The organism is Prolixibacteraceae bacterium (genome assembly GCA_019720755.1).
In the GTDB taxonomy this organism is placed as follows: domain Bacteria; phylum Bacteroidota; class Bacteroidia; order Bacteroidales; family Prolixibacteraceae; genus Halosquirtibacter; species Halosquirtibacter laminarini.
Genome location: CP081303.1, coordinates 2,018,502 through 2,133,844 on the forward strand (window position 1 = coordinate 2,018,502; position 115,343 = coordinate 2,133,844).

At 37.0% G+C, this 115,343-nt stretch carries 83 protein-coding genes and 1 riboswitch (2 of these 84 cut by a window edge); of the genes, 31 read left to right on the forward strand and 52 right to left on the reverse strand.

The annotated features are described in order from the left end of the window. From K4L44_08115 to K4L44_08125, 3 genes are all read left to right on the forward strand, one after another. On the forward strand, nt 1-453 hold the final stretch of the coding sequence (locus K4L44_08115) for a type I restriction-modification system subunit M (GenBank protein ID QZE15785.1). The gene continues 1,095 nt to the left of window position 1, outside the view; the window shows 453 of its 1,548 coding nt (coding positions 1,096-1,548); the start codon falls outside the window, past its left edge; its stop codon occupies nt 451-453. Then, the gene (locus K4L44_08120) at nt 450-1,658 is read left to right on the forward strand and encodes a restriction endonuclease subunit S (GenBank protein ID QZE15786.1); all 1,209 of its coding nucleotides are present in this window, start codon (nt 450-452) and stop codon (nt 1,656-1,658) included. Before K4L44_08115 ends, K4L44_08120 begins: the two co-directional genes overlap by 4 nt. Nucleotides 1,659-1,791: 133 nt before the next feature. Then, a complete protein-coding gene (locus K4L44_08125; protein QZE15787.1) occupies nt 1,792-4,920 on the forward strand; it encodes a type I restriction endonuclease subunit R in 3,129 nt (1,042 codons plus the stop codon). 288 nt (nt 4,921-5,208) lie between these two features. Here the strand turns inward: K4L44_08125 and K4L44_08130 are convergent, their stop codons facing one another. Genes K4L44_08130 through K4L44_08140 form a run of 3 tightly spaced genes read right to left on the reverse strand, consistent with a single transcriptional unit; the run spans nt 5,209 to nt 6,556 of the window. Further along, nucleotides 5,209-5,484: a hypothetical protein gene (locus K4L44_08130; GenBank protein ID QZE15978.1), complete on the reverse strand. Its 276-nt coding sequence runs from the start codon at nt 5,482-5,484 to the stop codon at nt 5,209-5,211. Next, the gene (locus K4L44_08135) at nt 5,424-6,062 is read right to left on the reverse strand and encodes a hypothetical protein (GenBank protein ID QZE15979.1); all 639 of its coding nucleotides are present in this window, start codon (nt 6,060-6,062) and stop codon (nt 5,424-5,426) included. The genes K4L44_08130 and K4L44_08135 overlap by 61 nt, the downstream gene beginning before the upstream one ends. Continuing rightward, nucleotides 6,050-6,556, reverse strand: coding sequence for a hypothetical protein (locus K4L44_08140; GenBank protein QZE15788.1), 507 nt, complete (start codon nt 6,554-6,556; stop codon nt 6,050-6,052). The genes K4L44_08135 and K4L44_08140 overlap by 13 nt, the downstream gene beginning before the upstream one ends. Before the next feature lie 476 nt (nt 6,557-7,032). Here K4L44_08140 and K4L44_08145 point away from each other — a divergent pair, with 476 nt between their 5' ends. Beyond that, entirely contained in the window at nt 7,033-7,173 is a 141-nt protein-coding gene (locus K4L44_08145) for a hypothetical protein (protein ID QZE15789.1), read from the forward strand. 1,127 nt (nt 7,174-8,300) lie between these two features. Here K4L44_08145 and K4L44_08150 read toward each other — a convergent pair. The 10 genes from K4L44_08150 to K4L44_08195 all read right to left on the reverse strand — a co-directional run bounded on the left by K4L44_08150 (nt 8,301) and on the right by K4L44_08195 (nt 17,737). Continuing rightward, entirely contained in the window at nt 8,301-9,521 is a 1,221-nt protein-coding gene (locus K4L44_08150; protein QZE15790.1) for a 4Fe-4S binding protein, read from the reverse strand. Nucleotides 9,522-9,623: 102 nt separating this feature from the next. Then, on the reverse strand, nt 9,624-9,914 hold the full coding sequence (locus K4L44_08155; protein QZE15791.1) for a hypothetical protein: 291 nt from the start codon (nt 9,912-9,914) through the stop codon (nt 9,624-9,626). 2 nt (nt 9,915-9,916) lie between these two features. Then, a complete protein-coding gene (locus K4L44_08160) occupies nt 9,917-11,401 on the reverse strand; it encodes a reductive dehalogenase (protein ID QZE15792.1) in 1,485 nt (494 codons plus the stop codon). A 590-nt stretch (nt 11,402-11,991) separates the two neighbouring features. Further along, a complete protein-coding gene (locus tag K4L44_08165) occupies nt 11,992-12,588 on the reverse strand; it encodes a TetR/AcrR family transcriptional regulator (GenBank protein QZE15793.1) in 597 nt (198 codons plus the stop codon). A gap of 332 nt (nt 12,589-12,920) precedes the next feature. Next, on the reverse strand, nt 12,921-13,199 hold the full coding sequence (locus K4L44_08170; GenBank protein ID QZE15980.1) for a hypothetical protein: 279 nt from the start codon (nt 13,197-13,199) through the stop codon (nt 12,921-12,923). Next, the gene (locus tag K4L44_08175) at nt 13,139-13,591 is read right to left on the reverse strand and encodes a hypothetical protein (GenBank protein ID QZE15794.1); all 453 of its coding nucleotides are present in this window, start codon (nt 13,589-13,591) and stop codon (nt 13,139-13,141) included. Before K4L44_08175 ends, K4L44_08170 begins: the two co-directional genes overlap by 61 nt. 30 nt (nt 13,592-13,621) lie before the next feature. Next, on the reverse strand, nt 13,622-14,287 hold the full coding sequence (locus K4L44_08180; protein ID QZE15795.1) for a hypothetical protein: 666 nt from the start codon (nt 14,285-14,287) through the stop codon (nt 13,622-13,624). Between the two features lie 1,150 nt (nt 14,288-15,437). Next, nucleotides 15,438-16,265, reverse strand: a complete 828-nt coding sequence (locus tag K4L44_08185) for a nitroreductase family protein (protein QZE15981.1) — start codon at nt 16,263-16,265, stop codon at nt 15,438-15,440. A 73-nt stretch (nt 16,266-16,338) separates the two neighbouring features. After that, on the reverse strand, nt 16,339-16,629 hold the full coding sequence (locus K4L44_08190) for a cysteine-rich small domain-containing protein (protein ID QZE15796.1): 291 nt from the start codon (nt 16,627-16,629) through the stop codon (nt 16,339-16,341). A gap of 472 nt (nt 16,630-17,101) precedes the next feature. Further along, nucleotides 17,102-17,737, reverse strand: coding sequence for an NAD(P)H-binding protein (locus K4L44_08195; GenBank protein ID QZE15797.1), 636 nt, complete (start codon nt 17,735-17,737; stop codon nt 17,102-17,104). Nucleotides 17,738-18,399: 662 nt separating this feature from the next. On the opposite strand from K4L44_08195, the gene K4L44_08200 reads away from it, so the two are divergent. The 5 genes from K4L44_08200 to K4L44_08220 all read left to right on the forward strand — a co-directional run bounded on the left by K4L44_08200 (nt 18,400) and on the right by K4L44_08220 (nt 22,706). Continuing rightward, on the forward strand, nt 18,400-18,591 hold the full coding sequence (locus K4L44_08200) for a cold shock domain-containing protein (protein ID QZE15798.1): 192 nt from the start codon (nt 18,400-18,402) through the stop codon (nt 18,589-18,591). A 459-nt stretch (nt 18,592-19,050) separates the two neighbouring features. Continuing rightward, a complete protein-coding gene (locus tag K4L44_08205) occupies nt 19,051-19,578 on the forward strand; it encodes a TlpA family protein disulfide reductase (protein QZE15799.1) in 528 nt (175 codons plus the stop codon). Between the two features lie 164 nt (nt 19,579-19,742). After that, nucleotides 19,743-20,738, forward strand: coding sequence for an alpha/beta hydrolase (locus K4L44_08210; protein QZE15800.1), 996 nt, complete (start codon nt 19,743-19,745; stop codon nt 20,736-20,738). Between the two features lie 226 nt (nt 20,739-20,964). Beyond that, nucleotides 20,965-21,609 carry an isochorismatase family protein gene (locus K4L44_08215; GenBank protein ID QZE15801.1) on the forward strand — a complete coding sequence of 215 codons (645 nt, stop codon included), beginning with the start codon at nt 20,965-20,967 and terminating at the stop codon, nt 21,607-21,609. Between the two features lie 200 nt (nt 21,610-21,809). Then, nucleotides 21,810-22,706: a hypothetical protein gene (locus tag K4L44_08220; GenBank protein ID QZE15802.1), complete on the forward strand. Its 897-nt coding sequence runs from the start codon at nt 21,810-21,812 to the stop codon at nt 22,704-22,706. Between the two features lie 262 nt (nt 22,707-22,968). Here K4L44_08220 and K4L44_08225 read toward each other — a convergent pair whose 3' ends face one another. The 6 genes from K4L44_08225 to K4L44_08250 all read right to left on the reverse strand — a co-directional run bounded on the left by K4L44_08225 (nt 22,969) and on the right by K4L44_08250 (nt 33,405). Continuing rightward, a complete protein-coding gene (locus K4L44_08225; GenBank protein QZE15803.1) occupies nt 22,969-24,141 on the reverse strand; it encodes an ABC transporter permease in 1,173 nt (390 codons plus the stop codon). Nucleotides 24,142-24,155: 14 nt separating this feature from the next. Continuing rightward, nucleotides 24,156-25,343, reverse strand: a complete 1,188-nt coding sequence (locus tag K4L44_08230; protein ID QZE15804.1) for an ABC transporter permease — start codon at nt 25,341-25,343, stop codon at nt 24,156-24,158. 3 nt (nt 25,344-25,346) lie between these two features. Continuing rightward, nucleotides 25,347-26,330: an efflux RND transporter periplasmic adaptor subunit gene (locus tag K4L44_08235; GenBank protein QZE15805.1), complete on the reverse strand. Its 984-nt coding sequence runs from the start codon at nt 26,328-26,330 to the stop codon at nt 25,347-25,349. 25 nt (nt 26,331-26,355) lie between these two features. Further along, nucleotides 26,356-27,834: a TolC family protein gene (locus tag K4L44_08240; GenBank protein ID QZE15806.1), complete on the reverse strand. Its 1,479-nt coding sequence runs from the start codon at nt 27,832-27,834 to the stop codon at nt 26,356-26,358. Between the two features lie 549 nt (nt 27,835-28,383). After that, nucleotides 28,384-30,126: a SusD/RagB family nutrient-binding outer membrane lipoprotein gene (locus tag K4L44_08245; GenBank protein ID QZE15807.1), complete on the reverse strand. Its 1,743-nt coding sequence runs from the start codon at nt 30,124-30,126 to the stop codon at nt 28,384-28,386. A 48-nt stretch (nt 30,127-30,174) separates the two neighbouring features. Then, entirely contained in the window at nt 30,175-33,405 is a 3,231-nt protein-coding gene (locus K4L44_08250) for a SusC/RagA family TonB-linked outer membrane protein (protein QZE15808.1), read from the reverse strand. A gap of 287 nt (nt 33,406-33,692) precedes the next feature. Between K4L44_08250 and K4L44_08255 the strand changes: the two genes are divergently transcribed. Beyond that, nucleotides 33,693-34,295, forward strand: a complete 603-nt coding sequence (locus K4L44_08255) for a DUF4251 domain-containing protein (GenBank protein QZE15809.1) — start codon at nt 33,693-33,695, stop codon at nt 34,293-34,295. A gap of 216 nt (nt 34,296-34,511) precedes the next feature. Here the strand turns inward: K4L44_08255 and K4L44_08260 are convergent, their stop codons facing one another. From K4L44_08260 to K4L44_08330, 15 genes are all read right to left on the reverse strand, one after another. Then, a complete protein-coding gene (locus tag K4L44_08260; GenBank protein ID QZE15810.1) occupies nt 34,512-37,334 on the reverse strand; it encodes a beta-N-acetylglucosaminidase domain-containing protein in 2,823 nt (940 codons plus the stop codon). Nucleotides 37,335-37,576: 242 nt separating this feature from the next. Continuing rightward, the gene (locus K4L44_08265) at nt 37,577-38,686 is read right to left on the reverse strand and encodes an undecaprenyl/decaprenyl-phosphate alpha-N-acetylglucosaminyl 1-phosphate transferase (protein ID QZE15811.1); all 1,110 of its coding nucleotides are present in this window, start codon (nt 38,684-38,686) and stop codon (nt 37,577-37,579) included. A gap of 318 nt (nt 38,687-39,004) precedes the next feature. Further along, nucleotides 39,005-40,450 carry a sodium:solute symporter family protein gene (locus tag K4L44_08270; GenBank protein ID QZE15812.1) on the reverse strand — a complete coding sequence of 482 codons (1,446 nt, stop codon included), beginning with the start codon at nt 40,448-40,450 and terminating at the stop codon, nt 39,005-39,007. A gap of 249 nt (nt 40,451-40,699) precedes the next feature. Next, nucleotides 40,700-42,559: an alpha-L-fucosidase gene (locus K4L44_08275; protein QZE15813.1), complete on the reverse strand. Its 1,860-nt coding sequence runs from the start codon at nt 42,557-42,559 to the stop codon at nt 40,700-40,702. A gap of 45 nt (nt 42,560-42,604) precedes the next feature. Further along, on the reverse strand, nt 42,605-44,155 hold the full coding sequence (locus K4L44_08280; protein ID QZE15814.1) for a sulfatase-like hydrolase/transferase: 1,551 nt from the start codon (nt 44,153-44,155) through the stop codon (nt 42,605-42,607). Nucleotides 44,156-44,581: 426 nt separating this feature from the next. After that, a complete protein-coding gene (locus tag K4L44_08285; protein QZE15815.1) occupies nt 44,582-47,962 on the reverse strand; it encodes a hypothetical protein in 3,381 nt (1,126 codons plus the stop codon). Nucleotides 47,963-48,540: 578 nt separating this feature from the next. Next, entirely contained in the window at nt 48,541-49,656 is a 1,116-nt protein-coding gene (nrdB, locus tag K4L44_08290; GenBank protein QZE15816.1) for a ribonucleotide-diphosphate reductase subunit beta, read from the reverse strand. A gap of 17 nt (nt 49,657-49,673) precedes the next feature. After that, nucleotides 49,674-51,926 carry a ribonucleoside-diphosphate reductase subunit alpha gene (locus tag K4L44_08295; protein QZE15817.1) on the reverse strand — a complete coding sequence of 751 codons (2,253 nt, stop codon included), beginning with the start codon at nt 51,924-51,926 and terminating at the stop codon, nt 49,674-49,676. Nucleotides 51,927-52,054: 128 nt separating this feature from the next. Then, nucleotides 52,055-52,251: riboswitch (cobalamin riboswitch) on the reverse strand. A gap of 364 nt (nt 52,252-52,615) precedes the next feature. Further along, nucleotides 52,616-53,077 carry a V-type ATP synthase subunit K gene (locus K4L44_08300; GenBank protein ID QZE15818.1) on the reverse strand — a complete coding sequence of 154 codons (462 nt, stop codon included), beginning with the start codon at nt 53,075-53,077 and terminating at the stop codon, nt 52,616-52,618. Nucleotides 53,078-53,123: 46 nt separating this feature from the next. Continuing rightward, entirely contained in the window at nt 53,124-54,959 is a 1,836-nt protein-coding gene (locus tag K4L44_08305) for a V-type ATP synthase subunit I (GenBank protein ID QZE15819.1), read from the reverse strand. Between the two features lie 8 nt (nt 54,960-54,967). Further along, nucleotides 54,968-55,573, reverse strand: a complete 606-nt coding sequence (locus K4L44_08310; GenBank protein QZE15820.1) for a V-type ATP synthase subunit D — start codon at nt 55,571-55,573, stop codon at nt 54,968-54,970. 41 nt (nt 55,574-55,614) lie between these two features. Then, nucleotides 55,615-56,937 carry a V-type ATP synthase subunit B gene (locus K4L44_08315; protein QZE15821.1) on the reverse strand — a complete coding sequence of 441 codons (1,323 nt, stop codon included), beginning with the start codon at nt 56,935-56,937 and terminating at the stop codon, nt 55,615-55,617. A 37-nt stretch (nt 56,938-56,974) separates the two neighbouring features. Beyond that, nucleotides 56,975-58,732, reverse strand: a complete 1,758-nt coding sequence (locus K4L44_08320; GenBank protein QZE15822.1) for a V-type ATP synthase subunit A — start codon at nt 58,730-58,732, stop codon at nt 56,975-56,977. 6 nt (nt 58,733-58,738) lie between these two features. Continuing rightward, nucleotides 58,739-59,590, reverse strand: coding sequence for a DUF2764 domain-containing protein (locus tag K4L44_08325; protein ID QZE15823.1), 852 nt, complete (start codon nt 59,588-59,590; stop codon nt 58,739-58,741). A gap of 13 nt (nt 59,591-59,603) precedes the next feature. Continuing rightward, nucleotides 59,604-60,212, reverse strand: a complete 609-nt coding sequence (locus tag K4L44_08330; protein QZE15824.1) for a hypothetical protein — start codon at nt 60,210-60,212, stop codon at nt 59,604-59,606. 897 nt (nt 60,213-61,109) lie between these two features. Between K4L44_08330 and K4L44_08335 the strand changes: the two genes are divergently transcribed. Further along, nucleotides 61,110-61,706 carry a hypothetical protein gene (locus K4L44_08335; GenBank protein QZE15825.1) on the forward strand — a complete coding sequence of 199 codons (597 nt, stop codon included), beginning with the start codon at nt 61,110-61,112 and terminating at the stop codon, nt 61,704-61,706. 94 nt (nt 61,707-61,800) lie between these two features. Here the strand turns inward: K4L44_08335 and K4L44_08340 are convergent, their stop codons facing one another. The 6 genes from K4L44_08340 to K4L44_08365 form a co-directional block, all read right to left on the reverse strand. Beyond that, nucleotides 61,801-62,007: a hypothetical protein gene (locus K4L44_08340; protein QZE15826.1), complete on the reverse strand. Its 207-nt coding sequence runs from the start codon at nt 62,005-62,007 to the stop codon at nt 61,801-61,803. Nucleotides 62,008-62,233: 226 nt separating this feature from the next. Beyond that, complete coding sequence (locus K4L44_08345; GenBank protein ID QZE15982.1) at nt 62,234-62,743, reverse strand: transposase; 510 nt, start codon at nt 62,741-62,743, stop codon at nt 62,234-62,236. Then, entirely contained in the window at nt 62,740-63,753 is a 1,014-nt protein-coding gene (locus K4L44_08350) for a transposase (protein QZE15827.1), read from the reverse strand. Before K4L44_08350 ends, K4L44_08345 begins: the two co-directional genes overlap by 4 nt. Nucleotides 63,754-64,071: 318 nt before the next feature. Continuing rightward, entirely contained in the window at nt 64,072-64,317 is a 246-nt protein-coding gene (locus tag K4L44_08355; protein QZE15828.1) for a transposase, read from the reverse strand. Next, nucleotides 64,293-64,568, reverse strand: coding sequence for a hypothetical protein (locus K4L44_08360; GenBank protein QZE15829.1), 276 nt, complete (start codon nt 64,566-64,568; stop codon nt 64,293-64,295). The genes K4L44_08355 and K4L44_08360 overlap by 25 nt, the downstream gene beginning before the upstream one ends. Before the next feature lie 44 nt (nt 64,569-64,612). Further along, nucleotides 64,613-64,882, reverse strand: a complete 270-nt coding sequence (locus K4L44_08365; GenBank protein QZE15830.1) for a hypothetical protein — start codon at nt 64,880-64,882, stop codon at nt 64,613-64,615. A 477-nt stretch (nt 64,883-65,359) separates the two neighbouring features. Between K4L44_08365 and K4L44_08370 the strand changes: the two genes are divergently transcribed. Next, nucleotides 65,360-65,497: a hypothetical protein gene (locus K4L44_08370; protein ID QZE15831.1), complete on the forward strand. Its 138-nt coding sequence runs from the start codon at nt 65,360-65,362 to the stop codon at nt 65,495-65,497. 506 nt (nt 65,498-66,003) lie between these two features. Here K4L44_08370 and K4L44_08375 read toward each other — a convergent pair. Next, entirely contained in the window at nt 66,004-67,866 is a 1,863-nt protein-coding gene (locus tag K4L44_08375) for an alpha-amylase family protein (GenBank protein QZE15832.1), read from the reverse strand. A gap of 161 nt (nt 67,867-68,027) precedes the next feature. Here K4L44_08375 and K4L44_08380 point away from each other — a divergent pair, with 161 nt between their 5' ends. Both K4L44_08380 and K4L44_08385 read left to right on the forward strand, forming a co-directional pair. Further along, nucleotides 68,028-68,798, forward strand: a complete 771-nt coding sequence (locus K4L44_08380; GenBank protein QZE15833.1) for an MBL fold metallo-hydrolase — start codon at nt 68,028-68,030, stop codon at nt 68,796-68,798. A 132-nt stretch (nt 68,799-68,930) separates the two neighbouring features. Further along, nucleotides 68,931-69,296: a thioredoxin fold domain-containing protein gene (locus K4L44_08385; GenBank protein ID QZE15834.1), complete on the forward strand. Its 366-nt coding sequence runs from the start codon at nt 68,931-68,933 to the stop codon at nt 69,294-69,296. 108 nt (nt 69,297-69,404) lie between these two features. Here the strand turns inward: K4L44_08385 and gshAB are convergent, their stop codons facing one another. Further along, on the reverse strand, nt 69,405-71,690 hold the full coding sequence (gshAB, locus tag K4L44_08390) for a bifunctional glutamate--cysteine ligase GshA/glutathione synthetase GshB (protein ID QZE15835.1): 2,286 nt from the start codon (nt 71,688-71,690) through the stop codon (nt 69,405-69,407). Beyond that, nucleotides 71,668-73,011, reverse strand: coding sequence for an MATE family efflux transporter (locus K4L44_08395; protein QZE15836.1), 1,344 nt, complete (start codon nt 73,009-73,011; stop codon nt 71,668-71,670). Before K4L44_08395 ends, gshAB begins: the two co-directional genes overlap by 23 nt. A gap of 425 nt (nt 73,012-73,436) precedes the next feature. On the opposite strand from K4L44_08395, the gene K4L44_08400 reads away from it, so the two are divergent. Next, nucleotides 73,437-74,174 carry a hypothetical protein gene (locus tag K4L44_08400; GenBank protein ID QZE15837.1) on the forward strand — a complete coding sequence of 246 codons (738 nt, stop codon included), beginning with the start codon at nt 73,437-73,439 and terminating at the stop codon, nt 74,172-74,174. 102 nt (nt 74,175-74,276) lie between these two features. Here K4L44_08400 and K4L44_08405 read toward each other — a convergent pair whose 3' ends face one another. Continuing rightward, nucleotides 74,277-75,227, reverse strand: a complete 951-nt coding sequence (locus K4L44_08405; protein QZE15838.1) for a TIGR01212 family radical SAM protein — start codon at nt 75,225-75,227, stop codon at nt 74,277-74,279. Nucleotides 75,228-75,387: 160 nt separating this feature from the next. Here K4L44_08405 and K4L44_08410 point away from each other — a divergent pair, with 160 nt between their 5' ends. Together K4L44_08410 and K4L44_08415 are read left to right on the forward strand one after the other, a co-directional pair. Next, the gene (locus K4L44_08410; protein QZE15839.1) at nt 75,388-76,932 is read left to right on the forward strand and encodes a DUF4301 family protein; all 1,545 of its coding nucleotides are present in this window, start codon (nt 75,388-75,390) and stop codon (nt 76,930-76,932) included. Nucleotides 76,933-77,136: 204 nt separating this feature from the next. Beyond that, nucleotides 77,137-78,570, forward strand: a complete 1,434-nt coding sequence (locus K4L44_08415) for a tetratricopeptide repeat protein (protein ID QZE15840.1) — start codon at nt 77,137-77,139, stop codon at nt 78,568-78,570. Nucleotides 78,571-79,212: 642 nt separating this feature from the next. On the opposite strand, the gene tnpB is transcribed toward K4L44_08415, so the two are convergent. Continuing rightward, on the reverse strand, nt 79,213-79,353 hold the full coding sequence (tnpB, locus tag K4L44_08420) for an IS66 family insertion sequence element accessory protein TnpB (GenBank protein QZE15983.1): 141 nt from the start codon (nt 79,351-79,353) through the stop codon (nt 79,213-79,215). A 257-nt stretch (nt 79,354-79,610) separates the two neighbouring features. On the opposite strand from tnpB, the gene K4L44_08425 reads away from it, so the two are divergent. The 3 genes from K4L44_08425 to K4L44_08435 all read left to right on the forward strand — a co-directional run bounded on the left by K4L44_08425 (nt 79,611) and on the right by K4L44_08435 (nt 83,938). Next, nucleotides 79,611-81,509, forward strand: coding sequence for a beta-lactamase family protein (locus tag K4L44_08425; protein ID QZE15841.1), 1,899 nt, complete (start codon nt 79,611-79,613; stop codon nt 81,507-81,509). 126 nt (nt 81,510-81,635) lie between these two features. Next, nucleotides 81,636-81,776, forward strand: coding sequence for a hypothetical protein (locus K4L44_08430; protein ID QZE15842.1), 141 nt, complete (start codon nt 81,636-81,638; stop codon nt 81,774-81,776). Between the two features lie 560 nt (nt 81,777-82,336). Beyond that, on the forward strand, nt 82,337-83,938 hold the full coding sequence (locus K4L44_08435) for an STAS domain-containing protein (protein QZE15843.1): 1,602 nt from the start codon (nt 82,337-82,339) through the stop codon (nt 83,936-83,938). A 237-nt stretch (nt 83,939-84,175) separates the two neighbouring features. Here the strand turns inward: K4L44_08435 and K4L44_08440 are convergent, their stop codons facing one another. Continuing rightward, on the reverse strand, nt 84,176-84,742 hold the full coding sequence (locus K4L44_08440) for a GDYXXLXY domain-containing protein (GenBank protein QZE15844.1): 567 nt from the start codon (nt 84,740-84,742) through the stop codon (nt 84,176-84,178). Beyond that, nucleotides 84,732-86,030, reverse strand: a complete 1,299-nt coding sequence (locus K4L44_08445; protein ID QZE15845.1) for a DUF2157 domain-containing protein — start codon at nt 86,028-86,030, stop codon at nt 84,732-84,734. The genes K4L44_08440 and K4L44_08445 overlap by 11 nt, the downstream gene beginning before the upstream one ends. A gap of 685 nt (nt 86,031-86,715) precedes the next feature. Here K4L44_08445 and purL point away from each other — a divergent pair. From purL to K4L44_08490, 9 genes are all read left to right on the forward strand, one after another. Continuing rightward, nucleotides 86,716-90,402 (forward strand): phosphoribosylformylglycinamidine synthase, encoded by a 3,687-nt coding sequence (gene purL / locus K4L44_08450; GenBank protein ID QZE15846.1) that lies wholly within the window; start codon nt 86,716-86,718, stop codon nt 90,400-90,402. A 395-nt stretch (nt 90,403-90,797) separates the two neighbouring features. After that, nucleotides 90,798-93,455 carry a TonB-dependent receptor gene (locus K4L44_08455; protein ID QZE15847.1) on the forward strand — a complete coding sequence of 886 codons (2,658 nt, stop codon included), beginning with the start codon at nt 90,798-90,800 and terminating at the stop codon, nt 93,453-93,455. 5 nt (nt 93,456-93,460) lie between these two features. Further along, nucleotides 93,461-94,636 (forward strand): DUF4876 domain-containing protein, encoded by a 1,176-nt coding sequence (locus K4L44_08460; protein QZE15848.1) that lies wholly within the window; start codon nt 93,461-93,463, stop codon nt 94,634-94,636. Between the two features lie 73 nt (nt 94,637-94,709). Next, entirely contained in the window at nt 94,710-96,212 is a 1,503-nt protein-coding gene (locus K4L44_08465) for a hypothetical protein (protein QZE15849.1), read from the forward strand. 85 nt (nt 96,213-96,297) lie between these two features. Further along, entirely contained in the window at nt 96,298-97,182 is an 885-nt protein-coding gene (locus K4L44_08470) for an ABC transporter ATP-binding protein (protein ID QZE15850.1), read from the forward strand. A 3-nt stretch (nt 97,183-97,185) separates the two neighbouring features. Next, the gene (locus K4L44_08475) at nt 97,186-97,857 is read left to right on the forward strand and encodes a hypothetical protein (GenBank protein ID QZE15851.1); all 672 of its coding nucleotides are present in this window, start codon (nt 97,186-97,188) and stop codon (nt 97,855-97,857) included. Nucleotides 97,858-97,880: 23 nt separating this feature from the next. Then, entirely contained in the window at nt 97,881-99,104 is a 1,224-nt protein-coding gene (locus K4L44_08480) for a DUF4857 domain-containing protein (GenBank protein QZE15852.1), read from the forward strand. Between the two features lie 36 nt (nt 99,105-99,140). Continuing rightward, the gene (locus tag K4L44_08485) at nt 99,141-99,722 is read left to right on the forward strand and encodes a hypothetical protein (protein QZE15853.1); all 582 of its coding nucleotides are present in this window, start codon (nt 99,141-99,143) and stop codon (nt 99,720-99,722) included. 16 nt (nt 99,723-99,738) lie between these two features. Continuing rightward, nucleotides 99,739-100,281: a PepSY-associated TM helix domain-containing protein gene (locus tag K4L44_08490; protein ID QZE15854.1), complete on the forward strand. Its 543-nt coding sequence runs from the start codon at nt 99,739-99,741 to the stop codon at nt 100,279-100,281. 802 nt (nt 100,282-101,083) lie between these two features. Here the strand turns inward: K4L44_08490 and K4L44_08495 are convergent. Together K4L44_08495 and K4L44_08500 are read right to left on the reverse strand one after the other, a co-directional pair. Further along, nucleotides 101,084-101,791: a LytTR family DNA-binding domain-containing protein gene (locus tag K4L44_08495; protein QZE15855.1), complete on the reverse strand. Its 708-nt coding sequence runs from the start codon at nt 101,789-101,791 to the stop codon at nt 101,084-101,086. Between the two features lie 4 nt (nt 101,792-101,795). Beyond that, nucleotides 101,796-102,788 (reverse strand): histidine kinase, encoded by a 993-nt coding sequence (locus tag K4L44_08500; protein QZE15856.1) that lies wholly within the window; start codon nt 102,786-102,788, stop codon nt 101,796-101,798. A 282-nt stretch (nt 102,789-103,070) separates the two neighbouring features. Here K4L44_08500 and K4L44_08505 point away from each other — a divergent pair, with 282 nt between their 5' ends. Continuing rightward, nucleotides 103,071-105,761, forward strand: a complete 2,691-nt coding sequence (locus tag K4L44_08505) for an outer membrane beta-barrel protein (GenBank protein ID QZE15857.1) — start codon at nt 103,071-103,073, stop codon at nt 105,759-105,761. 136 nt (nt 105,762-105,897) lie between these two features. Beyond that, on the forward strand, nt 105,898-106,275 hold the full coding sequence (locus K4L44_08510) for a hypothetical protein (GenBank protein ID QZE15858.1): 378 nt from the start codon (nt 105,898-105,900) through the stop codon (nt 106,273-106,275). Between the two features lie 512 nt (nt 106,276-106,787). Here K4L44_08510 and K4L44_08515 read toward each other — a convergent pair. From K4L44_08515 to K4L44_08525, 3 genes are all read right to left on the reverse strand, one after another. Beyond that, nucleotides 106,788-108,065, reverse strand: coding sequence for an IS4 family transposase (locus K4L44_08515; GenBank protein ID QZE15859.1), 1,278 nt, complete (start codon nt 108,063-108,065; stop codon nt 106,788-106,790). A 572-nt stretch (nt 108,066-108,637) separates the two neighbouring features. Further along, nucleotides 108,638-110,251, reverse strand: a complete 1,614-nt coding sequence (locus K4L44_08520; GenBank protein QZE15860.1) for a fumarate hydratase — start codon at nt 110,249-110,251, stop codon at nt 108,638-108,640. Between the two features lie 520 nt (nt 110,252-110,771). Continuing rightward, nucleotides 110,772-115,343, reverse strand: partial view of an HYR domain-containing protein gene (locus tag K4L44_08525; GenBank protein QZE15861.1) — the 3' portion only. It continues 384 nt past the right edge of the window; only the last 4,572 of its 4,956 coding nucleotides appear in the window; its start codon lies beyond the right edge, outside the window; its stop codon occupies nt 110,772-110,774.

Genomic DNA, 115,343 nt, shown 5'->3' on the forward strand with positions numbered 1-115,343 from the left:
GAGCAGAAGATTCGTAAATATCTTATCGACAACAATTTTGTAGAGACGGTGATCTCTTTGGCTCCGAACCTATTCTTCGGAACCTCTATTGCTGTCAATATCTTGGTGATATCCAAAGCAAAGAGCAACCACCAAGTGCAGTTTATCGATGCCAGTGGCGAGGAGTTCTTTACCAAAGCCACCAACAACAACGAGCTAAAACCCGAACATATCGATCGCATCCTACAAATCTTTGCCAACAAAGAGGAGGTAGAACATATCGCCACCTCGTGCGATATCGAAAAGATTGCAGAGAACGACTACAACCTTTCCGTTAGCTCTTATGTAGAACCCAAAGATACTCGTGAGGTGATCGATATTGTCGAACTCAACAAAGAGGTTGCCAACACCGTCGAAAAGATTACAAAACTTCGTGCGGATATTGATAAAATCGTAAAGGAGATCGAAGCATGAACCATTTAGATAAATTATTAGAAGGCGTCGAGGTCGAATGGAAAACTTTGGGGGAAACTTTAGTTCGAACAAAAGGGACTAAAATTACTGCAGCAAAGATGAAAGAGTTACATAAAAATGGTGCACCTTTAAAAATTTTTGCTGGAGGCAAAACAACTGCAGATTTCAATTTTGATGATATCCCCCCAAAAGATATAAATAGAGAACCATCTATTATTGTAAAATCAAGAGGTGTTATAGCATTTGAATATTATAATCAGGCTTTTTCTCATAAAAATGAGATGTGGTCTTATCATTCAAAAAATGACAACTTAATAATTAAGTATGTATATCATTATTTAAAAATTCATGAACCATTTTTTCAAAAAATAGCTGGAAGAATGCAAATGCCTCAGATTTCAATTCCGGACACAGATAAATTTAAAATCCCTATCCCTCCCCTAAACGTTCAGAAAGAAATTGTTCGTATTTTGGACTCTTTTACGGAGCTTACGGCGGAGCTTACGGCGGAGCTTACGGCTCGGAAAAAACAGTATAGCTACTATCGAGAACAGTTGTTAAGCTTCCACAAAGATAGCGCACAAAATTTTAAAGGTATCTTTAAAAACCTAAGTAATTCCTGCTACGACAACCATGGCAATATAAAAGTCGAATGGAAAACTCTCGGTGAAGTAGCTCATTACTCAAAAGATCGTATAGGTTTTAATGAACTTAATCAGGATAATTATATTGGAGTAGATAATTTGTTACAAAATAGAGAAGGAAAAACCTTTTCTACAAGAACTCCTTTAAGTGGCAATTCAACAAAGTATATAAATAATGATATATTAATAGGTAACATCCGTCCTTATCTAAAAAAAATATGGTTTTCTGATAGAATTGGTGGAACAAATGGAGATGTATTAGTTATTAGAACATCATATTCATTATTAAGTCCGAGATATTTGTATCAAATATTAGCAGACGACAACTTCTTTTCTTATAATATGCAGCATGCTAAAGGAGCCAAAATGCCTCGAGGTAACAAAATTCAAATTTTAGAGTATAAAATTCCGATCCCTCCCCTGGAAGTCCAAGAACGCATTGTATCAATCTTGGATAAATTTGATACGCTAACAAACTCCATTAGTGAGGGATTACCAAAAGAGATCGAACTACGTCAAAAACAGTATGAATACTATCGAGACAAACTATTAACATTTTAAATATCTCTCTCTATGCGCTCCTCTAGTGGGGGCACATAGAGACATATGGTTTGCATCGTGATGCAAACCATCGAATGAAGTAGAATAGGGGTACCTTCTTTAGGTATCCCGAACCGATAAAATATCAAACATTATGACCTACTTAACAGCCATTACAGAAACCAATCAATATATAGTATTAGACCAATACGAAAAGATACAGAACAAAGACACTGGCTACCAGACAGAGGCAGAGCTAGAGAGAGAGTTTATTCAGGACCTTGTTAGCCAAGGCTACGAACACATGCCAGCCATCACCTCTGCCGAAGCGATGTTTGCCAATGTACGTGTTCAGCTTGAGAACCTCAATCAATGCACCTTCAGCGATAGCGAATGGCATCGTTATGTACAGGAATATTTAGACTGTCCCAACGAAGGAATCCTCGACAAAACCAGAAAACTACACGAAAAACATCTTCACGACTTTACCTTTGACGATGGAACCTTAAAAAACATCCGACTGGTAGACAAAAAAAATATTGCTCGAAACAAACTACAGGTGATCTCGCAATACGAAAACACAGGCACCCAAGCCAATCGCTACGATGTCACCATCTTGGTCAACGGCTTGCCACTGGTACATATCGAGCTCAAAAAACGTGGGGTAGCCATACAGGAGGCTTTCAACCAAGTACACCGATATAGCAAAGAGAGTTTCAATAGCGACAACTCCCTCTACAAATACCTCCAGATATTTGTGATCTCCAACGGAACCGACACCCGCTATTTTGCCAATACCGTATCGCGTAACAAAAACAGTTACGACTTCACGATGAACTGGGCCAATGCAAAAAACGAACCGATCAAAGATCTAAAAGATTTCACTGTCACCTTCTTTCAGCGACACACCCTTTTGGACATCCTGATCAACTACACCGTATTCAACACCCAGAACATCCTTTTGATCATGCGTCCCTATCAGATCGCAGCCACAGAGAGGATATTGAATAAGATCCATATCGCCCACCAAACACAGAAGTGGTCTAAGCCTGAAAGTGGCGGATATATATGGCACACCACAGGGTCGGGAAAAACACTTACCAGCTTCAAAGCCGCCAAGTTGGCAACCCAACTCAACTTTATCGACAAAGTGATCTTTGTGGTCGACCGCAAAGACCTCGACACCCAAACCATGTTGGAGTACAAGAAATTCTCTCCCGACAGCGTCAACGGCTCTAGCAATACTGCCGGTCTTAGAAAGAATCTCGAAGAGGAGGAACAGCTAAAAGAGGGAGAGACAGAGGTAAAGAAGAAGATCGTTGTAACCACCATTCAGAAGCTAAACCAACTCATCAAGAACGAAAAGAGTCTGAGCATCTACCAAAAACAGGTGGTCTTTATCTTCGATGAGTGCCACCGATCGCAGTTTGGAGAGGCTCAGAAGAACCTACAAAAGAAGTTCAAGAAGTATTGCCAATTTGGATTTACAGGAACGCCCATACTTACAGAGAATGCCAATGGCACCGACACCACTGCAGGAGTCTTTGGGCGCGAACTCCATACCTATATCATCACCGATGCCATACGCGACGAAAAAGTACTTCGCTTTAAAGTGGACTACAACGATGTCCGTCCCCAATTTAAAACCATCGAGAGAGAGATCGACGAGAAGAAGCTGAGTGCGGCAGAGAACAAACAAGCCCTACTCCATCCACAACGTATCGACGAGATCTCACGATATATCCTAACCCACTATAAAGCCAAGACCAACCGCCTCAAGAATAACACCAATGGGTTTAATGCGATGTTTGCCGTAAGCAGCGTAGATGCAGCCAAATGCTATTATGAGGCCATCAACAAACTGCAGAGAGACCACGATAAACCGCTAAAGATTGCGACCATCTTCTCTTTTGCAGCCAACGAAGAGCAACAGGCCATCGGAACCATCGAAGACGAGGACTTCAACCCTACCGCCATGAATCTCAGTGCCAAAGAGTTTCTTAGCGAAGCGATAAACGACTACAACCAGATGTTTAAAACCAACTTTGGGGTAGACAGCAAAGGATTTGAGAACTACTACAAAGATCTAAGCAACCGAACAAAAAGAAGAGAGATAGACCTGCTGATTGTGGTAGGCATGTTTCTTACGGGATTCGATGCACCGAGAATGAACACCCTCTTTGTCGACAAAAACCTACGCTATCATGGACTGATACAGGCATTCTCGCGCACCAACCGTATCTACGATAGCAACAAACCTTTCGGTAATATCGTCACCTTTAGAGATCTAGAGCAAGCCACCATCGACGCCATCACCCTGTTTGGGGATACAAATACACGCAATGTGATCCTCGAAAAGAGCTACAAAGAGTATATGGAGGGGTTCAAAGACATCATCACAGGAGAGGCCCACAGAGGATATATCGAAATCATAAAGACACTAAACCATCGATTCCCCGAGCCCGAGCAAATAGAGAAAGAGAGCGAGAAGAAAGAGTTCGTAAAACTCTTTGGAGAGTATCTACGCGTAGAGAATATCCTGCGTAACTACGACGAGTTCCAAGGCCTTCAAAACAGTATTACAGAAACGCAGGTAGAGATAGGTGTGGCGGCAGAGCAACCAAAAGTGGCTTACGAAACAGCCCAAGAGGTTCCTGGACTGAAAAACCTAGATATTCCGAGCGACAGACAACTACAAGACTACAAATCAACCTACAACGACATCCGCGATTGGTTGCGACAAAAGCAGCAGAACAAAACCCAAGAAGATTCGGGCATCGACTGGAATGAGGTGGTCTTCGAAGTCGACCTTCTAAAATCGCAAGAGATAGACCTCGACTATATTCTAGAACTCGTACTAGAACACAACAAAAAACATCGAACCAAAGAGTCTCTTATCGAAGAGATACAACGAACCATCCGATCAAGCATTGGAAATAGAGCCAAAGAACAACTAGTGATCGACTTTATAAAACAGACCGACCTAGATAAAATAGAGGATAAAAGTTCTATTATCGACGCCTTCTATCATTTTGCCCAACAACAACTCAAGAAAGAGGCAGCACATATCATCGATCACGAAAGTCTAAAACAAGAGGAGGCAAAACGTTATATCACCACCTCGCTTCATAGAGAGTATGCCAGCGACAACGGAACAGATTTAAGCGAGATCCTTCCAAAGATGAGCCCCCTCAATCCGCAATACCTCACCAAGAAGCAGAGCGTATTCGAAAAGATAGGGGCTTTCGTGGAGAAGTTCAAAGGTATCGGAGGAACACTATAATTGACCTCCTCGATACTGAGCCTTCATAAAAACATTGCAATGGCACCATGATAAACTATTCAATCCATACAGTAGGACACCCTTAACGGGGTGTCCTATCAAGACACCAAGATTATTGCCACAGATTGAAAATCACTACAAAGACGCAAAGACACCAAGATTATTGCCAGTAGAGTAGAGCTGTGAGTGCAATAATAGATGCACTCCAGCCCCCTCATCAATCCGTACGTGCGGTTTTCCCGCATACGGCTTTCCTGTATATTTCGTCTAAAGCATTCACAAATAAGGTCAACAAGGATAGTATTGGGTAGGATCGATTAATCCGTAGTAACGAACTAATGTCTCAAAGGTAGGTCCATAATGCCTACATTTTCGTTGACTTTTACGTCGATAATATCGAAACAGTTTCTGACTTAAGTAGTATCGCAACTTGCGCTTACTTAATGAGGTATTCGTAACTCCTCTTATTTCATAGTAGTTAATCCAGCCTCTCACTAAGCTATTTAGTCCTCGCACCAACTCCGTGGGGTTTTTATGTCCATGCCTTTTAAAATAATCTGATATTTTCCCTCGTAGCTTTTTTCTGAATCAGAGTTCGGTACAATATTTATATACCGGAGATCTCGTCCATAAAGATCTTTATCATTACGAAACGCAAAACCTAAGAACTTAAAACTAGCCTCTTTCGAATCAATATGCTTGGTCTTTTCAATATTTATGATCAAGTCCATTCTTGTCAAAAGATGATGAAGTTGTTCCTTAACCTCTGTTGTTATGATCTTGCCCATCAGAACAAAGTCATCCGCATACCTTATCATTTTTACGCCTGAAACGCCAAAAAGACTTTGTCTATTATTGACTATGCGATCAAGTAAATTCATATAGATATTGGCCAACAGTGGGGATATTACGCCGCCTTGTGGGGTGCCTAAATGATTACTTTTACCGCCTGTCATTTTGTTGCCATATTTTACGGGGGCTTTTAGCCATTTCTTAATTAGTCGTAAAATCCTTGGATCAGTGATCCGCTCCTTTAAAGCAATCATCAATTTAGCATGTGGGATAGTATCAAAGTATTGACTTAAATCTGCATCATAAACTGACCTGTTTCCTTGTTGTAATTGTTCCTTTATCTCTCTGATCGCTCCTTTGCTGCTCCGTTTGAGCTTTCATCAAAGTCCGCCTCGAAGATCGGTTCAAGGATCAAAAGACACGCGGTCTGTGCAATTCTATCTCGGACTGTGGGGATACATAAAGGACGTGTCTTGCCATTTGCCTTCGCGATCAGCTTGCGCTTTACCGCTTCTGGTCGATAGGTTTGTTGGCGTAAATCTTCTCTTAGTTCTTCTAAGTATCGGTCTACACCATAAAGCTCAACATCTTCTATACGCATCCCATCAACACCCGCACTACCATTATTCCTTCGTACTCGAAACCATGCTTCGCGCAGGATATACAATAGGAAAACTTTGTCGTATAGTACGTAAAACTTATTCTTTCGACTTTGTTTGGCTCTTCGATATAGATTCCGCTGTAAAGTAAGTACTCTTTCTGCATCTGGAAGTTCTCGCTTCTTGCGTTTAAACAACAAACATTGTTTCGCAGTTGCTCCGTCTTGTTCTTGATACTTATTCATTTCTCAATTCTGACTAGCTTAGTTTATTCGATATCTTATTTATACAGTAATGTCCCTTCGCTACGTTTGCTTTTACCTTTTCAAGCATCATACACTAAATATAGACATCTCCGACTCCCTCATCTACTAGACTACTGTAATGTTAGGGGCTCTCACGTTCATGCGTAACCATTGACTTACATGCAACATCATATTACTCCGAGCAGTCTCATCGCATTTGCCGTTGATTAGATAACCTATCTTCTCTAACATCTAACGTATGAGTAACAGGTTTCACCATATCTGGGAGGTTGACCATTGCTAAATTAGTCTAACGAAGCCTGACTGATGCAGCCTACAAGTCCGATTCATAAGAGCTTCATGATATTTGTTTCCAAATTACCATGTCATATGATCTTCAACCTGAACGGCAAATTGGGTTGGTAGACTCTTTCATTCTACTTGGTTTTTATTAATTTATATTAAACGCACGCCTCGTGACGCACCAGATTGGACAGATTAAACAGATGAACACAGATTTTATGGATGGTAGAGATAAAGGGAAAGACAACACAAAGTCTAAAAGACACGAAATTTTATTTGACGAAGTTTCGTCAAAGCACAAAGCCCTTCAATAACCTCAGGTCGAAACACAAAGCCCTCTCTCCGACAATTAGGTTACTGAGCCTGTCGAAGCACAGGGATCTGACTAAAAAAACAATTCCCAGTAGTAGTAGCAACAATCGTCGATGTCAACAATGATCTGTCAACATATCAATGCCTCAACACCTGGGAGATAGTAACAATGTATGTTTCTTCACAATTAATGATGTACAAAAGAAGCTCATGCTCTTGTTGGTTACTTCAACCATAACCACCTCAACATATTGTGATAATCGTGGGTGCATTTATATGCGATTCTCGCATATAAATGTTGTATTGAACACCAAAAATATCCAACAACATGAAGTATGTTGGATAAAAGGAAGAGAATATACTATTTTCTAGGTTTATACATGTTCTCACCTACTTCTTCTATCCATTGTTTAAAACGTGGATTCAAGATAAATTATCTTTTTTCTTAACTTTAAGTAGTAAGATACCCTCAAAATACTTGTAGTGTATAATTACAGGTCATGTACTTATACACTACGAGTATTCAACGAATAAGGATTAATAGAAGAAATAACTGGAGAATAATTTGCCAGTTTTTGTTCATATTCGCAATTCATAAAAGAACATTAAATCTTAGGGATACAAAATGGATTGCTCTTTAGAAAATTTCTAAAAGTCGAAAGGGTTACCCTAAAGAATCTAATATAATTACCCATACCACTATCAAAACAATAATATATAACACAAGGGACACAAGCCCTTTCAACTTTTTAATACTCTTCATAGAATCTCAATATATCTAGTGAATGATCAAGTTTAAATAACATATAAAATTACATTTAGCCATTTGCCAAAGTGACCAATGACAATTGTCCAAACATATGATAAAAGGTCCTCTTTTGATATGATGCATAAACCGAAAAATAAGACTTCCCCCCTCCCTCTTCATTAAATTTTGCTTCCTATTAAATAATAAGAAAACATTGTTTACAGAACCTCTAATAATCTATTATCAATCTATCTTCGGAATGAACCTCAGAAAAACAGATAAAATAAACTTTTTCTTGAACTATAAATACCTCATAAAACGAATCGAAACAATAGAGTCTAATATTTGTAATAAAAACAATTGTTGTCTCAAAAGGATAAATTAAGAAATGTTTTTACACTTCCCACACGTTTTTGTCTTACATTTCATATCTTTTGTTAAATGAACATGTGATTTCTTAAAGACTTTATTTCTTAATTTCATTATCCATGTAAGCACTGTTCCTGCTGGGCAAAAAAAACGACAATAAAATCGTTTAAAAAAAAATGAACCAAACAACATTAGAGGCAAAACGAGCCAAATTAACCCACTCCCATGTAATTTAAATAAGGCAGAAAATGGCTCATAACTACCTTTTGATACACTATGGGTATAGAACATGACACCGAGAACGGACAAAACAGTAATATCCAATATTTTAGATCCATATCTCTTCATTAATGGGTGAACAGGCAAACCAAACCCACTTATCTTTGATATAATTTCCTGAATAGCCCCAAATGGACATATCCAAGTACAATAAAGATTTTTACCAGTAATTAAAATTAGCAACCAAACACCTCCCACAACAAACCACCATGTGAAATTCACCCTAAAATCAGGAATATAACCCAAAAATATCGAGGCAAAATGAGAAATACTAAAAGGAAAATTATACACAAAGCCTATAAAAATTAATCCAGCAAACATCGTTACATATCGTAATCTAGTCCAACCGAAAAAACTAAACAGTAATGCTAAAATAAAGATTATACCTATAATTATCTCCTTCACTCCTATTCTAATTGGTGCATAAAGAGTATTACACTCCACATCAAAAATTGAAAGAGACGCGTCATGACTACTCTCCTCAACCACTTTAGTCAAGCTTACTGATGAAACCGTTGCACCAGAAATTGCCTGAACATCCGATCCAGCCACAAAAGGAGAAGCAAGGGGCTTTGATTTAAACTGATCAAAAAAATGATTTTTCTTTAACCTCAACATATAAGAGGGAGTCTCATTATCCAAAAGTAGTTCTAAAGAGAGGATCTTCTGATCATTCGAGATTCTCTCCATCAATACAAATGGACCACCCCAACCAATCCCTTCAGAAAACATACAGTAATGCTCTGGGAACTTATCATCTGCATCTATCTTATAGATAAGAGGCAACTTATTTATAGGCTGTTGCTCAGAAAGAGATGGGAAATTTTCAATTACCATTGTTTGCATCTTCTTCTCTTGCTTTTCAGCCCCCCAAAAATACAATACAAGTAAAATCAGACACAACGCAATCCATAAAAAGGAGTCCCTTTTTTTATCATTATTTCTTCTATTCATATGACTAAAAAAATAATTATTTTTAAAGATGTCCCAAAGACATTACTCTATTTATAAGTATATATTTAAAATTATCCTCAGGATGGTTGAAGAATAGAATAACTATAACTCCTTCGGGTTCTTATCTATAAATTTAGCTGCCAAAGAACAACAGACCAAACCACTCCCACCAAAAATAAGCATCCCAACACCTGCCGCTTGATTCTCATACTCTATTAACGAACTAATAGACCAAGCAATGGCAAATAGCAATAAAATCAATCCAATAGTAATAAGTATTAATGCTGGGACTTTAAAGTCATAACGTCTTTTCGCTTTTGAGAGCATAAAAAAAGCGCCGCATGTTATTATTCCTAGAATAAAAAACATCAATAATAATAATCCTATATTCATAATTAAATTCTCCTTTTCCAAAATGATTGCATTAACTTTTCACTACCAGCTTTTCCATATCCAAAAATCTCATCAAAGGAACGAGCTAGTCTTCTTAATCCTGGCACCTTAGTGATTACCTTGGCTGCATCATGATGCCACATATCAATTTTATTATAGGGACAGACAGAAATACAAACGGCACACTCCCCCCAATTTTCGCCCCAAAAAGCCATACATTTTTGATGATCATTATACCACTTATCCACTCCTCTACCATTACACACACTGATTGGTTTATTCTCTGGATCAGTCGTTTTTACAGCTTTCGAAATTGCACCACTGGGACAGGAGTCTGCACACTTCTGACATATTTCACAGAACTCTTTCACACCAAAAGTCTTAGGGCTATCGATTGCAAGATCCAAGTCTGTATAAACCTTAGCCAAACGAACCCTAGGTCCATACTCCTCTGTAACCAAAAGCCCCATACGAGAAGATTCTCCTAAACCAGCCTGGATGGCTAAAGGAACACTCACTCCTACTGCATTACCAGCATGCAAAGTATTATACCCCAAACGACGTAACATATATGCCAACCGAGTACTTGTCTCCATCATTTTAGTATAACCCATAGAGGTCGCAGCTGCACCAATAGCAGAAGGTTGCGTTTTATATGCTTCATAATCCATCTCAAAACCCAAAACGATCACTGACTTTGGTTTAAAGCCAAATTTCACCTCCCTATAAGGATCTATCTTATCTTTCACCGGTATACCATTCATGTCCATAGGCAAATAGACTTCTGATTTATAAACCCATCTCTCTTCAAATGGTGCAATACCCACCATATCCGCTCCATACAACTTCGCTGCTTTCTTTATTGCATATGTAGCATCATCAGCCGAATCGAAATAATGCTTACGAGGAAAAACATCAAACTGACCAGGAGTTGGAACTGATTGTTTATACAGTGATATGGGTAATAAAGTTCCATCTGGCATAGTAATAGATGGCCCACTTTCATTTGCCAAAACTCTAGCCAAGGAAGACCCCGTCATATTCTCTAATGCCATAGCACCACAATCCAAAGAGAGGTCAATATCTCTATGCCCTATTTTTTTCTCTTTCAAGTGAGGGTTCTCTTGATTTGTTATCATATTGAAACCATTGTTTGCAAAAACAACGTTCATAAAGGCATGGCGCATCTCAGGATTATCCTCTTTTGATAGAGGAATGACACCAAAATCATCCAAAATAGATTTTGCAAAAGCGGTATTCGCTTGATCAAAACGTTCCATGTTTGGATCAATCCTACAAATATCATCAATTGTTTGATGATGCTTTGCTCTTGACTCTCCAGTATCTGTTACAGTCGAAACTGTCTGGGCTACTGTCTTTCGAGGAGAGACCAAGGCAGAGAAAGCCGTCACTGCAGCAGTTAATGACCCCATCTTTATCGCATCTCTTCTTGAGATCTTCGTTTTTATCTTTTCGTTTGTATCCATAGTTCATTGGGTTTAATAATCATCTAAAATCAAGATGATTCTCAATACTTTAAAAAGTTATTATATGAAATATCTATTGGTTCCATAAAACACAACATTTCTTCATTAAAATTCAGAGGCATCAACCAATACAGTTTAAAAAGTCTTTTGTCCAATACATACACCTCTTTCTTGATGATATTTAAAAAAACTGATCCATATTAATATCAAAAAATACAATCCTAAGAATATCTGTAGTCTATTTAACATTTCAAAAAAAACATACACATGTGTATGTTTTAAAACAAAAACATGTAATATACACTCAAAAAAATGAGACGAAATACTAGACTACAACAAACGATTAAACAGCCAAGATTAAAGTAATAAATAGACATTTAATTAATGTTACCACAACACCTCTAAATATTCCGCAATATAACAATTACAATATACTTATAACATACACACGTGTATGTTATAAAACAAACAATGTGTTTCTAACAAAACGAATCGATTTAAATAAACATAAAAGGAAGTGTCCACCACAAATAAACAGTGTGCCAATATTTCAGAGCTGCGGTCACGAGAATATAAATTTCTTATCGAGACTATAATAACTGATAAACAAACTTTTGAAGAATATAAGAGCGAATATCCGAGGGGTTACGACGTGAAAAAAATCGAACTTTGTTCGTATAATATCCCCAAATAAAACTATAAAGAGCACGCGTTTCGAGCCTACTATCAATATCCGATCTTAATTCTCCTTTTTCCACTCCCCTTTGCAACATTTCATTGTGCATTTCAAAAAGACGTTGAAATAGCTTATCCACCCTTTTAATCAAAATTTTGGTATCTTCTGGTGCTTCTAAAACCATTCCATTATATATAAGGGCCGATTTGTGATTGGCATCTACATGATCTACGACCAAATAATCTACAATACGTGATATGGTTGCAATAACGGACTCTCCATTATCAATAATTTTATAGATCTCATTCATTGAGATGTCAAAATACTCATAAAAAACCTGCTCGTAAAGATCCTGCTTATTCTTAAAATGCCAATAAATAGCCCCCCTTGAAAGGCCTACCTCGACAGCCACATCTTGTAGCTTTGCACCTTTGTAAGATGTCCTTGACAACACATCAAGTGCAGATTGAATTAACAATCTTCTAGTAATTTCACTCTTTGATTTACTCACATGTTAAAGATAAAAAACTGAAAAATATGTTCCAAACTAAATTATACCATAGTGCATACAGCAAGTCATTAAATAGCACCTAAATCTAAACTGATAGATTTTAGTCACTATAAAGAATCTTCAGCTCTCAAATAGACACCTCCTTCTTTTGGTATTAAATAACACGAAGTGAATAATGTCGCGAAGCCGCAAAGGCACCAAGATTATTGCCAGTAGAGTAGAGCTGTGAGTGCAATAATTAGATGCACTCCAGCCCCCTCATCAATCCGTACGTGCGGTTTTCCCGCATACGGCTTTCCTGTATATTTCGTCTAAAGCATTCACAAATAAGGTCAACAAGGATGGTATTGGATAGGATCGATTAATCCGTAGTAACGAACTAATGTCTCAAAGGCATTAGGTCCATAATGCCTACATTTTCGTTGACTTTTACGTCGATAATATCGAAACAGTTTCTGACTTAAGTAGTATCGCAACTTGCGCTTACTTAATGAGGTATTCGTAACTCCTCTTATTTCATAGTAGTTAATCCAGCCTCTCACTAAGCTATTTAGTCCTCGTACCAACTCCGTGGGGTTTTTATGTCCATGCCTTTTAAAATAATCTGATATTTTCCCTCGTAGCTTTTTTCTGAATCAGAGTTCGGTACAATATTTATATACCGGAGATCTCGTCCATAAAGATCTTTATCATTACGAAACGTAAAGCCTAAGAACTTAAAACTAGCCTCTTTCGAATCAATATGCTTGGTCTTTTCAATATTTAAGATCAAGTCCATTCTTGTCAAAAGATGATGAAGTTGATCCTTAACCTCTGTTGTTATGATCTTGCCCATCAGAACAAAGTCATCCGCATACCTTATCATTTTTACGCCTGAAACGCCAAAAAGACTTTGTCTATTATTGACTATGCGATCAAGTAAATTCATATAGATATTGGCCAACAGTGGGGATATAACGCCGCCTTGTGGGGTGCCTAAATGATTACTTTTACCACCTGTCATTTTGTTGCCATCTTTTACGGGGGCTTTTAGTCATTTATTAATTAGTCGTAAAATCCTTGGATCAGTGATCCGCTCCTTTAAAGCAATCATCAATTTAGCATGTGGGATAATATCAAAGTATTGACTTAAATCTGCATCATAAACTGACCTGTTTCCTTGTTGTAATTGTTCCTTTATCTCTCTGATCGTTCCTTTGCTGCTCCGTTTTGGGCGAAAACCATAAGAGCTTTCATCAAAGTCCGCCTCGAAGATCGGTTCAAGGATCAAAAGACACGCGGTCTGTGCAATTCTATCTCGGACTGTGGGGATACCTAAAGGACGTGTCTTGCCATTTGCCTTCGCGATCAGCTTGCGCTTTACCGCTTCTGGTCGATAGGTTTGTTGGCGTAAATCTTCTCTTAGTTCTTCTAAGCATCGGTCTACACCATAAAGCTCAACATCTTCTATACGCATCCCATCAACACCCGCACTACCATTATTCCTTCGTACTCGAACCCATGCTTCGCGCAGGATATACAATAGGAAAACTTTGTCGTATAGTACGTAAAACTTATTCTTTCGACTTTGTTTGGCTCTTCGATATAGATTCCGCTGTAAAGTAAGTACTCTTTCTGCATCTGGAAGTTCTCGCTTCTTGCGTTTAAACAACAAACATTGTTTCGCAGTTGCTCCGTCTTGTTCTTGATACTTATTCATTTCTCAATTCTGACTAGCTTAGTTTATTCGATATCTTATTTATACAGTAATGTCCCTTCGCTACGCTTGCTTTTACCTTTTCAAGCATCATACACTAATATGGACATCTCCGACTCCCTCATCTACTGGACTACTGTAATGTTAGGGGCTCTCACGTTCATGCGTAACCATTGACTTACATGCAACATCATATTACTCCGAGCAGTCTCATCGCATTTGCCGTTGATTAGATAACCTATCTTCTCTAACATCTAACGTATGAGTAACAGGTTTCACCATATCTGGGAGGTTGACCATTGCTAAATTAGTCTAACGAAGCCTGACTGATGCAGCCTACAAGTCCGATTCATAAGAGTTTCATGATATTTGTTTCCAAATTACCATGTCATATGATCTTCAACCTGAACGGCAAATTGGGTTGGTAGACTCTTTCATTCTACTTGGTTTTTATTAATTTATATTAAACGCACACCTCGTGACGCACCAGATTAAACACAGATGAACACAGATTTTATTGGATGATAGAGTCGGAAGGAATGATACCACAAAATCACAAAGATTTAATTTGACGAAGTCTCGTCAAATCACAAAGCCCTTCGACAAGCTCAGGGACCTCAGGTTGAAGCACTCATGTAAGTGGCAACTTTACTTCTTAAATTTTTCGTAAAAGTAATTCATCATTTGACACAGCGATACAGGCAAAAAACGAGCTTCTTCTACCTAGGTTTAGATACCCTTTGGTTACCCTTCCGTTACCCTTTGGTTACTCTAGGAGTAACCAAAGAGTATCTAAACCCTAACTAAAGGGTAACCAAAGATGCCTTTAAACAGGTAAGATATTGAGCTCAAAATAAAACCTTGAAAGAGGTCTTTTTATACAAATTAATAAAAATAAACCCTCCCATTCGCACCCACAAAAAGTACTGGATAGATTGATTCAGAGCGAAGGAAATAGGGTCCTATTAGAAAGCAATTATTTCGAAAAAGATATGGTTTACAAAGGATGACAATCAATATTCTACAATAAGATCTTATAGCGAGGTTTGCTAAAAGGGAGTAGATATAGGCCTCTCTATCGCGAGGATGGTCCTAAATTGAAGAAGAGAAAGTTAGGTAGCCCTTTTGAGCTACCTAACTATATATTTTGCCATTAAAGAGACAAGGAAGTAATGTTTCCTCCATCATGCTGAATAGAGCGTGCATATTTGCGAGCACTATATCCGAAGATCATCACCATGGCTACAGCATGTCCTTCTGGAACGCCCAATACTTTGCCTAACTCTGGAGCCACGTCTTGCAATACATTGTGTGCAAATCCATCCCATAGGGTTGAGATCCCTTGACTGTTTGCCAATAGTTCGAAATAGCTTAATGCAATAGTACAATCGGTACTCGGAGAGGTTCCATTTGCAGGAGCCGATGCAATCACCATATGCGGTGCATTACGGAAAATGACATCGATCTGTTTGGCAAACCACACCTTAGAGAAGTTCGCTAAATATTGGAATCTCTCTGGGATAAGATTGGCATCACTCTTCTCTTGAATGGTTTTGTAGACCAACTCTTTCAGCGCATCCATCTGGGTTCTAGACTCTGCAATCACAAAATGAACGCCATTCTCATTTTTCGCAGTAGGTGCATAAGATGCTTTCTCTAACAGTTGATGAATTTTATCGGATTCGATCTCCTCTTTTTTAAACTGACGAACAGAGCGACGCAATTGCATTAGGTTCTCTAACTCCTCTGACTTTGGAATAGAAGCAGAGATAGATACACTGTCTTCTGGTTGTTTATCGAAAATACTGATTGCTCCTGAATGACAGATTGCCATACAGTGTTGGCACTTCAAACAGTTTTTTTCTTTTCCCTCTTTGATTTTAGGAAAATCTCCTTTACAATCGATAATCAGCACCGGACAATCTTTGCCACATAGTCCACAATTAGTACAACGGTCCTGGTTTACGGTAAAATTCATCATCTTATTATATACTTTATTTCGTTTTGCGCGATTAATATTTGCTATGGTTTTAGAAGTACACTCCCCTAAAATATTACTTATCAGAGGTCTCTACTTTTTGGCTACCAATAGCAATAATATCTCCCATCTTACTCATCACATGGTCAAAAGCTTTTGGAGAATGTGGCAACAAACAGTCGCTACAATCCTTCACACCATTGGTATACTTAAAACTCCCACCACATTGATCTTTTAACATATATAGGGGACAGTAACAGAACAGACAGTTAAAAGTGCTGTCGTCTTTTACTTTATGACATGGAAAAAACTCACATGCTTTATGTTGTGAAAACTTATAGTTTTCGGTCTTACATTTGCTTCTCATAATCGTAGAACCTCCTCGTTTTATCGTTTCACGGAAAGGGCAAAAATAGTTTTTGTTCCTAGAGCAAACAAAAAAGAGAAACGTATAATGAATTTAGATTAGCAAACCCATTCCATGATGAAACAGAACAAAATGATCCATACTTAGGTATCATAAAAGAAGAGCATGAACCTTTATAGCATAAAAACATGAAATGATAAGTCACAATAACTTCACAATACGATGGAAGGCACATTTCATGGAGTTACATGATAAATATGTCAAAAAGAAGTAGAAAGAGAATAAGATGATAAAAAAACCATAAGTATTCGCATCAAGATGCAATATCTTGATGTGAATAAGTAGCGAAGCCACATTATGCTTCTTCTAAAAACAGACAACCAAATTCCTGCTGTCCTAGTATGAAGTTCATAACAAATAAGAGATAATCCATCACCATAAGAAGGAGTAAAAAAAGATTTCAAATCATAGACTACTGCATCTGATCGCTCTCATATATATATACATCAGAAAGTCCTTTGCCTAATTGTGAAGACATAAAGGCAGCCACCTTTTCAACGGTGATGGGACGGTATTTTTTCATTTTTCCTCCCAAATGAGAAATCATCTTCATAAAAGGAACCGAAACACTCTCCCCAAAACGTTTTTCGCACCCACGATCCGCAATCAAAAGAGAAGGACGATAGATATGAATGGTGTCAAAACCTAGTGTCTCAATGGCATTTTCCACCTCATATTTTGTTTGAAGATATAGTCCTTTAGCATTGGCACTAGTTCCTATAGAGCTAACCAAATGAATCTCAGGAATCCCCTGAGACTTTGCCCATAAAGCGATACGAATCACTAGATCACGATCCACAGCCTTAAAGGCATCGGCAGAACCTGCTTTTTTAATAGTGGTTCCCAAAGCGATAAAGACCGCATTCGCATTTCGCTGTATCGATTCTAACTGATCGAAATTTACAACCACTTCTTCGAAATGCTCATTCGGAGACGAATTGGTTGCTTTTCGAACGAATGCAGTCAAATCCAACTCTTGTTTCAGCAAGCACTCTTTAAGAGCGCTTCCGATAGCTCCCGTAGAGCCAAACAAAATCACCTTCTTCATTCTATATTATTTTATTGATATCATATACTCATCCCGATTCTATACTTAAAGATCAATCCACTTTATAGTTCTAAAAGAACACAACTTTCGTAGAACCATACATCACATAATTCTAATAGGATCGCAAAACCTCGATAAGCAGTACGAATCAATATAAACAAAATGTTGTCAAAGACAACACCATGTTCAAAAAAGACCTTATAATGGGTATAAATAATAGACAGGACACTGTACAAGCAAAAAACAAGGGCTAAACACTATTCACAACACACTGAATAACAAAGACTATACACATCTCAAGTCTCTCCTATTTTAATTAAACAAAAAAAACCTCATAAGATTTGTTTAATTCAGATTTTATTTCCTACCTTGCGTAACGTAAGGTTTTTCAATAAGGAGAACCACGGGCGTGTTTAAGTATAGGGAAATGATTCTATACATGAAACACACTTGTTCTTGTTAATGTTTTTTTGGCTTCATTATTCGCCTCAAAAAAGTAGTTTATGATACGATATTTTACGATTAGTATCATTTTATCTCACTTTATTGATATCCTATTTTGAATTCACTTCTTCATTAATTTTATTTATTATTTTAAGTAATTGCACTTTGCTTTTTTAAAATGCTTTTAGCAATGGTAAGGTGCTCAATATTTTTACAAAATGAACAACGGAATTGTAAAGTTTTTTAATGAATCAAAAGGTTATGGTTTCATTAAAGAAGACGAGACAAACAAAGAGTATTTCGTACACGTAACTGGTTTGGTTGACGAAATTAAAGAAGATGACCAAGTTACTTTTGAACTTAAAGAAGGTAACAAAGGACTAAATGCAGTGAACGTGAAACTAGCATAATAGTAGTTCCTAAAGAACAACACCTCTTCCTTTCATAAAAAGAAGAGGTGTTTTTTTTTGAAAAAATCAGAACAATAATGGATCGATATACTTACAGATCTATGACTTCCTTCCCCGCACTCTTTTCAACTGTTTTTCAATAAGATATATTTTAAAACAAAAACTTTCTTACACTCTCATACCCCTCTAATAATCTGAGTTGCACATATATTTAATTCGAACCAATTATACAGCATAAAAGATACAATCATGAATAATTATTAAAATAAACTACATTTTGCATAATAATTTTATATTTTAGTTTAGTTTTTAATAAAACGTTTTTAGATTTGTATAGATAGATCAAAGAATAAGAAAATTTTCTATCTGTGACATGGTGAATATTTTTTTGGAAGGGATACATACACGATATTTCCATCCATTACGAATTGAATTTCTGAATTTTTAATTATAATTTTTATGAAAAGACTAACTCTGTGTTTAGTTGCTTTAGTGATGGCATTTTCATCAATGGCTGGAACTGCAAATGCTGAAAGTGATGCAGGAACAAAGGTAAAAACTGGTGCCAAAGCACCTGATTTTCGTTTTGAAATTGCGCCTAATACTCCTAAGTATTTAAGCAGTTACAAAGGAAAAGTTATTGTGCTAAACTTCTTTGCTATATGGTGTCCTCCTTGTCGTAAAGAGATTCCACAAATCTCTAGAGAATTATGGCCAAAATACAAAGACAATCCTAATTTTGCGATGTTTATGTTCGGTAGAGAGCATAGCTGGGAAGCACTATTAGACTTTAAGAAGCGTTACGAGTATGATATGAATATTGTTCCTGATATTGATCGTTCTATTTTCGACAAATATGCAACAGGACAGATTCCAAGAAACTATGTGATTGGAAAAGATGGTAAAATCTTCTACCAATCTCAAGGTTTTAACCTAAACGAGTTTAAAGAAATGATGGAAAAGATTGATGAAGCATTGAAGCAATAATCACTTTTCTTTTCAAATTACAGAGGCCGTCTTACTTTTGGGTAAGACGGCTTTTTTATTTATTTGAGTAACATAATTTAGTAATTCTATTTATTGCCACTGGCATCTTTTTTATATTTTGCATTGAATTAAACGAAACACATTCATTACAAACTTAATTTAGTATGCAAAACAGCAGCAAACTACAACTCTTTACTATCTGTCTCCTAATCTTAATGACTGGGTGTAGTAGCGAATTGGAAGAACCAATAGACACTGAAGGAATAATGGTGATGGCAAATGCAACCTATCCTGTTGTATTACACAAGGATATTGCCTATGGTTTCGGCCTAACCCAAAAGAGTATGTCATCTAAAGAGCGTATTGAAAAGCCACTTCTTCTCGATATTTACACCCCTGAAAATAAAGAAACCAAACGACCTCTTTTTATCTTTATCCATGGAGGGGGATTTAAAGGAGGATCAAAAGATGCCATCACAATAAAGAACTTGGCAGACTACTTTACCTCTCGTGGTTGGGTTTTTGTTTCCCCTAGTTATCGTCTTCAGAATGATTTTGGAACAGTCCCACAAGAGTGGAAAGATACAGCACTTCAAATAAATCAGGATACCGTTTCTCAATTCAATGCAATGTATACTGCAGTTCGGGATACCAAAGCTGCTTGTCGATGGGTTATGTCCAATGCAAACTCTTACGGTATCGACACAAATAACATCTCCATCGGAGGAAGCTCTGCAGGGGCTATCACAGCCATAGCAGTGGCAATATCAGAACAGGAAGATTTTCGTGATGAACTATCTATTGCACAAGATCCAACGCTAAAAAAGACGCATCTTGATCAATCCATTCATTTTGGTTCGATTATCGATCTTTGGGGATCTAGTATTGCATTAGGGGCTCATGAAATGGTATACCAGACAGAACGCTTTGATGTCCAAGACCCACCCCTGTTTATTTTTCACGGCACAAAAGATTTGACGGTGCCTTTTATCGGAGCACAAAGCCTAAAAAAGAGATATACTGAATTGAATATCCCTTATGCATTCTACCCTATCGAAGGAGGAGGACATGGCGTATGGAATACAACCTATGAGGGGAAAACTTTAGAAGAGTTGGCTTTTCAATTTATTGTAGAACAGCACAACCTTAAAGTGAAGTAAGCATCTTTAACACATTCTAATGGGAATCTACATTTTTAGAAAAAAACCCTATCTTCATGGAATACTCCTTTGATTGATGGAAATATTTCCAATATTAAAGGACAACGGGGAGGATATCGTAAGATCATCAAAAGTGGTCTTTAATATGGTTTTCTATGTTTATAAGAACCAAACGATCTCCACTTTGGTTTTAGTAATGTGAGTGTAACTTTAAAAAGAATGAATTATGGCCCAAACACCGGTTATCTTTTGGAATATCGACACACAATATGATTTTGTAGAGCAGGATGGAGACTTATATGTAGAAGGGGCTGAGCTATTAAAGCCTCTTTGGGAAGAGATCCTCTCCTATGCACGGGAAAAGAATATTCGCATTATATCCACCAAAGACCATCATTTTTTGGATTCGGATGAACTTTCAGATAACCCAGACTTTGTAGACACTTTTCCACCTCACTGTATTGCTTTTGAGAAAGGCTCCAAGAGTGTGTTGTCTAATATTGAGGACAATGGATTTATTTTAGATTGGGATCTGAAGATGGGAATGGTACATTTGAAGGACATTTACCATCAAAATATCCCTATTACCATCTTAAAAGATCGATTCGATTTTACGCAAGGAAATCCCAATAGTGAAAATATCCTTCAGATAATTGAGGAGAAAAAAATGTATATCATGGGGGTTGCCGAGAATGTCTGTGTTAGTCAAGCAGCCATTGCCCTTGCTAAAAATGGTTTTCATGTTACAGTAATTTCGGATGCGGTAAAAGCAATCCCTGGACTTTCAACACCATATGAAGAGTGGAAAGAGCGAGGAATTGAAATGAAAAGATGGGAAGAGGTAAAAGAGGAGATCAAAACACTCTTTTAAAACAGAAGACAAGAGCATAACCCTATAAAGGACGAGGATACACACCATCCTCGTCTCTATTTAAATTCGTATTTCTCACCCTTATCGTTCTCCAGTAAAAAAAAGCAACCTCATAGTGTTGTATAAAAAGCATAAAGCAGTTAAATTGCCAACATTCTCATTTGTGAGTACATTATACAATTAAAGAATCATATTCGGTTATGCTGCAAGTAATACAACAAGACTTTGACTGTTCCATATACAAGGTGGAAGAAAAGAATTGCGTTCATACATTCTTTATCTCTACTCCAGAGAGTCGACATATATGCTCTGACTTAAGCTTTGTTGGAGAGAACCTTCAAAATGGGTTGAAACAGTCTTTAGCAAGAACCATAAGTCAACTTAAGTTCAACCATTTGTTTCTCGAGGACCAAAAGAACACCACATTACTTCTTCCCTCCTCTGCTGCCTTCGGTTTTCCAATACGTGATGCAATTCAGGATAGTCTAGGCTGGGGAAAATATGCTACGAAATTCCATATAGATCAGATAGAATCCTTTAATGAACAACTATGGATCGTAGATCAAGGTTGGAATGAGGAGTCTTTAAACAGATGGGCAGAACCACTTATTTCATCGCAGGAGCAGAAGGTACAAGACCTTAAAAAGATTACGATATTCACCTTGGGTTCTCAGCAATACCTAGAGGCTCTTTACCAATGGGCAGAGAGTTGGCAGAAGACACACAAAAGCCCACTAGAGATACAAATATTCTTCTTTGAAGGGATATTTATCCTTCAAAAAGAGAACGCAACAAAACAGATGTCTATGAGCAAATCCGATGCCAATCTAGCACCTGAATATATCGATGGACACTATTATAACACTTTATATCCGATACAACGAGAAGCGGTTGGTTCTATTGAAGAGAGAGTTTTTGATCCCCTAAAACACCTTCATCGAGAAAAAGAGTATTGGGAAAACACACAGAAACATATTGAAGATGGATTAACCTACCAACAACTTGCATCTGAGAAAATACCATTCATTGATGCGGAGGCATTTGGAGAGGTCTCGTTATTAGCAGAAGTAGAAAAAGCACTACATCAGTTAAGATAATAAGATACGGTTTATGGTATCAACTTGAATTCTATCATGGGGTGCCCCCTTTCATAGGCACCCTTTTCTGTATATCTATTCACTTAATATTCAAAGTGGCATATGTGGTGGTTGCATCCTCTTGGGGATCTTGATTCAACCAGTTCCTTGAGCTTGTCGAAAGGGTTCAAGATTGAAGGAGGTTTCACGTTACCATTTTACACTAAAAAAGGGAATGCTCATTAAAGAACACTCCCTTCAGTATATATAGTTAAACATGGCTCTAAAGATTCTTCTTTCGACGAATCTGTGCAACCCTATATAGAGTCAAACAGAAGAATAGTGCCGCCAATTGCCATAGGTGAATCCATTGTTCACTACAGACCTCTAAACCCGAATGCATGATCTGCATCTTGTATATTCCAATGATCGCTTGAGTACTTGGAATAAAAGATCCAAAGACTCTCCAAAAGTCAGGCATAGATTGATAAGGCCATGAAATTCCTGACAAGAAAAGCAGTGGAATAGATGTAAAAAGCAAAAATATCATCGAACTAGTACGTTCTTTAAAGAATGTACTCAAGAGTAGCGCAAGACATATCGTCGCTAACAGAAATGGGAATACAAATAACAATAGTTCTGGTATACTAGCCCATGCTGGATATTTGAGGATCCAAAAGCTATTAATCAACAGATGGATTACCACAGGAATATAGAGAACAAAGAAAGCAGCCCCACGTCCTAAAAGTTGTATTAAAATATCTTTCACCCCCATATCTGGTTGCAAAAACCAACTTCTTCCTTCAGCATATGCTGTACCTGCAAAAAGGCCCATTCCCATAAGTAAAGTCTGATGAAGAATTAGGATCAATACCGCTGGCATCAAGTAACTCGCATAACCTCCAGTAGGATTGAATAATGAACGTGACTCATATCTAATATTGAGCGCATTATCCACTGCATTAGCCATCATCTTTCCTTTTAACAACTGCTTCTTCACACGTATTCCTGCATTCATGGTTCCAACCACATAATTGGCACCAGTCAGAAGTTGTTTATAATACATGAAATAGGTAGCATCAGCAAATACCGAGATACTAGCAGTTTCGCTTCGCATCACCTGTTTCTCTAGCCCTTTAGGAATCACGACGATTCCTTTAGCCTTGCCATCCTTTAACAACTCTTTGGCATGCGTAAAGTCTACACAACGATAAGTAGTTTCCACCTGTTCTGTTGCATCTAGATTACGTGCAAAAAGCCTACTAAAATTGGTACCATCTTGATCGACAACTGCTACAGGGATATCTTTCACCACCTCTTGGTTGTAAACCCATCCATATAAAATAGGATAGATCACACTTGCACCAACAATGATAAACATCACCCCAAAATCAGAGAAGATCTGAGACAACTGTGTCTTAAAAACATCCAATAATGTTTCCTTATGTTTATTCATGACCTTTTCTTTTTTTATAATCGTCCCCAGAATTTCTCTTCTAAACAAACACGCTTCAGTTTTCCACGGAATGCAAAGGGAATTAGTAAAAATATCAACATCGACCCAATTGGAAGCAAGCTATCTAATGGAGATGCTCCTCGAAATACTTGCCCTAGAAGAAGGTCTAGATAGTGCGAAAAGGGCCATAACTTTGACATATAGACCGCTAAAGAAGGCATACTATGAAAAGGAAATGTTAAACCTGAAAAACTAAAGGCTACGGCACCATAAAAAGAGCTAAAACTCATAGCCATACGAAGACTAGGGTTCAAACATAAAAATAGTATTCCTACTCCCATATCTGCCAATATCATCACAAGCAGTCCTATATTTACGAACGTTAATGAACCGATCACTGGAACTTGAAACATTTTAAATAGTAAGGTATTCATAAAGAATCCAACAATCGAAAAGATTCCAAAGTAAGGGGTTAATTTTCCTGCCAAAGCGATCAACATATTTCCATCTGTCATCTCCAACCACTCGGTAGAAGTACGATCTCGAAATTCTGTACCAATAGCATAAACGGTACACATGACAACGAATATTTGAAGCATGACAGGGAGCAATGAGGTCACTAAGTAATAGAAATAGTTGGTTGTTGGATTGACCCAAATATGGGTATCTAAACTCAAAGGAACGGTAGAGATCAATGCTTGAGTCTCATTCTGTCCTTTTCTTAAGTTACCTTGTATATTTAATCCAGCAGCGAAAGTTTTCACCACAGTTGTTAATCCCTTATTCACCAATCCTCCTGGAAGAAGATAAGCGTTGTTGTAGTATCCCACCACCCTAGGGGCAATCCCCTTATAGATATCTTTTGAGAACCCTTCGTCAATGAAGAGAATACCATAAGCATCCCCTTCATATAGATGTCTCTTTGCATCCAAAAGATTGGTCTCTTTGAAAGCAACCTTCATGGCCTGAGTATTGTCTACCATCTTAGTCATTTTTCTCGACAAGGAGGAGCCATCACGGTCGACAACCACAACGGGAAGATCCGTTGCAACTCCTTTAGAGAAAAGAGAGGTAAAGAATAGAAAAGATATTAAAGGAAGAAAGATAGATAACCACATCAACAAATGCTTTTGACGCATCATCGATATTTCACGATATACAACACCCCAAAAGCCCTTTTTTAATGATTGATTACTCTTCATATTTTAGATCTTATTCCAATCCAACAATGCAGTCATTCCTGGACGCAAACCAGGTATTTTTTCTACAGGAGTAGCTCTTACTTCGAATGTCTTCATGTCGAATCCACCCATCGTTTGAGTCGCCCTATAGGTGGCATATGCTCCTTCTGCTTTGATAAAAGAGACACGAACCGTCACACGCTTCATCTGCATTGCAGGAAGCAATACTTCGATCTCAACCCCTTTCTTGAATTTATGTAGCAGATCCTCTTTCACATTGAAAGTGAACCAAACATCTGAAAGATCAGTAATCGTTACAACAGGATAACCAGGAGTGATAAGCTCTCCTCTTTTTGCAATGATACTCGTCACCTCCCCATCAATAGGAGCAATCAAACGTTTCTCTGACATATACGAAGCCACTTCGTTTACGGCACCATTAGCTCTCTCAACCAATGCCGCAGCAGCTTGTTTGTCTTCGTAGCGAGCCCCTTTCTTTGCCATCTCATATTGAGAAAGCGCCGCATCCTCAGTAAGTTTTGCTGCATCATAACGAGTCTTCGCTTCATCTCTCTTCTGTTCAGGAACGACTCCATCATCATAAAGGTTTGAAACGCGATCATATGTTACGTTTAAAAGATCTGCTGCAGCTTTTGCTTTTAGATATAGATTATGAGCAGCACGTATCTGCTCTTTTCTCGCACCATTCTGGGCTTTTCGACTTTGCGCTTCAGCCGCTTTTTTAGCTGCCTGTGCTTGCTCCATCTTAGCCGACACCTCTGGGCTTTCAAGAGTCAAAAGAAGTGTTCCTTTACTTACCTCATCTCCTTCATGAATCTCTAATGAGTCGATTCTTCCAACCAATTTGGTTGCGACTTTCACTTCTGTTGCTTCTGCTTCTCCTTGGAGAATAACCTTTTTAGGTTTTAAAAGTAGTGATGCACCGATGCTCAATACAATTAAAATGATCAACACTACAATTCCAATGCCGTAACTTCTATTTTTCATTATATATATAATATTATCCTGTTATCTATTTTTTCACATCTACAGTATATGACACAAAGCTATCACTCATACCGCACCACTCTAGTAATTTAGCAAACGCAATATCATATTGATACATTGCTTGAAGATGCTCAATCTTTGTTTTAGAAAGATTCATTTGAGCATCCACTACCTGAGTTGAAGTAGCAAATCCCTGTTTAAATGCCTTATTACGCACGCGATAGTACTCATTTGCAAAGCTCATAGAGGTATCTAAGGTTTCTGCAGACTCAGCAGCTTTCTCAATCTCATGATATGTTTTCATTACCACCGTATTGATATCGTTGCTTGCCTTCTCTTTGTAGATAGTAACCTGAGCTCTTTTCGCTTTTGCTGCTTTAATCTTATTTTCTCTAGCAAAACCATCGAAAATATTGATCTTCACACCAATACCAACAAACCAATTTGGAATAAGATCCGTTACTTGATATTCATATAGGTTTCCTGATCCAACTAAAGCAATCTCAGGAAGGTATTCCGACTTCTCTTTTTTCACTAATTGATTGACCATAATCTCTTTTTGGTCTACCTGTAATAGTTTGGGATTGTTTTTCTGTGCATAAGATTGATAGAAATCTAGATCATTTAGTGTCCCCATCACTCCTAATTGAGTAGTTGGAGTAATATTATAACCAACACCTAAAGTGTTTTGCAATCCAATTTGAACTAGCTCCACATCTCTTACAGAGGCTTTATACTTCTGTAATGCATTCATATAAGCAACGTTCGCATGAAGACGTTCTGCCTTAGAGATCATCCCTTGATTTTCTAGATGTTCGGCATCTTCAAGATGTTTCTTAAATCCATCCATCACTTCTTTACGAACCGCCACCAACTTTGAAGAGAGTTGAAGACCGAAATAACGTGCTGCCAACTCAGTAATTTGCTGGTTTGTAATATCTTTAAGGTGTAGATCTGATGCAGCAACTTTTGCCTTAGCAACTCTATTTGCGGCATTAATCTTACCCCCCATATAGATTGGCTGTTTTAGGTTTGCTGTAATCAACCCTAACTGCTGGTCTTGAATAGGAACACTAATAGAGCTTGGAAGTGCAATAGGTGGCATCTTAGACATTCCTCCTTTGATAATAGCCTGTTGCATAGGAGTCATCGTTGGAAGCAGTGCATTCATCATCTGATTTAACCCTCCCATCATATTGTCTGCCATCTGTTTTTGTGCAGAAAGGTCCATCTCCATGGAGATATCATCATTAAACAATGTATAGGTTCCTGTAACAGATAAATGAGGCATGTAAAGACCTTTGGTCGCTTTTGCTTCATACTCCAAACTCTCATGCTCCTTCTCGGAAGCCTGAATGGTATAGTTATGTTCTCTTAACACAGCTATAGCCTCTTCAAACGACATCGCTACAGACTGGTCTGACACCTCTGTCTCTTGAGCTTGCACACAAAGCACGCTACCCATTAAGACTGACACAACCAAACAAATGTGTAACATTTTCATTAATTGACTTTTCATTTGAAAAATTATATGATTTCTAAACAATTATAAATTCAGCAATGATTATGTCACAAATATAGATAGTTTTTTGAGACATTCGACCAATGTATTTTATCAGTCGACAAAAAAGAGTGCTTTTTTTAATTACCAGACAAAACGAATAGACACTTATAGAATGGGATACATAGAAATACAACTAATACACAATACATTATATCATCATAGAAATTAAAAAAACGAATATTCACCACATGTTAAAAATACTTAATATAATAATATGGCGTCCTATTTTATTACTTAATTCTTCTTATATAGAATACAAGAGAAACAACAAACCCAGAAAACAATGATAACAATTTGAATAGGATAACTACACCTCTTGGTATCCAAGCTCAATTCACTTTGCAACACAGGAAGTGATTCAAATAATGCAATTCAAAAGGAATATTATTAAAAAGACAATACTATTCACATAATGGTGCGGGTTAAATTAATGAAGAGGCATCTGAATAGAAGCCTCTTCATTGTATATCTTATAGATAACCAATAGGACTATTCTAACTCCCACCACAATTTTGTACTCATCAAGTCTTGCCCTCCACTACTAGATGTTGTAGGATTCGTTTGATAAGTATGGGGACTTAACACAGGTCGTTGAATAGGAAATGATTTTGCAACCAACTTTGCTGTCACTGAAGAGGACAACCCTTCGACACCCGACTGATAACCTTGAGGGTTTAACAGAGGCTCTTCGTTGGAAAACTTAACTCTTCGAGGAAGATCATCTTGTACATCATTAACCAAAGAGATGAAATAATATTCTTTCCCTTTTTGGTTCTCATCAATAACTCCTTCTGCATCGACAAAGGTTACCTCTCCTGGCTTAATTAATGTTTTAGGGAATCCAGTACGACGATATTCAGCCCATGCATTGTATGGTTGCATATAGAGTGCAATATACTTCTGAGTTAATACTGTCTCTTGTGACGCTGGAGGCAATTGGTCAATATAATCCTTTATATCTTTCTCTTGCACACCCCAACGAACCATAGAAGCACGTACCCCCTTTTCGTAATAAGTTTGATCCCAATCATTAAATTCAGACAGTAAGAAGCAAACCTCGGCATAATCCATGAATGGATTACCAAAAGTAGCTTGCATTGGAGCATTCGGTAGAGAAACATTATTATAGCCAATACTTCCTGTCGATTTGCTATCCAAACCATAAGGCATACCTTCATAATTTTCAGGAATGTATATTCCAGAACCTAATTCATCGGAAGCGACTGGTAAATAGTCTCCTTGAGATATCGCCTTTCCTCCTGTATTATTAATAGCAGTAGCACCAATAGGAGCAGCATAAAAGTAGAGTCGAGGATCTACAATATTAAATGGACCAACACTACCCTTCAATAGATCAATAAATGGTTTTGCCATAGTAAAATCTGTTCTATTACTAACAGCAAACGACTTATAGAAAGGAGCTGCATTGGAAGCATTATTCTCCCCTTTAAATAGAGCATCATCATCGACACTCTGCATGACACCTCGAGTGACTGCATCTTGAAACGCTTTATTTGCAATCTCAGGATCTACACCACGAATACGCATTGCTGCTCTCAAAACAAGAGAGTTCGCCAATCGTTTCCATTTCCCAGCATTACCATGAAAGATATTATCTCCTTGCGTAAAAGCAATTGCCGATTCATCAATCATTTTAGAAGCCTCTTTCAATTCATTTAGAATATCATAGTATATTGCTTTTTGATCGGCATACACTGGATTGATAATCCCAGACTTTAACTTCAAAGCTTGGAATGTTGGGTCATCGTTACCATACGACTCATAAGGAATTGGACCGTAAGTCTCTGTAAGAAGAAGAAAAGTCCATGATTTCAAAATACGTGCGACAGCAATTTGGTTTTCATTTTTACCATAACCAGACATGGTTCCTTTGCTATCTTCTGAAACATTCAAATCAATGATCGTTTTAAGATCATTCAAGTCTGTATAGATCAACTTCCATGCACTAGCATTGGAGTTTTCACGATAAAGGTATCTATCCTCGTCAGTATAGTTTGACTGAGTCCAATACTCGGACCACAACAGTGCCATACGACCAGAAAACCACTCATCTCGAATATCATCCACCAACCTATACTGCGCATTAATCAACAAAGTTGGAGTTGGTACAGAAGTAGGCTCATTTGGGTTATCATTTCTCTCCGTAAGATCATTCGCACATCCCATGAGTAGAAATAATACCACAATAGTTATATATCTAATATTTTTCATAATTACTCAAAATTTTAATTTACAATCGGATTGTTTTGACGTAATCAATTAAAATCCAAACTTAATATTCAAACCATAAGTAGCGGTTGAAGGCAAAGCACCACCCTCGATACCTTGAACATTTCCTGAAGAGGTTACACTCGATTCAGGATCAAAATCACGATTATTTAATCCCCAAGTGACTAGATTACGTCCAAAGACACCAACATGTAAATTCTTTATTACACCAGTCATTTTACTTGGGAAAGTATACCCTAAGGTCACCTCACGTAATTTCACATAAGAGGCATCAAATATATTTTGTGCATCTGGTCCACTATAAAAATCGGCGGCATATCGATTTCCTGATATTTTCGTCTCATTTTTCACTGCCGTAGAAGAGTTGTTTCCACTTCCATCGATATAAACGACCTGTCCATTGGAATCAAACTTTCCATAAACACCATTTAATAAGATGCCATTTTCACGAATATCCGTTCCATTTTGGTAAACAGACCCCTCTAACATTCCGGAGTAGGTACCCCACAAATTAGAAGTAGAATAGTAACTACCTCCATTTTGAATATCAATCAATGCAGTCAAGGTGAAGTTTTTATAGGTGAAGTTATTCGTAATTCCCATATTAAAGTCTGGCAATGTAGTACCCAACACTTCCTGAGATTGAGTGGTTAGATAACGACCATCTTTTGTTACCATCACATCTCCTTGATCGTCATATACGAAATTTGTACCCATAATAGCACCATAAGATTCTCCAACAAACGCATTCACTGTCACCTTAAATGGAGCAATGGCCATCTGGTAATTATCAATACCGTCTTGTAAAGAGACCAATTCATTGGTATTCTTTGCAAAATTCAATGAGATATCCCAAGAAAAGTCATCGGTAAGAATAGGAGTACCTGAAATCATCAATTCGACCCCTTTATTAGTCATCTCGCCTGCATTTAATGTTTGATACAGATATCCTGTTGAACCAGAGACGGCAATCTGGGTAATCAAATCTTTCGTCCTATTAGAATAGTACGTGAAGTCAATACCCAAACGATTCTTTAAGAACTTCATCTCAGTACCAATTTCCCATGAATAGGTAGTCTCGGGTTTAAGATCTGCATTCGGTAGTGTATTGGGAGTACTATAACGAGGAACTCCACCAAAATTTGGTTGATAGTTGGTATAGGTCTCTTTTAAAGAATACGGATCCGTATCATTACCAACCATAGCCCAACCAGCACGTATCTTCATAAAGTTGATCCACTCGTACTCTCTCATAAACTCCATAGAACTTAATATCGCACTTGCAGTGAAAGATGGATAGAAGAAAGATCTATTTGCTTTAGGCAAAGTGGAAGACCAATCGTTACGGAAAGTAGCATCTAGATAATATGTATTCAAATATCCAACACTAAAGCTACCATAGGCACTGACCACCATCTTCTCCTCCTCATAATCGGAAGCGGTCACAGGGTCTTTAGAGTTGGTCGTTGTATACAATCCAGGAAGGACTAGACCACCGGAAGTGGCAGTAGAATTTGAATAATACTCATTAGTACGAAGGTTTGCTCCAGCCAATGCAGTCAAACTAATATCATCAGTCAACTGCTTATTGAAGTTCACCATCATTTCGAAGTTATTTTCCACAGACTGCCTTACAACCTCAGAATATGCTGACGTCGCTTGCGATCCATATGCAGTTCGTTCATCAATACGGAAAGTATAGGAGTCGTGATAAGCTTTCAAACTCGCTTTTAGATACTTCTTAATATCATAAGTCAAGCCAACATTCCCAATATATCTTGTACGCTCATCTTGCGAATAGTTCTCATAACGTGTCCAATATTGGTTATCTGAATATGCTGGAGTAGCATTATAAGCTGAAGTCCTATTCCATGCTCTTTGCGAACCATCTGGGTTAATATAATTTCGAAGACGATGCATGTCTAATTGGCGTTGTCCCCACTGGGTAAATTTAACCATCACATTATTGTCACCATACCCGGTATCTGGACGTCCTTTGGCTTTCGTATTCACATAGGATATCCCTGCTTGAATTTGGAACTTTTCATTCAAATATCTTGAGCCATTAAAACTAACAGTATATTTATCTAACGTAGAATATGGCATATAACCATCTGTATTCACTCCAGTAATAGACATTCTAAACGACCCTTTCTCATCAGCACCTGAAAAACTAAGGGAGTTATTATATGTAATCCCTGTTTCAAAGAAGTCTCTTACGTCATGAGGTGAAGCAACCCATGGTCTTGGAGTCAAATAATTTGCTTGATCATGAGAATCAAATGCATCCCAATGAAGCACCATTCGATTTGGATCGTACTTTGGACCCCAACTTTGGTCTTGATCATACTCTACTGCTTGATACGTTTTTCCATCAAAAGCAACTTGATCAAAATTACCAGATAAACCACCGCCATATTCATTTTGATAACGAGGCAAACGATTGACAGTCTCAAATGCAATTCCCATATTTACTGTTACACCAAATGACTTATCATTCGTCTTTTTCGAACCTTTCTTGGTGGTAATCATGATGACACCATTGGCAGCTCTTGATCCATACAAAGCAGCAGCAGAAGGCCCCTTTAATACGGTCATCTTTTCAACATCATCAGGATTAATGTCCTGAGCCATACTACCAAAATCGTATCCTCCACCCCCTCTTGAAGTATTCGAAGAGTTAAAATTGGAATTATCAATAGGGATCCCATCAACCACAAATAGAGGCTGGTTATTTCCTGTAATAGAACTTGCACCACGAATAAGAATACGGCTAGATCCACCCATAGAACCCGAAGCTCCAGAAACCTGTACACCAGAAACTTTACCTGAAAGTGCAGAAACAACATTATCCTGTTTTGTCTTATTGAGATCCTCTCCACTTACATTCTGTACGGAATACCCTAAAGCCTTTTTGTCCCTTGAGATTCCCAATGCTGTGACCACGACCTCTTTTACAGCAATGGTAGCAGACTTCATCTTTACATTGATAGTAGTTCCACTTATCTGAATCATTGTATCTTGCATTCCTACATAACTAAAGCGAAGCATTTTAGCACCTGCAGGCACCTTTAGGTTATAAAGCCCATCAAAATTAGTCACTGCCCCTACTGTTGTGTTAGGAACCATTACAGATACACCTGGAATAGTCTCTCCAGTTTTAGCATCTGTCACAACTCCCTTGACAACTCTTGTTTGAGCATAAGATGCAAAACAAAACATCATCATGTAAAGGAACGACACGATAAAAATCTTTTTCATAAATTGAAGATTTAGATTGAACATTAGATTGTGGTTTTTTTGATCCTATACTACAACACAAAAGAGACAACTGTTAAAACTATTATGTATACACTCACAGCAGAGTATCAACCACTTATGATCATTCAACAATCATGCAATCTATTTTGTTAAAGGAAACTAAAAAAAAGACGACTTTTTTTTATGGCATAATCTTTGAATAATATCATAAAAAAGACGACTCAATAAACCTTTTATTGATTACTCGTGTTTCATAATTACACCTATATATTTAAAAAAGAAATAATATGAAAGCAATAAAAAAAATAACAATACTATCACTTTTTGTGCTTTTTGTTTTCAGTGGACAAATCGCCTCTGCACAAGAGCCTCAAAATAATGAAGGAACCCCAAAAGAGCTAACTAGAAAAGAGAAGAGAGCGATTAAAAAGAAGCAAAAAGAGGAGGCTGAAAAACTCGCTTTTGAGAAAGCAGCAAATGCATTAGAGAACAATAGATGGGTTCTTGAAGCAAATACAGTATACGATAAAAGAGGTCGATCCATGCAAGTTACATCAAATACAAACTTTGTAATGACCAAAGGAGAAGAGGTATATGTACAGTTAGCATTTCAGAATGTAATGATTGGTCCAAATGGTATCGGAGGAATCACCCTTAAAGGAAGACCTACGAAGAAAGAGATAACCAAAGACAAACATGGTAATATCACCCTTAATATGTCGGTTATTGGAAATGCGTTAACAGTGGATATTCAAGTGAACTTAACGAAAGATGGAAACTATGCAGATGCCACAGTGAATGCTATTACTAGAGGTCAAAGAGTAAGATTCTCTGGAAACTTATACGACATATCAGACAGCACCTACTACAAAAGTGGGATGGACTTCTAAAAACACACATATTAATATGGGATAAGAGGAGCTTACATCTACATGGTTCCTCTTGTTGTTTTTAGAAGACACAAGTCTTTTATTAAAGAGCATACATTTATTGAGATATAATCCCCTTCAGTAGACACACAAAAAGAGGACCTCTAACGAAGTCCTCAATTCATTCTAATCTAAATCAGAATCAATAATATCTATTTAGATAATAATCAAAGCCTATCACTTTACAATTTCAATCAATTCAAATGTTCTATTCGAACCATTAGTAATAGTGCACTTCTCAATATTCTTAAAGTCTGGCACTTTATAAAATGGAGTACTTACAATCTGTTTGAAGGTATTGCCATTTTTGAGTGCAATCTCCAAAGTTACATCCTCCATATTTTGATCAAAAAGTAAAATACTTCCAGCCTCAACAGAAGTAGAGACATCTAAAGATTTCCCAGCTTCAAGTGGACAACTTGTATTAAAATCCTGATCTACAAAACGCTGTCCCAAATCTATTACTTGATCGAAATCAAATTGAAGTGACAACAATCGAATCGCTTGACTCTTCTCATTTGGATTCGAGATAACAACTCTTTTGACAGGTCTTTCCATCGTATAAGTTCCATTAATATCCCCTTCTGCCAAAGTCAACTGATTGCCTTTATCATCAAAATAGACACATTTCAGGTTCTTATACTGATCTCCTAAGTTGATTTTCAAGTTCTTAATCTTCTCTGGTCTCAAGAATGGAATTACAATCTTATTACCTGGTAACATATCTGTAACTTCCAGTTTCTTATTAAACTTCAATGATTCGCCATTGAAAGCAAAAGGCATGTTACGGAACGATTTACTTGAGAATATCATCGTTACATAAGGCTCACTCTTATTTACAAAGATATCGTGTAGTTTTACCCAATGTCCTTTTTGTTTTTTAGAGTCCTCTGTATTTACATAACGAACGAAACGTGCTTTAGGAGCAGCCCCTTCAGCAGTAAACTGAACAACAGGTTGTGTAAAAGTCTTATCTGAAAGAGAGGCCCAAGACTTTCCATCTAATGAGTACTCTAAAACACCTGATTTAATATGATCTCTTGAACTAGTCTGATAGATATCGATAGAACGAATAGGAGTCACCTTCTTCAAATCTACCCCAATATAATCTCCAGGTTTCATCACTTTTCGAAATACATATGCGGTATTGATGTCTTCATCAAAAGCACGATCGGCTCCATCTCTTAATTCTTGGTAACCTATCAACTCGGGCTTTTGAATCTCTTGACCAGTAAGTTGTCCTAAAAATTTGGTCTCAAGACCTAAACTTTTGTTTTTCAGATGAGGCATCAAAGTAGTTCCTCCAACTTCTACTCCACGACCATAATTCTCTACTTGACCAATCTTCTTTACTTGATCAGAGATCTTATGAGAAGCCAAAATAAGACTCCAAGCTCCCTCTAAATCATCATCAGATAATGATTCATTCTCATCTAAAAGAGTCAATCCCCACTCTCCTAATAACTTGAACTGAGACAACCATGGATTAATCTCATCTAAAAGGACAGGATCATTAAGACGTTGTTGAATATTGTTCGAAGAAATAACCATCTTTTGAAACTCATCTCTTAATCCCGCAACATCATGCATCGCAACAAACGATTCAAACTGTAAAGCCTCTTTTCCAGTACGCCATCCCCAAGAAGAGTTTGCATCTTGATTATAAGTTGCAAAAAACTTATAGTCTGAAGCGACTTCAGGCATCAATGTCTCAATAGACTTTGACCATGATTTAAGAGGATTAAATGCCTCGACATTCCACGAATAATTTGCGACACTATAAAGAGAGATCTCTGAAGCTGCAGCATACTCCATAGGATTAGAAACAAAACCGCTCATATCATCTTTCCCTTGAGATGTTAGTCCAATACAAGGACCCAATAATAGGTTATGAACACAATAATCGCTCACAGGAAAGTTCCACCACACATAAGCTTTTCTATTAATACGTGAGTTTACCCAATCTAAACTTTTTTTAGTAATATGACCAACTACAGCATCACCGGTCCACATGACCTCTACTTTTGAGTTCATCTCATCACCCAAAACACTCAAATAGCCTTTCTCACTAGGATTAGCCCACTGTTTGGTATATTCTGTTGGACACATAATAAGAGGAGTCAAATCATGATGTCTCTTATAAAAATCATCCATAATATGATTCAACAATCCTGCTTGCTTATTTGGATCGGTTCCGATACCAGAGATATCATCAAAGAAAACAGCAAAACCACGAACACCCAATTGGTACATACTCTCTAGCTTATCAACCAATTTTTGTTGGTCTTGGTCGTTCCACTTAATATCTTTCCCTGGGTGTATTGCCCATACAAAGTCAACACGATTCTTTTTAGCTACCGCAGCCAATTTGGCAATCCCCTCAGCCTCCACTTTCGGATAAGGATCTCTCCAATGAGGGGAACTATGGAATGGGTCATCTTTGGGTCCATAGATATAGGTATTCAATCGATACTTACCATAAAATTCTAACTGTCTTTTACGATCAGCAAAACTCCATGGTGTCCCATAAAAACCTTCTACGACACCTCTATAGGCAACATCTGGATAATCCACGATATCCCACATACTTTGCTTTTGATCGATCATCTGCTTTAGAGTCTGAAGACCATAATGCAAGCCTCTATCATCGTATGCAACAAGCACAATCTCTTTCTCTAAGATAGCTAGGCGATAAGCTCCCGATTTCATCGGAACATCCTTTGAATATTTACGCAATGATCTTGATGAGGTATATCCAATCTTTACCACTTGCGATGAACGCGCATCACTATTTGGGAGTAAAAAATGAATCGTAGAAGTATGGTCAGATGCAATCTTACTGTAGATCTTTATTTTATAAGATTGAGAATAATCAAAAGATAGATCTTTGTTACTCGACACCTCCTGCATCGAATGCGGGGTAGGTGTAATGTCAGGTTTCGTTCTAGCAAAACCAAAGACCGTAAAAAAACACAAAAACAGTAGTAGTGTAAATTTCATAATTGTCTTACTTAATGATTTAATAATGTGAACTTTATTTCAGTAGAATCATCTTTTTCTAAACATTGTCTATCCCAAAGAAGATTCCTCACGAAAATTACAAAAAAATATCATAAAAATCATTCAGACAACCATTTCCTTTTCCATTCATACGAACAGAACCAATCTATCTCACTGTATACTTTGATTGCCATTATCTAAGTAATAGCATAATACAACACTTTTATCAATCCATCAGTTTCCTACGATATATCGGACGATTGCACCTCTTGTTTGATAGATCTCTTTGGTTTCATTACTGCATGACGATCAGTAAAGAATAACTTATCCTCTTTTGAAAAGAGACGTGGAATCATCACCTGTTGGTATGGGTCATCTTTTAAGATCAATCCCTTATGATGAATTATAAATGAAGGGATAGTACTTGCTACACCCAAAATGGTAAAGATATAAAGCATCAGCCACTCATTCCCTATCGATTGAAGAAGAAATACCGAACCTATAAGAAAAACATTAAAAGCCAAAATGATTGTTGTAGACTTTATATGTGAAAATCCTAAAGCCAAAAGTCTATGATGAATATGATTCTTATCTGGTTTTAATGGAGACTTATGTTGAATCGTTCGAATAACAAAAACACGAATCACGTCATACAAAGGATAACTTAATATCCCAAAGGAGACAATAGGAGAAGAATCCACAGGATATGGGATAGAATCTGGCATATTATTTAGTGTATTGAATTCAATGATTAAGATAAACATAAAAACTCCTATCAACATAGAACCAGTATCTCCCATAAAAATCTTATTCTTTCCACTCTGTATATTAAAATAGAAAAAACTAGAAAGCCCTCCTGCCATAGTAAAACAGTAAATCGAAAATTCATAGACCCCATTGATTGCAAACCAAATCCCCAAAACAGTAAGAATACAAATAGAGAGCCCTGATGCCAAACCATCAATACCATCAATAATATTAAATGCATTAATGATGACGATACAAGCAAAAGTAGAGATAATAAAACTAGCAATGAAAGGTAATCCTTCTACACCTAAAAAGCAATGAAAAGAAGTTAATCTAAATCCTCCACCTACTACCAATAACGTTGCAACGAAGAGTTGTACCATTATCTTTTTACTAGGAGAGAGAACCAAGATATCATCTTTTAATCCTAAAAACAGGATGATAGTCATACAACCTAAAATCAAAGACATATTAGGTAAAGACACCCATGAGACAATCGTTGTTGTGGCTCCAATCATTCCTAAATAAACAGCAAGTCCACCCAATGTTGGGACAACAACCCGACTAGCTGATCGACCATTAGGTTCATCAAAAAGACGTTTCACTTTTGAAACATGTATTAAGGTGGGAATACACAAATACGTTACTAGAGCAGAAAAAATAACTGCAAAAAAATGAATAATCAAAATAGACATAGCACACAAATAATCGGTTCAGTTGGGGGAATAGCAACCAATATTAAGAGAGATCAAAACACTCATAATAATATTCGGGAGAAATAAAATTACCAACATTAATTAGAACCTATTCTTTTCACTTTTATTGTATACTATTATTAAAAAACAAAAAAAAATAACGTTAGAAGTACGTATAACAGACGAATAAAGGACAAGCCTTTTAGTCATCATAAAAACATTTCAAATCTAATCTCGTATCATTGAAATAAAGGCTTCTCCTTTGTTATTTTTATCAGGCCAAAGAAAGCTTCCAAGCCCATAAATCAACAAAGAAAAACCTATCCCTATGAGAGCCTGTTTTACAGAGGCAACCTCCCAACAAACTGGAAGAGGAAATCCCATCGCAACCAACAAGTTATAACTAGAAAAAAGCAATCCAAACACCATGGACAACCAAGCAGCCCTACTGCTCCCTTTAGACCACACAAAGCCAAGTACCACAGGTACGAATGCTCCTGTTGTTAAAAAATCAGATCCAATCCATGAGATGGTTAATACTGACTGTACACGCAAGGCTATAAATAGAGAAACAATTGCTACAATAAGCGTAGAAAGACGCCCAACCCAGACCAAACGACGAGGTGATGCATTAGGGGAAACATAGTTTCCATAGATATCCAAGGTTAAAGACATAGCTCCTGTATTCACTAAAGAGTCCATTGTCGACATAATTGCAGAACATAATCCAACAAACAGAATCGCACTAAAAAACGGATTTTCCATATTTAACACCATATCAGGAACAATACCTCCTTTAGGAACATTTTGATAAAAAACAGAGGAGAACATTCCTGTAAATGTCACCATAAGATAGAGAGGAATAAATACAAAAAAACTAATCAGCATCATTCTCTTTGCACTACGTCCATCCTTTGCTGCCGACACCCTTTGCCATACATTAGCCTGTATCATCCAAGAAGCACCAAAAGTGATCACATAGGCAAGTTGGTCAGAAACACCATAGAAGAAGTCACAATATCCCTCTTTCCCATGACTTTCTGCATAAGCGACCACCTCATCATATCCACCAGAGCGCTCATAAGAAATATAGAATAGCACTACTGCTGTTATCAAAAAAAACACAAATTGAATTAAATCCGTGAGAACCACTCCCTTAAAACCTCCAAAAAATGAGTAGCAAACAACCACTAGAGTACCCACAGTAGCACCTACCTCATAAGAGACGCCAAAGAATGAATGAAAAAAACGACCAATAACAATAACTTGCACAGCAGCTGTTATCACCATAAAAACAATAATAAAAATCGTTAAAAGCAAAGAAACTGAACGATTATACCTTTTCTCTATCAGCTGTGGTTGCGAGATCGTTCCTATTTGACGTATAGCCTTAGAAAACAAGAATAACAAAAAAGTAGATATCAATACAGGAACCCCATATATCCAAAACGAATTTATCCCATTTCCATGAGCATGATCTACTAAATCGATCGCCGAACCGCCTCCCCACCAAGAGGCAATAAAAGTGATAGCCAACGACCACGAAGGCAACTGTCTTGAAGCTAAAAAGTAAGATTCACTATCATCACTATTTCTATTCTTAATCCCAACCCATATAATAATAAGAATATAAAAAGCAAGAAAGTATAGTGAAAGTGTAGAAGACTGTATCATTAAGGGGGGATATTAAAAACGAGATTATATATTAGACAATTTGGTCTACATAAAACTGCAACATAATAGAACAAAAATAGGGCAATAAAATGATATATCCTATCATATTCCCCCTCTGATATCTCTTGCAAAAAAGAATGATTTAACGGTAAGGATAAAAAGAATCAACCATAAAAAAGAAAAAAGAGGCTCGGTTTATACCCGAAGCCTCTCTTACCAAACATATACAATATAGATACAGAGAAAAATCTATGATTCTACCGGAATCAATTTGATGGTTTTAATATCAATATTCATCGTTTTATACTTAGGGTTTTGCTTCTTGAACTCCTTTATAGTAGTCACAAAAGGAAAGTCTTCTCCCTGTGAAATCTGCAAAGTATTTCGACCAATCTTTTTAAACGACACAACACCGATCGATTTGGTTTTATATCCCTTAAGACTCTTTTTCTTCTTTGTCTTATTATGTGCGGTTTCATTGCCATCAATCATGTCCAACTTAGCATGCCACTTTCCACTTCCAAAAAGTGTAAAAAGATAAGGATCATTTCCAATTATAAATTTAAACTTCTTTTGATCAAATTTCATTCGATAAGTTAACTCTACTCGGTAAGAACCTACCTGTGTCACATTCACATCCCAACTTCTTGAGAAATCCTTTAGGATTGAGCGATAGCTCTCTTTTCCATACTTACCATAACAGATTGCGTCCTCTCCATGAATAACAATAGAGTGATCTCTTTGAGGCATAATCATTGGATCAACAATATCCAAAGCATCACTTAAAGAGACTTTCAAACCACTTAAATATGCATTTGGTTCAATATTTGAAAGATCAACAATCACATCATGTCCATCTTTTCGAAAAGAGAGGCTCTTGCTCATATCTTCCATACTTTTAACAGAAACAACATTAGACACCAATCCTGGAATACGCAGTTGATTGTTTTCTGGCCAATCATATACATAGAAGAACAGTTCATTACCTTTCACAGTACATTCTCCCCAAGGCAACTTCTTAAAGGGATTGTTATTCACACCCCAAATACCTTGATTATGATTCTTCATCCACAATCCTATTCCAGCCAAAACTTTTTGCTCATAAGGAAGAACAGTACCATCAGGCTTAGGTCCTATATTCAACAAGAAGTTACCACCACGAGCGGCTACTTGAACCAATTTTCTTACTTGCTGTTTCACCTGAGCAGGAACAGGGTCTCCTTTCACCCACGACTTATAGCCCCAAGTATGATAGAAAGTACCAGGAGTCTCCCATGCCATGGTATCCACAGGAACATCAGGAACATGATTGTCTGGCATGGTAATAAAATCACCTTGATTGTTCATCACACGACCATTAATCATACAGTTAGGCTGAAGCGAATGAACCGTATTTGCAAACCTTTCACTCTGTGCTCTTGTAGGCTCTCCCATATCAAAAAATAGTTCACAGATATCGCCATAATTCGACAAGATCTCTTTCAATTGAGCAACTTGATAATCCGCATTCTCTTTAGACACCTTACTAAATACTGAGATTTTACCATCAATTGGGTTTACCTCTGGGTTCGGACCATTAAAATGCCAGTCAGGTGTCGAATAGTATACCCCTAGTTTTATTCCATATTTCTTACAAGAGTTAGCCAATTGCTTCAAAATATCCTTTTTATATGGGGATGCATCCATGATATCGAAATCGGTAAGTTTACTATCAAACATACAGAACCCATCATGATGTTTGGCTGTCAACACCACATACTTCATCCCGGCATCTTTAGCCATCTTTACCATGGCATCCGAGTCAAACTGAACTGGATTAAATTGCTTTGCAATATCGGCATATTCATCATTTGGAATGTGAGCATGACGCTGAATCTGTTCACCCAACTTTTCTATCTTTTTGCCTTTCCAAACCCCCGCAGGAACAGAGTATATGCCCCAATGGATAAACATTCCAAATTTCATATTTTGCCAGCTCTGAATAGACTGTCTATCAGTCTTTACAGAAGTTACCACTTCACTCTTCTTTTGGTCACATCCAACGAAGGAGGTAGCGATCAAACTGCAACATATCAGCTTAACCAATGATTTTTGTATCTTAAAAAACATAATATTTTATTTATAACCTTGCTTACTTTTTGAAATTTATTCTTATTACTTAATGGACGACGCAGGCGTCCACTTAGTGGACTCATCATAAACAAGCTTTTCGTCATACACCTGATAGTCCCTATGGTTATGAAGATGTTTTAATGCAACTTTCGGTTTCGTATACTTCGTCATAAAACGAAGTCCTCTTTTCGTCTTCCAGTATGGGTGATCTTTAGTTAAACCAACATATTCGGTCGACAACAGCTTCTTGAACATTTTCAAAGTCTCTTGAGATGATTCACGATTCTCTGCTCGGAGATACCCCTTTCCATCATTACTATCTCCACAGTAATAAAAACGTCCATTAGGAACACCCAAAATTGGATCTACGACTTCTAGCATATGATCCTTTGTTCGCAACATCTGAGTAGAAGCCGAATAAGCTTGAATCACGGGTTTATGAGTATCCTTGGCTCCTGTTAGGAAAGGAGTCATATCTACTCCATCACAAGCAAATCCTTCAGGATATCCTATACTAGAAAGTCCAACTAAAGTAGGAAGAACATCTGTTGCATCACAAATTTCCCTTGTCATACCACGCTGTTTCACCCCTTTTCCTGCAACAATAAATGGTACATGGGCAGCACGCTCTACTCCGCGTGATTTTGCAGTAACTGCGGTTCCATTATCAGCAGTAAAAACAATCACCGTGTTTTCTAACGCCCCACTACGTTCCAAAGTCGTCATGACTCGACCTACTAGAATATCTACATAATTAATCATTAACTCAAAACGCTTATTATTCGAAAGTCTAGAATCTTTTTTAGGATTATTGGATCCACAATCAGTGGTTAATGGAGTCTCAATATATGGCCCATGAGGTAGTGTCATTGGGTAATACGCAAGAAAAGGGTTCTCTTCTTTTGACGCACTCTCGATAAAGTCACAAATAAACTCACAAAATATATCTGGACCAAAATCATTCTTGGTTGTCTTCACCTCTTTATGATCTTGGATAATACATGGGTGCCAATAACGAGTACTTTTAACTCCAGCACCAGATTTAGACTTTGCAGGAATTTCAACACCTCCACCCCACTTTTTACCAGTGATCTTTTCATAAGTCTCCACGCCTTCCCACATACAGTAGGTATCAAAACCAACCACTTCATCATCTTGATGCTCGGCTCCTCCAATATGCCATTTTCCCGCAACTGCAGTTTGGTAACCTTGGTCGTTTAATATTTTACTAAATGTTGTATGATAATTGAAAATCTTCTTATTCTGACCTCTCTTTCCTTTACCTTCTGGTATTGCAAGTTCATTATAATACGAACCTGTTGTAGTAGCATAACATCCACTCATAATTTCAGCTCTTGCAGGACTACAGATCGCGGAGTTCCAAGCTGTCCCAAATACCACTCCTTGATTGGCCAATCTATCAATATTTGGTGTCTTCGTATTTTGGTTTCCATAACATCCAAACATATCAAAACTTACGTCATCACACATAATCACAACAAAGTTTGTCTTCTCGGCGATCTTCTCTGCAGCAATACCCATCGAACCACTTAAAAGAGAAGCAGCACCTAGGAGTAGTTTACATTTAAGCATATCTACATTATATTAAAAAAGATTTGAAATAAATAGTATCGCATCGGATCATCTCCAACCCTAAACATTACAAATGTATAAAACAGCATCTCCCCCAACCTACACGATATTCCCAATTAGTAACAAGATAGTAACGATCCGAATTGAAACAAGACACATACCCTTATCGTTCAGACACTTCTTTTTACCAACAAAATAATACGCACCTATAGAATCACAATAACACACAAATAACAACAATACAACACAGACAACAACACACTACAAATCAAAACATTACGAATCAACACAGCTATAACACCGAGCACCACTACCCTTATTACCAGACAATTAGAAATAAAAAAGCAGCAATGGATAGAACTCCTATTGCTGCCTTTTACGACTCCATATGTTTATAATCTATGGATATTTCACACTTCGACGATACTACGATTCATACGATGCAATCTTCTTCGCAAAAACATCTTTTAATTTGCTTGTCTCTGCCATGTTACAAATGCGCTTCATAAGATCTAAAGAAGACAGTTTCTCATCAAAATGAGCCATATAGGTCGAATATCTTTGAGAAAAGCGATACGACAAAATATCTGCAGCATCCCACTGTATCTTTTGGTTTTCTCTAGCTGTCAATCTAAGGATATGAGGTGTTAACTCCAGACTTTCTTTCATCTGAAGCAACAATAAAGAGATCTCAGTTGGAGACAAAAGTTTCATGTCTTCTACAAAGTCTATGCTCAGATAAAGCTCCTCTAAAATCTCACCATATATATTATCTGGGGATCCTTTTTTTGTTGCCTTCAAATGATAGTGAGTCAAAAATCTCACCACATAAGCACGCTCAAAACCAAGAGAAATCAATAGGTCACAAAAAGGTTCTATCATCTCTTCATTCTCACATGCACGACACCAATTACGATAGTAGTCATCCACACGATTTATGTACCCCATACGAACAAACATATAAAGAGCACGATGACGAACCTCTTCTGACTCTTTCCAAATTACATCGTCCAAAGAAGAGGGAATATAATCTAGTATTTTGGGCATTACCTCTCTCTCCACGGGTCCAAAATCCCCATCCAAAAAGAGATAGTCAGAGATCAACTTCAGATAGCCTCGGTGTGCAGTCTCAACAGCGATATTCTCCGCCTCACTCCTAGCCCACTTTGGCTTCTCTTCATGGATTATTCGACTCGTAAAATCATCAAGTGCATCCGCCATCTCTTTTTTCTGTAAAGCATCAAATTCAGGGATAGGTTTGATTTGATGCACTGCTTCTAGAAATCTCTTCTTTGTATCATAGTCTAGATAATCTACAGCCTCCACAATAGCCTGTTTACGTCGCTTCTCTCTATCCATACCAAAACTACTAGTCTCTTCTAGACTATCAGAGAAGGCATAGTCAGAGACCATCGCCATGAAGTGATCGTAACGCCATTCTCTTTGGTTTGAATCTATATCAAGCACATAGATATTCTCTGTAATCTCCCATGCAATAATATATTTTTGAGCCACTCGCACCTTCTGTAGTTTGTCTATAAATTCCACCACATCATGAAGTGTATAGTGGCGATGAAAATGATTGGTAGGCACAAATGACTTAAACACCTCATGAATACACTTTACGGGTGCCATCTCAATAAACAACATAAAAAAACGAAGGAATACATTGCTCATAGTTCGAGGAAAAGCATCATAACTGTAGAGAGTAGCTGCCAACATCAAACTAAAAGAATCCTCTTCTAAGACATACAAATGTCTCAATTGCGAATTATTTTTTTCCTGCGATCCGATTTGATGAAACAGTTCAATAACCTCCTCCACAGGGATAGACTTTGATGCAGACATCGCCTCTTTTTTCGCAGCTTCAAAACGTTCTTTCTCCTCAGAAGTAAGGCAATCTACCCCACCCTTCATGAGTTTTACCAAGATGTCTTTGGGCGGAGGAGCAGGAAGTTTTGGTCCTTCACAATAGCTTCTTACCAACGCCAACAATCTTTTTTCTTCAGTCTTGTCCTCCTCATAAGAGAAAAAACCGTCCTCCTTCATGATACGATCAAAAACCGTCCAGAAGCTTTCATTAAAAAAGTCCATTAAAGGGCGTAACCGCTCAGAAGGCATCAATCCCCCCTCTTTGTAACAGATATACGCAGTCGAAAGAAGTTCACTAGGACGAACATCATTACTCGACTCTAGTTCATGTGCATATCGCAACATTTCATTGTCAAAATCCACTCTTTTCACTGAGCGAACATCTTTCAAGACCTTCTCCCATGGCTCTTTACATTGCTGATAAAATCGATAGATACGCTCTAAACTCTCCGTTGGCATCGCATCATCCAGTTGGGGATACATACTGATTGCCAACGTCTGAAGAAAACTATCATAATCATCAGCACTGGTATAACGCTCATCAAAATGCTCTTGAGATAACATTCGATATTCATCACACACTTTCTGTGCAACAAACTCATCAAAAGGCTTCTTTCCTTGAAGTGCAAAAAGAACATCCATCAGACGCAAACAAGAGGATACTCCCGATGTATCGGCTCCATTAATTCTCACCTGCATTCCTTCCACATGTGCATCTTCATTATAGTAGGTCTCAAAGAAAAGGTGAATCATCTCATCCAACTCCCCACCAAAATATTCAATACGAGCCTTCAATGCAAGATCATTTTTTTCGCAAATATAAGCCAAAGAGCTTGGTTCTATAGTATCCAGAACCTCAACACCTTCTCCTGTCTCAACATAGCGAAGAATCTCCTCCCCGTTCGTAAACCCTTTTACAAGAAACTCTCTATTCTCTTGGTCTACATCCACCTCATACTCATCATAAGAATCACGTGCTATATCAAAAGAATTACGAAAGAAAAGATCTTTCGCTTCCACTTTGGACATGATCTCTTCCACATTTTTATTAAACTCCCAGAACTTCGCTTCATATGTATGATCTTCAAAAGGAGTCTCTCCTAACGAGCTACCTGGCAAAAAATTAAATATCGAGAAGATAAACCAATCACTCAATTTCACAGCCTCTCCCATATCTTCAATATGAGGAGGTACAGAACGGATATGAGCAAGAAATGCATCTAGTATCAGACTAAAATCGGAAGGATTCTCTTGACAATGATTCCACAAAAGCGTCCCTTTCTCTTCATCCTCGTCCTCACCATAATATTCTAAATCTTGATTCACCATAACAGACAACTGATAACTATTATAACAGTTTCCGATAGCTTTCAATACATGAGGATCACCATAACCATATTGCTCCACAAAATAGAGAAGATGTCCAAAACTATGAATCGCATGCTCATCATCCCAATAAGGTATAACATATTGAGCCAAAAGGTATATATATTGGGGGTCATTCAGTGCCAATACAAAAAGTATGTGATGACCAAATGTATGAAACTCATCAATCCATAAATCACTTGTATCATTTTTCTCAACCGACCATGCCACAATTTCCTTCGCGATATCCACGACCAAGGCATGAAGAGAGGGATCTTTCATGGCAGCGTCAAAAACCAATGTTTCACTAAAACGAATATAATCGTATTCAGGAGTATCTTTTTTAAAGTTACACTCCCCCATATTCATCACGGTACGCATACGAGTTAAATTCTCTACATCTTCATATGTGAATGACTCTCCGTCACTTTGAAAAAATAACGAAGAATACCCTTCACATCCGCCCAATTCGAAAGATCTATTTTTGGTCAAATCGTAAAAATGTTCCAGTGCCAATCTAAGAGATTGACTATCTGAAAGGTCTATTTTTTGCTGGGTCATAACTTTCATAAAAAACAAATTATTTTATATTCCACACCTCTCATGGATAGGGGAAAAATAGATTGTAAAGGTAAATATTACACCCCGACAACAAAACAATATCACCCATTTAATCGGATGTAATACAATATAAAGACAAAACATGGAAGTCTCTATTTTTTAATCATCATCGAGATTAAAAAACTTATTATAACCCGTAAAAACATTTATGATCGTAAAATAAAATCCAGATATGGCACAAAGACAGAACAACAATTAGAGTACAATACAACCTCTTCTATGGCATCATAAAAAAAATTCTGTCAAAATCTATCTCTCTCATATCAGACTACGACGAATACTACAAAAAAGAAGAAAAGATCGTGTGCTTAAAGAGGGTAGAGATAAGAGACAGAAAAACAAAACACCATTGATAATCCCTCCCTTCGACTAAAATACCTCCATACTTTAGACTCTCTCTAGCACTCACTACCCCCTAACGGTCAAAAAACACCCCAAACAACAGTAGCAAATAAGTCATTACAACATCTCATAGATAAAAAAGATACAATGCAATAGCATATATCAATCTCATAAAAACCATGAGCTCAATCAAAACGATAATCAATATCGTGCAAATCTAGATTTATTCCACCAACAACATAAGATGAGATCTCGGTCTCTTGAGGAAGAACCTCTACATGATCATTACGAAGCCAATTTTTCATCCATCCTAAAGGATTCTTTTTCACGCCATAGATCGGTTGCAACCCTATTGCTTTTAACCTTCGATCAGCAAGATAATGCATATACTGCGTTAAGATTTCCACATTTAACCCAATGGCCCCCTTGTCCCCAAAAAGATATACAGCCCATTGCACTTCCTGATCTATAGCATTGCGATACATCTGAACGACCTCTTTGTCAAGATCAGAAATAATATCTTGAAAGCCCTCCTCTTCATTATCTCTTAAATCTCTTATCAACCGTTGGGTCAATGCAAGATGTTCATTCTCATCACGTGCAATCAATTTCAATATTTTGGCATTTCCCTCCATCTTCTTCTGCTCAGCAAAGGCAAAAGAGCAGGCAAAAGAGACATAAAATCGTATCCCTTCCAAGATATTAACAGAAACCAAAGAGAGGTAAAGCTCTTTCTTTAACTGCATATCAGATACATAACGAGAATCAGTACAATCCTCTATTACTCTATAGTAAGACAAAGAAGTATAAAATTGATTGTAATAATCTGTAATATCCTCTGCTCTAGTTTGAATCACATCACTCTTCATAATATCGTCAAACACCACCCCTGGTTCATCATAAAGATTCTTTATAATATAAGAGTAACTCATCGAGTGTACATTTTCAAAAAAGCTCCATACCTGCAGTGCCTCTTCGACCTCAGGAATCGTCACCACCTGTCCAAAAGTCAATATAGGCGATCTTCCTTGTACACTATCCAATAATATTTGATACTTTATATTCTCCGTAAATATCCTCTCTTCATGCTGCGACAATTGATTAAAATCACTACGATCACGTATCAACGACACCTCCTCAGGTCTCCAGAAATAACCCAACATACGTTGTGTTATCTGCTCATAAAAAGGGTATTTTTGAATATCATAACGCTGTATGTTTCGCCCCTCACCAAAGAATATCTTTGTCTTAGTGAAATCTATCGCTTTGTCATCGTACAGCAACTGTTTTCTCTGCTCCATCTCTATCACTTTTTCCATTATACAGCACATGCTCCTGAATCACAACTATTCTGTTCCTCTTCACTCTCTTTTCCCGACCCATCATGAGTGTTTAAATAATATAAGGTCTTTATTCCATAATGATAAGCTGCCAACTCATCTTCTACCAACTGTTTCATGGAGACTCTCTCTCCTTCACATTGAGACAAATCATAATACAGATTGGTACTAATACTTTGATCTATAAACTTCTGAACTACTGCCACCATTTGAATATAATCACGATTTGAGAGCTGCCATGCAAAATCATACGAACTACTCAATTTATCGATATCAGGAAGAAGCTGAACCAAAGGACCATGCTTACTTAACTTTGTTGTTGCCGCTACTCTAGGAGGATCTACACCTGCCGTAGAGTTAGACACAATAGAGCTAGATGCTGCAGGAGGAATGGCACTGAGTGTCGAATTTCTCATCCCATACTTTAAGATATCTTGTCTTAGTGAGTCCCAATGACACTCCAGATTCATCTCATGAAGCGTATCGACAGCATCACAATATCTATCTATAGGGAGGATACCTTGAGCATAGGTCGTCTGATCAAATGCAGAACAACAGCCTCTCTCCTTCGCAATCTCTACGGATGCTTTTATCAAACCATACTGAAAACGTTCCATATAACGATGAATCATATTACGCCCCTTGATAGAGTGATAATGAACACCATGACGAGCCAAGAAATGGAACAAATCGGAAACACCAATACCCAAACTACGACGCGAATGAGTACTTCTCTCTGCCGATGTAAGAGGGTATGTTTGGTAATCAATCAGACGATCTAAGAAACGAACTAACAACATCGTTAAATTGTCAAGCTCCTCTATCGAATCGATCTTTCCCAAGTTAATATTACTAAGAATACACATCGCCACCTCTCCATCCTCATCTTCTACATGTTCTATTGGCTTGGTTGGAAGAGTAATCTCCTGACATAGGTTGCTCATATAGATAGGAGAGGCAAATGCACTGTTCGTATTTACATGATCCGTATTAAAGATATAGACACGTCCCGTTTCAAAGCGCTCTTGAAGAATACTCAGATAGAGATCACGTGCAGACACTTGTCGCCTCCGAACATCCTCTCGTGTTTCATAACGTTCATACAAAGAGGTAAAATGACCTAGGTCTTTGCCATACATACTCTCATAGAGGTCAGGACACTCCTCCATTGAGAAAAGTGTAATACTACGATTTTCCCTCACTCTCTCCCTAAAAAGTCGATGAAAACCAATAGATAGGTCCATACGTCGAACCCGATTCTCTTCATTCCCTTTGTTATTCTTCAAACGGATAAACTGCTCTATCTCCCAATGAAAAAAAGGAATGGTTGCTGTCGCACCACCACCACGAATAGAGTTCTGTGTAAAACTTTTGGTGGTAGCCTCAAAAATCTTCATAAAAGGAACCAAACCTGTATGGATCACCGAACCATTCTTAATCTTTGCTCCTTTTCCCCTTATTCGACCCAAATTCAGACCAATACCAGCACGTTGAGCAGTATAATAACCTATAGCACTATTAGAAGATAATATAGAGTTGGTCGTATCATTAATATCTATCAAACAACAAGAGCTAAATTGCTTCAATGGGGTACGAACACCTGAAAGAATGGGAGTAGGTAAAGAGATCTTAAAGGTAGCAATAGCATGATATAGTGACAATACCAAATCATCTCTCTTCTCAAGGGGTTCATCTTGAAACATAAACATACCCAAAAGCATAAAAGCTTCCTGAGGAAACTCAAATATCGCCCCATTCATACGATCCTGTACAAGATATTTATCCACCATCTGACGTAAACCAGAATAGGTAAAAAGGTCGTTATATGATGATTTTAAAGAGCCATTGAACAACTCCCACGAAGCCTCGTCATAACGATGAATCAATGCGTCATCATATACTCCAATGGCAACATTTTGAAGATAAACCGCTCTTAACTCTCGACACTCACCCAAAGGATTCACCTCCAACTCCAACTTATGCATAAATAGTTTTGCAGCAAGAAATTGGTAAGAAGCATGTTCTCTATCAATATTCGAAGCAATGACACCAATCAAAATATCAAGAGCCTCCTTCTCTGAAATCATATCATACAAAAGCTTCTCAAATTCCACCTTTATATGATTTAAAAACAGGTCTCTATCTTCACCATAAAAGCACAACAACTCCTGCCATAAAGACCAATCATAGTCTTTTACTTCTCCCGAATAACAAACTATTTTTCTTTGCATTCTATCTTTTCTTTAATGATTAAAAGAGTAATAGATACACATCGAAGCATAAGTATATAGAGAGCTCCTTCATTCGTAAGTGAATGAACACGACTCTTCATTACACACTTCTCCCGAGAGTGTATCTTGACGTTCACTATACTATAAGAGGTCTTCCGACTTATAACTCTACTCCTTACACCTTCCCACACTATATAGCACAGTGGCATCTTCTTTAAGAAGTATCAACATTAATTACGGCTGCGGGGACAGCTACTGATTCTAACAGTATTCCGAGATCTTATAAAATTTCTCAATAAAAATACCTTAAACTCTTTTTCTATCCATCCATTTCATCCTTTTTTTATTAACAACAAATATTTGAATCAAGAAATAAAAGACACAAACATCCTCTATTACAGCATCCCAACGACAATTCGATTGTGAATAACTTTCTTCATCATAGACACAGAAAAACAAACCTCGACCTCATCAAAGAGAAGGCATTCATCTTAACCATTTGAAATTAGAAGAGAACATGAAACGGAAAACACGATATTTAAAAAATCAACATATCTCCCAAAGATCATCCTGTACAATAGAAGTCCAAATCATTAGAACAGGAAGAGTCATAGAGATTTAAAAACAAAAAAACGCGTCACACAAGAAGTATGACGCGTCTTAAGAATAAAAACGAAAATGATCGTCGATTATCCAATCGCTCCGTTGATCATAAATGCTGCAGCAAAAGCAACAATTGCATAAAGCTCAGGGAATACAGCTAGGATAAGTGTTTTACCAGCTACATCATAACCTGCACCAACAGCAGCAATACCATTTGCAGCAACTTGTCCCTGACGGATTGCAGAGAAAAGACCAGCCAAACCAACAGCAAGACCTGCACCAAATACTCCTGATGCTTGCAACCAACCGATAGTCTCAGGATTTAAAGCATCACCGAAGTTTAAGAATACGAAGAATGCAGCAAAACCATACAATCCCTGTGTTCCAGGAAGGGCTGACAACATCAAGTAGCTACCAAATTTATCTGGATTCTTTTTCATTGCACCAACAGATGCATTACCACCAATTGTTACCCCATAAGCACTACCAATTCCAGAAAGTGCCAACATTAATCCAACTCCAATATACGCTAATGTAATAGGTTCCATGATAAAATTATTTTATGAGTTATTTTTTATTTTTTTATTTCAAACGTTACTTTACTCTTTTACGGAATGGGTTATATCGAACGCCACCTCCTGTAAAACCTGAGTTCTTATAGAACTCAACAAATGTCAGACGCACTGGGTGAACAAACGATCCCAATACCCCCATAAACAGATTCAATCCATGCCCAATAAGTAGGATAATAGTCATCACAATGATCTTTCCTACGATATTATCAGGAGCAAACTGTACTGCTAAATTATTAAATACAAATCCCAAGATAGAAGACGAAATACCCAAGGCAAACAGACGAATATAAGAGAGTATATCTCCCATCACACCAGTCGCCATGTTATAACTGTCCCAGATCCCAGCACCTAAATTGGCAAAGATCGAACGATCAGGATTATTAAATAACAAGGAAGCCAAGACCCAGAAAACCAAAACCACATATCTAAAGATAGAAGCAGATCCTTCTGAAAGACCAAATGCTGGTAGAGAATAGGATAAGGCTAGTCCCACAAAAAGTGTAATCCAACCAATCGTACTCACTGCATAACGTATTCCAAACTGTTTGGTCTCGTTTACTGCCTTCAACACCATACCAAAGATCACCTGTACCGCACCAAAGATAAGTGCTAAATTAAATAGGTGGTCATTCATGGTTTTACCTTGTGCCTTCAGCATATCATTTAGAGTTCCATAGACTCCCCATCCTTCGGCATATAGATCCATACCAAAGAAGGTACCACTAATCAATCCAAACAAGATGGTAGAGGCTCCGAGCCATTTGCTAAGCTTCATCGCATTTTGGGTAGATCCCTCTGTCTTCGGAGTGAACACAAAACCTAATATCATCAAAAGAATACCATAACCGGCATCACCCAGACAGAAACCAAAGAACAATAGATAGAAAGGTGCGAAGAATGGAGTCAAATCAAGCTCTCCGTATTTAGGAAGAGAGTATAGATCACCAACCATTTCAAACATACGAGCAAACCGACCATTCTTCAAAAGTACCGGAACACGCTCCTCAAAAGAGGGGTCATTCTGCTCATAATAGACCTGCTCTGTATCCAAGTACTTACATACTTCATCCAAGCTTTCTATTGGCACAAATCCCTCAATCATATAGACATGATTCTCGGCAAGAGCATCCCCATCCAAACGAACCTTATTAAAGTCCACTTGATCCTTCACTGTCTGTTGATACTCTTCCATAACAGGAAGACCAATAGCAGCAAGGAGGGTTAATTCACGATCTATATATTCTAATTTACTATTTACTTCATTCAGTGCTTGCCCTACTTCACTAAGCGACAAGCTAGGCAGAGTCACAATATCTGCTTCGATATCCACTGTCTCCTCTTGTTTAGAGACAATCACAAAATAGTGTAACATTCCCACTTGAGAAATCTCCACCAATTCATAATCTTCTCTCCACTGCTCATTAAAATCACGAGAGTGACAAGCGAAGAAATGGAGATTCCAACCTGCATCTTGCAGTTTTTCCAAAGTAGAGATATCAAAATCTCCCCATGGTTGCCAAGCCTCAGCACTCTTATCAAGTTGATGTAGACGCGCAGTCTCAAGCTCTTTGACCTCAGCCAATTCACTATAAGTCTGTTTCAACGTTTCTGGAGATTCATATTTCTCCACCAACGCCGCATCCTGAACCCCTTGTACCTCGTCTTGAGCATCCAGTATTTTATGGAACTCTTTTATCAAGCCTTCCACACGGGCCAACTCTTGGATGGACTCGTCTAATTGAGGATCTTCCACTCCTCCCTCTTTCTCATTGATATGGACCACCCCAAGAGAACGTAGATTCTCTAGAAACGACTCATACTCTTTATGAAAAAGAAGGAAAGATAATTTCTTCATCTTTACAATCATAACGCTTCCTCCTCTATATTTTGTTGACGCGACTTCACGATTTTCTGTGCCGATTTAGATAAGTTCTCTTCATCTTCCATAAAGCGTTTGATCTTACGAATGGCATCAGCATACCCAGGGACCTGCACCTTCTCGAAGAGGTTCACCTTCTGGGTAGTCTTTTTACGAGCATACTCCAACAGGTGCATTTTACGTGCATAAAATTCACGTTCAATACCCACTTTTGCAAGCTCTTTAATCAATTCCATTCCATCCAAAAACCACAATGGGGTATTGAAGAGACTGAAAGAAGCGATCTCAAAATCTACTCCTTCCAAGACAGGAGTCATCACCCCTGCAATCTTTTTCACCGACATACGAACATCCTGAACACGGATTAGTGAAGTATCAAACTCTCCCCAAAGCGCAACCATACTATCATATGACTGCATAGACTGCTCTAGTTGTAAGTCAAGACGTTTCACCTCATCCTTGGCTCGCTTCACCTCCACCCTCAAAGCCGACTCCTTACTTTTAATCGTAGGAAGCGCACGCTCACGAACCTTAAGATCTTTCTCAAGTTTCTGGAGTGAAGTTTTATTATATTGAAAATTTATAGCCACAATGTTCTGTTTTTAAGGTAAAAAACCGATGATTATCACACTTAAGCTTCTGGCCAATATTTATCGACCACCTCTTGCTTAATAGCCACCTCTTCTTTAGAAAAATGACGGCTAAATAGACTCCATCCTTTATCTAACATCTCTGTAGTATTAATATTCACATCAATAGCCAACAGATCATTCGAATACTCTTTCGCAAAAGCAAGTGTTCTTTCGTCATAATCACTCAAGTCGAAACCATTTTCCATCTTTGTCTTTGCATTGGCTGCATCGGCAAACAGACGTACGGCAGTATTCATCACTGGAGGATGGTCTTCACGAGTCTTTTTCCCCGCAACCAACTGCTTCAAACGCGATAACGAACGGAACGGATCGACAATCACCTTTCCGATATCGGTATCCTTACGCAAGAAGAGCTGTCCCTCTGTAATATATCCCGTATTATCTGGAATCGCGTGGGTAATATCCCCACCAGCAAGAGTAGTAACCGCAATAATCGTTATCGATCCACCTTCAGGAAACTGAACGGCTTTCTCGTAGATCTTTGCCAAATCAGAATATAGAGAACCTGGCATACTATCTTTCGATGGAATTTGATCCATACGGTTCGATACGATAGACAATGCATCCGCATACAGGGTCATATCAGTCAAAAGAACTAATACGTTTTCGTTCTTCTCTACTGCAAAATACTCTGCAGCTGTCAAAGACATATCTGGAACCAATAATCGCTCCACAGGAGGATTCTCAGTAGTATTCACAAAAGAGATAATGCGATTCAATGCCCCCGCATTCTCAAACACATTACGGAAATATAGGTAATCATCATTGGTCAGACCCATACCCCCAAGGATAATCTTATCCGCCTTAGCACGTAGTGCTACGTTTGCCATCACTTGGTTAAATGGTTGGTCTGGATCGGCAAAGAAAGGAATCTTCTGTCCCGACACTAAGGTGTTGTTCAAGTCGATACCAGCAATACCTGTAGCAATCAACTCAGAAGGTTGCTTACGACGCACAGGGTTTACCGAGGGACCACCAATAGCCACCTCATCTCCATCAATATCTGGACCTCCGTCGATAGGATCACCAAAGGCATTGAAGAAACGTCCTGCCAATTGATCACTCACCTTCAATGTAGGAGATTTACCTAAGAAAGTAACCTCTGCATTGGTAGGAATACCTTCGGTACCACCAAAAACCTGAAGAGTCACCTCATCGCCCATCATCTTCACCACCTGAGCCAAACGCCCATTCACCGTAGCCAACTCATCATAACCCACCTCTTGGGCTTTCAATGTGATGGTTGCCTTAGTTATGGCAGTAATTTTAGTATATATTTTTTGAAAAGCTTTTGTTGCCATTTCACTCATTTTTTGATTAAAAAACTCACCCAAGAATCTATGAAACCGCTCTTTCAGCGACCATCATATGAAGCTCTTTTTCGAAGTTCACAAACTTCTCTGACTCAAACTCAGCATAATTCATCTGACGCATCATATTGATCAAACGTTTAAAGTAGGAAGAAACCTGCGTAAACGAATCAAATTTAAAGCCAGTATGAACAATCTTCATCACCAAGTTCAACATATACTTTTGGCGAGCAATAGGAGTCATCATATCGATGGCATCAAATGCATCCTGCTGAAGAATCACAAAGTCGATCATCTCCGACTTCATAAAGGTCACGTGGTAGTCCACTGGAACCCCGTCATCTCCTAAGATGTTAATCTGTTCACTCACCTCCAAACCACGCTGAAGAATCGTCTTCACCTCGTTAATCATCGGAATCCACGACTCGCCAATACGATCGTTGATATACGACTCAAATTCTGGATACTCTAGATATTTAGAGTACGAATCGATAGGGTTTACCGCAGGATAACGCTTACTATCAGCACGACTCTGCTGTAGTGCGTAGAAACAACGAGCAGCCTTCTTTGTAGATTCTGTTACTGGCTCCTTCAAGTTACCCCCTGCAGGAGACACTGTTCCGATAAAAGTAATCGAACCAATCGCACCATTATTTAGATACACATATCCAGCACGAGAGTAAAAGTTTGCAATAATTGCTGAGAGGTCCATAGGGAAAGCATCCTGACCAGGAAGTTCTTCCAAACGGTTCGACATCTCACGTAGTGCTTGCGCCCAACGAGATGTTGAATCGGCCATCAACAACACACGCAATCCTTGAGAACGGTAATACTCTCCAAGAGTCATTGCCGTATATACAGATGCTTCACGAGAAGCAACAGGCATATTCGAAGTATTCGCGATAATGGTAGTACGCTCCATCAACTTACGTCCAGTGTGTGGATCATCCAATTCTGGGAACTCAGTAAAGATCTCTACGACCTCATTAGCACGCTCACCACAAGCAGCGATAATTACAATATCTGCCTCCGCCTGTTTTGAAATAGCATGCTGAAGTACCGTTTTTCCTGTACCGAAAGGACCAGGAATAAAACCTGTACCACCCTCTACAATTGGGTTGATCGTATCAATCGTACGAACACCAGTCTCTAGAAGTTTAAATGGACGTGGTTTTTCACGGTAGTTTTTAATCGCTTTTTTCACTGGCCACTTCTGAACCATCGTAATGGTATGTAGTTTGCCGTTGGCATCCTCCACCTCTGCAATAGTATCATGAATTTTATACTGTCCAGCCCCAACAAGACGCTTTACCGTATAAGTTCCATCCATCACAAAAGGGACCATAATTTTATGAGGTTGTCCATTTTCATCGACCTCCCCAAGCCAAGAAGCTGCTTGAACACTATCCCCCACTTTCGCAAGTGGCTTAAAATCCCATAACTTCTCTTCATTAAGAGGATAAGTATAATCTCCACGTTGAAGAAAAACTCCATCCATCTTATCTAAATCATTTTGCAGTCCATCGTAATTTCGTGACAAAATACCGGGGCCTAAAGTCACCTCTAACATGTGACCTTCGAATTCCACCGTATCATTAATTTTCAGTCCACGTGTACTTTCAAACACCTGAACATAGGCATTCTTACCAGTTACTTTGATGACCTCAGCCATCAACTTAGTACCAGCCGTGTGAAGGTAGCAAATCTCATTCTGCGAAACAGGACCATCAGCCTCCACAACAACTAAGTTGGCAATAATACCTCTTACTTTACCTTTTGTTGACATGCTTAACTAGCGTTTTAATGAAAACTCATCTTGAAAACGGAAAGATGACTTTAACTGGTTAACAAACTCTCTAAATACTTCCATACCCTCTTGCTCGTTGAGCTCACTCCACCTCTCGATCATCTCTAATTGGATCAGATAAGCAAATATCTTCTCCAAACTAAAATAGTGAAAAAAAGTATTCTCCTCAATATAGTTCCAATAGAGTGCGTCCAATGCCTTCTCTCTATCATAGAAATTAGGCATCTCCATCACCTTTAAAACTTGAGAGATATAAGGAAACTCGACAGTAACACCAAAGTCTTTGGCACTACTAGTTCTCAACTTAACAGAAAACTCATCCTCTCCCAACACATAATTTGATCGATCCAATCCAAATTTACGACACTGAAATGCAGTCATCACGTTACGCACACGATATTGGAACGTAAACCAAGCTGCGATATATTGGTTCTTACAACCCATTCCCGCCTCAAAATAAGCAGTTAATAGCTGATCCTCCCAAGACATCTCTGCATACAAAGCTTCTCCCGCTTGAAATGCAGGGATAAAACGACGGAACCATGAAGGAATACGTTCTATGTGAGGATTCTCCTCTTCACGAAATGCGACAAGCATCTCTTGAATCTCCTCCTCCGTATAATTCCCTCTACTATCCCATTTCTCTTTAGAAATGTCCAGTGCAATAAGTAGATTGTGATTATCAAACCGACCATAATAGAAAGATAAAAGTTGCCAATCTTTTACATTGACAGTCTCTTCTAACAGTGCTTTTATGGACTGAGTGGTATGATACGCTTTGGCATCTAGGAGTTGTATCTCTGGCAATCCTGCTACGAAACTGTAATAATTGCTCATGATATGCTCCTATCTATTTTTTGTCAAACAATAGTTCTACCACTTTAGGTCTTAATTGATCCATGAAGTATGCATCAAAGTCCTCATTCGTAAAACGCATCTTAAATGCCCCATCCGATGGTGCAATTTCAAAACCATTATGAAGTGAAGCCGAAGGTTTTAAAGTCAAACCATTCTCTAGGGTGTCTTTCACAGCAGATGAAAGTTGCGTCTGAAGTGTCTCAAATTGAGCTTCAGGAACACGTATTTCCATCGCATTACTACTAGAAGACCAGTTCTGAAGTAGTGTTTCAATTACTTTTTGAATAAAAGTAACATCCATCATTGCAGCAGTAATTGGTTCAGAAATCACCTTACCACTAACCATCGAGATCATCTCCGACTTAAGTCGCTCTTTGGCTTGGTCCGATGCCATCTGTAGATCTGAAACAGTAGTATCTTTCAGTTCTGCAGCTTTTTTCTCCGCCTTTGCTACAATTTCCGCAGCTTTTTTCTCCGCTGCTTTTACAAGTTCAGCTGCCTCTTGATTCGCTTCCGCTAGAATCTCGTCTGCAGCCTCCTTTCCCTTCTGTACACCTTCCTGATACAATTTATCAGTCAAATGTTTAAGTTTATTGTCCATACTGTACAAATATTTTGGGATTAATTTTATTACATCTTCAATTATTAATCTAGACAGCACTCTTCTATCCAATTCAGCCATCTAAATTATCTGCTATTTACGACCCTCAAAATATGAGGAAAAACAGCGAGACAATTCCCAAACAACAACAAACTCAACAATGAATTGTTTCCCCTACAATGGGACAAACAGTTCACAATTTATTTCTCAACAACACTTCGAATAAACAAATTAATTTGGGTGTTTCCCAACACACAAAACTTTATTAACATTTATTTAACATTTCAAAGCAATATTTCAATATAAAACCACACTCTTGCACACGATTGCGATATATAATTAGGAACTGTACTTTTTATTATAATCCTCTTTCTAAATATACTATTTTTTACAAAAATATCAAATGCAAAAGCCACATAACAAAAACACAAAAACAGGTTTCAAAACAACAGAATAAATCCTATCGGTCAAATACTTATACACCAATAAACCTCCACTACTTTTAGTCTTAATAAATGAATAATTTTTTTTCAAAATTATTTCATTGTAATGGAAAATATTCTTTATCCAGCCAATATTCGTCGTAGATTTCTTAACAAAACAGACTACATAAATAGACAAACAGCAAATTAATGATGACGATATCAAGTTTTAACAACTTTATTGAAAACGGACAAACCTTTTTAATCGAATATGAGACACCAAGTATACCCATGAGACACCCGATACACTCTTTGTTATCCCTTTCCATAGGAGATAAATCTATAGTACATACATAACGAGTAAAAAGTTATTTCGAATACATATAATTTGTTAATTAACTAAGTATTAACCCTTAGCACTCAAATTATGGTCTATATTCACACCCATTCAAAGAAACTTAATACTTTAAAAACGATGAATAAACAACTTTTCTTTTTGATCGTAATCCTTTGTTCTTCAAGTGGTTTATATGCTCAAAGCAATACTATTAAAGCGATGAAGTTGCAACCAGCAAGAAGTACGCAAGAATTTAAAGCGATGTGCCTGCAAGCTGAAAACAGTAGAAAGGTCACCAACGCGATGGAACTTCAACTATGCATAGAGGATAATAACATCCTCGCGATGAACCTACAGCCTGCAAGCAACATAGATGAGATCCAAGAAATGAAGTTGTCTCCATCCAAGAATATCGACAAGATTAAAGCAATGAAGATGCAACCTTCAACGAAAATAGACACCATAAGAGAAGGAGACAATAATCAAAAAAACAAAACGGAACTTACTCTAGAAGAGCTGAAAATGAAAGTATCACAATTAAATATTGTAGATAAGATAACACAGCTTGAAGAACCTATCCTTTCTAGTAGTGCTATTCCATTGATGAAACTTTCCACCGCAGATCACCTTGACAAAGACGAAAATAATAGCTTGCACGACGGAGTGATTCCACTAATCAAACTGATACCATCGACAAAAAAAGACAAGAAACACAAATCAAAACAACATCCATAAGGGACTCATTCAACTCCACCATACTCAAAAAGATATTTTCTTCGATTAAAAGACACCGCTTTTAATTCAAGAGAATACCCTCAACGCCTACACATTAAACAACCATATTATCCTCAATAGAGACGCGAAATAACTTTCCCTTGAAACGGTAATCCCCGTTAGGCAACGGCAACCCAGTTGTACAAGACACCACACTATCCCCACTCTCTAAAGACATTTTCTCTTGCTCCATAATAACTTCCCCAATGCCATTAACCTTATAGGTTTTACGAAATGTAACCTTTTGAATCTCTCCATTCACTACATATATGTTTACAAACACACCCCTGTGAAGACAACCAATACATTTTTTGAATTAAATAGATGCTCCTATATAGAAGACAAAAGATTGGCAGGAGCAAAATCCCCCACAATAAAATACGCTATTGGTATCAGCAAACCAATATGTTTGCCTTTGTTTCATCAAAACCACACAAAACATGGATAAAACACCTATATTTATATGTTTAAATAGAATTAAAAATGGTTCATCCACATTTTGTGTATATATCTTGATGCATTGCTTTTATTTTTAGCATAAAAGAATCTAAGTCACGATAGCCATATGCTTGTCTTTTTAAGGTTTTAATCTTGTTATTTATTTCTTCTAAAGGCCCCGTGGAGATATTGCACTTATACCAATTTAGAATTCCTGTTTTGTGTTTGGTCAATAGTTCTACCATTTTCTTAAGCTGTGGTATTTCAGTCTCATTTGCCTCTTCTATCCATTGTTTAAGTAATTTTGAAGCGTCTCTAATATTATCTTGATTCCATAATTCCCTTAATTCTTCTTTCAAATAATATGCGTAAAACAAGGTGGTATTCGTTTCTAATACTTTTTCAAGTCTTGAGTCTTCCCCTTTCTGAAGGTTGAGATTCTCTGGGTTCTTTAACAATAGCCAACGACTTCCTTTTAAACTTTTCTTGATAACCTTATCCTTCTCTTTGTTGTAAAGATCTCTTCTTATTTTATTGGCTACCTCCCGTTTTTTAGTCAGAAATCTAGATTGAGTCTCATTTGTCCTACGTCTACTTGTGTCTGTTTACTCTGTATTATATGTTTTGTGTAAGCATTTGCCAATAAAATTTTAATTATCGTACTTATCTTATAATAGATAAAATTTCTGAGTTCAGATACCTTGTTTTTATCAAGTATCTTAATTTTGCTATCTAGCAACAACCTTAGATGCATGGACTCTAATGTGTTATAAAGGATTCCCATTGCAATGGTTAAAATTGCCAACATGCATTGCAGTCCATCAAACTTCTTTATTTGTATATTCTCTAAATCATAGCTTGATTTGATATGTCTATGGTATTCTTCTATTTTCCAACGAAAGCCATATGCTTGAAAAGCTTCACTAATAACTTCTGTTATTGTATGCTTAGGTGAGTTGGTTAATAACCAACATTTCCCTCCTGATTTGCGTTTTGTAGCAACAAGCCATAGCTCAAATTCCCTCTGCTTTATTCTATATTTAACCTTAACAGCACCACACTCAAAGTTTATCTTTTTACTTTTGTTTTTGCCTCTTTTATTGGCAGTTAATTCCATGAAGAATGGAATCTTTTTCCCAATTGTAGATACAGTAGTTTCTTTGCCTTTGTATATTAATTTGGTATTCTTTTTCAATCTGATTATGAAGTTATTTTGTTGACTAACAACATAATCCTTAATAATCTGACGATCAAATCCTCGATCAAACACACAAGTTACATTCTTTGAAATAGCATTATCTACTTCTTTTAATGCTTCGATTGCTTCATTATTTTCACTCTTGGCTCCATGATCGAAACTGTACAGCTTATTATACAAAGGTGTCATCTTATTGGCCTTATCAATATGTACAACATTCATAAGCCAATAACCTAATCCAACCTTATTTTTCTCATCTCCATCTTTTACAAAATCCAGACCTTCCATGGTCTTAGCATATTTCTTTTGAATATCTGATCCATCAAATAGAATGTAGTCTCCTTCATGAATTGTATCTGACACACAATCCATATGGCCTCTAAGAAGTTTTAAAAAGAAACCTTTTTTATTGTAATGATTTCGAAGCCTTTTGGTCGTTTGTTGTTTGTCTATAGAATCCCCTATAGCTGTTGCTATTTGATTGATAATAACAGACCCTGTCTTAAGAATACCTGTTGTTATCTCACGTGTACAACGTAATTCTGGTTTGGTTAAATGACTATTAATTTACAAAAATATAGACTTAGCTTGTTCTGTATTTGTTTTGTAAATATCTTGTTCATGAGCTAGGTTTTAAATGATTATGTTTTCACACTTAAAATAACATTTTTAATCTAGCTTTCCTCGTTTTTATACATATATTATATTGTGAATGTCAGATACTTGCAGTAATAATACAACTTTTTTCGGGAGGTAGTCAATTCTTATTTTACTTATAGTCTCATTTAGTTTCTTTATTATATGGAAATGGTCAAATACCATAGTAGCTTTAGGTGCATTGGTCTTTACTGAAAGGATATAGGCAGCTGACATATCAATAGCAACAGATTCTATTTGGACTTTATTGATCTTTATTCGTTTCCAAAATGGAACCAATGATTCGGAACCTTTACCTTTTCCACATGCAAAACGACTCCTTTATCTAAGTCATATACACAAGTCATGTATACATGTCCCTTCCTCACTGCGAATTCATCGATAGCAATATGTTTCACCCCCTTTAGCCCAGGAGAATGATATTTTGATTTTAAGTGAGACTTAATGATATCTTTTACAATATTCCAGTTAAGATCTAAAAGTCGACTGATTGATTGAATCGTCATATGAGAAGAGAGAAGTAAAACCATCTTCTCTAAAGATCGAATATAGGACTTCTGCTCTTTTGCAAACCTTAAATGTTCCTGACGTACGATCTTGCATTTCTTGCATAAAGGCGTTGAACATCTATGATAATAACGCACTTCTTTTTGCCTATCATTGGCCCCTTGAAACTACGTTCATCAACTCCACAACAAATAACATGCATTCTTTTACAGCGACTACAACGTAGTTTGTCTTTTTTTGTTTTAACTTTAAGTTGGATGGTATCTCCAACATAGGATGTGGATAACAATTGCTGGTCTTGTAATCCTAAACAATGATATATACTACTGGTATTCATAGTCTATAGCGTTTTATATAAGAAATAACTATAGAATATGTTTACCAGTCTTTTTGTTCATATACGCAATTCATGGAAGAACCCAAATCCCAAATATTTATATCACAGATGAAATAGATCTAACATATCATCAAAAATTGAAAAAACTACGAAGACACGAATTTTATTGCCATAGATCATGTTATTAGTAGGGTGCATCCCCTTACGGGGTGTCCTTTATTGTTTTATCCAATATCTTTAAGTCTATTTTAAAGAATCAATCCGTATTTTATGTGGACTGATTAGAATATAGTTTACTGAGCCCTTCGACAAGCACAGGGACCACTTATCAACGTTTAGGGACCAACCACTTCGACTAATTCAGAAACCACTTATCAACATTTAGAAATATTTACTCACTTTTTGGGACAGTGCCCCTAGCTAAAAACTCTCCTAATTTGATGATTGTTTGATAGTATGGTTATCCATGGGTTACTCATGGGTTACTCATGGGTTACCCATGCTTTATCCACCAAATCGATGGAGAATCGATGGACAAACCATGGACAAACCATGGACAAACCATGGACAAACCATGGACAAACCATGGACAAACCTACTGTCAAACCCCTTTGAATCTACTTTAATAATAGGGAAAATGAGCACAAAAAGGCTCTCCTACTTAGGCATCAAATAATGAAGTTATAAAATCGATTTAGGAAGAATGAAAATAGAAGAGGTCCTACGATTTCCACTGATACGATAAACGGTCATCAGAAATAAATCTGACGACCGTTATCAAAGAAAGAACACCATGTTTTTATCAGATCATCTCTAGAAAACCAGCAAAAGAGATGATCTTTAAACGACATCGCATAAATAAGAATACAGAAACGACAATCGCCATATTATGGTTTTTGTCATAAATTACAAATTCAACTCAAAGAAACATTAATTAATCATGTTTTAAAAAAAATTAATATAATTTTTATGATAATTAAACAGGATCTTTGTGTTTATATAGCTATAAGTATACAATACTTCCAAAACATTACACTAAAACAAAAAAAACGCACCCCAAAGGTGCGTTTTTACACAAAAACAATTCAACAACTTAACTATATAAACCTAATTAAAACAACTTACTTCACTAACGACAAGATCAAACCGTCCCAAGCAGGCACATCTGCCACGACATAGGCATCTAATTTGTCCACATATAATTTCACTTCCATCTGGTGTCCCAATTGATCCACCATTTTAAGATTTCCCGTCTTTACACCCCAATCCGAAATGATTGAGAGAGGGATATGTATTTTCACTTTTTGCAACGCCTGATCAGAAAAATTGGATAAAATTAACAACTGCTCTTTATCTGACCAACGAGTATGAGCAAACAACTGCTTGCTATACTTTGCCCCCAATGCATCATTAAAACGGGTCAAATCTTCATAATGTCCCATCAATGCGCTACTATGAATTGTGAAGTTTAACAACTTCTTATAGAATGCTCTTAGAGACTTCTCTTCTGGTGTCAATTTTCCTCCATCGAATTTTCCATCGTTCATCCAACGTTGGTGATTTGGGACTCCGACATAGTCGAAGATAGAAGTTCTGGAATGGGTACCAAAACCTGCATTCTCATTTGCAGGCTCTCCCACCTCTTGACCAAAATAGATCATGGTTGGAGAGGTTCCTAATGTAGCAGAGACGATCATTGCAGGGATTCCCTTTTTAGCATCACCAGCAAATTCAGGAGAAGCAATACGTTGCTCATCGTGATTTTCTAAGAAATGGAGCATATGCGTTTCGATATCCTCTGTTTCTTCCATTACGGCCGCAATATTGTGAGCAGAACTTGTTCCTTGCATGATATGCTTTAATGTGTCGTATAGTGCGACTTTATCATACAGGTAATCCATCTTTCCCTTCAAAATATAATCACGATATAGTTTTGGTTGATACACCTCTGCCATGATAAATGCATCTGGATTCTTCATCTTAATAGAGGCATTCATATAACTCCAAAACTCTACTGGCACCATTTCGGCCATATCATAACGAAAACCATCCACTCCTTTGTCGATCCAAAATAGTGCAATATCTCTAAATTTCACCCAAGAGCTAGGAACGGTCTTATCTTTCCAAAATTCAAAATGTTGGCGATAATCTAGGGTATCGGCACCTGCTGGAAGCAAAGGAAAATGTTTCTTTCCCTCTGGATCGATTCCATAGTTCACCTTCACTGTTTCATACCAATCGTAGAAATGAGGCTTGGCACTTCTAGAACCATTTCCAGTCCACTTGGCTGGATGTTCTTCAAATTTTCCATCCAATAATGGAGCATTCTCCCCTCCTAGTGGCTTATATCCGTTTAAAGGAGTAGGAACTTCAAAGTGAGAATTTGGTATATAATAGAAGTTATTATTCACATCAAAGACCACTGTGGTGTCGTCTGTTGCCCCAAAATTGCGATCTGGAAAGTCTACACTTTGGTAGCTTCTCGCCACATGGTTCGGAACAATATCAATAATCACCTTCATGTCGTGTTTGTGTGTACGAGCGATAAGTGACTCGAACTCCGACATTCTTTGACTTGGATCCACTGCCATGTCTGGATCTACATTATAGTAGTCTTTCACTGCATAAGGAGAGCCAGCGCGTCCTTTCACGACATCTGGATCATCCATAGAGATACCATACTTCGTATAATCTCCCACCAAAGCATGGTGAGGAACACCGGTATACCAGATATGGGTAACCCCTAGATCTTTGATCTCTTCTAGTGCTTTATCCGTGAAATCATTAAACTTTCCAACCCCATTCTCTTCTTTTGTACCCCAAGGCTTGTTCGTTGTATTACGATTTCCAAAGAGACGAGTAAAAACTTGATACACCACTTTTTTATGGGCTTCATTCTCTCTCTTTGATTTCACGTGATTTTGACACGAGCCTATAGATAATCCTAAAATAGGAAGTAGAAGGAATACTTTTAAGTTCTTCATGAAAACATTAATTTAGCAATAGTTAACTTTGATATCGATGGCAATCTATAAACATAAATACAATTGATCAAGAGAAAAGTTGATCTTTGCCTTCGCACACGTTCGCACAAACGTTTGCATTACAATATGTTTTACAACACAACGTATAATTTTATAACACCATGGCCCAAATTACCATACTAATTAATAATATCGCATCAGAAGGATATTGCTCCGAACATGGTCTGTCACTATTTATTCAAACAGAAGATTCCGAAATATTATTTGATGCAGGCAGTAGCGACCAATTCATTCAAAATGCCCAGAAACTAGATATATCATTAGACTCTACTATTAAAGTATTAAGTCATGGACACTGGGATCATGGGAATGGTTTTCATCATATCCAAGGAGGGATTTTTTATGCACATCCTAGAATATTTACACGAAGGTATAGAGATAGAGACAACTCCTATATAGGAATGAAAGTAACAAGAGAAGAGCTAGAACATCATTTCGACTTACGACTAAGCAAGACGCCACAGTGGATCGATAAAAAAACACTTTTCATAGGAGAAATCCCAAGAGATGGAGAACAAAATACAGCTTTTCATCTAGAAGATAACAAACCAGATTATATCATCGATGACTCTGGTCTGATATTGATTGAAGAGAATGACGTTCATATTATAACAGGATGCAATCATGCGGGATTAATAAATATAATAGAATATACTAAAACTCTTTTTCCTAATAAACATATCAAATCAATCATTGGGGGGCTACACCTTAAAGAGGTGAACGATTTATTCAAGGCCACTTTATCTTATCTTAAGGACATTCCAAATCTAACGATTTATCCTCTTCACTGTACTTCAGAGATTGCAATGATTGAGATGCAAAGTAATATTAGTACAAATCTTTATAAAGCAGGAGACTCCTTTGTTGTATAACTTATATAGAACGAGAAAGAGAATCATACTGCATGATGACCAGGGCAAAATTAGAAATACAAAACAAAATTGAACTTATCGAAGGAAAAGTCTGTTTTAAAAACAATAAGTTATAGATCAAAAAGACTCCCTATGTCAACATCAATACAAAAATTAGACAAAGACAAATTCATTAAGAAGGTAATGAATTACACTGAGAATATGGAGTGGAACTATCAAGGAGATAAACCATGTATTATAGACTTCTATGCAGAATGGTGTAGCCCATGTAAAGCAATAGAACCAATTCTAGAGGAGCTTTATGCGGCATATAAAAAAGAGATATACATCTACAAAATAGACACAGAAAAAGAAGAAGAGCTTGCAGCTCTCTTTGGTATTCAAAGTGTTCCTTCGTTGTTATTTGTACCATTAGATTCTAAACCACAGATGGTTCAAGGAGCACTTCCGCAAACGGTATTAGAGGATTATATCAATACGATACTACTTGAACAGTAAGGTTATTATCTTCTAATGAAACAAAAAAAGAGTCTACTTTGAATAGCAAGTAGACTCTTTTTTATTGATGAAACATCGGCTAAATGAGACAGAATAAATAGATGGTGACTAGAAACCTAAAGCATCCAACACTTTCTCATTCAATCGTCTATTTTTTCCTTTAAAAGGAAAACAATGGATATGAATAGCAGGATTGAAATTCATTTCAATAATGCCGTAATTATCCTCGGTAGCCTCTGCTTCAATATCTTCAATCATCATATCGAGGCCAGTAATAGCTACACCCATGGCTTTGGATGCTTCTTCTGCGATTTTAAAATAAGATGGGTGTATGGAATCGGTAAAGTCTAGACTATCTCCACCAGTACTTATATTTGAATTCTCTCTTAAAAAAACACGTTCTCCATCGGAAGGAATATAAGATGGAATAAATCCAGTCTGCTCCAGAAAAAACTTTTCGGCATCTCCTATTTGTAATTTCTCTAATGGAGTTCGGTATCCTTTCCCTCGTAAAGGGTCTTCATTTTTCAATCGAACCAACTGCTCAATGGAGTGAACCCCATCCCCTAACACATTTGCAGGAACACGTTTGAGAGCACCAACGACTTTATTATTAATCAAAAATATACGATATTCATCTCCCTCTATAAAGTGCTCCACTAATACATTGTGATCATATTCAAAAGCAATCTCTAAGGCATGATTATAACTCTCTTGATCAAAAGAGGAGTGTAAGATCGTAATTCCTAGACCAAAGTTAGTAGACTGCGGTTTCACCACCAGTTTTACCCCTTTTAAAAGATTATATGCACCCTTGGCATCCAAAATATTATCAAAAGTCATTCCTTTAGGAACCCGAATATTAAAACGATCAAGAATCATCTTGGTAACCGTCTTATTCTCCATCATAAGAATAACATTATAGGGATCTAGACGAGTCTTGGTCGCTTGGATCACATACTCCTCCTTTTCTTGATGAAATAGACGAATAAAATTCTCAGAACGATCAAGTATATCAAAATGAACCCCACGATAGATTGCAGCTTTCAACAGAAGTTGCGTTGAAAGTTCCATTGATTCGAGACCGTAAAAACGATACCCTTTAGAGATCGCATCCTCCTTAAATTTCCTTGCTTGACTCATATGAAAAGAGACGAAACCCTCCTGGGATATCTTCTCTGACAGTTTTACTGCAACACGAGAATTAGGAGAGGTGGCTAGATGCATCACCTTATCCATAGAAGAGGCATAATCCTTTGGGAGGTTTACACCCATCTTCTGAATACCCAATTGCATATTAGATAAGAACTCTTTTACTTTATCAATGAGTAATATAGAGTCGTTAGAGGGCAAAGTGGAAGTTGAATTTAAGCCGTGGCAACAGACCCAATCTTGAAAGTCTTGTATATTCTTCTGAATATCAACATCTAAATCATCGTACTCTTCAACCCATAACATATAGAGTAGAAACAGATGAACAAAGCGAAGTGTGTCTATAGACATACCAGTCTGTTCAAAAGGATCAAGATCTAATAATCTTACTTCGACATGGCTAATCTCGGTTCCTTCTAAATTCGTCTTAATCCGAATAGGCAGGTATAATTCTTGAGGACCAATAAGCTTTCCATCAGCAACATTCTCTTCTATCGATTTCTGAAATAGCTCCCACGATCGATAGTCTAATTCTATTAATTCGTGATTACGGTAACCAAGACGTCCAGATCGAATACTCACCCCTTCCATGCAGACAGGATGAATTTGTTTCTCTTTATTCTTATTCACCTTCTTTATCTTCAGCGAGTTATCTGCAATAGGACTTGCACCAAAAAGCCAAATAAGAATCCAACGATAACGTATAAAATTACGCATCATTTTCATATAAACTTGATCTTTGGTTACGTTTTCATTGGATGCAGTCTCCATATCCCATATCAAATTGGAAAGAGAGACATTGAAGTGAATACCAGAGAAGGTCTGTAACTCTGGACCATACGTTTTTAATAGATACTCCCGATAATTTTGTTTTCCTAAGTGGTCTCCACTATATTGTGCAATAGGAATAAGCTTCGAATCAGGTAGAAGCGATGGAAGACTCTGTGGCCACAGATACTCATCCCCTATATTTTCATGTACAATATCTTGAAGGGTATGAATAAATCCATGAGCTTCATTAATATCACTCAATGGAGGCGAAATTATCTCGATTTGACTCTCTGAGAAGTCCGTTGTGATAAAAGGGTGTGTCGACTTATCCCCCAATGCTTTAGGGTGTGGACGCAATGAGAGCATTCCTTTTGAATCCACTCTTAAGGCCTCCTTTTCCAGCCCAAACAATCCTTGAATCAACACATTAGGCAACTGTTTCTCCAAATCAATTAGCCACTGTTTCATCATCTGTTATTTTTTTATTAAAAACATAAAACACCATCCCCGTTAACACCAATCCCTTTAAAACACTTGTAATGGAGATACTCCACCAAATTCCCATTAATCCATATGAGAAAGAGAAAGCCATTACATAAGCTAAAGGTATTCTTAAAGAGGTTAATAAGATACTATTTACTGGAGGAATAACCGTCCTTCCGAGTCCATTTAATGTACCCATACCAATCATTTCTGCGGTCATAAACACCTGTGAAATTCCAATAATACGAAGGTAAAGAGCCCCGCCTTGAACAACAGAAGGACTATCCACAAAAATACGTATTAACATCTCTGGAATAGAAAGGAAAATAATCGTCAAAAAAACTCCCATACATGCAGCTAACAATAGAGCTTGACGATAAGTTTGCTTTATTTCATGATATTTTTTTGCACCACACAATTGACCAACAATAACTGTCGAAGCTTGTGATATCCCAGCAACTAGAGTAAAAGTAATAGATTCAATCTGTATTCCTATCTTCTGTATTGCGATTGCATCTGTTCCAAAAGAGGCAATAAAACGCCCCATCACAATATATATCAATCCAAAGATCACTCTTTGTAATGCGGTAGGAAAACCCAACGACACAATACTCTTCAAACACTTGCCCCCTTCTTGGGAGATATTTACTTTCATGTAAGCGTTTTTATGAACCTCTCTAAAAAGAAATATAAGTGTTATGGCTTTAGAAATAAGCGTTGCAATTATTGCACCTTGTACCCCCATATTGAATTTAAAGATCAGTAAAGGGTCAAGAACAATATTGAGAATAAAACCAATCGAGTTAATTTTAAAAGACTTCTTAGTCTGTTTATAGCTATTCAGAATACTGATAAACAGTAAATTAATCAATGTTATAACAGAACCCCAAGCACCGATAGAAAGATATTGACTAGCAGCTATATTCACCCATTCGCTCTTCATTGCAAAAGTGGAGATCCAAAAAGTGGAACTACTTCCCATAGTGACGGAGAAGATTACTGCTAAAATAGCGATACCTAAGAAACCACTTTTAGCTACAATCTTAGCATAACGCTCTTTCTTAGCACCAATAGCTTGTGAAAGCTTCACATTTACACCAACAGTAACCATCGAAGCCATTGCCCAACCAAGGTTCAGAAAAAAACCAGCCGAACCAACTGCTGCAACAGAATCGGCACCAAGTTTTCCTACCCAAATCATATCAATGAAGTTGTAAGTCAACTGAAGCAGTTGGGAACCAACCATTGGCAATGCTAGAGTAAGCAAAGATTTGAGAGCCTCTCTATCTTTGCCTTTTTTATAAATCATAAATCAATTCTCATTAACACTAATCATTCGCAAATATACGAACAAGATTTCCGAACACAAATACCCCTCTACTTATTAGGATTTATTAATATTACCAAACAACTCATATCACAACAACAAGACAGCAATACTTATGTTATACAAAGACACTAATATATTGAAAAGCAAGAAATTAAAGACACAAAACATTTAGTAAAAATTTTCTCTACACACAAATTTTTCAATTCAATAGAGTCGTATACATCGTTCATTATGAACTTAAACAAAGAAGAAGAACATCGTGTATTAAGAAAAAAAAGCAACAAAATAGATCTAATAGACAATACATTAAATTTAACATATAACTATACACCTCCCTCAAAATGAAGAATTATTCTATCTTTATTACCATTATTTTAGTTAGCAATTAATAGTATTCATTTATAATGGAAAAGATATATCATCTAGAGCAAAAAGTACACTCATTCCAAGTAGACTTTAGAAAACAGATGCGTCCATCATCCATGGCACGTATTTTTCAAGAAGCTGCAACAATCCATGCAGAAAAATTAGGAGTTGGGTATAGTGAACTGAATAGAGAAGGTGTGTTTTGGGTGTTATCTAAAGTCGAGATGCACTTTATAGAGCCTCTACTTTGGGATGATATCTATAAACTAGAGACATGGCCTGTTGAGTCAAACGGATTGCTTTTCCGAAGAGACTTTAGATTTAAAAAAGAAGGTCGAATCGTTTGTGAAGGCTCTTCAGGATGGCTTGTAATAGATCAAAAACGAAAAAGACCTATGAGAGCCTCTAGTCTTTCCATCGAATTTCCTACACTACCTATTGAAGATGCTTCAACTTATTTCAAAGAGAAGGTTTCACTAAAGGAAGAGTGTAAAATGGCCCCTCTTACTGTTGGATATAGTGATATTGATATGAATCAACATGCGAACAATACAAAATATATTGATTGGATGCTACAGTATATACCCAAAGACACATTACAACAAAAAGAGATTAAGGAGATACTTATAGAATATACGAACGAAGCAGGATGGAATGATATACTTGACATATCCATGGATCATCAAGATAAAAACGGTGAGGATCATATCTCATTTCAAGCTGTACATCAGAAAAATGAAAAGGTCTGTTTTAAAGGCAGATGTATCTTAGGATAGATATAGACTGAAACAAATTCCAGATTTTATTCTTAATCACAAATCTAATTAAGTTTTAATATCAGAAAGCGAAAAGGAGCAAACTCCTTTTCGCCTTTTATTCTATATGTCCCTGATATAAAGTCGTCCTTGATAAGTATCCATCTGCTCCAATTTTTTTTCTAGTTTTGCCACAAATTCGAAGTTCTTTAGTCCCCATTTGGGCGCCACTAATAATTCTGGAGGGGCTGTACTTATAAACCGTTCCACAATGATATTGGGGTTTAATAATTCTAAGTATTCCACAACAATATCGAGATACTCCTCAGCAGTATACAAAGAGAAAATCTCAGGGTTTTCACTATATTGACGGTACATCTTTGTCCCTTTATGTATCTGTAGCTGATGAAGCTTCAAATTTTCAATAGGAAGTTCCGAGATTACACGAGCTTGTTCAAGAATGGTCTCTCTGTCTTCACCGGGTAACCCCAAAATAGCATGAACACAATTATGAATACCTCTTTTATCAAGTTCATGTATTGCATCCACAGTCTCTTGATGATTATGTCCTCTATTAATAAACTCTAGGGTCTTATCATTGACTGATTCAACTCCAATCTCGACCATTATATAGTATTTTTTAGAAAGGATTTCCAAATAATCAAGGATCTCAGGCGTTAAACAGTCGGGGCGAGTCGCGATAACTAAACCAATCACTTCTGGATGAGAAAGTGCCTCTTCATAAAATCGATGTAACACATCAAAAGGAGCATAAGTATTGGAGAATGCTTGAAAATAAGCCAAGAAAGATATCGCATTATATTTCTTTTTGAAAAAGGAAACCCCTTCATCAATCTGAGTAGAGATAGGTACCTTCAAGTTTGTATATGAAGGGGTAAATGTTTCGTTATTACAATAGGTACATCCTCCTCTTGCTTTGGTTCCGTCTCTATTAGGACAAGTAAAACCAGCATCAATGGATACTTTTTGCACTCTACGTTGAAACATTTTTTTAAAATGGGACGAGAAATCATTGTATCTTTTTTCATGCCCCCAGCTATATCTATCGTTCATCTATCGTTCTTTCCTTTAATATTATGGGGTAAAGATACAAAACCTATTCAGGAATGAAAGCAATATTAAATTCCCATAAAGAGAGAATAATGTAGTCTTAGAACATTGCATTTAATCAGCTTTTTTTACTACCTTCAGATCACAACAAATTCTATGAATTATGATTACAAAAGAACTTAACCCTACACTAGAAGATTCACACGAAAGGAGAATAGCAGAACAGACAGAGACCTTTAAGCAAGGCTTCCCTCCTGTCGTACTATTAAAAAGTGCAACTCTAGGTGACGGCATACGACAATATAATACAAGTCAAAGAGAGGAAAAGATTGCATATTATCAATCGGAATTAAAGGATGGGCTTGATGTTTTAAAATTTGTACCAGCGTCGGGTGCAGCAACCCGTATGTTTAAACATCTTTTTGAAGTGAAAAGCGAGATAGAAGATGTAAATAATCCAAATCAAAAAGTAGATTTTCAAAATGACTCTAAATTAAAATCTTTTGTATCAAACCTACAACAATTTGCGTTTTACCAATCTTTGAAAGAATTTATTCCAACATTAGATCAATGGGATTTATCCAATATTACAAACAAGCAACTTCTTCAAGTTCTGAATATCATCTTAACAGAACAGGGGTTAAACTATGGTGCATTACCCAAAGGAGTGATTCTTTTTCATCATTATAACCAACAAGATTGCACCCCATTAGAGGAACATCTTTATGAAGCAGCACAATATGCTAAAGATAGTGATGGTCATTGTCATCTTCATTTCACTGTGAGCCCTGAGCACCAAACTCTTTTTGAAGTACTCTCAAAAAAAGTAGTTCACACTTACGAAGAAAGATTTAAAGTGAAGTATCATATCACATTTTCGACACAAAAAATATCTACGAACACCCTTGCAGTAAACCCAGACAATACTCCCTTTCTTGAGAGTGACGGATCGATATTATTTAGACCAGGAGGACATGGCGCTTTAATTGAAAATCTAAATGATTTAGATGCATCTCTAATTTTCATTAAAAATATCGATAATGTTACCATGCAACACTTGGCTGACAAAACGGTTGAATTCAAACAAGTGCTTGCAGGAACCCTGCTAATGGAGCGTGACATCATTCATTCTTGGATCGAGAAAATACAATCTAAAGAGTTCGATCCACAGCAACTAAATGATCTAGAGAAATATATTGAAGAGAAGCTATGTGTACAAATGGATAGCTCTTATAAAGACAAAACATTGAATCAAAAACAAGTAATACTCTTTAATATCTTAAATCGTCCAATACGTGTCTGTGGAATGGTTAAAAATGAGGGCGAACCAGGAGGAGGCCCCTATTGGGCTAAAAACAATCACGATATTTTCTCCCTTCAGATCATAGAGAGTAGTCAAATAAATCATGAAGATCCACAACAAGAGTCTTTAATTAATGAGGCGACACACTTTAATCCTGTAGATTTAGTTTGTTATACCAAAGATCAGCACAATCAACCATTTGACCTTACTAAATTTGTTGACCCAAACACAGGTTTTATCTCAAATAAATCCAAGAACGGCAAGAAACTCAAGGCATTAGAACTTCCTGGCCTTTGGAATGGAGCCATGGCAAATTGGAGTACCATATTCGTCGAAGTCCCACTTCAGACATTCTCCCCGGTTAAAGAGGTTACTGATTTGTTCAGAAAAGAGCACCAATTATAGTTTTTCCACTTTTAAGTGTTGGAAAATCCTCAGATCTGATTATATTTGAAAATAATCAAAGGGGATTTTTTAACACTTAACTATAACATCCTCTCTCTTTTGTGACAAATTATCAAAATGTAGCATTTAACATTTAATAATATTTCGTCACATTATGAGAGTGAAGATGGTTATATGGTTATCTGTAACATAAGGGAATAGGGTATGGAACAAGAGACCAATAACAACCAACACTCGGAATCATGTGGTAAAGAAGCACAAGGTCTTCTTACACAATTAAATCAAGGTGAAGCTGTTTATCATGACGTGGATCAATATGAGATATTTGTTGATCATTTTATCCAAAAGAACCAATTAAGAAGTGCGCTTCGGATCGTAGACTATGCTTCGGATCAACATAATGGGTCTATATCTTTATGGATAAAACGTGCACAAATCATCTTCAACTTAGGACAGATTGATGAGTCCATAAAACTTGCCAAACACTGTCTACGTTTCGAACCAAATAATGCAGAGCTTTTTTACCTTATTGGAACAGGCTATTTAAACATGAATAAGCCCAATAAAGCAAAGAAATACTTTGAACAGACATTTAATGCAAGTAGTGAAAACTTAGATGAAGTGCTATTCAATATTGGCTATGTCTATGAGCAAGTAATGGACTACACGAATGCTATTATTTTTTTCAGACAAGCCATTAAGAATAACCAAGAGAATCTTCACGCGATATATGATTTAGCATATTGCTACGACAAAATTGACAATCATAAAAAAGCGGTTTGGGCATACAAACACTATCTTGAAAAAGAGCCATATAATTGTTCTGTTTGGTTTAATTTAGGTATTAGCCTCAACAGTTTAGGTAATCCCGAAGAAGCACTTGAAGCATACGACTATGCGCTTGCTATCAACGATAAGCATACTGCTGCTCTATTCAATAAGGCAAACCTGTTATCTCACAACGGGGAATTTGAAGAAGCTATTGAAACGTATAATGAATATTTAAAACTTGAGCCTGATGCAGATGATGCATATTGTTATATAGCAGACTGTTACTTCAATCTAAGAAACTACACAGAAGCTATTCGCTCTTATAAAAATGCAATCAAAGCGAATAAACAGAACGATTGCGCATGGTATGGTGGTGCTTTAATACTGCTTCTTAATGAAGACTATGAAGAGTGTCTTGCATTTTTAAAACAGAGTGTAAAGATTAATCCTGACATATCAGATTACTGGATTTCAATCGGAAAGGTTTCAACAATATTAAACAATTATGAAGAGGGAGAATACGCTTTAGAGAAAGCAATATCTCTTTCTCCCAAAGAGACAGAAGTATGGCTTGAGATGGCTCATTTTTATCATCATTATGACCAAACATCCATGGCTGTTGACACGTTAAAAAGAAGCAAAGCATTTATAACAAATCAAACGAATATTCTTTATGCGATTGCTGCATACGCCTTTATGGATGGACAAGAAGAGTATGGTTACCAATATCTTCTTCGCGCTTTAGAAATAAATGCAGAAGAGTGTGAAACACTCCTTTTTGAATCGTTTCCGGATGTAGAAAAGATATCAAAAGTTTCAAAAGTTGTTAGAGAGTATCAAAGCAAAATATTGGTAAATATTTCTTAGCAACTCCTCCAGTTTATTTCTCATATCCCTTCTATTATCACAGCCTGTATGAAATTTAAAAGCTTCCATACAGGCTGTTTTTATATGTCTCAAGAAGCATACACATTGATTGTTCTAAAATTAAGAGGATCACATCATCTTGGTCTATGTTACATTTTGAGATGTGACGTGACCTTATGTCAAAATATAACACAAGTCTATACATAGATTCCTGTTCCATAAACATCATAAATTTAGATTAATAAGAATTGGAAATACACCTTGTAGTAGAGAGAGACCAATATATCGATAAGAAGCAACATCGATACTATAATCAAAAAGAAAGAGGATGATCCAGATCCCCTATCTTTTTAAATATATTACATATATGAAAATGTTACACTAACTACAACAGCTTACAAAGAAAGTTGTTCAACCCAAGCAAATATTTCCAGTAAAAACAATTCTACGTCAAGTAAAATTGGCTTGACGTTTTATGATTATAGAGAGAGTTATCATAGTGCACATTTCAATCGATATCCTATCTTAATTGTCTTTTTTATTCTTTCACAAGAATCCATTCGACATGAAGGACGAGATCAGTGTATTCGGACTGCTTTGAAATTAAGCGTTTAAAACCCAGGAGGCTTAAAGCTCCCTATCTCAAATCGTTTCACAAAAAAAACAATACGACCTCTTTCCCACTTTAAGTAATTTCATCATTGTACGACGCTTATTCAGAAAGATAAATATAACCCCCGAAGTAATATTCGCTTCAATCTTATTCTGTACTAGTCCTGAAATCCATCAATACTTTTCCTCATATCTGTTGCTTCAGAATAGAGGTAAAAACGATCATTTGAAGATATTGAAAACATTGGCCTTGAATCTGAATTAATGATCGGATCGTAGATATTGCCACTACTAAATTAACAATTAATTACACTTAGTTGTATTTGGTTATATTTAATGTATATTATACTTTTATAACACTTAAGGGTTTTAAACCTATAATATCAACAAAATCAAGTATCAATCTTTATTAACAAACACGAACCTCCATGTATAGAAAATGTAAAAAATTATATTCTTTTTGTCTAATTATTTTATTTATTGGTGTTTGCAGCATTAAAGCAAGCGCCAAACAGGATACATACAAAGCAGAGACATTAGATGAACTGCAAGAATCAATTTCCAAATTAGTAGCCAAATCAAACACCCCGGGTGCTGGCGTTGTCATAGTTGATGGTTCTAAAACCATTCTATTGAGAGGGTTTGGAAAGGCTGATGTAGAAAATAATAGAAATATAGATGAAAACACAGTTTTTAGGTTAGGTTCCATTTCAAAGGTGTTTGTGTCACTTGCAATACTAAAACTGCAAGAAGAAGGGTGCATAAACCTTAAGGATAAGATTAGAGATATAATTCCGGAAATTAAATTTGAAAATCCATGGGAAGATGAACATCCAATACTTATTGAGCACCTACTAGAACACACTTCAGGTTGGGCTTATTGGCATTTCGCAGAGCTTGGTAGTGATGATCCAACTCCATTAACACTCAAAGAGGCACTTGATTTTTATCCAAAATCGAGAGTCTCAAATTTTGTTCCAGGCACACGAATTCGTGAGAGCAATGTTGGTATAGCCGTAGCTGCTTACATTGTGGAAAAAGTTACCAATCAGAGGTTTGAGGACTATATGCAACAGGCTATTTTTAAACCGATGGGAACAAAGAGTTTTGATTTCTTGTATTCTAAACAATATAAAGAAAATGGCGTAACACTTTACGATAATGGGCAACGATTAAAATATTTTCATGTTTTATATCGTCCAGCTGCATCACTTAACGGCTCCATGCGTGATATGGAGAAATTGATAAATTTCTTCCTTCATAGAGGTGAAGTCAATTCCCAACAAATACTTAGTAAAGCTTCTCTAGAAAGAATAGAAAGATCAGAAAGTATGCCGATTTTATCAAATACTAAGATGCTTTCTGGTAATGGGTTATCTAATGATGCAAGTATCTATAATGGATCTATTTATCATGGTTTTTCAGGAAGTCTTCCAGGGGCTTATGCACAGTTTGGATATTTACCAAATCAGAATAAGGGTTATGCGATCATGATTAATGGTGATAATAGTGATTATTTATTATCTAATATTGCATATCTAATAAAACATTACCAAACAAAAGACCTAAAGAAAGACTTGCATAAAGTGAAAAAGGTCGCGATATCGGAGGCTGTGGATCCATCTGGATATTATACGATTATTAACCCCAAGATTGATTTTTTTGGATTTCTTGATCAAATTAAAGCTATCAAAAAAATATGGGTTCATAATGATACCATAAATGTCAAAAACATTTTAAAAAGCAATTATGTAGCAAAGTACACTCCTATCAGTAAAAAGGAGTATGCATTAGAAGGTTCAAATACACCAAGCCTTATGGTTAATGATGATCCACTAGATGGACAAATAATTATTTCTGGTGGATTCTTGAAGAGAATTTCTCCATTTTGGGCTTATAGTCTTAAAACAATATTTTGGGCTTTCTATATTGTGAACTTATCAACTATATTTTTTGCAGTATTAAGAGTCTTAATTTTTGCGTTTGGTAAAAAGAAAAACAAAACTGCATTGCTCATCAACATATGGCCTTTTATTACGAGTTGCTTTGTTTTTATTGTTATTGCCATTGCTATTTTTCAAGGAACAACTCGATATGATATGTTTCAACTTTGGGGCACATTAAATATATTTTCATTTTTATGTTTTCTATGCGGTATTTTCTATGCACTGTCTTCTCTTTGGTCTGCATATTTCGTTATATCTAATTATAGAACGGATATGTCTAAGATATACTATGGATATTCATTTATCGCAGTTGTGTTTAACTTGATCTTTACTGCATATTTTATTTGTAATGGGCTAATCGGTATACCGACTTGGATTTAGCATTGAGAAAGAATAGTGAAATCACATTTAGGTAATTTACAAAAAGTAATATATTTTAAAGCAAAACCAATCAGGTAATAAAATCATATTTTATGAGCTCCCCCCCATTTTCGACAACTTGATGCAATGGACTATGGAGCAATAAGTTTACGCATGATTACCAAATACTATGGAAAGACTTATAGTACTGTAACGATGTGTAAACGTTCATACATAAGCCATGAAGGTGTCTCACTACTTGGAATAAGTGAGGCACCTGAGAGGTAAGCATTATTTGTAAACAACTGCATTCTAATCATCAAAAGCAGGAGTATCCAACTTTTGTCATGTACCTTGACTTTCGACACCCCTTCACATAAATAAACACAAGCAAGATTCCATTCATGCTTTCAATGTAAAATAAAATCGAATGGTCGGTACGTATTAAAGGTTATTTTAAATTCTCTGTCAAATAAACTTTTAGTCTATCAAGACCTCTCCATAAATTAAAAGATTCATTTTGAAGACGAACAACAGCCAAAGCATACACTCCTATTTTACAGGCAGATAAATATACTACACACAATCAGCAGAAAGAAAATATCAAAAATAGAAACAGTTTGTACTGCAAATACCCTTTTTAACAAATGCTTTTATATATCTTTGCATCGATTTTTTATAATCGGTAGCAGATACTACAATGAAGCCATTCCTTAGGAGGTATAATGACTCAATATTCATATTATAAAAGATCGTTATCTTCCTGATTCTATCCTCGACACAAACCACCACAAGAAGGGATAGGATCAAAAAAACAATATGAGAACATTAATTAATAAATACGAAATATGAATCGTCATATCTTCTATCCCAAGCTTTTAAGCACTTTAAAGATGGGATATGGGAAAAAAATGCTTACCCAAGATATTCTTGCAGGTATCATTGTCGGCATTGTAGCACTGCCGTTATCTATTGCATTTGCTGTTGCTTCAGGGGTATCCCCAGAAAAGGGACTTATCACTGCAGTAGTTGCTGGATTTATCATCTCTCTTCTCGGAGGAAGCCGTGTTCAAATTGGCGGGCCTACGGGAGCATTTATTGTAATTGTCGTCGGTATTATACAAAAGTATGGTATCGAAGGACTTATGATTTCCACGATGCTTGCAGGAGTATTTATGATCTTATTTGGTCTGTTACGACTCGGGACGTTATTAAAATATATCCCACATCCTTTGGTTGTTGGTTTTACGAGTGGTATTGCCTTAGTGATCTTCTCCACCCAAATAAAGGATGCATTGGGATTAGAAGTAAATGCAATTCCTTCAAATTTTATAGAGAAATGGGGGTTTTATTTCGAGAATCTATCCTCAGTAAATATTTATGCCATTGGGATCACCATTCTGACTATTCTGATCAGTATCTATAGTTCTAAATGGATTCCTAAAGTTCCAGGTTCATTTATTGCCATTCTCGTCACTACTGCTTTGGTTAAAATATTCACTCTTCCTGTGACTACCATTGAGACGATCTATGGTAGTATCCCTAGCAATATAGAGATGCACCTTCCGATGATACAATGGAGTCAAATCCCTTCCTATATAGAACCAGCAATTACCATAGCATTACTGGGATCTATTGAATCTCTACTTTCAGCTGTCGTATCAGATGGTATGATTGGAGGAAACCATCGCTCCAATACAGAGCTTATTGCACAAGGAGTAGCAAATATAATCACCCCTTTTTTTGGAGGAATACCAGCAACAGGGGCTATTGCTCGAACTGCAACGAATGTAAAAAATGGAGGTCGCACACCAATAGCTGGAATCGCACATGCGATGACACTGTTACTTATCATGCTCTTCTTCGGTCCTTGGGTTAAATGGATTCCAATGTCAGCTTTAGCAGGAATACTTATCGTCGTTTCCTATAATATGAGTGAATGGCGATCATTCAAAGGGATACTTAAAACAAGTTACTTCGATATCTTGGTTCTTTTATCAACTTTTTTCCTTACGGTACTAGTGGATCTCACAATCGCTATTGAAGTTGGAATGGTACTTTCAGCACTCCTATTTATGAAACGAATGGCAGACCAAATGGGATTACAACAGGAAGTAGACAAAGATGTACTAGAGAATGATGACAAATTACCAGAAGGAATAAAGGCTTACGAAATTAGTGGTCCTTTCTTCTTTGGTTCTGCACGTAATTACTGTAATATGATTCAAAATGTACATCCAAAGACTAAAATATTAATACTTCGAATGAGGCATGTTCCATTTATTGATGCCACCGGAGCCCATCATCTGAAAGAGTGCCTTTTTGATTTAACACACAAAGGAGTAGATTATCGTATCTCTGGGACCAATGAGGCAGTTAAAAAAGAACTTATTAGCATGGGAGTGGAATCAAGTAAAATATACGATCACTTTGAGGAGGTCATTAAATAGTTGTCCATCCAAAGAGAGATTAACTTATTAAGAATGCTCATAACTCGATTAATAGAGGTCGCTTGGTTTATATATCAAGTGGCCTTTTTTTATGTAGTGTTTTCAAGACGAATAGCAAAATAGCTGACACAATTTTAATGTCTGAAAAATATTGAGTTAAAAGGATCAAAAAGAAAAAACAAACCTTATTCATAAAAACAAGAATAAGGTTTGTAGCCAGGACATTTATATTGTTCCTTATTTCACTAAATCGGTAATAGGAACTCCGTTAATCATCACATTCTCTATGACAGCCATTCCTTTTTCGACACGTACAACACCATAAGTATCAGACTTGTTTGCTCGGCTAGCATTTCGATAAGTATTTTCTGCTCTCTTTGCTTTATGCTCAGACATATAAAAACGATCAAAAGGAAACTTTAACACTAGTTTATTGGGGTCTTTAGAGGTCCCATAATAATTTACGTTAACCTTAAAATAATCTAAGTTGCTTTGAGTTGGTTCTTCACGCCACACCTGACTAATTTTGGCATAACCCTCTTCGTCAGTGACTATAGTTACAAATAAAGGTTCGTCACTTTCAAATTTCACTTCATTATTCACACTTATATTATCCGCTTCAAATGATAGTGCCACATATTTACCACGAAAAGGATCAGTAGGATCAATAGGTTTTGTTTTAAACTTATATACGTTCCCGTGGGTTAATGTGTGTTCACAATCTCTCACCATCTTCAGAGGGACAGCAAACTGAAATATTACCATCAATATAAATAGTAATGGAAGAACTATTTTATGCTTCATTATTTTCATGATTTTTTCTATTATACCATACGTTACCTAGTAGAAAACCTACTCCAAGAATCATAAAAATCACGCCCTTAACAACAAATGAGAGCTTTATATCCACCAAACGACCTTGGACCCAGAAGAAGAGAATAATGAATCCCCAATAGCTCTCTTTCTCTTTCATAGACTTCCCTCCTTTGATAATCATTTGTACTGCAATCCACAATACCAGCCCCCAAGTTAGAAACTTACCAATAGGAATAAACTTGGCAATAATTAAAATAACCAGAGATAAGATAAAGCTATAACTAATAGCAGAGACCTGAAGAAATGAGGTTTTAAAAATTTTATTTCGAATCATTCCCCAAACAGATAGTCCCATAAATATTATCGTCACCCAAAACTCATAGCTTCCAACTAGCTCATTAAAAAGAACGTCTGTTTTTCCCCAATCGGCCCAAAACCAATCAAAAGTCAAACCATAGAGAAACAGTAAAGTGCCTATGAATCCGATTCCACGATATAAGCTATTTGTTCCAACAACGATATTATTTTCAAGTCGATGTCCGAAATGATAGAAAAAAGCAAAAAGAGAGAGGTAGAACTGGGGAAGAAGAAAAGAGTCGAAATCAATAAAACGACAAATAACCAACAATAATGAGATCACCAAAGTCCATGAGGTCATCTTCATCAAGGTACTTTTCTCTCTTTTTCTAAAAGTAATATTTAATAGAGGAATGACGGCTCCAAAAAGTGCAATTCCAGTCAAATAATATTGAAAGATCTGTGGTTCAGAAAAGGATGCAAATAGTACCACTAGTGCTCCAACCATATAAAGCATTATGGAGACATAAGATCTCATCAAATACAACAGAGGCAATGCAGGTATAATCCACCATAAAAAGAATGAACCCAGATTCCCTTCCATATGATATACTTGACTAACGAGTGCGATGGAAGCTCCAATGGCTAAAAAGAGAAAAGAAGAAGCGGCTTCTTTCCATCTGCTGAAATCTTTTTTAGAAAAAAGAATAATCCCACAAAACACTTGTCCTATGAGTAGAGGTAGTAATGATAGAACAACCTTAAGCAATTTAGAAAATTGATCCCAATTATGGGCAAATAGATCAATAACCCCAATCCCGACCAATAATGCTCCAATGATACTATAAGCTAAAGTAGTGGATTGCGATACTACAGGGCGTTTGGTTTTATTTTTATAATAAAGAACAATCTGTTCAGCATGCTCCTCAGAGAGGAGACCCGCTTCAGTAAGCTCTTTCAAATCTTTTGGTGTAATCATAGAGAATCTTTTATATTTCGGCCCAAACAGGCATAACTCTTACTATTTTTGTTGATTTTTAAAAAATAAAATTAACAAAAGATCATACATTTTAAAAAAAAGCTTTAATAGTTATCATAAAACATTATCATTAAGGATTCTAAAAAACACAAGAACGAGTAATATAATTACCTAATCCATAAAGTTTTTTTTGTTATTCAGAAAGGGATGTTTAACATACATCCCCATTGGGATAAATAAATTACCACAACACACAGACTCTTAATATTTAATTGATTCACAGAATAATAAACTTACAAAAAGGGGATATTTTGATCTCTAATTGAGACTAAAACAGTGAGACAACTTCTCTTTACTCCATTCATTATTGATCACAAAAAACAGATACTCAATGCACTAGATAAAACAACAACAAACACAAAAATAAAAGTCAGTTCATGTTCTAAAACATGGACAAAGATCAGGTTTTAATTCCCCATTCGTCCCCATTATTAAGTATATATTATCAACTCATAAATAATCGACACCTTAAGAGATGAATTCAGAAATAGGATAGAACATAATTCTATATTTGCCCGCATTAAGACCAATACCAAAAGAATTTTGTATCTTAACTAATGTAAGACAACAAAATTCAGAAACCAAAATATACAAGTTTCTAATACAATATAAAATTGACCCAAAAATGATTCTATTTTTCGAAGCTAGTCAGAGTATCTTGGCAGTGGACAGTATCCAACCATTAAGCTCTGAAACCACTGAAAAACTAACGTGGCTTTTTGGAGACGCCCAACCTCTAAAAGAAACCTCTCTTGAAGGGGCCTTTGTAGGTCCTCGCAAAGAGATGATTACCCCATGGAGCACCAATGCGGTAGAAATCACTCAAAATATGGGAATCGAAGGGATTCTTCGAATTGAGGAGTTCTTCACCACGAAAAACGAATCGGCAACATTTGATCCGATGCTCCAAAGGAGGTATACCCAACTTAATCAAACCCTTTTTACCATTGACAAATCACCTGAACCGATTCACTATATCGAAGATATAGAGTCTTACAATGCCAAAGAAGGGTTGGCTTTAAGCCAAGAAGAGATCGACTACCTAAAAGAGGTTTCTAGTGAAATTAAACGCCCTCTTACCGACAGTGAAGTGTATGGGTTTGCACAAGTAAATTCTGAACACTGTAGACACAAAATTTTTAATGGAACATTTATTATTGATGGAGAAGAGAAGCCCTCTACCCTATTTCAATTGATAAAAAAGACCTCTAAAACAAACCCGAATACGATTGTCTCTGCATACAAAGATAATTGTTCGTTTACAGATGGAAGTCGTGTAGAACAATTTGCTCCAGTCACTCATGACAAACCAGACTATTATAAGATAAAAGAGATTGACACCGTCTTATCTCTAAAAGCGGAAACACATAATTTTCCAACAACAGTAGAACCTTTTAATGGTGCTGCAACAGGTACGGGTGGAGAGATTCGTGACCGTATTGCTGGAGGTAAAGGGTCTTTACCTATTGCTGGTACTGCTGTCTATATGACATCTTATCCTAGAAATAAAGAGGGGAAAAGATGGGAAGAGGATAAGTCTCCTCGTCCATGGCTTTATCAAACTCCTGAAGAAATCCTGATAAAAGCATCCAACGGAGCAAGTGATTTTGGAAATAAATTCGGACAACCATTAATTAATGGTTCTTTGATGACATTTGAACACTTTGAAAACGATAAAAAGTATGGCTACGATAAAGTAATCATGCTTGCGGGTGGTATAGGGTTAGCAAACAAGAAGGATGCAATCAAAGAGACTCCAGCAAAAGGGGATGCTGTCGTTCTTATCGGTGGAGACAACTACCGTATCGGAATGGGTGGTGGTGCTGTATCATCTGTTGACACAGGAAACTTCTCTGCATCCATCGAGTTGAATGCAATACAAAGAGCCAATCCTGAGATGCAAAAACGAACTTACAACACCATTCGTGCTCTGGCAGAAGAGGATAACAATCCGATTTCTACAGTTCATGATCATGGTGCAGGAGGACACCTAAACTGTCTTTCTGAACTTGTTGAAGAGACTGGTGGTCGCATCGATATGGACAATCTTCCTGTAGGAGACCCTACCCTATCTTTGAAAGAGATATGTGGTAATGAATCGCAGGAACGTATCGGCTTTGTTACCTCAAAAGAGAATCTTGAAAAGATTGAGCGTATTGCCAAAAGAGAGCGTACACCTCTTTATGAAATTGGGGAGACAACAGGAGACGATCGTTTTGTGTTCTCTAGTGAGAAAGAGGGAAAAGCTCCTATCGACCTAGATCTAAAACACTTCTTTGGAAGCTCTCCAAAAACAATATTAGAAGACAATACTTCTACTGAGACATTTGCTCCCATTGCATATGAAAACAGAGATATTCAAAAATATATCGAAGAGGTACTTTCGCTAGAGAGTGTTGCCTGTAAAGATTGGCTTACAAACAAAGTAGACAGATCTGTAACAGGAAAGATTGCAAAGCAACAATGTGCTGGAGAGATCCAACTGCCGCTGAATAACCTTGGGGCTATTGCTCAAGATTTTCAAGGGAAACGTGGTATTGCAACCTCTTTAGGTCACGCTTCAAGTGCAGCATTAATTGATGCGGCAAAAGGATCTATACTATCCATTGCAGAATCATTAACCAACTTAGTGTGGGCACCAATGACTCAAGGTATTAAAGGGGTATCCCTAAGTGCCAACTGGATGTGGCCTGCTAAAAATAAAGGTGAAAATGCTCGTCTTTATCAAGCAGTAGAGGCTGCTAGTGATTTTGCTTGTGGTTTGGGTATCAATATCCCAACAGGCAAAGATTCGCTGTCAATGACACAGAAATACAAAGAGGATGTCGTTTATGCTCCAGGAACAGTAATCATCTCTGCATCAGGAGAGGTCGAAGATGTAAAAAAGATTGTAGAGCCTGTCCTTACAAACGACAAATCAAAAGCCGTTTACTATATTGATTTTTCTGGAACAGAGTTTGCTCTTGGAGGTTCTGCATTTGCACAAATCAATAGCAAATTAGGCAAAGAGGTTCCAACTGTAGAAGACACGAACCACTTCTTAAATCATTTTAATGGAGTACAAAGCCTTATTCAACAAGGATTGATTGAAGCAGGACACGATATAGGATCAGGTGGTTTAATCACCTCGCTATTGGAGATCTGTTTTGCAAATATCCAAGGAGGACTACAGGTAGATCTTTCTGCACTTTCTGCAAAAGATTTCATCCATGCTCTATTTGCGGAAAACCCTGGAGCAATAGTCCAAGCAAGCAACACCTCTCTATTTGAGGAACAAGCAAAAGCACTTGGAATCCATGCAATCAAACTAGGAACTCCATCTACTAGTAGAGAAGCGAAGATATCATTTAAACAAGAGAGCATCACCCTTGATATCGATAAGATGCGAAATGTGTGGTATCAACCCTCTTTCGAACTAGACAAACGTCAAAGTACGGAGAAGCTTGCTACAGAGAGATTCAATAACTATGCAAAACAACCATTAACTTTTGATTTCAAAGCTTTTGACGCTTCTCTTTCTCGTCTTGGAATTACTCCTAGTCGAACAGAGAAAAGTGGCTTAAAAGCAGCTATTATTCGTGAGAAGGGTGTAAATGGGGAGAGAGAGATGGCATGGAGTCTTCATCTTGCTGGATTTGACGTAAAAGACGTTCACATGACAGACCTTATCTCTGGACGCGAAACCTTAGAAGATATTCATTTCATTGTTTTCTGTGGTGGTTTCTCGAATTCCGATGTACTAGGATCAGCAAAAGGTTGGGCTGGTGCTTTTAAATACAATCCAAAGGCACAACAAGCACTGCAACGATTCTATCAGCGAGAGGATACCATGAGTTTGGGAGTATGTAATGGTTGCCAATTGATGGTGGCTCTAGATCTTGTAGACATGGGAGATGCGAACAAGGTAACCATGGAACATAATGATTCCCATAAATTTGAATCAAACTTTGTAGGAGTAACCATTCCTTCCGTAACGTCTTCTATTATGCTGAAGAGCCTTGAGGGAATGTCTCTTGGTGTTTGGATTGCACACGGAGAAGGAAAATTTGTCTTCTCAAATGAACAAAAACCTACGGAATTGGCGATGACATACAACTATCATCACTATCCTGCGAATCCTAATGGATCGGATTATGATGCAGCAGCCATTGCATCACAAGATGGGCGACATCTAGCAATGATGCCACACCTTGAAAGATCCATCTACCCATGGCAGTGGGGACACTATCCAAGCAACAATGCTTCCGATACTGTTTCTCCATGGATAGAAGCCTTTGTGAATGCTCGAGAATGGATTCAGAAACAAATCTAAAAGGGCTGTGCTATCCTCATTTATGGGGATAGCATTAAACTTTTTAGTCAGATCTCACCACTCCCCCTATATTTACCACCCCTAAAGGCTATTTTAAACTACTATACTATTTAGAAGCCTCACTTCAAGCAAGGAGTATACTCCACTCCTAACCCCCAACACAAAAGCATTTTATACCGTCTTCAAGCAGATAGATTCATTATAAATAACCACCCAACTATTAACCATAATTTATTTAATAAAAAAAATCCTAATTTATAGGTATTTCAAGAGTAAGACAGAGTCTATAATTTTGTATCAGAAATTATAAATTATTATTTCCGATGCCAAGTAACCAAATAAGATCATTTCTAATTATTGTTCTATTCATACCTACGCTTCTCTATGCCCAAAATATGAGAACAGGATGGGTAATGGATAGCAGAACAATCACTGCGATCTCTACGGCTACAATATTAATTGGAGACGATCATCTCTTGACAATAAGTGATCCAAAAGGAAAGTTCAACTTCAATGCAGATCTAAATCAGAAAAGACGACTTATCATTCGTTCTTTAGGCTATAAAACCATTGACACCATCATTGTTGTTCATAGAAACAATTACAAATTCTTCCTTAAACCATTAAGTTATCACCTTAAGGAAGTGCAAGTAAATGGTGTAGAAAAAGACAATGGGTCTGAAACGACTATTGGATCCATGGCCATAGAACATATCCAACCATCTAGTTTCAGTGATATACTTCAACTACTTCCAGGAGGAATTGCTCAAAAAGAAAATTTAAGTAGTGCCAATTTTATTAGTCTAAGAGAAGCTTCTTATAACTCGAACAGTTCACTAGGAACCGACTTTATTATCAATGGAAGTAGCATAACAAATGATGCAAGCTTTCTAGGGGAAGGAAATACCTTGTTAAAGTCGGCTTATAACAACAGTGGGATCGATATGCGTAACATCAGCACAGATGAAATCGAATCAGTCTCTGTGGTAAAAGGAGTTGCTTCAGTAGAAAATGGGGACATTACAGAAGGAGCAGTGATCATTAAAGAGAAAAGAGGGCTCTCGCCTTTAACAATACGACTTAAGACCAACACCAACTCAAAACTGGTTGCCATAGGGAAGGGATTACGTCTATCTGACCACTGGACGTGGAATATATCGGGAAACTACCTGCACAACTTAACAGATCCTAGATCTGATGCAAAAGCCTATACCCGACTGAATCAAAAGAACAAATGGAACTATATCCATCAGATTGGAAACAAGTTACATCGCTTTTATCTGGATCTAGATTATACGCAGTCAATCAATAATATAAAGCAAGATATCGAAGCTTTTGATGGCAAAGATTATTATGAAAAGAATCAGTATCAAAACATTTCACTAAATATTTCTGATAGTTATAATAATCCAGATGGGTGGATACAAGAATTTAGGTGGAGTTATAGTCTCAACTATACCAAGAACAAGATTCAGAAGAAAAATATGATAGTAAATGCTACTGGAGCAGTAACCACAGATTGGGCCAATGGAGAATCAGAAGGAGTATATCTCCCATCTAGATTCGATTCATACTATTTAATGGACGATCAACCTCTAACGATGAGAGCCAATATCGTTTTGAAACGACATGTATCAATCGGGGCACAACGTCATAAGGTAAGCATAGGAGCCTCATGGGTCAAGATGCAAAACAGGGGAAAAGGAGAACAATACGATTTAACACATCCTCCATTTACATCAATTAATACACAAACAGTCGTAAGATATCCTGTAGATCTTTCAGAAATAACGGGGAAACAATATATCGCAACCTATTTAAATGACCAATTCGACTGCAATTTATTCGGATTGCCATTCAAAAATGATATCGGGATTCGAGCAACTCATATGCTTGGATTAAATTCCTCTTACGACCTATCCAATCGCTGGATCCTTGAACCCAGATGGAATAGTACACTAACCCTATGGAGCGGATTGGTAAAAAAACAACCATTTAAATTTCAAATAAAAGGAGCATGGGGAATCATGAGTAAGATGCCAACGATGTCACAACTAAACCCAGCGCCTAACTACTATCAATATCAAACATTAGATTTCTATTCAACCAATCCCAAAGCAAGAAGAACGATGTTTTGGACAGAGGAGATTGATACAAACAACTATCACTTACATGAATCCACAAATCAGAAAGTCGAATTAGGAGTTCATCTTAGAATGGGTCAAAAAAGTTTCTCTTTAACTACATTTTATGAAAAGAACAACGACTCCTTTTCATCCTATAGTGATCCGAGAAATAGAACGGAGACAATCTATCTACCTGAGTCTATAAAAGACACGGAAAATATGACGTCAGCCCCTCCTATAGAACAATTTGAGACAAAAGAGATCTCTTCAAACTATGTAGTAACGCAACGAAATAACCTCGGCGAAAAGATAAAACAAGGAGTAGAGTGGGATCTTCAATTAGGCAAAATATCTTGGCTGCACTCTTCTATTGTATGGAATGGCGCATGGTTTAAAACAAAATACATCGATCATAATCCGACACTTGCTACTTGGGTCGACCAAAGCGATCCACACAGTAGTTTTATCTATTACGGATTTATTGAAGATGCAAATAATACAACGATAGAACAATGTAATAGCAACATCTATATAAACACCCATATACCATCTCTAGGAATGATTCTCTCTACCAACATTGGCACAGCCATTTATAGTTCTAGACAGGATACGGAATATAGTGGAATACCATCTAGCTACATTGATCCACGAGGAAATAGACACCCTTTCACAGATTCGGACAAGACAGAACCAAATGTAAAAGAGCTAGTCAAACATTTCAATGACTACTCTTTTGTGAAAAGAAAAACGCCATGGGCATCCCACATCAACCTAAAACTCACCAAAGAGATTGGACAAAACATGAAATGCTCTTTCTATGCGAACAATATAATCAATATCGAACCAAACTATAAATCCTATAATGGAACTGTGATCACAAGAGACAGTACCCCTTATTTTGGAGCAGAAATATCATATAAATTTTAATCATAATGAAACGTATATTATCACAACTTTGTTTGGCTACACTATTACTAGCAACCACTTTCTCATGTAAAAAAGAGGACGATGCACAAGTAACAAACGCAACAATTCAATTAGAAGCCCCTACTGAGCTTCCAGATACATCACTAGATCTTTTTGAGATCACCTTTACAAATCAGAATAGTGGGTCGAGTAGTACAGCCATCACGAATGCCACAGGATTGGCAAAAATAACTTTAGAAGAAGGACTATATAACATTTCGACAACCACAGAAAAAGAGGTTATTTCGGATCAAGGTGAGAAGTCAAAATTGAACTTTACTGCACGTCTTGAAAATGTTAAGGTTGTAGGTGCAACCCAAAATATTGAAATGCCATTAATACGATCAGCAAAAACATCAGCATGGGTATTTAAAGAGATATTTATCTCTTGTAGCCCATATCCAAACTCAAGGAAATTCTATATCTATGATCAATTCTTCGAAATTTATAACAATAGCGATGAATTACAGAATGCCAAAGGAATTGCATTTGGAGAGAGTAGACACGTTTCGACCTCGAGTACTTACGCATGGGGAGATGTAACCAAGCAAGTCGCACTTAGCAATGTGTACTCTATTCCAGAGGATGTAGATTATATGGTACAACCAGGGGAAAGTATCGTGATTGCAACAAAAGGGCTAGACCACAGAACAATAGATCCTAGTTTCCAAGATCTATCTCATGCAAATTTTGAGTGTTATGACGGAGGAAAATTCGATACAGATGTTCCTGAAGTTCCAAATTTAGTAGTAAACTTCACTACCACTCGCAGTTTCTGGATGGCAAGCATGCAACAAAATCGTTCTTATGTACTTTTCAAAGCAGACAATCTAAAAAAATACGTTACTGACAACATTGGACACAAACCTGGAAATGAAGACTATAAAGGAATGTTTGTAGACAATAAATTAGTTCTAGATGCAGTAGAACTAGCGAAAGAAGGGAAATTCAATTCTAAAGGATTAGATATCTCTCTAGATCTAACAAAAGCAATGATGATTGGAGAGACAAAAGGAAAATCTTTCCGTCGTAAGGTAAAAGAGGTGAAAGATGGCAGAACCATCTATCAAGACACAAACAACTCAGAGCAAGATTTTATCGTACAAGACAAACCGACTCCATTCGTTCAAGCAAAAAACTAGTATAACTTTTAATGTACTCCTCCTCTTTGGAGGGGTACTTAATTTAAGGCAATAGTACCAAATAGTGATCATCATGAATCTCGGAAAAGTTATTACATTATTATCCATTGTATTCGGGACGCTTATCGTAGTCTCCCCAAAGGTTGTGGCACAGAGACAGGACACAATCCTTATCGGAGCAGTTTATGAACATCCAATAGCCAAACCACAACACCCTCTTAGAAATAGAGGAGTGGTGAAGATGGACTACGTTCAACAAGATATTCCAACATCCTTGAGCTTTCAAAATGGAGAACAATTAAACCACTTTCGATTCAATACATCACAAATTATCTCAAACGAAGATTGGAGTTACTGGGGCGAAGCTCAATATCTTTATGAGACAAGAAAAGATAAGAAAGGCTCTCTTTGTACCACACCAAGTCGTTTGGGACCTTATCAGGTTACGGATACTATTGGCGGGGATCAATTTCTAGAACAATACAACTTAAAAGGCGGTATTTCTCTTCAACACAATTCGCTTATTTGGGGGGTAGAATCCTCATATATGCTATCTGAAGCATATACTAAGAATGATCCCCGAACCTTAAATAAAAACTCAGAACTCTCTGGTTCTGCTTCTCTTGGATGGAAGAATAAGTACTTTAATATTGGTGTTGCGGCAAAATACAATAGCTACAAACAAAAAATTAGTATTAAAAACTTTACGCCTTCACGAAGAGATAAGATATATGTAGTGCAAGGACTAGGAACCTTCAGTAACAACTATACTGTATACGATAGGAATTTCAGTACGTTGTACCGAGGAAATAGAATGGAAGGATCAATATTCATATACTCGAACCATAATAAAAGTTGGAGTATTGACTTGAAAGTCATCCGAGAAACAATCACCCAAGAGGATGGAAGTACGAGTAGAGAACCATTTACATTTCAGCCAACAACCTACCAATTAAATATTCAAGACAACTTTAGAATTGGGGCTATCCAATGGCAAAGTATGGTCAATCTAATATGGAATAGCGCTACTGGAAAGGAACGAATATATAAAAAAGAGGTTATTGATCCTCAAAACTATATATACGATTACCAACTCATTACGACCCTAAATAAATACAGTTCACAACATGCAGCCATCACATGGAATAATATTCTGTCCTTAGATAGGGGAAAGTCATCCTATTGGCTCAACTTAAATGCAAACCTTCAACAAAATGAGATGCATTATACAATGCCGGAAGACAAATTGAAACAGACCTTTATAGATCCATCTATCTCTTTTCGACATCGAATAAATATCTCGAATAAAATATCTTGGGAATACGGTTTTGGGGCAATGGCACATATTCTTTTGAATAAAGAATCTATCATATCCTCTACGCCACAAAGAGTCAAAGGATATATCGAAGGACTACAAAAAAGTCTTGAAACACCCTATCAACGCTACAACCTATTTACTGAGCTTGGCTATAAATTAAAAAACAAACAAGAACTGTTTGTTCGTTTGAATGGAGATCAATGGCAGGCAAACGAGAAAACTTATAGCACCCAGATTACCTTGGGCTATAAGTTATAAAAACAGAATGTATAAGATTAAACGCTAATCTTATATACAAAACACACAACAATGCATATTCAAAACAATAACCAAAATAGATAGAATGCAACCAATTATAGAATGTAATCATATCACCCACCACTATGGAGATAGATTGATATATAGAGACCTCAACTTTCATGTAGAGAAAGGGAAGATATTAGGCTTACTAGGAAAAAATGGTACAGGAAAGACAACCATTATTAATATTCTTACGGGATACCTGAAACCTACTTCTGGTAATTGTAAGATCTTTGGAGAATCAATGCAGAATATCTCCACCAAAAATATCGCTCGAATCGGTCTACTATTAGAAGGACACATCCAGCACGACTTTTTCAACATACATCAGATTGAGAAATACTACTCTAAATTCTTTCCAAACTGGAAAGCCGAAGCCTATTGGAACCTAATAGAACATTTAAAAGTTACGGCAAAACAGAAGATCAGCACCATGTCCTGTGGACAAAGATCACAAGTTGCTCTCGGTCTGCTGTTAGCCCAAGATCCAGAACTGCTTATTCTTGACGACTTCTCCATGGGATTGGATCCTGGTTATCGCCGTCTCTTTGTGGAGTTTCTAAAAGAGTATGCACAAAAAGAGGATAAAACCATCTTTCTGACCTCTCATATCATCCAAGATATGGAGCACTTGATCGACGACTGTATGATCATGGATTATGGCAAACTCCTATTACATAAGCCTACGGAGGAGATCATGCAGAAATTTCGACGATATGATCTTCCCAAAGAGATCGATAAAAATATTCTGAACAACGACTCATTCTATTCAACAGAACAAAAGAGTGACAAAATAGAAACATACAGTTTTCTTTCACCCAAAGAAGTGGAAGAGAAAGTAACGAAAGCAACAGGAGAACGAATTAAAATTGAGAGTTCCCTTTTATCTCTAGAAGATGCATTCATTGGTTTAACAGGAAAATATTAAAAAATGATTCGTTCTATACTATACAAAGAGGAGATTAAAACTCGTCGAATCGCTATCGCTACATTTATAGCAATGGCTCTACTTGCTACCTATATCCTTATCAATATTTTTCATACAATAAGATATCAAGGAGAGGTTACCCTTTGGGACATGATTGTTCACAAAGACTATAATATGATATCGGATTATAAGTATGTCCCCCTATTGGTTGGAATACTGTGGAGCCTTTTTCAAATGATCCCAGAACTCCAACGTAAACGATTAAAACTGACACTTCATCTTCCTATCAAAAGACAAAAAATGATTGCGGTAATGATTGGATATGGACTCACCATGCTTACCATGCTTTTTATCCTAACCATCGGTATTCCATTACTTATACTATCAAACTACTTCTCTTATGAGATTATATGGGCATGGAGTCTAGCCATACTTCCTTGGATTGGTGCAGGATATCTTGGATACTTAGCTTTCGCAGCCATATGTATTGAGCCAACATGGAGAAATAGAGTAGTTCTTTTTCTTCTATTTGCACTCTCAACACAACTATTTCTTTTCGACGCTTATAGCAAAGCCATGATCTATATGTATCCTATTCATCTTTTCATCTTATTGCTTTTCGGAATTTCGATATTCTATACAACAATACGATTCAAAGAGGGAAGACAAGGATAATAATCACACTATTATAATCAAATATGAATACATTTACACATATCATAAAAAGAACATGGGTAGTCGTTTTAACTCTCCTACTGCTTTGGGTCATCCCATCTACTCTCCAACGATTGCTAGAAGAGAAAGCATATTATCCATTTACATACTTTAGTTCTATCCGAAAAGAGTTTTGTACCACAGAAATCATTTCCAAAAATAATGTAGAAAGAAGAGACGAGTCAGGAAACACCTATACTACAGCCCAATTCGACTCTATCATGCCTCTTTTTTACTATAGACAGCTATTGTCAAAAGGAACCATGCCCGACTCTATTAATGGTTACCCAGTATCAATCCGATCTATTCGCACCAATGGATTCTTCTTAAGGGTAAACTCCTCAGCCATAGACAAACCAGAGATCCCTCTCTATCCATTGATGGAGGTCTATACTGGACGCATGAAGTTAGAGATGCCAGACGATCTTTTTAGAATCACCAATGGTTTAGAGTTTGTTGATCTAGCAACCAATAAAGTCAATCGAGAAAAGAGTGAGAAATTTGCTAAAGCACTAGATAAATATGGGATTCAATATCCTGTAAAACACTGTTATGGTAATCCAACCACTCGCAAATCTTATGATGAGGGCTATTTTATTCAAGATGCAAATAACCACCTTTTCCACCTAAAAATGGTGAATAGCAAACCTTTTGTAAGAGAGGTAAAATCTGTCGAAAACATCTCTATCAGATATTTCAAGATGTATGAAGTGGGCAATAGAAGTTTCTATGGTTTTCTCTTTGATGAAGAGAATAATGTATATCTACTTACAACAGATCACTATAAATTAAAAAAGCTACCATTTAAATATGATCAAACCCAAGAAGAGCTTTTAATCATGGCAAACCCTATCTATTGGACTGTTCAGATAACCAATAAGAAAGGTCGTTTTTATCACGCTGTTGATGCCCATTCCTTGAAAGTCGTACATCATATAGAACAAGCATATGAGTTAGACACGTGGGATAAGTTTGCTCCAATACTTTTCCCTTTCACACTCAAGTTTGAAAAATACAACTCCGAATATAAATACCCACGAATTACATTGGGTTCTGTATGGTGTATAATGATTGGAGCCATCCTTGCACTGATCACATTGATTATAGATATAAGAAAAAACAGACGCAAATTATGGCTAAAATATATTTGGATACTAACCACAGGGATTGCTGGATATATTTCACTATTTTTACTTAAAAGACTGTAATATAAGTTATAATAATTCTATTAACATTTACTATTTATGAGAACAAAGTTATTGCCACTATTGGGACTTGCCCTTATGTTATTTGCATGTAACAGCAACCAATCTAAAAAAAGTGCTGATTGTGACAACTGTCCTTCGGCAGAAAAAGTTGCAGAAAAAAAAGGGAGCTGTTGTGACCACCACAAAAGCGAAAAGGTATATACTCTAGAGACACTGATGAAAGACCCAGAAAGTCTAGTAAACAAGGAAATTAAACTCAAAGGAAATGTACTGCATACATGCAAACACTCAGGTCGTCGTTGCTTCCTAGCTAGCGATGATGAAAAAGTAAATATTCGTGTCGAAGCTGGAGGAAAAATCAAAGGCTTCAACCAAGAACTTGTAGGTTCAGAGATTCTTGTGACTGGCATTGTGAAAGAGCGTCGTTTGACAAAAGAGCATATCGAACAGATGGAACACGATCTAAAAGAGAAACAACAAAAAGAAGATGGTTCTGCCGAAACTTGTGCTGCAGAGAATAACAACATCACAAAAATGCGTCAATGGATGAAAGCGCATAACAAAGATTACTATGCAATATATTTCATCCAAGGAGTAGATTACGAAGCGGTACAATAGTTTAACCGATTTAATCATGAAAATCAACATCAAATATTGGATGCGTACCATTCATAGAGATGTTGGATTCTTAATGGTCGGCATCACCATCGTATATGCCTTCTCTGGAATCCTTCTGAATCATATGAATGGTAAAAACCCATCCTATGAAACACTTGAAGCACAACTAACATTGGATAAGGGTCTCTCCTCTTCACAACTTAATGCACAATGGAAAAGCAATGAAACCCTCCCTCCATTAAGAAAAAGTGTGGTGATTGATTCTGTCCTTATACGACTATATCTCGAAGGAGGTATTGGTGCATACAATTGTAAAACAGGAGAACTAGACTATCAAATTAGTAGAAAACGACCAGTCATCTATTGGATGAACAACCTTCATTATAATAGAATAAAAGGATGGTCATGGACTGCAGATATTTTTGCAATATCTCTTATTTTCTTAGCCATTTCAGGAATCTTGATGGTTCCTGGCAAAAAAGGGATCAAAGGAAGAGGCAAGTGGTATCTTATCGCTGGTATTTTAATTCCTCTACTCTATGTCTTACTAAACAAGTAAACATCTAAATACAGAAGGCTGTCAAATAAAATTGACAGCCTCTTTGATTATTCGCCCTATATACGAATAATCCATGCATCAACGCCTAGAAAAAAAGTAAGCTCCTGCTTTAACTTGTTGCAACATCACCGTAGAGACAACGGCATTGCCTTGTCTCATATCACGCAATACTACGATATAAAATATGGAAATATCTTGGTTGCAACATCATGGCAAACACATCGGTTTGCCCTCCTTACTACAATTTAATCGCTTAAAAATGATGTATCAATAATTGATGCTGCAACACCTGGGAGATAGGAAGCTCCTGCTTCCGTTGTTTGTGACAATACAATTAATTTGATTGATTCAAAGAATATTGCACGAAGTTTCGTGCAATCTCGAAGCGGGAGCTTCGAGGCTCCCAGGTGTTGTCACTACAAATCAACACAACACAATTTGTCGCGATAAATCACCAACAAACAACATGGTAGATATAACATGAGCAAACACATCGGTTTGCAGCAACCACACAACAAATCATTACATCAATAATCGATGCTGCAACTCCTGGGAATTAGGAATCTCCCGCTTCCGTTGATTATGTCAATATGATGGAAATAATTGCATCATAAAGTATTGCACGAAGTTTCGTGCAATCTCGAAGCAGGAGCTTCGAGGCTCCCAGATGTTGTCACAACAAGTCAACACACCACAAATTGTCGCGATAAATCACCAACCAACAACATGGCAAGCACTTGGATATCATGGTTGACACAACATGGCAAACACATGGATTTGCAACTATAGAAATGATAATAGGTTACTCAACCCATTTCTTCAAATCTTCTTTGTAAGCTCTTCCTATTGGTATTTTCATATCGAATATTTCAATAGTGTTACCATAAAAAGAATGAACGTATTTTAGATTGACAAGAAACGATTTGTGGATTCTCAAAAAATCAAATGAGGAAAACTGTTCCTCTACATTCTTTAGGCGTTCGTTTTTGATATATTTTTTCCCGTCTTCAGAATAGAACGTAACATACTCTTTCGAGCCTTCTACGTGCGTTATCTCGTCAATCATTACTTTAACCGACTTATAACCTGACTTTAAAAAGATATAATCTTTCTTTCGCATATTGTCTTCAGTAGGACTTTTAAATGAAATCTCTGACAAAGAGCTTAATTTAAGAACAGCTTGGGCAAATCTTTCGAAACGAACAGGTTTAAGTAAGTAGTCAGTAACATTCAGATTAAAACCATCTAAAGCATACTCTGAGTAGGCAGTAATTAATATAATGTGTGGCTTCCTGTCAAGTGTCCTGATAAAATCCAAACCAGTTAAACCAGGCATCTGAATATCCAAAAAAAGCACATCAACCTCACCCCGTTGAATTAGTTCATAAGCCTCCTGTGCACTATTAAAAGAAGCAACCAGCTTCAATTGGGGCATTTGATTTACATAATTGCATATATAATCTGTCGCGATAGGTTCGTCATCAATAACAACACATCTCAGTTTGCTCATAATATTAAAGTTTTAAGGGCAGTTTTAAAAACATAAAATATTTATCGCCTTCAAGCTCGGTTTCAAGTTGATAAGAATTTGTATAAATCAAATCCAGTCTCTTTTTTGCATTTTGCGAACCAATGCCACCAGCCATTTTTTTGGTTTTCGTATCGTAGGTGTTTGAACAAGAAAAGTTCAATACACTAGATTCTTCCCAAATATTAATCTCAATACTACCATCGCTATTATGAGTGATATCGCTATGTTTAAAGCAGTTTTCGATAAATGAAAGTAATATCAAAGGAGTAATCTTATAGGGAGTGCTGACAATCTCATTATTGAATGATACTTTATCTTTATTCGTTAACCTTAAGCTTTCCAATTCAATATAGTTTTCAATAAAACGAAGTTCTTTAGATAACGGGACAAATTCAGCTTTCGTTTCATAAATAATATACCGCATAGCTTCTGATAACTTTAAAACAACTTCTGGAGCTTTGTCGTCTTTTTGGTAGGTTAATCCATAGATATTATTCAGGGTATTAAAGAAAAAATGAGGATTAATTTGCACTTTTAGAAATTCGAGTTCTTGTTGGGTTTTTTCGAGCATGATGGTTTTTTTTTGTTGCTCAATCAATTGGTTTTTGACAATGGTACTGTATAAAAGAGCAAATAACATGATTAACCCAACCCTAACAAACCCCACTTGCCTTATACCGCTTGAAGATTCAATAAACAATTCTGTATCGAATTTAATGAATAAGAGACGGAGCAAAACTGTTCCACCTAAAAAAACACCAATTAACGAAAGATAAAAGGGCAAATGTTTTTTTGCTTCAAAATATTTAAGCTCCACAAAAACAGTACTGTAAAAAATCAAGGCAAAAATTGAATAGAGTAATATTGAGAAGGTGAACGTATTCCAAAAGGAATTATTAAAGTTCCCTGCCAATAAACGTAGGACCACCAAACCCATCCATATTCCAATGTGTATAAGATATTTATTCAATTTCATTTTTATGGTAAAGAAAGGTTCTACTTACGGGATACATCCTTTGATTAAACAAACAGCAACATTTATTCAACAAACGACATCTTACTTATAAAGATATAAAAAAAAAGCTTACCATATATTATTTAATGAACCTCACTTCTTAATAGTCATCCAGAAATCGTATCCCCTAAAGAAAGGGGGGTATGTCGTTGGTAATAATTATTATGTCGTTGGTTTAAATCGAACCTATCTCAATAACAACAGCCCATACATTTGTCAAACAAACAAGAAAAAACGACAAAGATGAAAAGGGTTGTTAGCATGATTTTCGCAATGGTTTGCTGTATAGTTTTAAATGCACAAATATCCAATAAATTAATAACGATTAGTGGTAAAATTATTGACCGTTCAACGAAGGAACCTTTAGCTGGGGCTTCCATTGTTACCGATAATGGCGAAGTAACCATATCGGATACTAAAGGAGATTTCTACCTTTTAGTGAATAATCAAACAGATACATGTAACCTGAACATCTTCTTTATGGGATATGAACGTAAGAAGGTGTTGTTTCGAATGAATGGGACAAATATCGAAAGTGCAACAATATATATGAATAGGGAGGAAATTGCCATTGGAGAAGTAGAAGTGAAAGCAAATATCCCCATTGCTACACAGAATGGAGATACCCTTATATTTAGTGCATCCTCAGTCAAAGTACATGATAATGCCAAAGGAATAAACCTGATTAAAAAACTTCCTGGTTTTACTTATAAAAATGATAAAATAGAAACCCAAGGCGAACAGGTTAAAAAAATATATGTGGATGGTAAACCATTTTTCGAAAACGACCCTAAGTTGGCTTTAAACGTGTTGCCTGCCGAAATAATTCAAAACATACAGCTGTTCGACGATTATGGGGATGTGGCTTCGTTTACCGGTTATGCAAATGGCAACAGCGTAAAAGCTATAAATATTATAACAAAACCGGGGAAGAGAAAAAAATGGATCGGATTGTTTGATGGTGGATATGGAACAGATGGCCGTTACATGCTCGAAAACACATTGATGAGCGCAAACAAAAAACATGATTTAACCTTGATGTGTGATAATAATAATATCAATTCTAGTCGCATGGACCTGTCAGAGTTTAAGTCTTTTGAGGCAAAAGTTTCTTCTCAACTTGGAATTTTAGGTGATGAACAATCCTCTTTGGCAGGAGAACAAGAAAACAAGAACCGAGCTGTCAACTATAATCTTAACTTAAGCGACAAAAGCATGCTTTCATTAAACTACACCTCCGGTAGGCGAAATAATGAACTATACCAAAGCAACCTACAAAACTACCAGGATGTATTGTTTTACGATATTATGGACTCCATTAAATCAACTACAGAAATTCATAAGCTTAACCTTAAATATACCCTTGAAGGGAAAAATGACAAATTGATATTGAGTGAAGACATATTTGTGATGGATGGAAATGTGAACAGCAACTCCTTAATAAGCGAATATACCAACGACCTGTCCTTATCAAACACTTTAGCACTGGTTAATGCAACCCAAGATGGTTTAAACACTTCAACCAATGCTATTTGGTTACACAAGTTTAACGATACAGGTCGTTCTTTAACAACCATAGCCAACATAAAATTAAGCAGCAACGAAACAGAACAATACATTAATTCATCTAACAAAGTAAATACAAAACTAAAAACGAATACCGACCGCTATGAGGAATTGGATAAAAATGAGAATAAAGCCTTGTTAAGGATTTCATATAAAGAACCCTTGTCAATACAAGGGAATCTGAATATTGTTGCAAGCAGCACATATGGTTGGTCAAACAGCAATACCGATGTGTTTTTAAATAACGCGGGAGATTATTCGCATAAAAACGACTTGTTATCTAATAACTCCAAGGTAAATTATTTAACAAATAAGACTGAAGTAGGATATAGTTCATTTGGTCTGAAGCTTATGCTTAATGCCGGTCTTTCGTTTGAAAAAACAACATTAAACAAGGAAAAATTATTCACAAGTAAACCAAGTGTTCAAGAAGACAAGTATAACATCTTCCCGATGATTTTCGGTAAATACTTTATCACGTCAAAAAAGAGTTTAACCTTTTTCGTAAGAGGAAAATCAACCATTCCTTCCATTTCTCAACTTCAGCCAACAGTTGATATATCCAATCCGCAGAACGTTGTTATAGGTAATCCTGATTTGGAGGTTGGTACCCAGTATATGGGAGTGCTAAGATATACGCAAACCCTTAGTTCGAAGGCAATATATCTATCAGCATATGCTTCTGCCAAATATACGAATGGCTATATTAGCGTAGAAAATTATTTTACTGAAGACGACCAAATCATATACGGAACTGAATTAGCAGCAGGAACAAATGTATTAAAACCGGTCAACCTTGATGGTTATTTCAACGGAGTGGCAGGATTTGATTATGCCATACCTATCAGCTTGATCCGCTCAAATTTCACGACGGGAATAAAATACGCCTACAGTAATATTCCAACGATTTTTCAAGGTATTAAGTTAGATTCTAAACAACATTCCACCACATTAAATCTGTCGCTTGCTAGTAATATATCAAATAAAATAGACTTCTTAGTTACCAATAGTACTTCTTATAATCACACTTTAAACAGCGAAAACAGCAATAGTACAAAGTTTATCAAAAACGAATTAAATGTAGAAGCAAATTTTAGCTTTCTAAACAGTTGGGATGCAGGTTTTGAGGTGAAGAGCACCTCCTATGATTATTTTGGTGAGCAAAACAAGGAGAACTATTCGTTGGTGAATTTGTCTGTTGGTAAAGATTTCCTGAAGAACAAGCGTGCCCACATCAAACTAAGCGTATACGACCTTTTTAACCAGAGCCAAAGTATAAGTTATAATATCCACGAAACATATACGGAACAGATAAATGCAAATAGCCTACCACAATATATAATGTTGACTTTAGGGGTAAAGTTATAAAAAGTAGGATGAGTAATATAGACTGTCGTTCGTAATATTAAATCTGTCGTTTGTTTAGCTCACACCTCTTAGGTAACGACAACCCTATACTTTAGAATCATCAATAAAAAAAACACTAATATATAATTTAAAGAATATGAAAAAGCTAGTATTTATTATCGCATTGATGTTCACATCAGTTTTAACGATTCAAGCCCAAATAACATCACAAGATTTGGGTACTGCCAAAGAAAGAGCCGAAAAGCAAACTGATTTGATGAAAGAAAAATTGGAATTAACCAAAGAACAGGAAGGTAAAGTATACCAAATTAACTTAGAAACAGCGGAAAAGCTTGACAAGGTAATGCAGTTATCTAGTCGAATGGAAAAAATAAATGCTTTTCGTGTTGCTCAACTAGAAAAAAATGAAGCCTTAGAAGAGATCTTGACTAAAGAACAATACAAAAAATATAAAGACCTACAGGACGAGATGAGAAAGAAGGCTAAAGAAAATTGGAAAACAAAAAAAGGATAAAAGGTCGATTTACTTCAAAGTGCCAACTACTACAATAAGCCATGTATTTGGCACTTCTTTTTTACAAAATAATTAGTTGCAACATCATGGCAAACACATGAGTTTGCTCTCCATACGTCAATATTATCCCAGCAGAACCATGCAAATTCAGCGTGGTAGCTGCAAACCCATGTGTTTGCCCTCCATGCGAAAATTGCAACGCTTAATATACCAATTTCAACACAAGTAATATTACCCAACACTATATCTACATATCTTAAAGCAACATGGTTGACACATCATGGCAAACACATGGGTTTGCAGCTACCATACAACAATTTGTCACCACAATTCGCCACGACAATAAATGATGTATCAATAATCGATGCTCCAACACTTGGAAAATAGGAAGCTCCTGCTTCCATTGGGTGTTATAATACACTTAATTAGATTGATTCAAACAATATTTCACGAAGTTTCGTGCAATCTCGAAGCAGGAGCTTCGAGGCCAATGTCATTAAGTTAAGCTTTAATTATATTGCATCTCTTTGATTCGTAAGTGTTTTTGGACGTTTTCTGTTATCAAATTTTCTAGTGTCTCGCTCATTTTTTCTATTCGGTCGTATAGGAATTGTGTGTTTTTTTAATAGTTCTTTAATCTGAAATATCGTTTTGGACATTTCTTGTTCTGTAAAGAATATCTCAATGATTCTATTCTTCAAGATTCCATAGGATACATTATTGTTTACTTTGTAATTGTATTTTTTAGTCCCTTTCTGTTCTTTTAATTCATCATTAATCTCTTCGATTAATAAGGTTTGGATATTGCTAACAAAAATGGTGGAATAAAAATCTTGTAATATCACTTGTTCTGAGTTCCCTGAAAAGTTTCCAACCTTCAGTTTATTCTTCAATTCATTATAAAAAATCTCCACATTCCATCTCTTGAAATACAGGTCTTTAAATATGTTATTTCTATACTCATCTTTATCAAGAAGAGAACTTATAAGAATTTCAACAGTGCCATTTGGCAACACAACTTTATTCATGCGTACAATGATAGTTTCATCACCAGTGTAACCTTTTTCTTTTAAACATGTTATACTTGGAGATAATTCAATCAACTTTGTTTTATCCGTACTATTCAAAAACTCTTTTGTTTCTTTATTAAAGTTCGTTTGAACTCGAAAAAGAAAGTCAATATCCCTTTTCTTATGTTGATACATCATATCAAAAGAAGGATAGCCTCTGTCATATAAAATAAGATCACCAGGAGTTGCATGCTTTATATGATCAATCGCTAAATCTCGTTCTGTTCTAGAAAGTGGCTGAAGTGTTGAATCAATAACAAATCCATTTAATACATCATATAATAAAGAAACTCTTCCCTGAATAATAGGTTCTTTTGTATGTGGTTGATTAGATCCAAAGACTTCCATTAACTCTTTGGTATTGGGTAGAGTTAGAAGCGATCCATCTACTGCAAGGACTCTAAACTTATGCCATTTCTTATAAGTATTATCAGTATAAAATTCATCAGTAAGTTTCTTTGATAAAACATCAAACACCTTGTAATCAATCTTTTTTCTGCTTTGAACAAATGCACTCTTGGTAAAATGATCATCTGTTTTAAGTTTTTTGTCTTTGTTAAATACACCAATGATATTATCAATTTCAATAGATAGTGTCTTGGTAATTCTATTCATTAAAAAGAGAAGTATTTTCGGGAATTTTAATTTTCTATTTCTTGTAAAATCTTTGTCGTTCATTCTATATTGATTCTGTAATTCATTCGAATATATATATTGCATTATCTTTTTCAATATGAACTCAGGTGTTTTTTTTACCATGCCTATGTTGTTGATTATGAATACAATATACGAAATATTTATCATAATAACAAGCCAAGTCATTGATAATCAACACATTACTTAACTTAATGACATTGGCTTCGAGGCTCCCAGGTGTTGTCACTACAAATCAACACACCACAATTTGTCGCGATAAATCACCAACCAACAACATGGTTGACATATCATGGCAAACACATGGGTTTGCAGCTACGACACAACAAATTATCACCACAATTTGAGTCAGAAACTTTCACGACAACCACACGTAGGTGCACTCCCTTGGGCATGCCCTACAACCTGTCATAACAATTCGCCACGACAATAATTGATGTTACAACTCCTGGGAGAAAGGAAGCTCCTGCTTCCGTTGGTTATGTCAATATGATGGAAACAAATCTATGCCACAAGAATAACATCTCCAAAAACATAGAGGGTTCGATATAGCAAACATCCCGACTCCATATCAACAAAAAAAAATAGGGTGTCCATCATGATGGACACCCTATTTTTAATATTATCGTGAAATAGATCTAACGATCTTTATATTCAGCAAAGAAGTCGTTTCCTTTGTCGTCTACAATGATAAACGCAGGGAAATTTTCGATGCGAATCTTACGAACTGCTTCCATACCCAACTCTGGGAAGTCGATAACCTCTACAGACTTGATACTTGTCTTCGCAAGGATCGCTGCTGGTCCACCGATAGAACCTAGGTAGAATCCACCATGTTTCTTACAAGAGTCTGTTACTTGCTGTGAACGGTTTCCTTTTGCAACCATTACCATCGCCCCTTTGTTGGTTTGGAATTGGTCAGTATAAGGGTCCATACGTCCAGCAGTAGTAGGTCCGAAACTACCTGAAGCCATTCCTTGAGGAGTTTTAGCAGGACCTGCATAGTATACAGGGTGCTTCAACATATACTCTGGCATTGGTTTTCCACTATCCAAGATCTCTTTAATCTTCGCATGAGCGATATCACGTGCAACCACCAATGTACCACTAAGGTTCAATCGTGTTTTCACAGGATATTTAGACAACTCAGCACAAACCTCTTCCATAGGACGATCCAAATCGATATCAATTGCTTTCACCAATTCAGGAGCATTCTCTGGAATAAATTGTGATGGGTTTTTCTCTAACTGCTCAAGGAAAATTCCCTCTTCTGTAATTTTTCCTTTTACGTTACGGTCCGCACTACAGCTTACTCCAATACCTACAGGACAAGAAGCAGCGTGACGAGGAAGACGGATTACACGAACATCATGAGTGAAATATTTTCCACCAAACTGTGCACCTACTCCATACTCTTCACACATCTTTTGTACTCTCTTTTCCCACTCTAGGTCACGGAAAGCACGTCCACTCTCATTTCCTTCTGTTGGAAGATGGTCTAGGTATCCAGCAGATGCTTTTTTCACAGTAGCCAAGTTTACCTCTGCCGAAGTACCACCAATTACCAACGCCAAGTGATAAGGAGGACAAGCCGAAGTACCAAGATCTTTGATCTTCGCCTTTACAAATTTAGTTAATGCATCTTCTGTCAAAAGCGCTTTGGTCTCTTGATAAAGATATGTTTTGTTTGCAGATCCTCCTCCTTTAGTTAGGAATAGGAACTCATATTTATTTCCTGGATTTGTATAAAGATCGATCTGTGCAGGAAGGTTGATTCCTGAATTTTTCTCATCGAACATAGAGAAAGGAACCACTTGTGAGTAACGTAGATTACGATCTTGGTAAGTATTGAAAATACCACGAGAAAGAGCCTCTCCATCATCGATACCAGTATATACATCTTCTCCTTTTTTTCCAACAACAATCGCAGTACCAGTATCTTGACATGTAGGAAGTTCTCCTTCTGCTGCCACTACTGAGTTCAAAAGCATGGTGTGTGCCACAAAGCGATCGTTATCTGTTGCTTCAGGATCTTGAAGAATTTTAGCCACAGACTGCAAGTGTGCTTTTCTTAGATAGAAAGAGACATCAGCCATTGCCTCTTGTGCAAGTAGCTCTAGTCCTTTAGGATCTACTTTTAAAATCTTACGTCCGTCAAACTCAACAACTTTTATATAGTCCTTAGTTAGTAGACGATACTCTGTAGTATCTTTTCCAAGTTGAAAAGGCTTTTCATAAATAAATTCAGCCATGACTTATCTCTATTTTATTATTACTATAAACAAAATCATATAAAATAGGAGTCGCTTCAATCAGATCCCCCTACCTTAATACTGTTAACAAAGATAAGGCTTCATTTATATTACACCACGAACCACCCCTCCTTTTTACCCCTTTTGAGAGGTCAAAAGGTTAATTTAAAAAAAGTCTAAAAACCAATAAAGTGACACACATGGGTCTATTATACTGAACACCACAATAATTATCCTTCTCTATCAAAGTAAAATCATACAATGCAAATCTTTATATTTACCTTTTCTGAATCGGTTTTCCACCTAGGTTCGAATACCCTTCAGTTACCCTTCAGTTACCCTTTGGTTACTCTAAGGGTAACTAAAGGGTAACCAAAGTCTAAACTAGATGTAACGCAAAAACGAAATAGATAGGCAAAAAAAAGGAGAGATGGGCAAAAGGTTATGCCTTCTCTCCTTCTTTTCATTAAGATACTATTTTAATCGATCCCGCCTTAGAGAGAGACAACACTTGATGATTCTATCTTCGTACAATCGTCAAGCTAGATGGTTTCCCTTTCACTTCGATAGATAATGGAAGAGATCCTGATTCTGTACCACTCGAATCCGTAACTTTTACGATGAGTTGATGTGACCCTTTAGGGAGATTGGTCCAAATTCCACGATAAATTCCGTCAGATCCTTTCAGGAAGGTCATTGATGGAAACAACACACCATCTAAATAGAGTCTAATAGTAGATTCTCCGACTCCTCCAGTAATATTCACGCCCAATTCACAACTCTCTCCTTCACATAATTTAGAAGAGCGGTCTGCCATAGTGAGAGTTGGAATAAGTTCTACCACAGTGATCGTAAAATGAGTTTCGAACCCTCTATTCCCTGAGGCATCGGTCTTCTCAAAGCGAATTAGGTGATCCCCTATACCAAAACGACTTCCACTAGGGGCTCCTTCTACACGAACTGCAACAGTCGTTCCACTACAGTTATCATGATACATTGGAATACTATAGTAAACCTCCTTAGAAGAGCTCCCTCTGGAGATACTATATATCACATCATCTGGGGCATCTCCTACAAGTGTTGGAGTAATCGAATCCAATACATTGATTGTGGTACTACAACGACTAGTTGCTCCATTTGTATCTGTAACCACTAGAGTAAGTGGGATATCATTACCGACATGATCACAAGTTAACTCGAGACTATTAAAGTTTCCTAAAACACTAGATTCTATCAGAAAGCTAAGATCATCTCCATCGGCATCCGAAGATCCGCCATCCAACATTTTTGCTTCTAATACGGGATTTATAGTCTTGGAAATATAGAAATCGGGAATAGTCCCACAGACAGCCACAGGCAGCCTATTGGTTCGACTGATATCGATGGTAACATGACCAATATTAGAAGTTTTAGAGTCGACTCCATCAAAACTAGTATCCTTGATTCGATATCCTACCACCACCTCTTCCTCCACACCATATACAGGAGTTACCTTCAACAACCCATCTTCAAAAATTACATTTGCTAATCCACTCTTTGAAACAATTGCAAAACTCTTTGCATCAATAGTAAATGCGCCATCTCCATCCAGATCATTCGATAACGGATTGATAGAGACCGGTGTTTTATCATTGGTACTGATCACATCATCCACCACTTGGGGAGCAAAGTCATTATAATAACTCACACCGATCTGACATTTGGCAATCGAAACCTGACCAGGCTGCTTTTGATCGGTGATGCGATAGGTAAAATAGTCTTTCGATATGGAAGGCACAAAAGTGTCCGAAGAGAAAAACTGTGCATCTGGCTCATATTCAAAGGTACCATTCGCATTTAATTTCAAAGTACCATGATGAACATCCTTTACCAAAGAGACAGTAACCCCATCCCCTTTGCCTACATCGTTAGACAAAACATTACGAGTCAGCTTGTGATAGCTAGGAGAAGTTCGTTCTAAAACAGAATATAAGTCATCGTTGGCAATAGGAATATCGTCCACCTCATTCACCACGACTGTTACCGTAGCATCCGCACTTACATCTCCATCGAAGTCTATAAAATGGTAGGTCAAAGTATGGGTTCCAGAATAGTTCTCGGAAGGGTAATACTGAAAAGAGCCTGTTTTATCATCGAAAACAATCTCCGAGTTCGGGAAGTCACTACGAACAATCGTGTACCCTTGGATTGGTGTATCTCCCATGAAATCGTTGTCGGCAAAGGAACAGGTTAGACTCGCTCCTTCCTCTATCGTGTAACGATCATCTCGAGCAATCGGAGTAGAATCATCATCTTCGATCACTACGGTAAAATCAGCATTAGGGAGTTCAATCAAACTACTCGACGAGGTAACGGTGATCTGAAGAGATTCCTCACCCTCCTCCTCCGTGTCCTGCAATGTTGGAAGGACAAAAGAGATAGAGGTGCTTCCATCTGGAATATTCAATGTCGTTGTAGAACGGGTATAATCCACCCCATTGGTTGCAGAGATATCAGAATAGTGTAGTTCTAATGACACCTGCTCACCTACGGCAGAGGTTAGATTGAAAGGAATCGTGACAGTTGCTCCCTCCTGAATTCGAACCTCAGAAGCAAATGTAAGTTGTGGTTTGGCATCCGTGTCAATAATATAGAGAGGGACATTCATCGTCTCTGGATCAGCCAACTCATTGCCTCTAAAAGACAAATAAAACTGCTCCTGTAGCTCTTTTACACCATCAGTAACAGTAGATATTTCAACGGCCCCACTCGTATCTCCAATCGGGATAGAGAAAGCAGTGGTTCGTACTTTTATAAAGTCGATACCAGAAGTAGCAAAAGCCGAAGAGGTCAAAGTCTTGGTCGCATACCTCCCACTATAGATAGAGTCAATAGGAGTATCTAACTCATAAACCACTCGCAACGTTTCTCCTTCTCTGGCAGTCAGCACACTATTTGATGCAATAGAGAAATTAGGTTTCAGTTCATCATCATGAATAGAGACACGTTTCTCTGGCTCTGTCGGTAACACGGACTCATGAGCGTTGAATAGTAGAATACCAAAATCTTCTAGCGACTCCACATCATAGAACGCATCATTCAACACTTTGAAATGGATCTCTTTCTCTTGTTCCTCTGGTGCAAAGTTTAACGTCCCGTTTACACCTTGATAATCAAGTCCATTTTTAGCGAGCTTATCCATAAAACGATAATCCACAGAGATAGCGTACCCACTCTTCTCAGAGAGTCGAACCTTAAGAGAGATATCTTGGCCTTCCGACCCATTCTCTTCAATACCGTCACTCCATCGACTATCCGTAAAGTTCATCGTAAAAGATGGTTTATCTAGATCGTTGTCTTTAATGGTCACGTCGCACGTACCAATATTAATTTTGGACATAGTACAACGCGTAATACGAATTGAAAAGGTCTCGTCTGGTTCACGCATAACATCATCAATCAGGTCAAAAGAGACTATCTGTGAAGTTTCGTTGGCAGGGAAAGTTAAACCTGTTAACGAACCAATCACTTGAAAATCCTTAGACTTTTGGGCAGCCCCGACCCCAGAGGTAGTAATCAGCTCTAAATCAAAAGAGACATTGACAGGAATAGATTCGGACAAGGAAACCACCACATCCAACGACTCACCTTCTACGGCACTCTTCGTCTGTTCAATACTGATACATGGAGATAAGAATATCGGATCAGAAGGATAAGTTTTAGTTACTCTTCCATCACAATCTAGTATTGCCTCTACAGCATAAAATCCACTCCCTGTCGTGGTATAGCTCGAAGAGGTGGCACCAGGTATTACAGACTCATTTTTATACCATCGATAACTCCAGCTCTTCTGATCATTGGCAACCATCATACGTGTGTTGGTTGCACAAGCCTCAACCGCTCCATCCACAGCCAACTCTGGGACTGTCAATGGACGAGTACCAAAGCCAGAATAATAACCTGCCGAACCAACATTATCACTCTCTCCATAGAGTGCCACATTAATAGGATCATTCATTATATTCTCCACCACATAATCCCCATCTGATGGAACGTTATAGGTGAAAGTTACCCAGTTATTAATTCCGCCAATATCGTAATAAGTTACCCCTGATCGTGAGCCGTTAATTCTAATATTTGGACTTCTTGTAGAGCCCTTAATTACGGTGTTAAGCCTTCTTTCTCCATCTCCTCTTACTGATTTTGCTTTAGGAATAGTCACTTTATAATCCGATGTACACTTCAATGGAGGAATAAAACTCATTCCTGTCGTTTGGGTCTTGGTAGAGGCTCCAGTGATCGTCTGATATACATAGGTTGGATGACTTGTAGTAAAATAGACAGAAGAGGATAGGTCATTAAGTATGGTATAATTAGTCAATTTCCATCTTCTATTAACTTTCACCCATTTTTTTGCATGGTATCTGTATTTATTAAAAATTGTATAATCAAAATGATAATAATCTCCCTTATTAGCAAGGGTACGAGTAACACTTTTACGCCCTAAGTTATCGTAGAATGTAATCGTTGTATTCGGCTCGGTAGCCACCACTATCACACTCTCTCCATTTTTTGTGTTGTTGGAGGCAATACCTTGTCCCTTCACCACGACATATTGATCTCCGACCACACGAACGGGAACAATTTGATCAAAGCCAATATCCCTACTTCGACCATTTAGTGGACTTGCAGCCCAAGATCCAGTATTCACAACAATAGGCTTCGTAGAGTTAATCTCAGTTCCTGTAGGTGCATCAAAGAGAGAGCCATAACTTGCCTCATATTCCCTATTATTATATCCTAAGGTTACAGTTTCCCCCTTGTTTAAACGACAAGTATATTGATAGTTAGGATATCTCCCAGAACGAATCCAATCTCTCTGGCTATTTTGACTTTTTTCCTCTTCAAACCAATCGAATCCAGGCTTAGAAACTGTCACATTGGTATTATTGGCAGTAGCAATAATAGAGATGAAATGTGAATTATATGCGTCATACTCTCGTGATTTCACACTCTTCATAAAACCAGCAAAAAATTGTGTTCCTGTTGCGACAGCTCCCTTAGAGGTTAAACTACCACCTTGGGCTCCAGTTGTAATCCGAGCATTGACAAA

Bases quoted from the DNA above. Each gene is read 5' to 3' on its own strand.
- K4L44_08120 (QZE15786.1), top strand. From the start codon at position 450: ATGAACCATTTAGATAAATTATTAGAAGGCGTCGAGGTCGAATGGAAA.
- K4L44_08125 (QZE15787.1), top strand. From the start codon at position 1,792: ATGACCTACTTAACAGCCATTACAGAAACCAATCAATATATAGTATTA.
- K4L44_08140 (QZE15788.1), bottom strand. From the start codon at position 6,556: ATGAATAAGTATCAAGAACAAGACGGAGCAACTGCGAAACAATGTTTG.
- K4L44_08150 (QZE15790.1), bottom strand. From the start codon at position 9,521: ATGAATAGAAGAAATAATGATAAAAAAAGGGACTCCTTTTTATGGATT.
- K4L44_08155 (QZE15791.1), bottom strand. From the start codon at position 9,914: ATGAATATAGGATTATTATTATTGATGTTTTTTATTCTAGGAATAATA.
- K4L44_08160 (QZE15792.1), bottom strand. From the start codon at position 11,401: ATGGATACAAACGAAAAGATAAAAACGAAGATCTCAAGAAGAGATGCG.
- K4L44_08175 (QZE15794.1), bottom strand. From the start codon at position 13,591: ATGACAGGTGGTAAAAGTAATCATTTAGGCACCCCACAAGGCGGCGTT.
- K4L44_08180 (QZE15795.1), bottom strand. From the start codon at position 14,287: ATGAATAAGTATCAAGAACAAGACGGAGCAACTGCGAAACAATGTTTG.
- K4L44_08185 (QZE15981.1), bottom strand. From the start codon at position 16,265: ATGATGAATTTTACCGTAAACCAGGACCGTTGTACTAATTGTGGACTA.
- K4L44_08190 (QZE15796.1), bottom strand. From the start codon at position 16,629: ATGAGAAGCAAATGTAAGACCGAAAACTATAAGTTTTCACAACATAAA.
- K4L44_08195 (QZE15797.1), bottom strand. From the start codon at position 17,737: ATGAAGAAGGTGATTTTGTTTGGCTCTACGGGAGCTATCGGAAGCGCT.
- K4L44_08200 (QZE15798.1), top strand. From the start codon at position 18,400: ATGAACAACGGAATTGTAAAGTTTTTTAATGAATCAAAAGGTTATGGT.
- K4L44_08205 (QZE15799.1), top strand. From the start codon at position 19,051: ATGAAAAGACTAACTCTGTGTTTAGTTGCTTTAGTGATGGCATTTTCA.
- K4L44_08210 (QZE15800.1), top strand. From the start codon at position 19,743: ATGCAAAACAGCAGCAAACTACAACTCTTTACTATCTGTCTCCTAATC.
- K4L44_08215 (QZE15801.1), top strand. From the start codon at position 20,965: ATGGCCCAAACACCGGTTATCTTTTGGAATATCGACACACAATATGAT.
- K4L44_08220 (QZE15802.1), top strand. From the start codon at position 21,810: ATGCTGCAAGTAATACAACAAGACTTTGACTGTTCCATATACAAGGTG.
- K4L44_08225 (QZE15803.1), bottom strand. From the start codon at position 24,141: ATGAATAAACATAAGGAAACATTATTGGATGTTTTTAAGACACAGTTG.
- K4L44_08230 (QZE15804.1), bottom strand. From the start codon at position 25,343: ATGAAGAGTAATCAATCATTAAAAAAGGGCTTTTGGGGTGTTGTATAT.
- K4L44_08235 (QZE15805.1), bottom strand. From the start codon at position 26,330: ATGAAAAATAGAAGTTACGGCATTGGAATTGTAGTGTTGATCATTTTA.
- K4L44_08240 (QZE15806.1), bottom strand. From the start codon at position 27,834: ATGAAAATGTTACACATTTGTTTGGTTGTGTCAGTCTTAATGGGTAGC.
- K4L44_08245 (QZE15807.1), bottom strand. From the start codon at position 30,126: ATGAAAAATATTAGATATATAACTATTGTGGTATTATTTCTACTCATG.
- K4L44_08250 (QZE15808.1), bottom strand. From the start codon at position 33,405: ATGAAAAAGATTTTTATCGTGTCGTTCCTTTACATGATGATGTTTTGT.
- K4L44_08255 (QZE15809.1), top strand. From the start codon at position 33,693: ATGAAAGCAATAAAAAAAATAACAATACTATCACTTTTTGTGCTTTTT.
- K4L44_08260 (QZE15810.1), bottom strand. From the start codon at position 37,334: ATGAAATTTACACTACTACTGTTTTTGTGTTTTTTTACGGTCTTTGGT.
- K4L44_08270 (QZE15812.1), bottom strand. From the start codon at position 40,450: ATGATACAGTCTTCTACACTTTCACTATACTTTCTTGCTTTTTATATT.
- K4L44_08275 (QZE15813.1), bottom strand. From the start codon at position 42,559: ATGTTTTTTAAGATACAAAAATCATTGGTTAAGCTGATATGTTGCAGT.
- K4L44_08280 (QZE15814.1), bottom strand. From the start codon at position 44,155: ATGCTTAAATGTAAACTACTCCTAGGTGCTGCTTCTCTTTTAAGTGGT.
- K4L44_08285 (QZE15815.1), bottom strand. From the start codon at position 47,962: ATGAAAGTTATGACCCAGCAAAAAATAGACCTTTCAGATAGTCAATCT.
- nrdB (QZE15816.1), bottom strand. From the start codon at position 49,656: ATGGAGCAGAGAAAACAGTTGCTGTACGATGACAAAGCGATAGATTTC.
- K4L44_08295 (QZE15817.1), bottom strand. From the start codon at position 51,926: ATGCAAAGAAAAATAGTTTGTTATTCGGGAGAAGTAAAAGACTATGAT.
- K4L44_08300 (QZE15818.1), bottom strand. From the start codon at position 53,077: ATGGAACCTATTACATTAGCGTATATTGGAGTTGGATTAATGTTGGCA.
- K4L44_08305 (QZE15819.1), bottom strand. From the start codon at position 54,959: ATGAAGAAATTATCTTTCCTTCTTTTTCATAAAGAGTATGAGTCGTTT.
- K4L44_08315 (QZE15821.1), bottom strand. From the start codon at position 56,937: ATGGCAACAAAAGCTTTTCAAAAAATATATACTAAAATTACTGCCATA.
- K4L44_08320 (QZE15822.1), bottom strand. From the start codon at position 58,732: ATGTCAACAAAAGGTAAAGTAAGAGGTATTATTGCCAACTTAGTTGTT.
- K4L44_08325 (QZE15823.1), bottom strand. From the start codon at position 59,590: ATGAGCAATTATTACAGTTTCGTAGCAGGATTGCCAGAGATACAACTC.
- K4L44_08330 (QZE15824.1), bottom strand. From the start codon at position 60,212: ATGGACAATAAACTTAAACATTTGACTGATAAATTGTATCAGGAAGGT.
- K4L44_08335 (QZE15825.1), top strand. From the start codon at position 61,110: ATGAATAAACAACTTTTCTTTTTGATCGTAATCCTTTGTTCTTCAAGT.
- K4L44_08350 (QZE15827.1), bottom strand. From the start codon at position 63,753: ATGGATTGTGTGTCAGATACAATTCATGAAGGAGACTACATTCTATTT.
- K4L44_08360 (QZE15829.1), bottom strand. From the start codon at position 64,568: ATGGTTTTACTTCTCTCTTCTCATATGACGATTCAATCAATCAGTCGA.
- K4L44_08365 (QZE15830.1), bottom strand. From the start codon at position 64,882: ATGAATACCAGTAGTATATATCATTGTTTAGGATTACAAGACCAGCAA.
- K4L44_08370 (QZE15831.1), top strand. From the start codon at position 65,360: ATGGGTTACTCATGGGTTACCCATGCTTTATCCACCAAATCGATGGAG.
- K4L44_08375 (QZE15832.1), bottom strand. From the start codon at position 67,866: ATGAAGAACTTAAAAGTATTCCTTCTACTTCCTATTTTAGGATTATCT.
- K4L44_08380 (QZE15833.1), top strand. From the start codon at position 68,028: ATGGCCCAAATTACCATACTAATTAATAATATCGCATCAGAAGGATAT.
- K4L44_08385 (QZE15834.1), top strand. From the start codon at position 68,931: ATGTCAACATCAATACAAAAATTAGACAAAGACAAATTCATTAAGAAG.
- gshAB (QZE15835.1), bottom strand. From the start codon at position 71,690: ATGATGAAACAGTGGCTAATTGATTTGGAGAAACAGTTGCCTAATGTG.
- K4L44_08395 (QZE15836.1), bottom strand. From the start codon at position 73,011: ATGATTTATAAAAAAGGCAAAGATAGAGAGGCTCTCAAATCTTTGCTT.
- K4L44_08400 (QZE15837.1), top strand. From the start codon at position 73,437: ATGGAAAAGATATATCATCTAGAGCAAAAAGTACACTCATTCCAAGTA.
- K4L44_08405 (QZE15838.1), bottom strand. From the start codon at position 75,227: ATGAACGATAGATATAGCTGGGGGCATGAAAAAAGATACAATGATTTC.
- K4L44_08410 (QZE15839.1), top strand. From the start codon at position 75,388: ATGATTACAAAAGAACTTAACCCTACACTAGAAGATTCACACGAAAGG.
- K4L44_08415 (QZE15840.1), top strand. From the start codon at position 77,137: ATGGAACAAGAGACCAATAACAACCAACACTCGGAATCATGTGGTAAA.
- K4L44_08425 (QZE15841.1), top strand. From the start codon at position 79,611: ATGTATAGAAAATGTAAAAAATTATATTCTTTTTGTCTAATTATTTTA.
- K4L44_08430 (QZE15842.1), top strand. From the start codon at position 81,636: ATGGACTATGGAGCAATAAGTTTACGCATGATTACCAAATACTATGGA.
- K4L44_08435 (QZE15843.1), top strand. From the start codon at position 82,337: ATGAATCGTCATATCTTCTATCCCAAGCTTTTAAGCACTTTAAAGATG.
- K4L44_08440 (QZE15844.1), bottom strand. From the start codon at position 84,742: ATGAAGCATAAAATAGTTCTTCCATTACTATTTATATTGATGGTAATA.
- K4L44_08445 (QZE15845.1), bottom strand. From the start codon at position 86,030: ATGATTACACCAAAAGATTTGAAAGAGCTTACTGAAGCGGGTCTCCTC.
- purL (QZE15846.1), top strand. From the start codon at position 86,716: ATGATTCTATTTTTCGAAGCTAGTCAGAGTATCTTGGCAGTGGACAGT.
- K4L44_08455 (QZE15847.1), top strand. From the start codon at position 90,798: ATGAGAACAGGATGGGTAATGGATAGCAGAACAATCACTGCGATCTCT.
- K4L44_08460 (QZE15848.1), top strand. From the start codon at position 93,461: ATGAAACGTATATTATCACAACTTTGTTTGGCTACACTATTACTAGCA.
- K4L44_08465 (QZE15849.1), top strand. From the start codon at position 94,710: ATGAATCTCGGAAAAGTTATTACATTATTATCCATTGTATTCGGGACG.
- K4L44_08470 (QZE15850.1), top strand. From the start codon at position 96,298: ATGCAACCAATTATAGAATGTAATCATATCACCCACCACTATGGAGAT.
- K4L44_08475 (QZE15851.1), top strand. From the start codon at position 97,186: ATGATTCGTTCTATACTATACAAAGAGGAGATTAAAACTCGTCGAATC.
- K4L44_08480 (QZE15852.1), top strand. From the start codon at position 97,881: ATGAATACATTTACACATATCATAAAAAGAACATGGGTAGTCGTTTTA.
- K4L44_08485 (QZE15853.1), top strand. From the start codon at position 99,141: ATGAGAACAAAGTTATTGCCACTATTGGGACTTGCCCTTATGTTATTT.
- K4L44_08490 (QZE15854.1), top strand. From the start codon at position 99,739: ATGAAAATCAACATCAAATATTGGATGCGTACCATTCATAGAGATGTT.
- K4L44_08495 (QZE15855.1), bottom strand. From the start codon at position 101,791: ATGAGCAAACTGAGATGTGTTGTTATTGATGACGAACCTATCGCGACA.
- K4L44_08500 (QZE15856.1), bottom strand. From the start codon at position 102,788: ATGAAATTGAATAAATATCTTATACACATTGGAATATGGATGGGTTTG.
- K4L44_08505 (QZE15857.1), top strand. From the start codon at position 103,071: ATGAAAAGGGTTGTTAGCATGATTTTCGCAATGGTTTGCTGTATAGTT.
- K4L44_08510 (QZE15858.1), top strand. From the start codon at position 105,898: ATGAAAAAGCTAGTATTTATTATCGCATTGATGTTCACATCAGTTTTA.
- K4L44_08515 (QZE15859.1), bottom strand. From the start codon at position 108,065: ATGCAATATATATATTCGAATGAATTACAGAATCAATATAGAATGAAC.
- K4L44_08520 (QZE15860.1), bottom strand. From the start codon at position 110,251: ATGGCTGAATTTATTTATGAAAAGCCTTTTCAACTTGGAAAAGATACT.